This window comes from Avibacterium paragallinarum, from assembly GCF_011765605.1.
In the GTDB taxonomy this organism is placed as follows: Bacteria; Pseudomonadota; Gammaproteobacteria; order Enterobacterales; family Pasteurellaceae; genus Avibacterium; species Avibacterium paragallinarum.
This window is the reverse complement of the sequence record NZ_CP050316.1, coordinates 2,065,640-2,180,982: the sequence shown is the minus strand read 5'-3', so window position 1 is coordinate 2,180,982 and position 115,343 is coordinate 2,065,640. Positions and strand designations below refer to the sequence as shown.

Annotated in this window: 120 protein-coding genes, 2 tRNA genes and 1 pseudogene (1 of these 123 cut by a window edge); 85 read left to right on the top strand and 38 right to left on the bottom strand. The window is 41.2% G+C overall.

Annotated features, from left to right (window positions below):
• Nucleotides 1-20, top strand: partial view of a hypothetical protein gene (locus HBL79_RS10585; protein WP_000460651.1) — the 3' portion only. Its footprint begins 367 nt before the window's first position; only the last 20 of its 387 coding nucleotides appear in the window; the start codon falls outside the window, past its left edge; the stop codon is at nt 18-20.
• 70 nt (nt 21-90) lie between these two features.
• On the top strand, nt 91-714 hold the full coding sequence (locus HBL79_RS10580; protein ID WP_001280391.1) for an ArsR/SmtB family transcription factor: 624 nt from the start codon (nt 91-93) through the stop codon (nt 712-714).
• On the opposite strand, the gene tetR(B) is transcribed toward HBL79_RS10580, so the two are convergent.
• The gene (gene tetR(B), locus HBL79_RS10575; protein WP_000088605.1) at nt 692-1,315 is read right to left on the bottom strand and encodes a tetracycline resistance transcriptional repressor TetR(B); all 624 of its coding nucleotides are present in this window, start codon (nt 1,313-1,315) and stop codon (nt 692-694) included. The two genes, HBL79_RS10580 and tetR(B), sit on opposite strands and share 23 nt — an antisense overlap.
• 81 nt (nt 1,316-1,396) lie before the next feature.
• Between tetR(B) and tet(B) the strand changes: the two genes are divergently transcribed.
• Nucleotides 1,397-2,602: a tetracycline efflux MFS transporter Tet(B) gene (gene tet(B), locus HBL79_RS10570; RefSeq protein ID WP_001089072.1), complete on the top strand. Its 1,206-nt coding sequence runs from the start codon at nt 1,397-1,399 to the stop codon at nt 2,600-2,602.
• A 112-nt stretch (nt 2,603-2,714) separates the two neighbouring features.
• Here tet(B) and tetC read toward each other — a convergent pair whose 3' ends face one another.
• Nucleotides 2,715-3,308, bottom strand: a complete 594-nt coding sequence (tetC, locus tag HBL79_RS10565) for a tetracyline resistance-associated transcriptional repressor TetC (RefSeq protein ID WP_000428546.1) — start codon at nt 3,306-3,308, stop codon at nt 2,715-2,717.
• Nucleotides 3,309-3,395: 87 nt separating this feature from the next.
• Between tetC and HBL79_RS10560 the strand changes: the two genes are divergently transcribed.
• Nucleotides 3,396-3,812: a helix-turn-helix domain-containing protein gene (locus tag HBL79_RS10560; protein ID WP_000275180.1), complete on the top strand. Its 417-nt coding sequence runs from the start codon at nt 3,396-3,398 to the stop codon at nt 3,810-3,812.
• Between the two features lie 9 nt (nt 3,813-3,821).
• Here HBL79_RS10560 and HBL79_RS10555 read toward each other — a convergent pair whose 3' ends face one another.
• Nucleotides 3,822-5,030 (bottom strand): IS4-like element ISVsa5 family transposase, encoded by a 1,209-nt coding sequence (locus HBL79_RS10555; protein WP_001339197.1) that lies wholly within the window; start codon nt 5,028-5,030, stop codon nt 3,822-3,824.
• 258 nt (nt 5,031-5,288) lie between these two features.
• Here HBL79_RS10555 and HBL79_RS10550 point away from each other — a divergent pair, with 258 nt between their 5' ends.
• Nucleotides 5,289-5,702, top strand: coding sequence for a hypothetical protein (locus HBL79_RS10550; protein WP_035686655.1), 414 nt, complete (start codon nt 5,289-5,291; stop codon nt 5,700-5,702).
• Here HBL79_RS10550 and HBL79_RS10545 read toward each other — a convergent pair.
• Nucleotides 5,671-6,666 carry a hypothetical protein gene (locus HBL79_RS10545; protein WP_035686652.1) on the bottom strand — a complete coding sequence of 332 codons (996 nt, stop codon included), beginning with the start codon at nt 6,664-6,666 and terminating at the stop codon, nt 5,671-5,673. The two genes, HBL79_RS10550 and HBL79_RS10545, sit on opposite strands and share 32 nt — an antisense overlap.
• A gap of 133 nt (nt 6,667-6,799) precedes the next feature.
• On the opposite strand from HBL79_RS10545, the gene HBL79_RS10540 reads away from it, so the two are divergent.
• From HBL79_RS10540 to HBL79_RS10510, 8 genes are all read left to right on the top strand, one after another.
• The gene (locus HBL79_RS10540) at nt 6,800-8,830 is read left to right on the top strand and encodes a DNA topoisomerase III (RefSeq protein ID WP_035686649.1); all 2,031 of its coding nucleotides are present in this window, start codon (nt 6,800-6,802) and stop codon (nt 8,828-8,830) included.
• A gap of 752 nt (nt 8,831-9,582) precedes the next feature.
• On the top strand, nt 9,583-10,047 hold the full coding sequence (locus tag HBL79_RS10535) for an STY4534 family ICE replication protein (protein WP_035686646.1): 465 nt from the start codon (nt 9,583-9,585) through the stop codon (nt 10,045-10,047).
• 80 nt (nt 10,048-10,127) lie between these two features.
• The gene (locus HBL79_RS10530) at nt 10,128-10,526 is read left to right on the top strand and encodes a hypothetical protein (RefSeq protein ID WP_035686643.1); all 399 of its coding nucleotides are present in this window, start codon (nt 10,128-10,130) and stop codon (nt 10,524-10,526) included.
• 390 nt (nt 10,527-10,916) lie between these two features.
• Nucleotides 10,917-11,042: a hypothetical protein gene (locus HBL79_RS12555; RefSeq protein ID WP_256730360.1), complete on the top strand. Its 126-nt coding sequence runs from the start codon at nt 10,917-10,919 to the stop codon at nt 11,040-11,042.
• A 111-nt stretch (nt 11,043-11,153) separates the two neighbouring features.
• On the top strand, nt 11,154-11,801 hold the full coding sequence (locus HBL79_RS10525; RefSeq protein WP_035686639.1) for a DUF3560 domain-containing protein: 648 nt from the start codon (nt 11,154-11,156) through the stop codon (nt 11,799-11,801).
• Between the two features lie 121 nt (nt 11,802-11,922).
• Complete coding sequence (locus HBL79_RS10520) at nt 11,923-12,597, top strand: hypothetical protein (RefSeq protein ID WP_035686637.1); 675 nt, start codon at nt 11,923-11,925, stop codon at nt 12,595-12,597.
• Between the two features lie 83 nt (nt 12,598-12,680).
• Nucleotides 12,681-13,043, top strand: coding sequence for a hypothetical protein (locus HBL79_RS10515; protein ID WP_035686635.1), 363 nt, complete (start codon nt 12,681-12,683; stop codon nt 13,041-13,043).
• 160 nt (nt 13,044-13,203) lie between these two features.
• Nucleotides 13,204-13,650, top strand: coding sequence for a hypothetical protein (locus HBL79_RS10510; protein WP_035686633.1), 447 nt, complete (start codon nt 13,204-13,206; stop codon nt 13,648-13,650).
• Between the two features lie 18 nt (nt 13,651-13,668).
• On the opposite strand, the gene HBL79_RS10505 is transcribed toward HBL79_RS10510, so the two are convergent.
• On the bottom strand, nt 13,669-14,598 hold the full coding sequence (locus tag HBL79_RS10505; protein WP_035686630.1) for a hypothetical protein: 930 nt from the start codon (nt 14,596-14,598) through the stop codon (nt 13,669-13,671).
• Between the two features lie 158 nt (nt 14,599-14,756).
• Between HBL79_RS10505 and pilL2 the strand changes: the two genes are divergently transcribed.
• The 20 genes from pilL2 (at nt 14,757) to HBL79_RS10405 (ending at nt 31,413) form a co-directional block, all read left to right on the top strand.
• The gene (gene pilL2, locus HBL79_RS10500) at nt 14,757-15,404 is read left to right on the top strand and encodes a PFGI-1 class ICE element type IV pilus protein PilL2 (protein ID WP_035686628.1); all 648 of its coding nucleotides are present in this window, start codon (nt 14,757-14,759) and stop codon (nt 15,402-15,404) included.
• Entirely contained in the window at nt 15,397-16,152 is a 756-nt protein-coding gene (locus tag HBL79_RS10495) for a TIGR03759 family integrating conjugative element protein (protein WP_081637521.1), read from the top strand. Before pilL2 ends, HBL79_RS10495 begins: the two co-directional genes overlap by 8 nt.
• Nucleotides 16,131-16,841: a lysozyme family protein gene (locus HBL79_RS10490; protein ID WP_035686626.1), complete on the top strand. Its 711-nt coding sequence runs from the start codon at nt 16,131-16,133 to the stop codon at nt 16,839-16,841. The genes HBL79_RS10495 and HBL79_RS10490 overlap by 22 nt, the downstream gene beginning before the upstream one ends.
• Nucleotides 16,842-16,871: 30 nt before the next feature.
• Entirely contained in the window at nt 16,872-17,135 is a 264-nt protein-coding gene (locus HBL79_RS10485) for a hypothetical protein (protein ID WP_035686617.1), read from the top strand.
• Complete coding sequence (locus HBL79_RS10480) at nt 17,136-17,648, top strand: integrating conjugative element protein (RefSeq protein ID WP_035686610.1); 513 nt, start codon at nt 17,136-17,138, stop codon at nt 17,646-17,648.
• Nucleotides 17,648-19,876 (top strand): type IV conjugative transfer system coupling protein TraD, encoded by a 2,229-nt coding sequence (gene traD / locus HBL79_RS10475; protein ID WP_035686607.1) that lies wholly within the window; start codon nt 17,648-17,650, stop codon nt 19,874-19,876. The genes HBL79_RS10480 and traD overlap by 1 nt, the downstream gene beginning before the upstream one ends.
• Nucleotides 19,873-20,211 carry a hypothetical protein gene (locus tag HBL79_RS10470; RefSeq protein ID WP_035686603.1) on the top strand — a complete coding sequence of 113 codons (339 nt, stop codon included), beginning with the start codon at nt 19,873-19,875 and terminating at the stop codon, nt 20,209-20,211. Before traD ends, HBL79_RS10470 begins: the two co-directional genes overlap by 4 nt.
• Nucleotides 20,208-20,897: a TIGR03747 family integrating conjugative element membrane protein gene (locus HBL79_RS10465; RefSeq protein WP_035686600.1), complete on the top strand. Its 690-nt coding sequence runs from the start codon at nt 20,208-20,210 to the stop codon at nt 20,895-20,897. Before HBL79_RS10470 ends, HBL79_RS10465 begins: the two co-directional genes overlap by 4 nt.
• A 743-nt stretch (nt 20,898-21,640) precedes the next feature.
• A complete protein-coding gene (locus HBL79_RS10460; RefSeq protein ID WP_370539169.1) occupies nt 21,641-21,913 on the top strand; it encodes an integrative conjugative element protein, RAQPRD family in 273 nt (90 codons plus the stop codon).
• A gap of 10 nt (nt 21,914-21,923) precedes the next feature.
• A complete protein-coding gene (locus HBL79_RS10455; protein ID WP_035686589.1) occupies nt 21,924-22,172 on the top strand; it encodes a DUF3262 family protein in 249 nt (82 codons plus the stop codon).
• A 2-nt stretch (nt 22,173-22,174) separates the two neighbouring features.
• Nucleotides 22,175-22,585 (top strand): DUF2976 domain-containing protein, encoded by a 411-nt coding sequence (locus HBL79_RS10450; RefSeq protein WP_035686585.1) that lies wholly within the window; start codon nt 22,175-22,177, stop codon nt 22,583-22,585.
• Nucleotides 22,586-22,627: 42 nt separating this feature from the next.
• Nucleotides 22,628-22,996 carry a TIGR03750 family conjugal transfer protein gene (locus HBL79_RS10445; protein ID WP_035686583.1) on the top strand — a complete coding sequence of 123 codons (369 nt, stop codon included), beginning with the start codon at nt 22,628-22,630 and terminating at the stop codon, nt 22,994-22,996.
• Nucleotides 22,997-23,635: a PFL_4703 family integrating conjugative element protein gene (locus HBL79_RS10440; protein ID WP_035686580.1), complete on the top strand. Its 639-nt coding sequence runs from the start codon at nt 22,997-22,999 to the stop codon at nt 23,633-23,635. It abuts the gene before it with no gap.
• The gene (locus HBL79_RS10435; RefSeq protein ID WP_035686577.1) at nt 23,636-24,553 is read left to right on the top strand and encodes a TIGR03749 family integrating conjugative element protein; all 918 of its coding nucleotides are present in this window, start codon (nt 23,636-23,638) and stop codon (nt 24,551-24,553) included.
• A complete protein-coding gene (locus HBL79_RS10430; RefSeq protein WP_035686575.1) occupies nt 24,540-25,961 on the top strand; it encodes a TIGR03752 family integrating conjugative element protein in 1,422 nt (473 codons plus the stop codon). Before HBL79_RS10435 ends, HBL79_RS10430 begins: the two co-directional genes overlap by 14 nt.
• A gap of 22 nt (nt 25,962-25,983) precedes the next feature.
• Entirely contained in the window at nt 25,984-26,388 is a 405-nt protein-coding gene (locus HBL79_RS10425) for a TIGR03751 family conjugal transfer lipoprotein (RefSeq protein WP_035686572.1), read from the top strand.
• On the top strand, nt 26,388-29,222 hold the full coding sequence (locus HBL79_RS10420; protein ID WP_035686570.1) for a conjugative transfer ATPase: 2,835 nt from the start codon (nt 26,388-26,390) through the stop codon (nt 29,220-29,222). The genes HBL79_RS10425 and HBL79_RS10420 overlap by 1 nt, the downstream gene beginning before the upstream one ends.
• On the top strand, nt 29,209-29,601 hold the full coding sequence (locus HBL79_RS10415; protein WP_035686567.1) for a hypothetical protein: 393 nt from the start codon (nt 29,209-29,211) through the stop codon (nt 29,599-29,601). Before HBL79_RS10420 ends, HBL79_RS10415 begins: the two co-directional genes overlap by 14 nt.
• A complete protein-coding gene (locus HBL79_RS10410) occupies nt 29,598-29,897 on the top strand; it encodes a hypothetical protein (RefSeq protein WP_035686564.1) in 300 nt (99 codons plus the stop codon). The genes HBL79_RS10415 and HBL79_RS10410 overlap by 4 nt, the downstream gene beginning before the upstream one ends.
• Nucleotides 29,898-29,910: 13 nt before the next feature.
• A complete protein-coding gene (locus tag HBL79_RS10405; RefSeq protein WP_035686560.1) occupies nt 29,911-31,413 on the top strand; it encodes a conjugal transfer protein TraG N-terminal domain-containing protein in 1,503 nt (500 codons plus the stop codon).
• Nucleotides 31,414-31,464: 51 nt separating this feature from the next.
• Here HBL79_RS10405 and HBL79_RS10400 read toward each other — a convergent pair whose 3' ends face one another.
• Nucleotides 31,465-31,788, bottom strand: coding sequence for a DUF3742 family protein (locus HBL79_RS10400; RefSeq protein ID WP_035686559.1), 324 nt, complete (start codon nt 31,786-31,788; stop codon nt 31,465-31,467).
• A gap of 247 nt (nt 31,789-32,035) precedes the next feature.
• Between HBL79_RS10400 and HBL79_RS10395 the strand changes: the two genes are divergently transcribed.
• Both HBL79_RS10395 and HBL79_RS10390 read left to right on the top strand, forming a co-directional pair.
• Nucleotides 32,036-32,296, top strand: a complete 261-nt coding sequence (locus HBL79_RS10395) for an AbrB/MazE/SpoVT family DNA-binding domain-containing protein (RefSeq protein ID WP_035686676.1) — start codon at nt 32,036-32,038, stop codon at nt 32,294-32,296.
• Nucleotides 32,296-32,649 carry a type II toxin-antitoxin system PemK/MazF family toxin gene (locus HBL79_RS10390; protein WP_035686557.1) on the top strand — a complete coding sequence of 118 codons (354 nt, stop codon included), beginning with the start codon at nt 32,296-32,298 and terminating at the stop codon, nt 32,647-32,649. Before HBL79_RS10395 ends, HBL79_RS10390 begins: the two co-directional genes overlap by 1 nt.
• 14 nt (nt 32,650-32,663) lie before the next feature.
• Here the strand turns inward: HBL79_RS10390 and HBL79_RS12630 are convergent, their stop codons facing one another.
• The 5 genes from HBL79_RS12630 to HBL79_RS10370 all read right to left on the bottom strand — a co-directional run bounded on the left by HBL79_RS12630 (nt 32,664) and on the right by HBL79_RS10370 (nt 36,779).
• Nucleotides 32,664-32,777, bottom strand: a complete 114-nt coding sequence (locus HBL79_RS12630; protein ID WP_458574933.1) for an AbrB/MazE/SpoVT family DNA-binding domain-containing protein — start codon at nt 32,775-32,777, stop codon at nt 32,664-32,666.
• Nucleotides 32,778-32,904: 127 nt separating this feature from the next.
• The gene (locus tag HBL79_RS10385; protein WP_035686554.1) at nt 32,905-33,339 is read right to left on the bottom strand and encodes a hypothetical protein; all 435 of its coding nucleotides are present in this window, start codon (nt 33,337-33,339) and stop codon (nt 32,905-32,907) included.
• Nucleotides 33,340-33,404: 65 nt separating this feature from the next.
• Nucleotides 33,405-35,402 (bottom strand): integrating conjugative element protein, encoded by a 1,998-nt coding sequence (locus tag HBL79_RS10380; protein WP_081637520.1) that lies wholly within the window; start codon nt 35,400-35,402, stop codon nt 33,405-33,407.
• 11 nt (nt 35,403-35,413) lie between these two features.
• Complete coding sequence (locus HBL79_RS10375; RefSeq protein WP_035686672.1) at nt 35,414-36,334, bottom strand: TIGR03756 family integrating conjugative element protein; 921 nt, start codon at nt 36,332-36,334, stop codon at nt 35,414-35,416.
• Between the two features lie 7 nt (nt 36,335-36,341).
• On the bottom strand, nt 36,342-36,779 hold the full coding sequence (locus tag HBL79_RS10370; RefSeq protein ID WP_035686546.1) for a TIGR03757 family integrating conjugative element protein: 438 nt from the start codon (nt 36,777-36,779) through the stop codon (nt 36,342-36,344).
• Nucleotides 36,780-37,160: 381 nt separating this feature from the next.
• On the opposite strand from HBL79_RS10370, the gene HBL79_RS10365 reads away from it, so the two are divergent.
• The 7 genes from HBL79_RS10365 to HBL79_RS10335 all read left to right on the top strand — a co-directional run bounded on the left by HBL79_RS10365 (nt 37,161) and on the right by HBL79_RS10335 (nt 41,154).
• Nucleotides 37,161-37,511 (top strand): hypothetical protein, encoded by a 351-nt coding sequence (locus tag HBL79_RS10365; protein WP_035686545.1) that lies wholly within the window; start codon nt 37,161-37,163, stop codon nt 37,509-37,511.
• A gap of 94 nt (nt 37,512-37,605) precedes the next feature.
• Entirely contained in the window at nt 37,606-37,863 is a 258-nt protein-coding gene (locus HBL79_RS10360) for a hypothetical protein (protein ID WP_035686543.1), read from the top strand.
• Nucleotides 37,860-38,111, top strand: a complete 252-nt coding sequence (locus tag HBL79_RS10355; RefSeq protein WP_046097287.1) for a hypothetical protein — start codon at nt 37,860-37,862, stop codon at nt 38,109-38,111. Before HBL79_RS10360 ends, HBL79_RS10355 begins: the two co-directional genes overlap by 4 nt.
• Nucleotides 38,108-38,263, top strand: a complete 156-nt coding sequence (locus tag HBL79_RS10350; protein ID WP_156127753.1) for a hypothetical protein — start codon at nt 38,108-38,110, stop codon at nt 38,261-38,263. The genes HBL79_RS10355 and HBL79_RS10350 overlap by 4 nt, the downstream gene beginning before the upstream one ends.
• Before the next feature lie 108 nt (nt 38,264-38,371).
• Entirely contained in the window at nt 38,372-39,199 is an 828-nt protein-coding gene (locus HBL79_RS10345; RefSeq protein WP_046097286.1) for a hypothetical protein, read from the top strand.
• Nucleotides 39,200-39,278: 79 nt separating this feature from the next.
• Nucleotides 39,279-40,247: an ArdC family protein gene (locus tag HBL79_RS10340; RefSeq protein WP_035686541.1), complete on the top strand. Its 969-nt coding sequence runs from the start codon at nt 39,279-39,281 to the stop codon at nt 40,245-40,247.
• 154 nt (nt 40,248-40,401) lie between these two features.
• Nucleotides 40,402-41,154 carry a DUF1281 family ferredoxin-like fold protein gene (locus tag HBL79_RS10335; protein ID WP_051128082.1) on the top strand — a complete coding sequence of 251 codons (753 nt, stop codon included), beginning with the start codon at nt 40,402-40,404 and terminating at the stop codon, nt 41,152-41,154.
• Between the two features lie 53 nt (nt 41,155-41,207).
• Here HBL79_RS10335 and HBL79_RS10330 read toward each other — a convergent pair whose 3' ends face one another.
• The 4 genes from HBL79_RS10330 to HBL79_RS10315 form a co-directional block, all read right to left on the bottom strand.
• On the bottom strand, nt 41,208-41,717 hold the full coding sequence (locus HBL79_RS10330; protein WP_046097285.1) for a GNAT family N-acetyltransferase: 510 nt from the start codon (nt 41,715-41,717) through the stop codon (nt 41,208-41,210).
• Nucleotides 41,717-41,986 carry a type II toxin-antitoxin system TacA family antitoxin gene (locus tag HBL79_RS10325; protein ID WP_035686537.1) on the bottom strand — a complete coding sequence of 90 codons (270 nt, stop codon included), beginning with the start codon at nt 41,984-41,986 and terminating at the stop codon, nt 41,717-41,719. The genes HBL79_RS10330 and HBL79_RS10325 overlap by 1 nt, the downstream gene beginning before the upstream one ends.
• A gap of 121 nt (nt 41,987-42,107) precedes the next feature.
• Nucleotides 42,108-42,581, bottom strand: coding sequence for a hypothetical protein (locus HBL79_RS10320; RefSeq protein WP_035686534.1), 474 nt, complete (start codon nt 42,579-42,581; stop codon nt 42,108-42,110).
• Between the two features lie 29 nt (nt 42,582-42,610).
• The gene (locus HBL79_RS10315) at nt 42,611-43,234 is read right to left on the bottom strand and encodes a recombinase family protein (RefSeq protein ID WP_199735584.1); all 624 of its coding nucleotides are present in this window, start codon (nt 43,232-43,234) and stop codon (nt 42,611-42,613) included.
• A gap of 272 nt (nt 43,235-43,506) precedes the next feature.
• On the opposite strand from HBL79_RS10315, the gene HBL79_RS10310 reads away from it, so the two are divergent.
• On the top strand, nt 43,507-43,740 hold the full coding sequence (locus HBL79_RS10310; protein WP_035686530.1) for a hypothetical protein: 234 nt from the start codon (nt 43,507-43,509) through the stop codon (nt 43,738-43,740).
• Nucleotides 43,741-43,927: 187 nt separating this feature from the next.
• Here the strand turns inward: HBL79_RS10310 and HBL79_RS10305 are convergent, their stop codons facing one another.
• From HBL79_RS10305 to HBL79_RS10290, 4 genes are read right to left on the bottom strand one after another with little or no spacing between them, the layout of a single operon-like run.
• Nucleotides 43,928-44,974, bottom strand: coding sequence for a CBASS cGAMP-activated phospholipase (locus HBL79_RS10305; protein WP_035686528.1), 1,047 nt, complete (start codon nt 44,972-44,974; stop codon nt 43,928-43,930).
• Nucleotides 44,958-46,667 carry a ThiF family adenylyltransferase gene (locus HBL79_RS12525; protein ID WP_233570702.1) on the bottom strand — a complete coding sequence of 570 codons (1,710 nt, stop codon included), beginning with the start codon at nt 46,665-46,667 and terminating at the stop codon, nt 44,958-44,960. The genes HBL79_RS10305 and HBL79_RS12525 overlap by 17 nt, the downstream gene beginning before the upstream one ends.
• Nucleotides 46,651-47,157 carry a Mov34/MPN/PAD-1 family protein gene (locus HBL79_RS10295; protein ID WP_051128081.1) on the bottom strand — a complete coding sequence of 169 codons (507 nt, stop codon included), beginning with the start codon at nt 47,155-47,157 and terminating at the stop codon, nt 46,651-46,653. Before HBL79_RS10295 ends, HBL79_RS12525 begins: the two co-directional genes overlap by 17 nt.
• Nucleotides 47,157-48,368: a CBASS cGAMP synthase gene (locus HBL79_RS10290; RefSeq protein ID WP_035686521.1), complete on the bottom strand. Its 1,212-nt coding sequence runs from the start codon at nt 48,366-48,368 to the stop codon at nt 47,157-47,159. Before HBL79_RS10290 ends, HBL79_RS10295 begins: the two co-directional genes overlap by 1 nt.
• Before the next feature lie 346 nt (nt 48,369-48,714).
• Between HBL79_RS10290 and mobH the strand changes: the two genes are divergently transcribed.
• From mobH to yggU, 6 genes are all read left to right on the top strand, one after another.
• Nucleotides 48,715-50,643, top strand: a complete 1,929-nt coding sequence (gene mobH, locus HBL79_RS10285) for a MobH family relaxase (RefSeq protein ID WP_035686519.1) — start codon at nt 48,715-48,717, stop codon at nt 50,641-50,643.
• 99 nt (nt 50,644-50,742) lie between these two features.
• The gene (locus tag HBL79_RS10280) at nt 50,743-51,567 is read left to right on the top strand and encodes a tyrosine-type recombinase/integrase (RefSeq protein ID WP_046097284.1); all 825 of its coding nucleotides are present in this window, start codon (nt 50,743-50,745) and stop codon (nt 51,565-51,567) included.
• Between the two features lie 218 nt (nt 51,568-51,785).
• Nucleotides 51,786-51,861: transfer RNA gene (locus HBL79_RS10275), tRNA-Asn, on the top strand.
• A gap of 504 nt (nt 51,862-52,365) precedes the next feature.
• A complete protein-coding gene (gene corA / locus HBL79_RS10270) occupies nt 52,366-53,313 on the top strand; it encodes a magnesium/cobalt transporter CorA (RefSeq protein ID WP_017806286.1) in 948 nt (315 codons plus the stop codon).
• Between the two features lie 16 nt (nt 53,314-53,329).
• Nucleotides 53,330-53,893: a YggT family protein gene (locus HBL79_RS10265; RefSeq protein ID WP_017806287.1), complete on the top strand. Its 564-nt coding sequence runs from the start codon at nt 53,330-53,332 to the stop codon at nt 53,891-53,893.
• A complete protein-coding gene (gene yggU, locus HBL79_RS10260) occupies nt 53,893-54,180 on the top strand; it encodes a DUF167 family protein YggU (protein WP_017806288.1) in 288 nt (95 codons plus the stop codon). The genes HBL79_RS10265 and yggU overlap by 1 nt, the downstream gene beginning before the upstream one ends.
• 31 nt (nt 54,181-54,211) lie before the next feature.
• Here yggU and ftsX read toward each other — a convergent pair whose 3' ends face one another.
• The 11 genes from ftsX to yiaK form a co-directional block, all read right to left on the bottom strand.
• Nucleotides 54,212-55,126, bottom strand: coding sequence for a permease-like cell division protein FtsX (gene ftsX, locus HBL79_RS10255; RefSeq protein ID WP_035686512.1), 915 nt, complete (start codon nt 55,124-55,126; stop codon nt 54,212-54,214).
• A 10-nt stretch (nt 55,127-55,136) separates the two neighbouring features.
• Nucleotides 55,137-55,787, bottom strand: a complete 651-nt coding sequence (locus HBL79_RS10250) for a cell division ATP-binding protein FtsE (RefSeq protein WP_017806290.1) — start codon at nt 55,785-55,787, stop codon at nt 55,137-55,139.
• A gap of 248 nt (nt 55,788-56,035) precedes the next feature.
• Nucleotides 56,036-58,033: a transketolase gene (gene tkt / locus HBL79_RS10245; RefSeq protein ID WP_035686509.1), complete on the bottom strand. Its 1,998-nt coding sequence runs from the start codon at nt 58,031-58,033 to the stop codon at nt 56,036-56,038.
• Between the two features lie 236 nt (nt 58,034-58,269).
• The gene (gene araD, locus HBL79_RS10240; RefSeq protein WP_035686507.1) at nt 58,270-58,965 is read right to left on the bottom strand and encodes an L-ribulose-5-phosphate 4-epimerase; all 696 of its coding nucleotides are present in this window, start codon (nt 58,963-58,965) and stop codon (nt 58,270-58,272) included.
• Nucleotides 58,959-59,819, bottom strand: a complete 861-nt coding sequence (locus HBL79_RS10235) for an L-ribulose-5-phosphate 3-epimerase (protein WP_035686504.1) — start codon at nt 59,817-59,819, stop codon at nt 58,959-58,961. The genes araD and HBL79_RS10235 overlap by 7 nt, the downstream gene beginning before the upstream one ends.
• Nucleotides 59,820-59,862: 43 nt before the next feature.
• The gene (locus HBL79_RS10230; protein WP_035686501.1) at nt 59,863-61,332 is read right to left on the bottom strand and encodes an FGGY-family carbohydrate kinase; all 1,470 of its coding nucleotides are present in this window, start codon (nt 61,330-61,332) and stop codon (nt 59,863-59,865) included.
• 61 nt (nt 61,333-61,393) lie between these two features.
• On the bottom strand, nt 61,394-62,380 hold the full coding sequence (locus HBL79_RS10225) for a TRAP transporter substrate-binding protein (protein ID WP_035686499.1): 987 nt from the start codon (nt 62,378-62,380) through the stop codon (nt 61,394-61,396).
• A 19-nt stretch (nt 62,381-62,399) separates the two neighbouring features.
• Complete coding sequence (locus HBL79_RS10220; RefSeq protein ID WP_017806296.1) at nt 62,400-63,680, bottom strand: TRAP transporter large permease subunit; 1,281 nt, start codon at nt 63,678-63,680, stop codon at nt 62,400-62,402.
• Complete coding sequence (locus tag HBL79_RS10215; protein ID WP_035686497.1) at nt 63,677-64,159, bottom strand: TRAP transporter small permease; 483 nt, start codon at nt 64,157-64,159, stop codon at nt 63,677-63,679. Before HBL79_RS10215 ends, HBL79_RS10220 begins: the two co-directional genes overlap by 4 nt.
• 8 nt (nt 64,160-64,167) lie before the next feature.
• A complete protein-coding gene (locus HBL79_RS10210) occupies nt 64,168-64,632 on the bottom strand; it encodes a NanQ anomerase/TabA/YiaL family protein (protein ID WP_035686496.1) in 465 nt (154 codons plus the stop codon).
• A 37-nt stretch (nt 64,633-64,669) separates the two neighbouring features.
• Entirely contained in the window at nt 64,670-65,668 is a 999-nt protein-coding gene (gene yiaK / locus HBL79_RS10205) for a 3-dehydro-L-gulonate 2-dehydrogenase (RefSeq protein ID WP_035686494.1), read from the bottom strand.
• 231 nt (nt 65,669-65,899) lie between these two features.
• On the opposite strand from yiaK, the gene HBL79_RS10200 reads away from it, so the two are divergent.
• From HBL79_RS10200 to dtd, 4 genes are all read left to right on the top strand, one after another.
• Complete coding sequence (locus tag HBL79_RS10200; RefSeq protein ID WP_035686491.1) at nt 65,900-66,703, top strand: IclR family transcriptional regulator; 804 nt, start codon at nt 65,900-65,902, stop codon at nt 66,701-66,703.
• Nucleotides 66,704-66,778: 75 nt separating this feature from the next.
• Complete coding sequence (locus HBL79_RS10195) at nt 66,779-67,336, top strand: YchJ family protein (protein ID WP_233570701.1); 558 nt, start codon at nt 66,779-66,781, stop codon at nt 67,334-67,336.
• Complete coding sequence (locus HBL79_RS10190) at nt 67,312-68,175, top strand: virulence factor BrkB family protein (RefSeq protein ID WP_017806302.1); 864 nt, start codon at nt 67,312-67,314, stop codon at nt 68,173-68,175. The genes HBL79_RS10195 and HBL79_RS10190 overlap by 25 nt, the downstream gene beginning before the upstream one ends.
• Complete coding sequence (dtd, locus tag HBL79_RS10185) at nt 68,175-68,609, top strand: D-aminoacyl-tRNA deacylase (RefSeq protein ID WP_035686488.1); 435 nt, start codon at nt 68,175-68,177, stop codon at nt 68,607-68,609. The genes HBL79_RS10190 and dtd overlap by 1 nt, the downstream gene beginning before the upstream one ends.
• Nucleotides 68,610-68,801: 192 nt before the next feature.
• Here the strand turns inward: dtd and HBL79_RS10180 are convergent, their stop codons facing one another.
• Both HBL79_RS10180 and HBL79_RS10175 read right to left on the bottom strand, forming a co-directional pair.
• Nucleotides 68,802-69,440: a response regulator gene (locus HBL79_RS10180; RefSeq protein ID WP_167316922.1), complete on the bottom strand. Its 639-nt coding sequence runs from the start codon at nt 69,438-69,440 to the stop codon at nt 68,802-68,804.
• 19 nt (nt 69,441-69,459) lie between these two features.
• Nucleotides 69,460-71,952: a class I adenylate cyclase gene (locus HBL79_RS10175; RefSeq protein ID WP_035686484.1), complete on the bottom strand. Its 2,493-nt coding sequence runs from the start codon at nt 71,950-71,952 to the stop codon at nt 69,460-69,462.
• A 179-nt stretch (nt 71,953-72,131) separates the two neighbouring features.
• Between HBL79_RS10175 and hemC the strand changes: the two genes are divergently transcribed.
• The 7 genes from hemC to HBL79_RS10140 all read left to right on the top strand — a co-directional run bounded on the left by hemC (nt 72,132) and on the right by HBL79_RS10140 (nt 80,408).
• Nucleotides 72,132-73,061 (top strand): hydroxymethylbilane synthase, encoded by a 930-nt coding sequence (hemC, locus tag HBL79_RS10170; RefSeq protein WP_035686482.1) that lies wholly within the window; start codon nt 72,132-72,134, stop codon nt 73,059-73,061.
• A gap of 43 nt (nt 73,062-73,104) precedes the next feature.
• Nucleotides 73,105-73,857: a uroporphyrinogen-III synthase gene (locus HBL79_RS10165; protein ID WP_035686658.1), complete on the top strand. Its 753-nt coding sequence runs from the start codon at nt 73,105-73,107 to the stop codon at nt 73,855-73,857.
• 19 nt (nt 73,858-73,876) lie between these two features.
• Nucleotides 73,877-75,391, top strand: a complete 1,515-nt coding sequence (locus tag HBL79_RS10160; protein WP_035686480.1) for a uroporphyrinogen-III C-methyltransferase — start codon at nt 73,877-73,879, stop codon at nt 75,389-75,391.
• Between the two features lie 11 nt (nt 75,392-75,402).
• Complete coding sequence (locus HBL79_RS10155; protein ID WP_035686479.1) at nt 75,403-76,695, top strand: heme biosynthesis protein HemY; 1,293 nt, start codon at nt 75,403-75,405, stop codon at nt 76,693-76,695.
• Nucleotides 76,696-76,734: 39 nt separating this feature from the next.
• Nucleotides 76,735-77,172, top strand: coding sequence for a PNPOx family protein (locus HBL79_RS10150; protein WP_035686475.1), 438 nt, complete (start codon nt 76,735-76,737; stop codon nt 77,170-77,172).
• 261 nt (nt 77,173-77,433) lie between these two features.
• Complete coding sequence (locus HBL79_RS10145) at nt 77,434-78,798, top strand: diaminobutyrate--2-oxoglutarate transaminase (RefSeq protein ID WP_035686462.1); 1,365 nt, start codon at nt 77,434-77,436, stop codon at nt 78,796-78,798.
• Between the two features lie 77 nt (nt 78,799-78,875).
• Nucleotides 78,876-80,408 carry a pyridoxal phosphate-dependent decarboxylase family protein gene (locus HBL79_RS10140; protein ID WP_046097282.1) on the top strand — a complete coding sequence of 511 codons (1,533 nt, stop codon included), beginning with the start codon at nt 78,876-78,878 and terminating at the stop codon, nt 80,406-80,408.
• Nucleotides 80,409-80,515: 107 nt separating this feature from the next.
• On the opposite strand, the gene HBL79_RS10135 is transcribed toward HBL79_RS10140, so the two are convergent.
• On the bottom strand, nt 80,516-82,051 hold the full coding sequence (locus HBL79_RS10135; protein WP_035686457.1) for a YifB family Mg chelatase-like AAA ATPase: 1,536 nt from the start codon (nt 82,049-82,051) through the stop codon (nt 80,516-80,518).
• Nucleotides 82,052-82,379: 328 nt separating this feature from the next.
• Here HBL79_RS10135 and trmB point away from each other — a divergent pair, with 328 nt between their 5' ends.
• The 4 genes and pseudogenes from trmB (at nt 82,380) to selB (ending at nt 86,986) form a co-directional block, all read left to right on the top strand.
• A complete protein-coding gene (gene trmB, locus HBL79_RS10130; protein ID WP_035686455.1) occupies nt 82,380-83,132 on the top strand; it encodes a tRNA (guanosine(46)-N7)-methyltransferase TrmB in 753 nt (250 codons plus the stop codon).
• A 28-nt stretch (nt 83,133-83,160) separates the two neighbouring features.
• Nucleotides 83,161-83,499: a YggL family protein gene (locus HBL79_RS10125; RefSeq protein ID WP_035686453.1), complete on the top strand. Its 339-nt coding sequence runs from the start codon at nt 83,161-83,163 to the stop codon at nt 83,497-83,499.
• 244 nt (nt 83,500-83,743) lie between these two features.
• On the top strand, nt 83,744-85,129 hold the full coding sequence (gene selA / locus HBL79_RS10120; RefSeq protein ID WP_035686450.1) for an L-seryl-tRNA(Sec) selenium transferase: 1,386 nt from the start codon (nt 83,744-83,746) through the stop codon (nt 85,127-85,129).
• Nucleotides 85,126-86,986, top strand: a pseudogene (selB, locus tag HBL79_RS10115) (selenocysteine-specific translation elongation factor). The gene selA and the pseudogene selB overlap by 4 nt, the downstream one beginning before the upstream one ends.
• Before the next feature lie 257 nt (nt 86,987-87,243).
• Here selB and rluC read toward each other — a convergent pair.
• Nucleotides 87,244-88,212 carry a 23S rRNA pseudouridine(955/2504/2580) synthase RluC gene (gene rluC, locus HBL79_RS10110; protein WP_035686443.1) on the bottom strand — a complete coding sequence of 323 codons (969 nt, stop codon included), beginning with the start codon at nt 88,210-88,212 and terminating at the stop codon, nt 87,244-87,246.
• A gap of 450 nt (nt 88,213-88,662) precedes the next feature.
• On the opposite strand from rluC, the gene rne reads away from it, so the two are divergent.
• Together rne and HBL79_RS10100 are read left to right on the top strand one after the other, a co-directional pair.
• Nucleotides 88,663-91,473: a ribonuclease E gene (gene rne / locus HBL79_RS10105; protein ID WP_035686441.1), complete on the top strand. Its 2,811-nt coding sequence runs from the start codon at nt 88,663-88,665 to the stop codon at nt 91,471-91,473.
• Nucleotides 91,474-91,628: 155 nt separating this feature from the next.
• A tRNA-Ser gene (locus HBL79_RS10100) sits at nt 91,629-91,718 on the top strand.
• Nucleotides 91,719-92,039: 321 nt separating this feature from the next.
• On the opposite strand, the gene dapF is transcribed toward HBL79_RS10100, so the two are convergent.
• On the bottom strand, nt 92,040-92,864 hold the full coding sequence (dapF, locus tag HBL79_RS10095; RefSeq protein WP_035686439.1) for a diaminopimelate epimerase: 825 nt from the start codon (nt 92,862-92,864) through the stop codon (nt 92,040-92,042).
• A gap of 215 nt (nt 92,865-93,079) precedes the next feature.
• Here dapF and clpB point away from each other — a divergent pair, with 215 nt between their 5' ends.
• The 12 genes from clpB (at nt 93,080) to fis (ending at nt 105,239) form a co-directional block, all read left to right on the top strand.
• Nucleotides 93,080-95,653, top strand: coding sequence for an ATP-dependent chaperone ClpB (clpB, locus tag HBL79_RS10090; RefSeq protein WP_035686436.1), 2,574 nt, complete (start codon nt 93,080-93,082; stop codon nt 95,651-95,653).
• 149 nt (nt 95,654-95,802) lie between these two features.
• Nucleotides 95,803-96,660: a 1,4-dihydroxy-2-naphthoyl-CoA synthase gene (gene menB / locus HBL79_RS10085; protein ID WP_035686435.1), complete on the top strand. Its 858-nt coding sequence runs from the start codon at nt 95,803-95,805 to the stop codon at nt 96,658-96,660.
• 55 nt (nt 96,661-96,715) lie between these two features.
• Complete coding sequence (locus HBL79_RS10080; protein WP_035686432.1) at nt 96,716-97,189, top strand: hypothetical protein; 474 nt, start codon at nt 96,716-96,718, stop codon at nt 97,187-97,189.
• Nucleotides 97,189-98,181 carry an o-succinylbenzoate synthase gene (menC, locus tag HBL79_RS10075; protein WP_046097281.1) on the top strand — a complete coding sequence of 331 codons (993 nt, stop codon included), beginning with the start codon at nt 97,189-97,191 and terminating at the stop codon, nt 98,179-98,181. The genes HBL79_RS10080 and menC overlap by 1 nt, the downstream gene beginning before the upstream one ends.
• 89 nt (nt 98,182-98,270) lie before the next feature.
• Nucleotides 98,271-98,723 (top strand): type II 3-dehydroquinate dehydratase, encoded by a 453-nt coding sequence (aroQ, locus tag HBL79_RS10070; RefSeq protein WP_035686426.1) that lies wholly within the window; start codon nt 98,271-98,273, stop codon nt 98,721-98,723.
• Between the two features lie 141 nt (nt 98,724-98,864).
• Complete coding sequence (gene accB / locus HBL79_RS10065; protein ID WP_035686425.1) at nt 98,865-99,326, top strand: acetyl-CoA carboxylase biotin carboxyl carrier protein; 462 nt, start codon at nt 98,865-98,867, stop codon at nt 99,324-99,326.
• Between the two features lie 58 nt (nt 99,327-99,384).
• Nucleotides 99,385-100,731: an acetyl-CoA carboxylase biotin carboxylase subunit gene (gene accC / locus HBL79_RS10060; RefSeq protein ID WP_035686417.1), complete on the top strand. Its 1,347-nt coding sequence runs from the start codon at nt 99,385-99,387 to the stop codon at nt 100,729-100,731.
• A 264-nt stretch (nt 100,732-100,995) separates the two neighbouring features.
• A complete protein-coding gene (locus HBL79_RS10055) occupies nt 100,996-101,247 on the top strand; it encodes a YhdT family protein (protein ID WP_017806628.1) in 252 nt (83 codons plus the stop codon).
• The gene (gene panF / locus HBL79_RS10050) at nt 101,244-102,680 is read left to right on the top strand and encodes a sodium/pantothenate symporter (protein ID WP_035686414.1); all 1,437 of its coding nucleotides are present in this window, start codon (nt 101,244-101,246) and stop codon (nt 102,678-102,680) included. Before HBL79_RS10055 ends, panF begins: the two co-directional genes overlap by 4 nt.
• Nucleotides 102,681-102,847: 167 nt before the next feature.
• Nucleotides 102,848-103,735: a 50S ribosomal protein L11 methyltransferase gene (prmA, locus tag HBL79_RS10045; RefSeq protein ID WP_035686411.1), complete on the top strand. Its 888-nt coding sequence runs from the start codon at nt 102,848-102,850 to the stop codon at nt 103,733-103,735.
• Between the two features lie 225 nt (nt 103,736-103,960).
• A complete protein-coding gene (dusB, locus tag HBL79_RS10040; RefSeq protein ID WP_035686408.1) occupies nt 103,961-104,959 on the top strand; it encodes a tRNA dihydrouridine synthase DusB in 999 nt (332 codons plus the stop codon).
• The gene (gene fis, locus HBL79_RS10035) at nt 104,940-105,239 is read left to right on the top strand and encodes a DNA-binding transcriptional regulator Fis (protein WP_017806636.1); all 300 of its coding nucleotides are present in this window, start codon (nt 104,940-104,942) and stop codon (nt 105,237-105,239) included. The genes dusB and fis overlap by 20 nt, the downstream gene beginning before the upstream one ends.
• 301 nt (nt 105,240-105,540) lie before the next feature.
• On the opposite strand, the gene icd is transcribed toward fis, so the two are convergent.
• Nucleotides 105,541-106,794, bottom strand: a complete 1,254-nt coding sequence (gene icd / locus HBL79_RS10030) for an NADP-dependent isocitrate dehydrogenase (protein ID WP_035686405.1) — start codon at nt 106,792-106,794, stop codon at nt 105,541-105,543.
• A 151-nt stretch (nt 106,795-106,945) separates the two neighbouring features.
• Between icd and HBL79_RS10025 the strand changes: the two genes are divergently transcribed.
• Nucleotides 106,946-107,617 carry a pseudouridine synthase gene (locus tag HBL79_RS10025; RefSeq protein WP_035686402.1) on the top strand — a complete coding sequence of 224 codons (672 nt, stop codon included), beginning with the start codon at nt 106,946-106,948 and terminating at the stop codon, nt 107,615-107,617.
• Nucleotides 107,610-108,065, top strand: coding sequence for an NUDIX domain-containing protein (locus tag HBL79_RS10020; RefSeq protein ID WP_035686399.1), 456 nt, complete (start codon nt 107,610-107,612; stop codon nt 108,063-108,065). Before HBL79_RS10025 ends, HBL79_RS10020 begins: the two co-directional genes overlap by 8 nt.
• Nucleotides 108,066-108,125: 60 nt before the next feature.
• Here HBL79_RS10020 and HBL79_RS10015 read toward each other — a convergent pair whose 3' ends face one another.
• Both HBL79_RS10015 and tal read right to left on the bottom strand, forming a co-directional pair.
• Nucleotides 108,126-108,731: a YagU family protein gene (locus HBL79_RS10015; RefSeq protein ID WP_046097279.1), complete on the bottom strand. Its 606-nt coding sequence runs from the start codon at nt 108,729-108,731 to the stop codon at nt 108,126-108,128.
• Between the two features lie 163 nt (nt 108,732-108,894).
• Nucleotides 108,895-109,848 (bottom strand): transaldolase, encoded by a 954-nt coding sequence (gene tal, locus HBL79_RS10010; protein WP_046097278.1) that lies wholly within the window; start codon nt 109,846-109,848, stop codon nt 108,895-108,897.
• Nucleotides 109,849-110,015: 167 nt separating this feature from the next.
• Here tal and HBL79_RS10005 point away from each other — a divergent pair, with 167 nt between their 5' ends.
• From HBL79_RS10005 to HBL79_RS09985, 5 genes are all read left to right on the top strand, one after another.
• A complete protein-coding gene (locus HBL79_RS10005) occupies nt 110,016-110,573 on the top strand; it encodes a DNA-3-methyladenine glycosylase I (protein WP_046097277.1) in 558 nt (185 codons plus the stop codon).
• A gap of 69 nt (nt 110,574-110,642) precedes the next feature.
• On the top strand, nt 110,643-112,985 hold the full coding sequence (gene lptD, locus HBL79_RS10000) for an LPS assembly protein LptD (RefSeq protein WP_046097276.1): 2,343 nt from the start codon (nt 110,643-110,645) through the stop codon (nt 112,983-112,985).
• A gap of 240 nt (nt 112,986-113,225) precedes the next feature.
• Nucleotides 113,226-113,870, top strand: coding sequence for an RICIN domain-containing protein (locus HBL79_RS09995; RefSeq protein WP_021724664.1), 645 nt, complete (start codon nt 113,226-113,228; stop codon nt 113,868-113,870).
• 12 nt (nt 113,871-113,882) lie between these two features.
• Nucleotides 113,883-114,710: a cytolethal distending toxin subunit B family protein gene (locus HBL79_RS09990; RefSeq protein WP_021724663.1), complete on the top strand. Its 828-nt coding sequence runs from the start codon at nt 113,883-113,885 to the stop codon at nt 114,708-114,710.
• Between the two features lie 10 nt (nt 114,711-114,720).
• Nucleotides 114,721-115,290, top strand: coding sequence for an RICIN domain-containing protein (locus tag HBL79_RS09985; protein ID WP_035686391.1), 570 nt, complete (start codon nt 114,721-114,723; stop codon nt 115,288-115,290).
• The last annotated feature ends 53 nt before the right edge of the window (nt 115,291-115,343 follow it).

The window sequence follows — 115,343 nt, the reverse complement described above, 5'->3', positions numbered from 1 at the left end:
TCCCTTGGGCAATAAAGTGAACTTGCGATGGCTAATTTAATACGAAAAGAGGTTACCTTTGAGTCCTCAATAGCCGCGATAGGGGCGGCTATGTCTGACATTTCACGAGTTAAAATACTCAGTGCTTTGATGGATGGGCGAGCTTGGACGGCCACTGAGCTAAGTTCTGTGGCGAATATATCAGCTTCAACGGCGAGCAGTCATTTATCTAAATTATTAGATTGCCAGCTAATCACAGTAGTAGCTCAAGGCAAGCATCGTTATTTTCGGCTAGCAGGAAAAGATATTGCTGAATTGATGGAAAGTATGATGGGGATCTCCTTAAACCATGGCGTACATGCCAAAGTTTCCACGCCAGTGCATTTACGAAAAGCACGTACTTGCTATGATCATTTAGCTGGCGAAGTTGCCGTTAAGATCTATGATTCCCTTTGTCAACAGCAATGGATCACTGAAAATGGTTCAATGATCACATTAAGTGGTATTCAATATTTTCATGAAATGGGAATTGACGTTCCTTCCAAACATTCACGTAAAATCTGTTGTGCGTGTTTAGATTGGAGTGAACGCCGTTTCCATTTAGGTGGGTACGTTGGAGCCGCATTATTTTCGCTTTATGAATCTAAAGGGTGGTTAACTCGACATCTTGGTTACCGTGAAGTTACCATCACGGAAAAAGGTTATGCTGCTTTTAAGACCCACTTTCACATTTAAGTTGTTTTTCTAATCCGCATATGATCAATTCAAGGCCGAATAAGAAGGCTGGCTCTGCACCTTGGTGATCAAATAATTCGATAGCTTGTCGTAATAATGGCGGCATACTATCAGTAGTAGGTGTTTCCCTTTCTTCTTTAGCGACTTGATGCTCTTGATCTTCCAATACGCAACCTAAAGTAAAATGCCCCACAGCGCTGAGTGCATATAATGCATTCTCTAGTGAAAAACCTTGTTGGCATAAAAAGGCTAATTGATTTTCGAGAGTTTCATACTGTTTTTCTGTAGGCCGTGTACCTAAATGTACTTTTGCTCCATCGCGATGACTTAGTAAAGCACATCTAAAACTTTTAGCGTTATTACGTAAAAAATCTTGCCAGCTTTCCCCTTCTAAAGGGCAAAAGTGAGTATGGTGCCTATCTAACATCTCAATGGCTAAGGCGTCGAGCAAAGCCCGCTTATTTTTTACATGCCAATACAATGTAGGCTGCTCTACACCTAGCTTCTGGGCGAGTTTACGGGTTGTTAAACCTTCGATTCCGACCTCATTAAGCAGCTCTAATGCGCTGTTAATCACTTTACTTTTATCTAATCTAGACATCATTAATTCCTAATTTTTGTTGACACTCTATCATTGATAGTGTTATTTTACCACTCCCTATCAGTGATAGAGAAAAGTGAAATGAATAGTTCGACAAAGATCGCATTGGTAATTACGTTACTCGATGCCATGGGGATTGGCCTTATCATGCCAGTCTTGCCAACGTTATTACGTGAATTTATTGCTTCGGAAGATATCGCTAACCACTTTGGCGTATTGCTTGCACTTTATGCGTTAATGCAGGTTATCTTTGCTCCTTGGCTTGGAAAAATGTCTGACCGATTTGGTCGGCGCCCAGTGCTGTTGTTGTCATTAATAGGCGCATCGCTGGATTACTTATTGCTGGCTTTTTCAAGTGCGCTTTGGATGCTGTATTTAGGCCGTTTGCTTTCAGGGATCACAGGAGCTACTGGGGCTGTCGCGGCATCGGTCATTGCCGATACCACCTCAGCTTCTCAACGCGTGAAGTGGTTCGGTTGGTTAGGGGCAAGTTTTGGGCTTGGTTTAATAGCGGGGCCTATTATTGGTGGTTTTGCAGGAGAGATTTCACCGCATAGTCCCTTTTTTATCGCTGCGTTGCTAAATATTGTCACTTTCCTTGTGGTTATGTTTTGGTTCCGTGAAACCAAAAATACACGTGATAATACAGATACCGAAGTAGGGGTTGAGACGCAATCGAATTCGGTATACATCACTTTATTTAAAACGATGCCCATTTTGTTGATTATTTATTTTTCAGCGCAATTGATAGGCCAAATTCCCGCAACGGTGTGGGTGCTATTTACCGAAAATCGTTTTGGATGGAATAGCATGATGGTTGGCTTTTCATTAGCGGGTCTTGGTCTTTTACACTCAGTATTCCAAGCCTTTGTGGCAGGAAGAATAGCCACTAAATGGGGCGAAAAAACGGCAGTACTGCTCGGATTTATTGCAGATAGTAGTGCATTTGCCTTTTTAGCGTTTATATCTGAAGGTTGGTTAGTTTTCCCTGTTTTAATTTTATTGGCTGGTGGTGGGATCGCTTTACCTGCATTACAGGGAGTGATGTCTATCCAAACAAAGAGTCATCAGCAAGGTGCTTTACAGGGATTATTGGTGAGCCTTACCAATGCAACCGGTGTTATTGGCCCATTACTGTTTGCTGTTATTTATAATCATTCACTACCAATTTGGGATGGCTGGATTTGGATTATTGGTTTAGCGTTTTACTGTATTATTATCCTGCTATCGATGACCTTCATGTTAACCCCTCAAGCTCAGGGGAGTAAACAGGAGACAAGTGCTTAGTTATTTCGTCACCAAATGATGTTATTCCGCGAAATATAATGACCCTCTTGATAACCCAAGAGGGCATTTTTTACGATAAAGAAGATTTAGCTTCAAATAAAACCTATCTATTTTATTTATCTTTCAAGCTCAATAAAAAGCCGCGGTAAATAGCAATAAATTGGCCTTTTTTATCGGCAAGCTCTTTTAGGTTTTTCGCATGTATTGCGATATGCATAAACCAGCCATTGAGTAAGTTTTTAAGCACATCATCATCATAAGCTTTAAGTTGGTTCTCTTGGATCAATTTGCTGACAATGGCGTTTACCTTACCAGTAATGTATTCAAGGCTAATTTTTTCAAGTTCATTCCAACCAATGATAGGCATCACTTCTTGGATAGGGATAAGGTTTTTATTATTATCAATAATATAATCAAGATAATGTTCAAATATACTTTCTAAGGCAGACCAACCATTTGTTAAATCAGTTTTTGTTGTGATGTAGGCATCAATCATAATTAATTGCTGCTTATAACAGGCACTGAGTAATTGTTTTTTATTTTTAAAGTGATGATAAAAGGCACCTTTGGTCACCAACGCTTTTCCCGAGATCTCATCTATTGAAACAGCTTGATAGCCTTTTTCAACAAACAATATTCGTGCTGAGTTAACCAGTGATTGATAGGTACTCTTAAAATTTTCTTGTTGATGATTTTTATTTTCCATGATAGATTTAAAATAACATACCGTCAGTATGTTTATGGTATCATGATGATGTGGTCGTGACAATCTTAAGAACATTTAGGTTATTTTATGTATATTGAACAGCATTCTCGCTATCAAAATAAAGCTAATAACATCCAATTAAGATATGATGATAAGCAGTTTCATACAACGGTTATCAAAGATGTTCTATTATGGATTGAACATAATTTAGATCAGTCTTTACTGCTTGATGATGTGGCGAATAAAGCGGGTTATACCAAGTGGTATTTTCAGCGGCTGTTCAAAAAAGTAACAGGGGTCACACTGGCTAGCTATATTCGTGCTCGTCGTTTGACGAAAGCGGCTGTTGAGTTGAGGTTGACGAAAAAAACTATCCTTGAGATCGCATTAAAATATCAATTTGATTCCCAACAATCTTTTACACGTCGATTTAAGTACATTTTTAAGGTTACACCAAGTTATTATCGGCGTAATAAATTATGGGAATTGGAGGCAATGCACTGAGAGATCCCCTCATAATTTCCCCAAAGCGTAACCATGTGTGAATAAATTTTGAGCTAGTAGGGTTGCAGCCACGAGTAAGTCTTCCCTTGTTATTGTGTAGCCAGAATGCCGCAAAACTTCCATGCCTAAGCGAACTGTTGAGAGTACGTTTCGATTTCTGACTGTGTTAGCCTGGAAGTGCTTGTCCCAACCTTGTTTCTGAGCATGAACGCCCGCAAGCCAACATGTTAGTTGAAGCATCAGGGCGATTAGCAGCATGATATCAAAACGCTCTGAGCTGCTCGTTCGGCTATGGCGTAGGCCTAGTCCGTAGGCAGGACTTTTCAAGTCTCGGAAGGTTTCTTCAATCTGCATTCGCTTCGAATAGATATTAACAAGTTGTTTGGGTGTTCGAATTTCAACAGGTAAGTTAGTTGCTAGAACCCATGGCTCCTTTGCCGACGCTGAGTAGATTTTAGGTGACGGGTGGTGACAATGAGTCCGTGTCGAGCGCTGATTTTTTCGGCCTTTAGAGCGAGATTTATACAATAGAATTTGGCATGAGATTGGATTGCTTTTAGTCAGCCTCTTATAGCCTAAAGTCTTTGAGTGACTAGATGACATATCATGTAAGTTGCTGATAGGTTTCCAGTTTTCCGCTCCTAGGTCTGCATATTGTACTTTTCCTCTTACTCGACTTAACCAGTACCAACCCAGCTTCTCAACGGATTTATACCATGGCACTTTAAAGCCAGCATCACTGACAATGAGCGGTGTGGTGTTACTCGGTAGAATGCTCGCAAGGTCGGCTAGAAATTGGTCATGAGCTTTCTTTGAACATTGCTCTGAAAGCGGGAACGCTTTCTCATAAAGAGTAACAGAACGACCGTGTAGTGCGACTGAAGCTCGCAATACCATAAGCCGTTTTTGCTCACGGATATCAGACCAGTCAACAAGTACAATGGGCATCGTATTGCCCGAACAGATAAAGCTAGCATGCCAACGGTATACAGCGAGTCGCTCTTTGTGGAGGTGACGATTACCTAACAATCGGTCGATTCGTTTGATGTTATGTTTTGTTCTCGCTTTGGTTGGCAGGTTACGGCCAAGTTCGGTAAGAGTGAGAGTTTTACAGTCAAGTAATGCGTGGCAAGCCAACGTTAAGCTGTTGAGTCGTTTTAAGTGTAATTCGGGGCAGAATTGGTAAAGAGAGTCGTGTAAAATATCGAGTTCGCACATCTTGTTGTCTGATTATTGATTTTTCGCGAAACCATTTGATCATATGACAAGATGTGTATCCACCTTAACTTAATGATTTTTACCAAAATCATTAGGGGATTCATCAGGGTTAAATAGGTTTATTTGCTCTAAAACCTCAGTGTTGCCCAGTCTTGATGATTGGGCTTTTTTTATTACATTTTATTTTGAGAAAACCATTGTAAGCTATAACCCTATTTTATTTAATGAGGTACTTATCACATTTTAGAGGTTATCATAATGTATAAATCAAAATATTGGCTATTTGATATGGATATTTCCTCAGGGAAAATGATAAAAAATCCTCGTTATAGTAAAAAACTCTCACAGCTATCAGAGGTAATTATTTCTAACATTAGAGGATTAGATGAAAAAGAAAATAGTCTTTATTTGAATTATTGGACATATCGTCTTTATGATGATGTTATTGTTCATGTATTGGATTTTATGACGCTGTCTTATGACCTTGTTTATACATTAACATTGACTGAGAGCGATACTATTTATTTTCAACCACATTCTTTTACATCAAATCAAGGAGATATTACTTTAATAGATGCGGTTGATGCGAATGGATTGATCCATTATCTTAACCAGTCAATGAGAAAGAACAGTATTCAACTTATTTTTTCTTTTTTAGGTATGAATAAGTAAATAAACAAAACAGATTAAGGTCAGTTATATTAAATAGGTGGATTGAATACTTACTTCCATTTTTCTCAAATGTTTTAGGCTCAATATCCTCTTGGTTTGGAATAAAAAATATTCTAAATTGTTTTTCTGAGTAAGTATTCGTTTTTATATGATCTAATAAAGCTCGTTTGTAACGATAGTTATCCAGTACATTTTGAGAGATCTTTAGATAGATAGGTAATCTATTATACCCATTAGGTTTTTGATTTTCCCATATTGTTTCAATAAATTGACAATGTATCCCTTCATTTGTTTGTTTTAAAATAGCATTTCCCATATAGACGCAATGTTTTTTATACTCAATCCCTTTTCTTATGCCATAAAAATATTGATACAAATATTTGATTGAAGAGCCTTCAACTTTAAGGGGAAGTTTCTTAAACATAGTATTCGATAATTTATTTTTACTGTCTAAATAGGACTCGACCAATCTTACTAATTGGGTTGTTTTAGCATATCGGCTGTAAGGCTTTTGACTGATTTCTCTAAGATCTTCCTGTCGAGAATCGCAGTTACTGGCTCTAGATTGGGTATGTGAAGAACTTGTCGCTGAGGGCAGATCTCGTTGTGTAAAATTAAACTCATCAACATAATCATTTAATTTGGCTCGTTCTTTTCTTAGTTTAAACTCATCAGAGGTTTCTCCAGGAAGCTGATGGTTAAGATCATGAGACAAATAACAGTCACTACAATGTAATTCTTTTTGACCAGGTGATGTTCGATAGTGTGGAGGATTACGATGATCATCTGAAGGATGTATTTGATAGTTTACTCCTACAATTTTTATTCCCTTCGCTTTGCAGCTTTCTGTCGAGCATAAAAAGTCAAAACGCTTCCAATGAGATTGATTTAAAAATTCTGTTCTTGCTTCTGTAATAGGAACATCTCGTTTTAGTTGAATACAGTATGCGACTTGTATTGGCATAAATTCATTCCCTTAACAACATAATAAGTAATTGTTAGTGATTTATTCAATTGATGTAATAACGATTAATTTAAATCTTAATGTTCAGAAAATAAACTGTCAAGAAAGTGGATTTAATTTTAGTGAGGTAATGATGAAACTATTTCTATGCGAAAAACCCAGTCAAGGACGGGATATTGCAAAAGTGCTTGGTGCAACACAAAAAGGGGAAGGGTATTTATCAACCGCTGATGGCACAATCGTTGTGACTTGGGCAAGAGGGCATTTAGTTGAGCAATTCTCGCCAGAACAATACGATCCCGCATTTAAGGCGTGGCGATTAGATACCCTCCCGATTATTCCTTCCCAATGGCAAGTTTCCCCTAAACCCGATGCAAAAAAAGAATATAAAACCGTGATGACATTGCTGAAAAAAGCACGCACGGTAGTAATTTCAACCGATATTGATCGTGAAGGAGAAACGATTGCCCGTGAGTTATTAGACATCGCGGGGTATCGTGGACATATTCAGCGGTTATGGATCACCGCATTGGATGAGGTCAGTGTGCGTAAAGCCCTCAGCCAGCTTAAAACCAATGAAGAAACCTTGCCACTTTATTATGCTGGGCTTGCCCGTAGTCGGGCAGATTGGTTAATTGGAATGAATTTTAGTCGAATGTTTACCCTTTTGGCACAACAACAAGGCTATCAAGGTCCGCCGCTTTCGGTAGGACGAGTGCAAAGCCCTACATTGGCTCTCGTGGTGAATCGAGATAAGGAAATCGCGAATTTTGTGCCAAAATCTCATTATGCCCTGCTCGTTCAAGTAAGCTCTGACAATGCGACCTCTTTTGCTGCAACGCTTTTTGTACCAGAGCAATATTGTGATGAAGAGGGGCGTTGTTTAGAGATAAAGGTTGTTCAGGAGGCTGAACAACAGATTCGTCAAGCGGGTCAAGTGTGCGTGCAGAATGTCGAAACAAAGCGGGAAAAAGAAAGTCCGCCGTTACTTTTTGCATTAAGTGATTTGCAGGCTGAATGTAATCGCCTTTATGATTTAGGAACGCAACAAGTGCTTGATATTGCACAATCCCTTTATGAAAAACATAAAGCAACCACCTATCCGCGTACGGATTGCGGCTATCTCCCTGAAGCACAATTACTTGAAGTGCCTCAGGTCATCAGTAGCCTAATGCAGTCAGATCCTAAGTTACAGCCTTTGCGAACGCAGCTTAATTTGAGCCAAAAATCCCGTGCGTGGAATGATAAAAAAATTACCGCTCACCACGGGATTATTCCCACAACACAGCCCGTCGATATTACCAAAATGGATGAGAATGAGTTTAAGGTTTATGACTTAATTCGTCGTCGTTATCTCGCTCAATTTCTACCGCACTTTGAAGTGGATAAAACCCAAATTCGGTTATCTTGTGGAGAGCATCAATGCCTTGCCAAAGGTCAAGTAGTTGTGGTTGCGGGTTGGAAAGCCTTGTTTCGTTCGTCTAAAGAAGCACAGGGAGAGAAACAAGGTTTGCCAATACTGAATAGTGGACAAATATTGAGGGTGATGAAGACGGAAGTAAAATCACTTAAAACCACGCCACCTGCACACTATACAGAAGGCACCTTGCTCACGGCAATGGTGAATGTTGCCCGTTTTGTTACCGATGAACGGCTAAAGAAACAATTACGCGAAACGGAGGGGTTGGGAACAGAAGCCACTCGAGCCAGTATTATGAAAACCCTTTATGATCGTGGTTATATCAAGAAAAAAGGGAAATCCATTGTGGCGACAGAGGCTGGTGTGATGTTGATTGATAATTTACCAACGGTATTAAAAGATCCTGGTTTAACGGCATTGTGGGAACAAGCCTTAAACCAAATTGCCGAGAACCAAATGAGCTTGCAAGGATTTATGCAAAAGCAAGAACAGTTTATTCGGCATCTTATTCAAACCTGTGGGCATCAAGGTATCAAAATGGGCAATATAGCCATTAAAAAATGCCCGCAATGCGGTAAGGGACTTCGAAAAATGAAAGGGAAAAATGGGGATTTCTGGGGGTGTACGGGCTATCCACAATGCAAATATATTGAATCAAACACCAAGAAAAAATCTTCTGCCAAAAAAGCAGCGCCGATTAACCTTTCCCAACAATTTGCAAATTTGCGTCAATCCGTCAAATAAGGTAGTATGGCAGCCAACAGTAAGCCGTTTTAACATTGTCGGTTATCAATGTTATGCCGAAATACCCTTAGCACTCTGAAAGAGGGTTCAGTGATATTGGGAGTGTGTGTTTTATCTTTTTATCGACAATCGCGTGATTGCTAAGTCGTCATCGCATTTTATTAAGTGTTATGACGACTTAGCAATACGTTGTTTCTTTATCCTAGCCAGAGCCCACTGGTGAAAAATTGGGTGCCCTTTGTATCGATTGAGATGCCTCCGTTATACTGATTAAAGACCACAATGTAATCAGGTAGATGCGATAAGAAATCAAACATTGTAACGAAGATGGGAAGATTTCAATCATCCATTTATATTGGTCTGTCATTCACACAATTTTTTCAAATTGTTATCTTAAAAAGTAAATAAGCCATAAGTGAATTGTTCATTTATGGCTTATTTACTTTTGGAACAAAATTCTTTTCTATTAATATTTAATTCTTTCTATACGCGAGAGGCGATTTTGCGGTTTAATGTGGGCATTAAGTCGCTACGTTGTAGCCCTTAAAAGTTGCCAAACACTTGAAAGAGCAACGGACTAGCCCGATGTGGTAGTTGTGTTAATACCAGCCGAAATGTCATCAGCATTCTGAAAGATGACGCTGTGAAAACAGGAATGCTGCCTCATCTGTTAACCCTGGCGGGGAACATTTTTCCCGTGTTGGGTAAGGATGTTTCTCCGCTTTTTTTATTTTTACTTTAGGAGAAACATTATGTCTAACTCATCTACACACAAAAATTTCTTTGACCTTCATACTCAAGGTTTAGGCTACTTGAACAATATCCGTTTAGTGGAGCCGAAAAAAGGAACGCCTTTCTACTCTTGTGATATTGCTGCATTAGTAGGGGAATCATCTCAGCCTGAATACCGTTTTTTCAACTGTAATGTGGTTGGAAAAGATACGGCAAATCTGGTTAAACGTTGTCAAGATGCTGTAAATGCTAACAAAAAAGTCCTGATCGCCTTTGTGATGTCAGACCTTTGGTTTGATACGTTTACCTATCAAAAAGACGGTAAAAATCACAAGAAAGGTGATACAGGCGTGGCATTGAAAGGTCGCTTGATTAATATCAAAATGATTAAAATTGATGGTGAACTCAAATATTCTAGCTCTACTGAAGCAAAAACAGAACATGTTGAAGATGCCAATGTAGAATTAGCCACACCAAACGCTTAATCATTACACTCAACGGAAAGACTGGCACGCTTGTCAGTCTTTTTCTTTATCCTCATTTTTCTTTTTGGAAGGAGAATACAATGAAACAAGGTATTTATGTTAACGGAAAATCTGTATTTACTCAGATTGCCTACGGCGATGTGAAAAATATGGTTGTCTCATCACAAACTATTTCAATAGAAAATGGACAAGTGTCAATCCAAGCCCCACAGCTTACCATCGATGGTCAAGTGATTGTGCTTGAAAAAGCACCTGTCTTACACATCGAAGTTTTCGGTAATGTGAATCATATTGATGCTGGCAATGTCGCCGATATTGCGGTAACAGGTAATGTCGAACGCATTGAAACGGTCAATGGTGATGTGTCGATACACGGCGATGTGTCAGGTAATGTTAAAACCGTGAATGGTGATGTACAAGCACAACGGATACAGGGGGCAGTTAATACGGTTTCAGGTGATATTTATCGCGATGATTAACTGTTGATTGCCTGTTTTAACATTCACTCAACCCCACATAGGGAATGATGTCCCTTGTGGTGTCGTTCCCTTAATTTTATGAAAGGCGGTGAACGATATGTTTACTTTTAAGCGGAACCATCAATTTAACCATCGATGGAATCTCAAAACCCTTCGTCGTATCGGAGAAGATTTGCGTAAGGCGGGGGCGATTACTGGTGTCGGATTTGTTGGATTGGTTTTACCAAATGATAATATTGGATTGAGTGAGTCTTTGTTACTTGCACTATTTGGCATATTATCGTGGGGTATTGGCTTGTACCTAGAGTATGTAGTCGATACAATATCACCGAAATCACGACAGTCTTTCTATAAAAGAAATAGAAAGGCTAATCAACCATAGGAGGCGATATGAATGTATGGCTGATTGCAGCAATGGCAATAATTTTAGTGCCCGCTATCACCTTAGCCGCTTGGGTAACTTGGGATTATCGAGATATTTTGTTTGAAAACAAAAAAACACGAAAAACCCGTTAACTCTTCACATTAAATCAACCTATTTTTGAATAGGTCGGTTCCAACTTTACCCATAGGGGAATATTTTCCCTTGTGGGGCAGATATTCCCCATTTTATTAGGAGAATATCTTATGTCACTTAACACTTATGCAAAATTTGTCCCAAACGTATTTTTGGCGAAATGTGCTGAACCTCATCAACGAGGGGATATTGTCACGCTAACCAGTAAATATGGGAAAGAAACGGAAGTAGAAATCTATAACCTTGTGAAGCAACAAGATGACTTCTATTTTTATTCTTTTGTGCGTTGTGATGGAGTCAATCGTCAAACCCACGCCTTAAACAAAGCAGAACGCTATCAATATTGTGCAAATAACGCCCATAAGCGTAGTGAGCAATATTGTGAGGCAGCTAATGAAGGACGTGAGTTTTTAAGCCTCGGTGAACCCATTAAAGTGGGACATCATAGCGAAAGACGACATCATGCCTTAATTGAGCGTAATGCCAAACGTATGGATAAAGCGGTCGAAGAAATGCAAAAAGCCGAGCATTATGAGGATAAAATCCCCTATTGGCTAGAGCGTGCAGAAGTCATCGATTTATCTATGCCAGAAAGTCTTGCGTATTTTCAGTTTGAATTGGCAAAAGCCAAGGAAAATCATCAAGATTTGAAGGATAACCCAGAAAAACGCGAGCATAGCTATTCACTCACTTACGCCAAGAAAAAAGTCAATGAATTGGCGAAAAAAGTTGAGCTAGCTCAGCGGCTTTGGGGTTAATTGCATTTATCTTTAACGTTAAAAGTGCAGTGAAAATTGACCTCACTTTATTCACCCATAGGGGAAACATTCCCTTATGGGGCGTTTCCCTTTCATTTTTTATCAATTAAGGAGAAACACCATGACAACATTAACGGTAAACCAAGTTTTGGAAGCGGCTCAAATTTACGATGAAACCGTAAAAAATATTCAGCAACGATTCATCTATTTAACCTATAAACTCTGCGATCGTGTCAGTGAGTTGACGCATCTGTCCTCAGTGAAAGGGTTCTATCGTCAATTATCACAGTGCCAACGTGAAATTGAATGTGATGAATCAATGAGTATGGATTTTGCCTGTATTCAGGTGTTTGAGCCAGAACATGCTTGTTTTCAAAAAACAATGCAAAACCCAGCCTTTATTCAACAATGTCAACAATTGTTAAATGGCAGTCACGCACTTTTAGCTTTTGGGCGTCCATTCGAGCTCAAACCAACACACTGGGATTTTCAACTAATCTCAGAGCAGGCGTTAGAGGCAATGGAACAAATCAATGCACAAATGCGTAATTTCTCTTTTATTTCGCCAGGTAAAACGTACTGGGTAAAAAGTTTGCTCATTGAGCTTGAAAGCATTATGCACAAAGCTCAATGTGTCATTGAACTTGTAAAACAACGTGGTTTTGCTGAAGTGCCACAAAATCCGTGGGAATTATTGCAGCAATGGAAAAAGCAAGTTCATCGTTTGCTCAATGATGCCTTAATGCTCATTGAACAAGAAAAAGGACAAGTAGCTTTATCTGTACGAGCAAACTAATTATTACACCATCTTAACCCTAGAGGGAAATACTTCCCTTTAGGGTGTGTTTCTCTCTGATTGATTATTTAGGAGAAACACATATGTACTGCAATAATATTATGCCTGAACTCTATCTCCATTCTGTTAGCCAAAATTTAGCAGACTGGGAGGGTATTCTTTATCACTTTAATGCCACAATTGAAGATAGCGAGGTTTGGGAAGTGGCTCGAGGTTGTGAGGACATTCCTCATCTTGGCAATATTTACCAAAGCCTCGTTATTGGACGACTTGAAAGTCTCTTTTTTGAACAGATTAGTTTAGAGGAGGGCGATGAGCGAGTTAAGGTATTCACCTTTGTAAATGGTTTCGACAGCCATTTTTGTATTGATGGTGAAGCGATTAACACGCTTAATGCGTTTATGGCAAAAGTGGAAGAAATCAAATCTACATTGTACTTAAATTAATGAAAAATAGCGGCATAGGTCGCTATTTTTTTACCTTGTTTTAGTGATTCTTGTGTTCTCCCTTATTTTTAACCGTTGCCAAAAATGAATTTAGGATTTGTTTAGCAAAATTATCCCGTATAGTGAAAGATTGTTATTACCGTTATTGAGGAGTACTCACGTGGAAATTTTGTTTCGTCATCACAATCATTTATTTAGTTTATCTTTAAAAGAGATAATAGAAAGCCTCATTTGGTTGAAAGATAAAGGATTTGTCCCTCATATTCCTGAACAATGGATTAAACAAGTTGTTTGTGCTGTTGAGCCCTCTCGACATCAACCTTACATCTATTCACCTTGGTATGTACATATTTATCCCGTTCAGCATATCACCTTTCAATGCGATTATTGTGATGAAAATTTTGCTTTTCTGATACAGAAAAAATACTTTGATCTAACTTCAGCTTCACCAAAAAAGGCGATTTCCCATTTTACGTTTCCAATTACCCTGTTTTTGGATACCCTCAAAAAATTAGAAATTGGGGGGCAAATTCCTACGTTACCCATAAGTTTTTGGTTAAGATTAGCGGGGCGTTATGCAGATTTTGATTATTGGTATCAACATTAAACTGACCATCGCTTTTTATTACGTAATAAGTTTATTGGCAATAGCTAAGTAGTTATGCTGTCGTTTATCCTCATTCTTTTTTGAAAAAATCAATTTCTGGTAAAAGTCATAGTCGAATTGGATTTCTGTTGTCCACAATACATTGTTTAGAGGATTTTTCGGATCATCAAAGTCAAATTTATCTTTTTCTTCTGAAATTGAGTAGGTCATTTTTTCAATAATCTCCCCATTTTCTTTTGCGATAACTTTATGTGAATGAAAACAAAATGCGATGGTTGTAAATTTATTTGGCTTGTTTGTAATAATATAGCTAGATTCATTTTCAATGATTTCGATATCTTTACTTTGTCTTAAGGCACAAATTAATTCAGTTGCTTTCTCATATTTTTTTGAAATACGCTGTTGGTATAAAGATTGGCTGTTACTGAGATAAGCAAAAATCCAAGGCGTATTTCGTAAGTCTGCTCCCGTATAATATTGACCTTTACTAGACAGATAAGTGATTAACATTTTTTCTGCTAAGTTAGGTGTAATTTGGATACCTGTTGTTACCTTTAACAGATAAATTATCCGATCGAATTGTGTTTTTAGTTGGTTAAGAATTTGAATCGCTAAAGGAGAGGCGACATTTCTTCGCTGTGTACGAACATAATGCTGTCTGGCTCTGTATTTGCAACAGTGATAATCTTCCACATTATTCAATGCCAACCCCATGACGTTATAACCACAATGTTTTCCATATCGACGCTTGTCTTTGGGTTGTCTAATCATACCGATAAGTTCTATCGGGTTGTTACAACCAGGGCAAATTGCATAAGCGGTTAATATACCTTTGGGATTATGTTGATAATAGGGTGCTTTTCGTTGTGTCAGCCTCTCAAACTGTTCAGAATTATTTCCTATATGGTATTCTTTTTGGGTATTTATGCTTAGTTTATAAATTTTCATTATTCCTCCTCATCATATCCTTCTAATATAAAATATCATACTCATCGTTTTTAGGTATTTATTTCTATTGCCAAAATAAAAAATTATTCCACTTCCGTCTTATCTTCTCCATAGTAAAACCAATCGTCATTAATTCATCACACTATTGGAGAAGAACAATGAAAAAATCCGCTTTTTCACTTTTAATCGTGGGAGGGGTGAGTGCGACATTAATCGGCTGTGTTCAGCACCCCACTCAAAATCAAAATGGCTCTCCCTCTGTTGAAACGCATCCTTTGCCCGCTTCTCAAACGGTTATTGAAAAAAACGTTCAGCAGCCTTTGGTGAGATCAGAACAGGTGATCGTTCCTGATATTTATCAAACTGTTGATGAATCAACCACACAAATTATCCGTCAGGGGCGTTATACGCTCGTGAACACCTCACCAGAAGAGGGGCAGAAGTATTTGCTGGAGCAGATGGTGACGGTAAATATGTTACCAAAGAAAAAAAGCCCCAATGTAGTAACCGTTGGACAAGGTTTAACACGCACTTTATCTGGAACAGGGTTGCGTCTTTGTGCAGGCTCTCATTTTAATCAAACGGCATCGCTCTTTTCGTTACCGCTCCCTAAAGTTCATCGTCAATTTGGACCAATCAAACTTCGTGAAGCCCTCCAAATGTTGGCAGGTCCCGCCTACGCAATGACGTTAAATGCGTTTAATCGTACGGTGTGTTTTACACCGCGTGATAAGCCTATTGATGTGGAAACCAAACGTGTCGAAATCATTTCAACCACGACAGAAACTGAGGTGATCAATGAATAAATTGGCTCAGTGGGTTTCATTGTCTATCTTGGGGATAGGCATTTCGCTTCATGGAAATGCGGATCCCTTAACGCGTTCTTCGTCGTTACTTTCAGCAACGTCAAGCCACACGACAACCTTTGAAAAGCAGCTAGATACACATACCCTCACCCAATCCGAATTACAACAGAAAGCCCAAGAATGGGGATTGACCACTGAAGAATGGCAACGTTACCTTGAATTACAAAAAGGGGAGCGGGGAATATGGTCGCCGAATCTTGATCCCTTAACGACCTTGGGCATTGAAGCAAAAACCGAGGAAGAACGTACCCGATATGCTGAACTCTTAGCCCGTAAGATGTATGAACGTGTTGAACGGGAGCTTGCATTTCAGCGTGCCTATGATAAAGCCTTTGCCAAACTTTATCCTAATGAATTGCCGTTTGAGGTTGAACCGCATATTTCACAATCGGCTGGACGGGTGATTTATTTTACCCGTTTAGACAACTGTGCAAAATGTGAGGCGGATGTGAGCCGTATTCTTTCCCATGTGGGCAATAGCACCCCTGTCGATATTTATATCGTCGGCGGGAATGATAACGCGATTCGAGAATGGGCCAAGAAACATCACATTGATCCGATTAAGGTGAAAAAACGGTTAATTACCTTAAATCACGATACAGGTTATTGGTTGCAGTATGCGAAAGGCAAAATGCCCGCCGCATTTCAAATTCAACAGGACGGACAATGGCAATCACTCGTTTATTAGTGAGTATTTTTCTGTTGTGTACCTGTACGGTTTCAGCACAGGCGTTTAGTTTTGGTCAAGACATCGATCAAGATATCCATAATGCAGCACAGCATTATCAAGTGAGTGAGGCGATGTTAAGAGGTTTAGTAAAGATGGAAGATGGCTGGTATGGAAAACGTTCGCCAACAGGGGCATTAGGCGTTGGACAGTTTACGCAAAAAACGTGGAATTGGTTAGCACAGAGTACGCGAGGGAAAATGCTTGGAATGCGATTAATAACCCCCTCAAATCGTGGCACCAAATCCGATCCACGGCGTCATCACCGCACAAATACCTATGCCACTGCGTTATTAGCCCGTTGGCATTTGGAACAGTTTGCCTTACGCGGCATTAAACCGACTGATGAACATCTCTATCTTGCCCATAACATTGGTTTAGAGGGATTGCATCGAGCCTTGTTAGGGCGTGCGAATGCCGAAGATATTCGCAATATGCGTCGCAATGGTATGCGTAAAGGTATGTCGGTTGCGCAATTTCTTGCGTATCAAGGCCAGCGTTATCGACTGCATAAACACATTGCCAATAATCGAATCCATTTAAACGAACAAAACTATGCTTGGGTATCTCCTAAAAGTGCGGTGCAAAATCAAGCCATTTTTTGGGTTGAACCACAAGGTACACCGCTTGTTTGGGTTGAGCCAAAATAAATGATAAGGGAAATTTACGAGATTTGAAAAATGATGAATAAAAGAATGACTGCCATTATCAAATTTATTTTCAGCGTTGGGGTTTGTTTTCTCGTCGTTTATGGTTGTGTATGGCTGTATTTTTTCTCACCCGCTCATTTTGAGACAACGATAGTCCAATTAGCCAGATTGCAAGGTTATCCTTTAGCCTATCAAGCCTTATTTAATCAGATTTATTGGGTTACGCTACTCATTAGTTTGAATTTTGCGGCGATAGGTTATTTCATCTATGTGTGTTTTTTAAGGAGAAAATAAATGAACCGACTTCGTTCGCTCATGTTGAGTGCGATGTTTGTTTTCTGCACAAGTACCGTTTCGGCAGAATTGCCCGTTATTGCTGATTTAGGTGGTGAAAGTGCGGTGCGTTTTTATGAAGGAATTCAGCCTGAGGCGGATGAAAATACCTCTCATTTCCCGAATGCAATTCCCGATACCATTAGTGAGGCCGATATGCTCCCTGTGGTTTCCCATCGTTTAACCCCTGGCAAAGTTAATCCAATAGCCCTTGACTTGACAGGAATGTCGCCACTGTTTTTAGTGGGAGTAGATAACTTATCTCGTCAATGGCTTAAACAACATTATGACGTATTATTAGCCAATCAAGCAGTGGGATTAGTGGTGAATGTAGCAACCCTTGAGGAATTGACCGCACTACGCGAGCTTGCCCCAAATTTGCCATTATTACCAACCAGTGCGGACGATTTAAGCCGCCGTTTGAAGCTGAATCATTATCCTGCACTAATCACTGAAACAGGAGTATCACAATAATGGCATCGAAGTATTTATTAGAAGGGCTACTGCGTCCCCCTGTGGAATTTTATCCCGCTGCGGCTCACGCCGCTTGTGCCTATATTTGTGCGGTAGCACCTTGGTCTCTTGCCTTAAATCCGATGATTGGCTATGGACTTGCCGCAGGCTTTGGCGGGATCAGTTATTTTCGCTTTCGACAAGGGTGGCGTATTGTGCGTTACCATAGGAATTTAAAGCGATTACCTTATTATGCGTTAACTAGTCGTCAAATTCCTGTTAGTCAGAAATTTTTATTTCTTGGTCGAGGATTTGAATGGCAACCTGAACATACTCAGCGATTATATGATTGCTTTTCAGCAGAGGGAAAAAAATACCTTCGCCCATCTAAACTCTTTCTGCGTGCTAGAGAATATGAAAAACATCACGATAATGTGATCACCAAGTTCACCACCTCAGATTCTCCTTTTAATCCCGTCAGACCCTTACCGCCTGTTGAGGGAATTCCCGCTATTCACGGGATTGAAGTCAATGAAATTGATGTGATGCAGCCGTTAAATTCACGCGGTGGGCATACAGCAGTTTTTGGCACGACGGGGGTAGGGAAAACCCGTTTTGCTGAGGTCCTTGTTACGCAAGATATTCATCGAGGAAAAACGCAAGCCGAGCGTGAAGTGGTTGTCTTTTTTGATCCCAAAGGCGATCCCGATATGTTAAAACGGATGTATGCCGAAGCGAAACGGGCTGGGCGTGATAAGGAATTTTATATGTTCCATTTGGGCTATCCTGAACGTTCAGCACGCTATAACCCGATTGGACGCTTTGGGCGTGTTTCAGAGGTTGCAGGGCGGATTTCAGGGCAGTTAAGTGGCGCGGGTAATTCTGCCGCCTTTAAAGAATTTGCTTGGCGTTTTGTCAATATTGTTGCGAGAGCCTTGGTTGAAATGGGGGAACGCCCAAATTATTCGCAAATCTCTCGTTTTGTACAAAATATTGATTCTCTGTTTCTTAATTATGCGAAAACCTATTTTGATGCCCGTGATCCTGCACTTTGGCCACAGCTATTAAGCATTGCCGCAGGCGTTGATGTAAAAAATTTATCCTTTGGTATGAAAGACCGCCCACTGATTTGGGTGATCAATCAATATATTTTGGAAAATAAAATCTTCGATCCTGTGCTTGAAGGATTGGCGACGGCTGTACGTTATGATAAAACCTATTTTGATAAGATTGTGGCGTCATTATTACCGCTCTTGGAAAAATTGACCACGGGGAAAATCGAAGAGTTATTATCGCCAGACTATACGGATGTGAATGATGAACGACCAATTTTTGATTGGGAAGAGGTGATCCGTAAACGGGGCATTGTGTATGTTGGGCTTGATGCGCTTTCTGATGCCACGGTTGCAGCGGCGGTAGGTAATAGTATGTTTGCCGATCTCGTTTCAATGGCTGGACATATTTATAAGCACGGCGTAAATGAAGGATTACCTGAGACATTTGGCGGTTCAAATAAACCCGTAAAAATCAATTTACATTGCGATGAGTTTAATGAGCTAATGGGCGATGAATTTATCCCCCTTATCAATAAAGGACGTGGGGCAGGTATGCAAGTGACCGCCTATACCCAAACCATTGCCGATATTGAAGCCCGTTTGGGCAATCGTGCCAAAGCCGAGCAAACTATTGGTAATTTTAATACTTTGATTATGTTTCGGGTTAAATCGCCTGAAACCGCAAAATTGCTTACCGATCAACTGCATCGGGTGACGATTTTACAGAGTATGGTTACCTCTAGTGTGACCGACTCAAGCAATCCTGATGATGACAAAGCCTTTACCTCCAATACAGGAGAGCGGATTTCACAAAAAGAAGTGCCATTATTAGATGTGGCGAATGTCACCAACCTCCCTAAGGGGCAAGCATTTATTCTGATGAACGGGAGTACGTTATATAAAGTGCGAATGCCACTGCCTGCCATTGATAAAGACGATGTGATCCCCGCTTCGATGCAAGAACTTTTGGAGAAAATGCAAAAGCATTACCATGTGGCGACAAATTGGTGGGAGCCTGCGTTTAAGGAATATACTCCCTCAAAAGATATTGCGAGTTCATTTGAAGAGATGATTGCAGAAGAACGCATTGCCAAGGTAGAGGTGGATTGGGGTAACGATATAGATATGCCCGAAGAGGAAAGTGATGCCATTAGTCAAGTGGATACCGATGATGATATAGGAGAAGAAGAATGATGTTTGAAAATGAAACCAATGTGCTTGATTTACCGAATCAATATATTAATTTTGAGGAAGCCTTTGCGGTGTCAAGTGGGCTACCAAATGCTGAAGCGCTGCTTTTTTATCTCGAGCCCTATTTAAATAAATGGGTCGAAAGCCAAGATTCCGTGCATCAATTTGCCACAAAGTATGCCGATGAGGGCATCTCACTGTGGACAGCCAGTGATGTTCTTTTACGCGAAGAAGATATTGCAAAACAACGAACCTGCTTTTATTTGGTGTCAACGAAAAATGAGCAAGGTTACGTCCTTATTCACTGTCAGTTATCGCATAAGGAAGCACTTCAGTGAGTGAACAAACCTCAAGTTCAAGCAAGAAAAAGGGGCCTTGTCATACAGTTTCAGCCTTATTGGCTGCATTGTTTATCTCTCTATTATTAAGCATTCTCTTTGAATGGTTAGGGATTGCCTTTATTTGGCCTGAACAAGGTCATCGGCATAGCCAAGCGATGATGATTCAGGAATTAGGCTGGATTTCAGAAAGTGCAACACGCAGCCTCTTTGGTTATTCACCCAGTGAACTTGCCAATACGCTTACCTTGACGGTGCATGATTGGCTGTTTGTGAAAACAGGGTTTCAACCTTGGTTACAATCACCCAACAAACACAGTGATTGGGAATACCTGATTTACCATTATACGCGAGCCTATTTAGAGTCCATTATTTATGTGTCGATTACCTTTGTTGTGCGGTTGATTGTGATTATTTTTACCAGCCCGTTGTTTTTATTAGCTGCCTTTGCGGGCTTTACGGAGGGGTTAATGATGCGTGATTTGCGTAAATTTGGTTCAGGACGAGAATCAAGTTTTTTGTATCACCATGCAAGACGCTACATTAAGCCTGTGATGATAGGTTCTTGGGTACTTTATTTGTCTATTCCTGTTTCAGTTTACCCGAATATCATCTTAATTCCTGCCGCATTTTTATTTGGCTTATCTATTTGTATTACCGCAGCGAGCTTTAAAAAATATTTATAACCTCGCACTGTATAGAATGAAATTTGAAGGAAATAGCCAAGATTTCCTTCAAAATTTAAGCAAAACTTTTGATGTCTATTGATTGTGTGATGGAAATCATAAACGCCAATTTGATTACATGGAGTTTTTTTATGATGGCATTTTATCTGAGTATCATTTTAATTATGATGTGTGGTATGAATATGTTTGTAGGGATTACGCATCTCTTTCGAGAGACTCGTCAATACCTTTGGAGCGGTGTTTATTTTATGTTAGGAGGAGGTATGTTGGCGTTAGGATTGCATTTTCTGTCCCCGTTTTTGAAATATACGCACTGTTGAATTTCAGCGAAACGGTGTTTCCTTGATAGGTGAGTTCGTTAAATCAGAAAGTTCGGTTTCATATTGTAAGAGAATATCATTTAGTATTTTCTGTGAGCTTGCTCTCGTAACCCCTGTTTTGATTTTCTGTATCTCAGTTTCTAGCCAAGCTATACGAAAGTGACGGGATTTCTTAACGAGGTGAAATTCATCTGAAAAAACAATGTTGTTCACAAATGCACATACCCATTATTCTATTTTTATATGATGTAACAATAACCTATATGTCTTTAATTTTTTTCCTAAAAACTCTCTCAATTCTGAATAGAATTTCTCATTAAATTCCCATTGTGTTTTTGGCAACCTTAACCCGAATCAATTTAAGTTAAGGAGTTGTCGATGAATACGTTAGGAAAAAAAGTTTTACTCACCGTCTCTGTGTCTATGATGGCATTGACTGTACAGGCTTCCGAAAATGCCCAGTTAGCTCAGGCTATCAAGCAGCTTGAAGCCGCTCAGCATTCGCTTACGCGTGCGGAGGCTCTGGCTCAGACCTCGGAGAAAAACCGTGAATATTTTGATTATCAAGCTGCACGTCGAGATATTAATGCGATTAAAAGTGGCATTAATCAATATATCAATCCAACACGTGCCATTCCTCGCGATCCCAACGCCTCTCGTCGCTTGCAAGAAGATTACACCAAATTAAGACATTAAGGAGGACAGTATGGCAAGTGATTATACCCCGCTTAAGGCCTTTGAAATTGCCAGTGGCCTAAATGCCACAGAGCTTCGTGCCTTCTTTGCGATTATTTTCATCGCGTTGTTGCTGTTTGCTTATGTGTGGGCAATGAAAAAAGGTTATAGCGGGTTATTCAATGGGTTTAAGGGGGAAATCTTTGACTATTTAATATTGATTCTTAAAGGGGCAGCGATATTTATCGTTGTGGGAATATTTTTCTTTTCTTCGAGGTAATTATGACTCTTTTCCATTCTTTTTTTCAGCAAGTAAAACGCACTTGGCAATGGGGGGCACAGCGTTATTTGGCTTTTTCAGTTCTGTGTTTGGGAGCTGTACAAAATGCCTTAGCCGCGGGACCTGATGCGTCCAAAATTCCTGATTTTAAAATTCCTGGCGTGGATAGTAATACGACCGATCCGATGGAAATTATTTGGATTGTGGGCAAATCATTAGTCACCCTTGCAGCGGTATTATTTTCAGCTTGGTGTATCTATGCCGTTGTTAGAGCCTTAATTAGAACCTATACGCAAGCAACCGATGAAAACGATAAAAAAGGTTGGGGGCCCTTTATTACCGCTTTGATCATTGGTTTTATTCTGATTTTCTTCTCGCTCTGGTTGGTGAAAATGGCCGTTGGGCTTTTCTAATCTTATTTTGCTTACCCTTTGCTCACAGGATAGAGATATACCATGTCAAATCAAGAGGATATTCAATTTTTACCCACCCGACTTAATCGAGAAGCGACCGTGTACGGTGGAATGACAGTGCCTGAATTTGGTATTGCAGCAGCGATCGGATTTGGGGTTGGGTTGGTGATTGGCATTATGCTGTGGGCGATTGGGCTGTCTTGGATTCTTGCGCCTGCTCTTGCGATGTTAATGTGCATTATTTTTGTACTGATTGGCAAAGTGCTATTCGCCCGTTTAAAGCGGGGCAAGCCAGAAGCCTATTTAAACCGTCTGATTGAAGAGCGTATGGATTCGCTTTTAGGCGGCAATAAATTTATTCGGCGGGTCGGCTTTTGGGCCACTCGTCGTTCTTCAAAAGGACTGTTCTAAATGAGTAGATTGAAAAGTGAACTGAATCATAAAGATCGCCAATTAACCGTCGCCAAGATTGCGATCGTTTGCATCACCCTTATTTGTTTTGCCTTAATGTTTATTATTTACACCTTCCCAAGTACCTTGAAAATCTTACTTCCCCCTGATTTAAGGGCAGGCAGTCAGCGACCTTGGTGGGAAGTGCCTACATCAACCGTGTATGCCTTTGCCTATCAAACCTTTCAGCAGCTTAACCGCTGGACACTTGATGGGACACAAGATTACGAAAAAAACATTGAAGCACTTAAGCCCTTTTTAACGCCCTCTTGTGAAGCATTTTTGCAACAAGATTATGAGGATCGCCAACGTCATAGTGAATTGCGAGATCGTGTGCGTGGCGTGTATGAAATCCCAGGACGGGGATTTAGTGATGATCGTGTGATTGTCCATAGCCGAGATAGCTGGACGGTGAATTTGGATTTAAGTGTCGATGAGTATTACAAAGACGAACCTGTCAAACGTGTCTTAACTCGTTTCCCTATCAGTATTGTGCGAATGGATATTGATTCGCAGCGTAATCCTTGGGGGTTAGGTTTTAACTGTTATGCCTCCATACCCTTACGTTTAGAGGCAAGCGAGAGTGAGGAGAAAAAATAAATGAAGCGAAAAACCTTACGAAATTTGACCGCACTTTGTTGTGCTGTGATTGCGTGGAATGCTCAAGCCGAAATCTTAATGAAGTGGCAACGCCTCCCTTTGCCGATTGATTTGCAGGTGGAGAAAGAACGGGTCATTTTGGTCGATAAAAACGTCAAAGTGGGCTATCCAAAAGCCTTAGAGGGAAAAATCCGTTTACAATCCACAGGTGGGGCTGTGTATCTTAAAGCCTTAGAACCCTTTCCTACCGCACGGTTACAGCTCAAAGATATGCTGACCAACGAAATTATTTTGCTGGATATTACCGCAAAAGAAAAGGTGGCCAATCCTCAAGAAACCGTTCGCTTGCTTTATGAGGGAAAATTAGAAAATCAATCAGGCAGTCTAAATCAAGATGAAGAGGCAGAAGAGCAAGTTTCTGCCTCTCCTCAATTACCTGTACCTGCTGCCCTGACCCGTTATGCCGCCCAGATGCTTTATGCCCCAGTGCGTACGGTCGAATCCGTTCCAGGTATTCGCCAAATTGCACACGGCTTGCCGTCAAAAATCACCACGTTATTACCTGCATTACCCATCACTGCAACGCCATTAATGAGCTGGCAACTGGGTGATTATGTGGTTACCGCTATTCGCCTACAAAATAAAGGCGCCTCACGCCTTGACCTCGACCCGCGTGAGCTGCAAGGGCGTTTTTATGCGGCGACTTTTCAACATCATTGGTTGGGAGGTAGCGGTTCAACGGAAGATACAACAACCCTTTATTTGGTCACTGAAGGGCGACCAAATCAAGCTATCATTCCTGAATCGAAAAAATATGCGCCACCGAAAAAAGTCAAACGCACCAAAATTGTGGTGAAAAAAGTGATTGAGCAAACTCGCTCTGCAACAGTGAAGGAGGCACAAAATGAAAGCCAATAAGATGTTTATTGTCATTGGTGCAATTATTTTCCTTATGGTTGGTGGTGTATCCTATCTCTTATTTAGTGGTTCGTCATCGTCTTCAAGCACAAAACCCAGTGTGTTGGATACCGCACTTAAAGATCTGACCCCTGAAGAAATCCGTCAATTGGGTTTAGAGGGGGATACCAAAAATGACACGGTACGCACGTTAATTGGGGCGGCGAAAGAAAGTAACCGTCGTTATGAGAAAGTAATCTCGCAAAATGAAAAAATCCTCAAAGAAAATGAAACCTTGCGTAAACGTGAGCAAGATGTGCAGCAACAAGTAGATGAAGCAGTACAAAGCAAAACGCGAGAGCTACAAAATATGGTGGCGATACTTCGCGAAGAGATGTCGCAGTTAGTACAAGGTCGTACGTCCTCTAATGAGTCAACCACGTATCAAGGTAATACAACCAATGAGATTGGCGTTGAGGAGGATACTCCGCTTCCTATCGGAAATGGTCAAGGGGGAACGGGGACAGCGGAAAACGGACAGCGCGTTGAATGGGTTAATCCCGATGATCAAATCGAAGATGAACGTAACCCTGCTAAAATTGGCTTCCCAAACCTTAACGTATCCAATACCACATCGGGTAAAAAGGGATTACCTTTTATTTCAGGCAGTGATGAGAATGACCGTGGCACAACCTCTTCAAGTTCACCGAGTGGGAAACAAAAAAATAAAATTGCGGTTTACACGATCCCTGAAAATTCAACGTTGATGGGATCAACGTCAATGACCGCCTTATTAGGGCGTATTCCAATTGGTAATTCAGTGAATGACCCTTACCCGTTTAAAGCCATTATTGGACGAGATAATTTAATTGCTAATGGCATTGAACTACCAGACATCGAACAAGCCATTGTGTCAGGGACAGCGACAGGGGATTGGACCCTATCTTGCGTGCGTGGCGAGGTGAAAAGTTTGACCTTTGTGTTCAATGATGGGCGGATCGTCACCAGTGGTAAAGGAAATGAAAAAATTGGCTGGTTATCCGATCCACACGGTATCCCTTGCATTCCTGGGGAGCGAAAAACCAATGCCCCTGAATATTTAGGTACGCATTTCTTGTTGGCTGCCGCGGGCGCTGCCGCACAAGGTTACTCACAAGCTCAAACCACAACGGTGGTTGATGGCAACACGGTTGTCGGTGCGGTAACAGGGCAGCAAGGCAAATATGTGGTGGGCCAAGCACTAGGGCAAGGTATCCAAGAAACCGCAAATTGGTTTAAAGAGCGTTATGGACAGAATTTTGATGCCATTTATGTGCCACCTGGCCACCCTATTGCGATCCACATTGATAAAGCCATTGACATTGATTACGACCTCAAAGGACGTAAAGTGAAATATGCCCAATTTTCTCGTTCCTCTCAGCTTGATTAAGACTTCAATTAAGGAATTTGCTATGAAAAGAAGACAAATTTTTACCGCACTTATCACGTTTTGTGTATTGTCCGCTTGCTCAACTTCACAAAAAGCCTTATTGCCAACTGGTGAGGAAACAATGCAGGCGATTTGGAATAAAGGGGGCAGTGGCGCACAGTTACAGGTTTATCGCGATAGCAATAACCGTCAGCTTGATCCTGTCAATTATATCGGCTTTAAAGAACAACGGGATTATACTCGCACGGCAGAAAATGAAATTAAAAACCTTTTTCCCAAGCTCCCTAATCCTGATTTAATTATGTATGTGTATCCTCATTTATCGGCATCAGGTGAGTCAATGCCGATCCCAGGGTATTCCACAGTGATCCCCTTTTATAGTCGCGTACAGTATGCACAGCCAGGTGAACGGACAAGGGGGTTATAATGGGCGTGTTTTCAGAGGTATTGGCGTCCTTTTTTCCTGATAAAGCGGTGGCTTCTCGTCCACGTCCAGAAAAAAGCAATCGCGTAGAAAAAAACGTTGAGAAAGAAACGCATTCAGTTGAGCCTTCATCTGGGTTTTCTGTGCCTCAAACTGTGAAGCGGAGTGGTAAATTAACCCAAGCAGCACATCATCAGCGTTTATATAGCAAACAACCCTCTTTTGTGGATTATTTGCCGTGGGGCGAATTTTTAGAACAAGAAGGCGTGATGTTATTAGATGATGTACGCAGTGTTGGCGTAGTATTTGATGTTAAACCTATTGGTACGGAAGGGCGTGGTGAGGACTATTTAAGTCGTGTACGCAGCCTTGTTAAAGACGCACTGCAAGACAGTTTTGATGAATTAGATAATTACCCGTACGTTGTGCAGTTTTATTGTCAAGATGAACAAGATTTACGCCCTTATGTGGAAAGCCTGAAAGCCTATATTGCCCCTGATATTGTGCAAAGTGCGTTTACGCAAGAATGGTTAAAAAATACAGAAAAACATTTAAAAGACATTAGTAAGCCAGGGGGATTATTTGTTGATGATCGCATTACCAATACGATCTGGTCTGGGCGTATTCGCCGTACGCGAATGGTCATTTACCGTTATGTGGGAAAAAATGAAGAACAAAGTGCGGTAGAAAGTTTAAATAATGCCTGTGAGCGGGTGGTTGGGGTATTAACGACCGCGGGGCTTCACTTAACACGCCAAACAGGCGAGCAAATCCATCAATGGTTACTCCGTTGGTTTAACCCTAATCCTGCGACGGCGTTTGATCTCGATAATGGCAGCTGCTATGACAAACTGCATCAACCAACAAGCGATGATTTGCCGTTTGTTGGGCAAGATTTCTCTGAAAATCTCTTTTATAACCAACCTGAAAGCAAACAGGATTATTGGTATTTTGATGGGCTACCTCACGAAGTGGTGGTTGTTGACAACCTAAGAAATACCCCAGCCATTGGGCATTTCACAGGTGAGGTACGGCGTGGTAAGAATATTAATGCCTTATTTGACTTGTTGCCTGAATCGACCATTATGGTGACAACTATTGTGGTGTATCCTCAAGACAAATTAGAAGCCCATCTTGAACGAATCAGCAGCCGTGCGGTAGGCGAAAATTATGAGTCGATTTACCTGAAACAAGATGTCAAAACCGTGATGGAATACCTCAAAGATGGTCACAAGCTCTATCAAGCCAGTCTGGCGTTTTATCTTCACGGTAAAGATGAAAAAGAACTCAAACGACGTTCTCGTGAACTTCGAACCATTTTACTGAGTAACAATCTTGTTCCCGTTAAAGAAAATGCTGAAATTGCCCCGTTGAACAGTTATCTTCGTTGGTTACCAATGAATTTCAATCCGCAGTTGGATATGAAAACCCATTACTATACCAAGTATTATTTTGTGCAGCACCTCGCTAATATGCTGCCTGTCTTTGGGCGGGAAACAGGCACAGGACACCCTGGCATTACCTATTTTAATCGCGGTGGTTCACCCCTGGATTTTGATCCCATTAATCCGAAAGACAGAGCCAAAAATGCCCATAAATTGCTGTTAGGGCCAACAGGATCGGGAAAATCAGCCACATTGAATGCCCAAATGGCACAACTAATGGCAGTACATCGACCACGTCTCTTTGTAGTTGAGGCAGGAAACTCCTTTGGCTTATTTGCCGATTACGCCCAACGTTATGGTTTAACGGTCAACCGTATTTCCCTTGAGCCGAGCAGTGATATTGCTTTACCGCTTTTTTCCGAAGCCCATAAACTCCTCGAAATGAACGTCGATGTTGAGGCGGTTATTGATGAGGAAGAGGACGATGAAGAGGGCAGTGAGCAACGTGATTTATTAGCTGAAATGGAATTGACCACACGCTTAATGATCACGGGCGGCGAGATGAAAGAAGATGACAAAATGAGTCGTGCCGACCGAGCCCAAATCCGTCGTGCCATTATGATGGCCGCCGAAAAAACCTATGCTGAGGGGCGACAAACCCTCGCGGGCGATGTTCGCGATGCTTTAGAGGCGTTGAGTCAACACCCCGATACCCGAGAGGAGCGACGTGCAAGATTGGCTGAAATGGCAGAGGCGATGGATATGTTCTGTACGGGAATTAATGGGAAGTTTTTTAACCGTGAAGGGGAAATTTGGCCAGAGGCAGACATCACCCTTGTGGATTTAGCGATGTTTGCCCGTGAAGGCTATGAAGCCGAGCTTTCTATTGCGTATATTTCCTTAATTAACCATATCAATAGCCTTGGGGAAAAATACCAACACAGTTTTCGTCCTATCGTCAATATTACCGATGAATCCCATATTATCACCGTCAACCCGTTGCTCGCCAAATTCTTGGTAAAAGGGTCAAAAATGTGGCGAAAACTGGGCATTTGGTTGTGGCTGGCCACGCAAAATATGGAGGATTTTCCGAAAGAGGCATTGAAATTGCTCAGTATGATTGAATGGTGGGAGTTGCTGAATCTGACCAATGATGAGATCGAAGAAGTGAACCGTTTTCGTCGTCTTTCTGAAGCACAAAAATTGATGTTACTTTCTGCGAAAAAAGCCGATAAAAAATACACCGAGGGGGTGGTACTGGCAACCAATATGGAAGCTTTATTCCGTGTCGTGCCACCGAGTATTTATTTGGCTCTGGGTATGACAGAAAAACACGAGAAAGCACAACGCCGAGCCATTATGGCTGAGCATCAGTGCAGTGAACTTGATGCAGCCCTGATAATGGCAAAACAGATTGATAAAGCAAGAGGAATTACTGATGAGCCAACCTAAGACAAGTCGTGTCGGCCTCTTATTTCAAGCTGACCCAATTATTCGTCCTTTTAATCTTGCCCCAGTTTTGCAAGATTTAGAGCGGCTTTGTAAGCAGATTTTGGAAAGAGTGGGGGATGTGCAACAGTTTATTTTGTATCCGCATCGTGTGTTCAAACAACGTGCGTGGCATATTAAGGTGATTGGCGAGAAAGGGATCACTTACCTTTTACTCAATATTGGTGGGTATTATCAATTTGTTAGCGAGATGAATGCCACACGGCTTTCTTTAAGTGTCGCCGATGACATTGATGCCTTTTGGTTTGCTTATGCGTTGAGTGAAAAACTCGGGATTTCTCCGACCATTCCGACTGGACTATTTGGCGGGGAGGCACAATGAAAACCCGTTCAAAAACACGCAAAATTTTGACCGCACTTTTAATCGGCGTATTGCTCTTTTTAAGTGTGCTTTTACTTGGCGTTGTCTTGGTGACTTATATGCCAGGACTGAATCTAAATCAATGGTTGCAGGAAACTGCCAATGGGTGGATGGCGTGGCGACTTTGCTTGTATGCGGTGGTAATCGGATTAATGTATCGTATTTATCGTGTTCGTCCGTTCTCCGTTCAACTGTGGGGATTGGTGATAGCGGTATTTCTCACCGTTGAAGGGCTGAATTTACTCTATCGATTATAAAGGGGAGGAAAAGATGACGTTTAATGTAGACAGCTATCTTGAATATTTTCTCACGTTATTGGGTTGGATAATCAACAATGGTCTATTTGGATTGCTCGCTAGTACAGGCTTATTTATTGCCCCTTTAATTGGTGTACTCATCAAAACGTGGTTAGAGGTGAAAAAGCAAGGGGCAGATGAGGGAAACAAAGGCGAATTGCTGATTGATTGGCTAGGCATACAATTTTTTCCTGCAATGCTGGTGATTGTGATCACCCTTGCCCCAATGTTACCGATTTCGCTCAATAATATGGCTTACAATGTGGAGCAATCGAAGCATTGTGGCTATAAAGTGCCATTAGCCCCTGAAAGAACAGGTTATGCCAATATGGTGAGTGAATTTGCCGATAAACAAGCCAAAGTGCCCTTGTTGTGGGGCTTGATGCACGCGGTGAATAAAGGGATTTTACACGGTGCGGTTTCAACCATTCCTTGTAAGCCTGATTTGCGTCAAATCCGTTTTGAAGTGCAACACGAAAAAATTAACAACCCCGCACTGCTGACCGAAGTCCGTCAATTTGTGCAGCAATGTTATTTGCCTGCTCGCCGTAAAGTGTTGGATAGCCAAGTAGCAATGAATGCCGCACAAGCTAGAGAGGTAAGCTGGCTTGGCGGGAAAATTTTAGTGAATAATAGTGAACTTTATCCTCGTTATCGTGCGATGCAACCGATGCAACGTTGGGCTTATGACCCTAACCGCGATCAGGGATTACCCAATACGGGCGAGGGCGGTTTCCCGCATTGCGATGAATGGTGGGCAGATAGCCAAGTGGGACTAAAAGATATGCTGCTTGCGGATATGCGACAAAACCTATCGGTGAAATTAGGCGAGCTGTTTACTGATGCGAATATTCAAGATGAGGCGTTACTTCGCACCTTATTACGCCCTGAAAATATTAATATTTCAAGGGGGAAAGCCTATGAGGGTTACGGCGGCAGTTTAGATTCTACACTCACGCATAATGTTTCTGCCGTGGTATCCGCATTGGGGATTACTGCGGGCAGCCTTGCTGCTTACCCAGGTTTTGATGCAATGCGTAATGCGTTGCCTATGATCCAAGCCTTACTGATTATGGCAGTCATTATTTTAACGCCGATTGTCATTATATTTAGTGGGTATTCCTTAAAAGCCATTGTAACGTTGATGTTTGTGCAGTTTGCATTAGTGACCGTGTCATTTTGGTGGGAGTTAGCACGTTGGTTGGATTCGTTTTTGATTAGCATTTTGTATAATTCCCCTGGTCATCAATCAGAAATCAGTTGGGCGTTTCTCCAAAATAGCCGTGATGACGTGATTATGAGCTTTGTGTTAGGGGTAATGTTTTTGGTTTTGCCTGGTGTTTGGGTTACGGCAATGTCTTGGGCTGGGGTCAATTTAGGACGATTAGCAGATAGCTTTCATAAAGGTTCTGAACAAGTCCAAAAAAGTGGTTCTAATGGACCAAAACTATTACCTGGGGGCTCCAAATTAAAGTAAATTACTAATAAAAATAGCAAAGCTGTTAAGTTAGGGCTTTGCTATTTTTGTTTAGTCTATTCGGCTACCGTTTGAGTAATAGCCATATCCTGAATGACCGCTTCTATAACCGTTATCGTCATCATCATTATTCACCGATAATATTTTATGAATAATATCTTTTACCTCTTTAGGAAGATATTGAAATGCAACTAAGAGTGCAAAACAGAGGATCAATGCAAATAAGTGATAGGTTATATAAAATAAAACGAAAAACAGGCTGAAAATACCGAGTACAATCATAACTTTCACCCATTTCACCACCTGCCAATGCTTAAATTTGTTAATCACATTTTCTGTCTTATCAACGAATTTTGCAAAACCTGTCATTTTCATTTTTGCCTCCGTTTATGATCTCCATAGGGTTGTACAATTTATATGCTGACTATTCTTGTCCTCTTGTGTAGAAAAGTCAATAGGCAATTTACAATGAATTTGCGTAATCATTTGACATTACAAAAAATAAAGCTACACTAAAAGTGTATCATAAAATGATACGATTGTGGTTAAATGAAAGACTAGTGGATTAAGGAGAGGGTGAGTTTTCGTTTATCGAGAGATATACGTTTTGCCTAGTACAAATATGAGATTACAAGTAAAACAATGGGGCAACAGTAAAGCGATTCGTTTACCGAAAGACTTTACTGAATCAATGAATTTAAATATGGGCGATTTTTTAGAACTAGAAAAGGTGGATGACAATACAATCAAAATTGTCATTGTTCCTAATGTCCCGAAAAAAAGAAGACTCACCTTAGCTGAACGTATCGCAATGACCTCTACTGAACAGCTCCCCGTTATTGAAGAATGGGATTCTCTTACGCCAATAGGGAATGAAATTTAATGGCTAAATACAATTTTAAACGAGGGGACATTATTACTGTGTGCTTGAATCCTGTTGTAGGAAACGAGTTACAAGGGGAGAGCCGTCCTGCATTGGTACTAAGTAACCATACCTTTCATAATTTAGGATTTATGATGATTGCTCCCATTACACAAGGTAATGCTACACTGGCGAGAAATAACGGTTTTGCCGTGACACTAAGTGGGACAGGTTGTAAAACACAAGGTGTTATTGTAGCGTACCAAGCCAGAATTATTGATTTTAAAGGAAGAAATGCAAAGAAAGTGGAGTCGGTGCCTGACTATATTTTAGCTGAAACACAAGATATTATTGAGGCAATTCTGAAAGACTAAATTGTTAGCTACAATTAAAAAGGTTCTTTTTCTTGTATTTGCGGTTGCTCTCTATCGGGCATAAAATCTGCTGATGCGACCAGTCCATTATTAAACCAATTATCCCAAATGTCATTGGTGAGAGTCATATCAATCACGTTCGGAATATAAATTGTTTTCTTTCATAGCCAATGCTCTTGTCTAATTCATCTTGTGTTGCAATAAAAAGGAGCGTAATAAATTGGAACGCCCCTTTTTTAGATACCTTGTTACAGTCTAAAGACCACTACGACGTATTTTGGTTGAAGCAAAGTTTTGTTTAATCGCTTTTTTTACATTACATTCGATAGAGTCGTCATATTGCCCATTCTTGTAAATGTCAACGCTAGGGTTATCAATTGTGTTAGTTCCTCTACCTTGGAGAAAGCCAACACGGTAAGAAATCCCGTTATTTTTAAGTTCCATCACATTCGTAATAAATCCTGAACCTACTGAGATTTCAGAGTTTTCATTAGCGATGACTTGTTTGATTGGATTTTTAAAACTAAATTGACCATAAGTATATTCATAATCACTGCCAACTTTTTTCACCATAATGGGTTTACCATCTGTTGCCGTGCAAGAAAAAATAATACTGCTATTATTTGCGGCAAGGGCATTAGTAGAAAAAAGTGCGGTTAAAATAATGCTTAAAAAAAGAGATTTACGCATAAGAAGCTCCTGTTATTTGAGACATTAATAATGTATCAATGAATGATTAAAAATGCGACTATTTTTTAGTTTGTTTTATTCAGGACATAATCAGCCTCTTGATTCCGACGTCGAGCATTTATTCCGCCGTTATCAACTTGTCGTCTTCTGATTGCATTGGCTAATGCAGTCATATCACCTGTATTGGCTGAGACCTTTGCTGCTTTTACCACGGACTCCAATTTACTCAGAGAACCATAATTGTAAGCCATCGAGGTTAAAACAGCTTGTGCATTAGGTGGTAATTTATCCCAAGTCTCGGCAGAAACGTTTCTTCTCGCAATATTTGCAAATTCCTTCGTTCTTCGAGCTAAATCACGCTCAGCATCTTCTCTGGTTACGGTCATTCCAGGTTGTACTTTGATCACCGTACCATCTGCTTTGGTTATCGTATCTGAGCCGTAGCCTAAACGCTGTGCATTCATATCCCATTTTGCTTTACCAATAAATCCTTCAAACTTTCTCAATAGACTTGTCGCTTGATCAAGAGAGGAACCATTGATGGGGGCAATCGGTTTATAATTGCCAGAATAGTTTCCACTTGCGTTATAAGGCGGTCTATAAGGCACAACGTTGTTCACAATCGGAACATCTAGGGCAATGTTTCGGCGAGGTAAGGCAATATCGCCTGCTTCCATATGATCTTCCACATTTGGTGTGCCGTAAGCTAAGTCATTGACACGTTTATCCACGTTGTCATAGCCCTCTCCATGGTTGCCAACATTGGCTTCGCGGTTGAGTTTGTTTTGAATCACGACAGATGCTGTGTTACTGGTGATCATTTTTTGCATATCCATTTCAAGTTTGACTTGAGAGATTTCTAAATCAATTTTATTTAAGGTTTTTTCCAGCTCTTGTTGTGCATTTTGATCGGCTGCTACATAGGGTTCGCGCATTCCTGCGAGTATTGCTCGACGAGCTAATAGCATTTTTTCCATCACTTTGGCCGTGGCGATTTCAGCACTTAAACGTTGGCTAAGCACTTCCACATCAGGATCTTCGCGTAAGGCTTCAATGAGTCCCCGTGTAACAGGAATGGTATTAGAGCTCAGTTCAGCCAGCATTTCTTTACTTGGCGTGTCCATATTCAGTACTTGTTCCAGTTTCTCTACGGTTCGTACATTTTCTTCTTCAATCGCAGGAGCCAACCCAACCCCTGCTTTTGAGCTGGTTTTCGGGCCACAATCTTCAGTACAGGTTGAAATGGACTGTTCACCAATGGTTCGGGTTAAAAAGTCGGAGAGTTTTTGTGGCGAATCAAAGGTTTGGCAGGCTGCCCCTGTGCAAGATTGCCCTGTAAGTGGGCTTTCATCTAAGGCGTTGCGGTTGTGTAAGAGGTTGTAACCCGCTTTAGAAACATCTTCAATCAGTTTGATTTGTTTTTGATTTTCACCACCGCGTTTTTGACCGCCAATCCATTCTTTACCATTTTTTCCTTTGTTATCTTCCGATTTTTTCTGTGCCTTTTGTGCATCGGGTTCGGTGGCCACAATGCTTTTGTAATTTTCCAAATCTGCTGATTTTGCCCAACGCCCATTTAATGTATAGTCAGCAAGTTGCTTAGACATCGCTTCACAACTGGTTTTCAGGCGATTAAAATCAAGCCGTCCTTGATAAACACCATTGGTTAAAATGTCATAAAGCTGTGGATTGGCTCGCTGAATAACCATTGCTGGAAGGCTCGCTACCGCCCCTTTTGCCGATTCCATCACGTTGCTCATCAAATCTTTAAATCCCTCCGTGATACCGTTTAATTGGTTTTTTACGGTGGTTTTTATATCAAAATTACCGCACATTAAATTGGCTTTCCAGCCAATCCCAAATTCAATGGCTTTCAGGGATTTTGCTCGTGTCGGTGGTGTCATATAGCCTGAACCGCCGCCGATTTGATAGTAAATTTGATCGGATAAAACGGAGTCAGATTTATTAAATTGAATGTTGTCTAACAGAGAGCTCTCTGCATAAATGGGAGATGTACTGAGTGCGAAAAGTACCGCAACACTCACTTTATTGAGTCGTTTCATTTTGTTTCCTTTTATTCGTTATCGTTAGACCAATCAATACTGTATAAAAAGGTTTGCCCACGACGCTTACAGCATTTATAAGGGCGCCATAACGCCCAGGCATAATTGCCTTTTTCAGATAACATTGTCGGCGGGGTATCAGGGAATGCACTGCAAGATTGTTGCATCTCGGGAGAGAGCTGTTGCCATTTATGATTATTGGCATTGCCTTCTTTAACAGGTTTGGGATACCAAGTGCCTGCACCGCCTGTTCTCGCCGCAGGCTGATAGATATGGAGTTGTCCTGTGCGGGTAACAATGTCGGCAACACGCTGTGCAATGACGGCTGATGCCTTATAATCATCCACTTGGGTTACCGCACCACCTCGTGGATAAATATTTCCCCACATCTCCGCCCCTGAACGTACTTCACGCATTCCTGGTATCAGTGCTTCAGGGTAAAACATCTCAGGCAAATTTTGTTGCCACGCAAAGTAATCAAGGCTACTTAAAAAATACGGCATAAATGGGGTGGTTTGGGTTTGGCAATAATACCCCGTGCTTTTTAACAAATTACCAATCGCCCCTTGAGGGTGTCCAAGTGCGGTCGCATTTTTAAAATTAAGCTGGCTGTAATTTTTTTGTGGTGAGCGATACTCACCGCCTTTGACTCCTTGAGACATCACATTCATTTCTGACCACGGATTTTGCCCATCGTGGTTATAGGCTGAAACCACCATTTCAGGTAAAAAGTGGCGTACTTTTGTTGAGGTGCGAACTTTGCAGCCAAAGTAAGTGCAGAAGAGCCAAAAACAGGTGCCAACCACCTTGTATTCTAAGCAGCTAGTTGAGGCACTCGATGCCATAATGGTTGCCGTATTGATTTCGCCTTGCGCTGTTGTAGTAAAAGCAAGTACGGTACAAAGTGCAGTCAGTTTTTGCGGGATTTTTATTGCCACGTTATTTTCCCTCTTTTTGATTTATCCATTGTTTCCAAAGTTGAATGGCATACTGAACATCAGTTACACCATAAATAACACCTTGACCAAATTGCGGGCTGTCAAATAACACTGCAGGCACTTTGCGAATACCCATTTGCCAGCCGATAATCACGCCTTGATAAGCCTGTTGTAATTCACGGATTTTCGTTTGGCTATCAGGATGTTGAAAGAACGCTTTAGCTTGATTTTCTGCTTGCGTGGGATTGCTACTTAAGGTTTGGCTAAGCGCATCTTCCCATTGTTCGACACGGTCGAGATGGTAAAGATGCTGAGCCAGTTGGGCATTTTGAATGGGGTAGGCTTGCGTGCTGAAAACCGTGATATTGACTTCGCTAGGAAGTTCAGCCCAAGCTGCTATGCTGATGCCTAAACACAAAAGAAGCGTTCGCTTTATCATGACCTTTTACCAAATGAAAGAGAAATAGCCTAACCTTAGCGAACTTCCAAAATGAACTGAATAATTAATTCTCTTTGAAATAAAAACAATTATTGTGAAAAGAAACAGCAAAAAAGGATTTTTTTATGAGAATGAATTTTGTATGATAAGGGCATTAAGTCAGCTACTTTGGTAGCCCTTAAAACGTTGCAGAACACCTGAAATAGCAACGGACTAGCCCGCTGTGGTAGTTGTGTTCATTGCCGAAATAACCTCAGCATTCTGAAAGAGGTTTCAGTGATTACACTGTGAATGTGTCTTTTATCTCACCTGTTCAGGGAAAACTGTCCCTGCAGGGCATTTATCCTTGAACCTATGTTTAACTTCAATGGAGAATGCATTATGAGCAATTCACTTCCTTTCGATCCCTTTGGATCATCTCAACAACCTGAAAAAGCTAAAAAATCTTTTTCCTACGTTTTAGGGCGGGGTTTAGGCAAAGCCGTGGTTTTTGCACGCAACAAATTATCAGGCGTGAGCCAAGCGGTTCATCATAGTATTGAAGATGATGTTCAGCGACGTTTGGCTGAGCAAGAAGCCTTTCACGAAATGTTGCAACAGCAACAGGAGATTTCCTATTGTGAAGAAATCGAAAAACTTAAGCGGCGTCATTTAAAAGTCGTTCTCTCAATGAGCTTAATTGGCTTATTGATGGGAGCAGTGTCCGCAGCTATCTTATTTTGGTATTACTAAACTAACGTTTAGATAACCTTGCTACGTCCTTTGGGGAAACATATTGCTTCCCACAAGGAGGTTGTGTTTCCCCAAATTTTTAAGGAGAAACACAATGAGAGTGCAAATTTTACTCTCGGCAATTGGAGATTATATGCCGAAATATCAGCATCTTGACAGCAAACCTCAGCAAGCCTTGATTGATGAAATTATTCAGCAAGCTAAAGTGGTTTGGGCTGCTCGCCAACCGCAAGAAAGTGCGGTGCGATTTTTACAAAAAATGCCCGCACAACATGGTTCACATTTTCGTTTTTTGGAGGTCACTCAAAAAGATGAAAATACCTTGTTGGTCTCAGGAGGGCGAACAAGATGAAAGCCAAGCTAAAGGCATTATTCCATCATTTACAGACAGTAACGTTATTACGCTTAAGTGATGATTTACGCAAAGGGGCTTACCTGATGGGACTTGGACTTGTAGGAACGGTTTTATCTTCAGACAACGTTTCTGTTCTTGAAGGGATTTTTCTCTTTCTTTTTGGTGCAGTTACTTGGATAATAGGTCATCTTTGTGCTTATTATACAGATATTAAGTCAAAACATACGCAAGGAGAGAAAAAATGAACTGGCCACTCTTTGTTATACTCGGTTTGTCAACGCTCTTTATAGGCACGTTTGTTGGGCTTTTATATTGGGCGAATTGGGATTTAATTAAAGCAGAGTTTTCAGAAGATGAAGCACTTGCTGACAAAGATCCCGAAAACAAATCGAATTAACCTTTCAACACCTATCTTAATCGTATCACGATAAGATATTCCTATCCTTAGGGGAAAACCTTTCCCTTGAGGAAATGTGTTTCCCCTTTTTTATTTTGGAGAAACACAATGAATATTTTACACACTTATTTTGACAATAAATTGGTTGAAGCTGGCTTTCCAAGTGAATTAATGATTGAAAGTTCGCTTTCTTATAGCCAAGGCGATGGCGTTGCCTTTTATGGTCGGCTTTATTCTGATGATTGGATTAATTTGTATAAACACATTTATCCTGACCAAACAGAGAAAGCCTATCGCCGATTTGCATTTATTGCCGAATATATTGGGGCGAATGAGTATTTCAATGTGCTTGACATTACGCGTAATCATTTCGGTTATCGCTATTCCCATTGTAATACGATGAGCCTTGATACGCGTCCAGCGGAAGAAGCGTTTTGCTTTCGAGATATTCGCAACAAAGATAAAGAAATGTTCAGGGCAATCTGGGACAACTTTATTGCGGATTTAGGCGAATACATTAAAGACACCTCAACAATGCTGGAACGTCTTGGGTATCGTTTGCTGGAATCAATGTATATTGAACCCGAAGAAAAACGTCACACCATTAATACTAAGCAGTATCGCATTGAATTTACGGTTGAACCCGTGCCTTTTCATTATGGCTATTTTAGCTCAGAAGATTTTGGCTATGAGGATACCAATCAATTTTGCGAAGCCATTTTGAATGGCATGAAAATCGTTGATTTAAGTGCTACGGTCTATCACAAAGCACTCGGCATTCAAATGGGCGAAAGTTCATTAGGTTGGTGTACTTACTTGAGTGAGGATACCACTTACCGAGGCCATAGACGTGATTTAATCCTTGATGCCATTCGTGAAGCGAGAACCTTTGCACACAAGCTGACAGGCTTAACGCAATTACGTCAGCCCCAATAAATTAACTGCCTTTTCAACCCAATCGGGGAACATCTCCGATTGTGGGGCTGTTCCCCTTTTTCTATTTAGGAGAACAGACATGAACAATTCAACTCAGAAAAAAGATATTTATCAAGAAATTACCGATAGAATTATCACCGCACTTGAAGCAGGTACGGTTCCTTGGCTAAAACCTTGGGATAACCCTGAAGGCAATTTAGGCATACCTTGCAATGCCGTGTCAGGACGATACTATCAAGGAATAAATATCTTACTTTTATGGATTGCTGGCGCAGAAAATGGCTATCGACAATATAAATGGATCACCGCACGGGCCGCTAACAAATTAGGCGGCTATGTGCGTAAAGGTGAGAAAGCGACCATTGTTGCCAGTTATTGCCCGATTGAGCGTGAAAAATGTGATGACGAAGGTAACCCGATTTGTGATGAAGAGGGCAACCCTGAAATGGAGCAGTTTGCCATTTTAAAACGTTATCCTGTTTTCAACATCGAACAATGCGACGGTTTGCCGAAAGCAATGTTTGATAAAACGCAAGAACGTGCAGTAGATGCTGAGCTGACCCAATACCAGATTTACGCAGATATTCGCAAAATTATTGATGGAATGTCGCTGGCAGTGGATATTGTACCCAGTCCTGAAGCCTTTTATCAGCCAAAAGCCGATAAAATCGTAATCCCTGAAATGAAGCAATTCCATTCAGAGCAGGATTTTTACAGCGTACTTTTGCACGAAATGACGCACGCCACAGGGCACGCCTCGCGTTTAAATCGAGAAGGTATTGCCTCAGGTAAAGCCAAATTTGGCAACAAAATCTATGCCTTTGAAGAGCTAATTGCTGAAATGGGTGGGGCATTTTTATGTGCACATCTTGGGTTTAGCCAAGTTCCACAAAATGCCGCCTATATTCAAAGTTGGCTCAAGATTTTGAAAGAGGATAATCGTGCCATTCTCAAAGCCTCAGGATTTGCTCGCAAAGCCTGTGAATATATGCTTGAGACGCTTGATGTTCAAAAACAATATGAACATTACTATCCTGAAGCAGCGTAAACCATACGGAGTGGCATCATTTAATGATGCACCTCTTCCTTTCAACCTTTAAAAGTGCGGTTAAATTTCACCGCACTTTTCCCAATGGGGATACATTTATCCCTTTGGGGCAGTGTATCCCTTTTATCATTTAACTTAAATAAGGAGATACACGATGCCAAATTGGTGTGAAAATAGACTTTCAGTAACTGCAACAAATGCAATGATGATGAAAGCGATTGCTGAAAAAGTCTTGCGATTTGATCAAGAAGAAAATCAGCAGGTCGTTGATTTTAATTTGTTAATACCGATGCCCAAAGAAGTGAATATTGTTTGTGGTAGCTATGGTTGGCGAACACTTCAATTATTAGAGCTAGACAAAGGACTGTTATTAACTGATGACCTGATTGATGAATTTGTCAAAGATAGCAAAAAAGCATTACGCTTATCTTTGTTATCGAAAGAGCATAATTGGACTGTTGGCGATTTTGTTCATTGGCTTAAAGATAATTCGAATGAACCAGATTATTTTTACTTCGACTTAGTTTTAGGGCAGCAATATATTGATAATAAGCTGAAATATAATGCCCCAACTTGGTATGAGTGGGCTTATGAAAACTGGGGCGTTAAATGGAATGCGGATACACAATATTGCGATGACATTTGTGAGGGGCAGACATATTTTTGCGTCGATTTTGATACTGCATGGTGTCCACCTTCAGAATGGTTTACTGAGCTTACCCATCAGTTCCCTGAAGCTAGTTTTCGATTAACCTATTTTGAACCAGGAATGTTATTTGCGGGTGTCCAAAGTTCTGATGAAACAGAGACTTGTCATTGCGAATATCCTGATTCAGTAGAAAGACTTTTCAATATTGCAATGGAGTTTGGTTATTCGAAGGACGATTTTGAATTTGACCATGAATAATGGTAATAAAAGCACTCAGTATTGAGTGCTTTTTTACTGTAAGATGTTTAGGTTTAGGCTTCTCGATCTAAATGAAGATTGATGTTTGCTAGTGGAAAAAATAATTTGTGGGTATCTTTAGAGAAAGGGAGAAATCCAAATTGTTGATAAAAATCTACCGCACTTTGATCTTTGGCATCAACAATCAATGCATAAGCCGCAATATCCGAACGAATAATGCGTTTTAGTGCGTTACCGAGTAAGGCTTTTCCTAAACCATTGCCTTTTGCTTGCTTATCAACGGCTAAGCGACCAAGTAAAACCGCTGGAATACTAGGGTAACGGGGCAGTTTTTTCTTAAGGTTTTCAGGGAGATCAACAAGAGGAATACTTGCTGAAGCTAAAGTATAGTAGCCTAAAATACGTTTGTTTTCATCAATGACAGCAAAGCAAGAGGCGATACGCCTTTTGATGTCTTGTGAAACCTGTTTTTGTAAATACTGATTTAACGGCGGAACGCCACAATCAAATTGATCGCGTAGATAGGCTTTATCAAATGCAGTAATCTTGATATTGGGGAGCATTATTCCCCCAATAATGAGGTGCTTAAATCAAGTGCTTCTTGCATTTTTTTATTTGGCATAGGCGGTGAAATTAATGCTTCTGCAAAACACTGCTGATCAGCGATGGAAAGGTGGATAAGTTCATTTTTTTCCACTGTTTTTTTCGCAGCCGACAGTGCTGCACTAATTACAAAATCACTTAAACTACGTCCTTCAAGGATTGCAGCACGCTTTAATAGTTGTTGCACATCAGTATTAATTCTAGCTTCAAATCTCGCTGTGGCTGGCATAATATTCTCCTCTTTTTTTAGGTGTTGATTGTACGGTGTATGTACGGTAATTTCAAGTGCTAAAATGGAAGGAGGAAAGTATTTTTGTTGTAGTGAGTTACTCTTCGTAGCTTTAGTTATTTTAGAATAACGCCTTCGTTGAAATCTGGTTTCTAGTTAGGAGCAAGTGAATTGATGCATTTCTCATCTTTGTCAGTTTTTTTCTGCTATTAATAAATGCTTGCCAGTTTGTTAGTGACTCAAGGTAAATGTAGTCGATAGTAGTGATAATAATTGGATTTCTTAAGGTTTCTAATTGCTTTATGATGATATCCAATTCTTGAAAGTTTGAAACATCAATACCTAAAATGTCCTTGTCATTTAGATTAGGGGATTTATTATTTAAGTCAAGTAGTGAATTAATCAAAACTACGCTTTTGAGCTTTGCTATTTTGCTTAAGAGAGTTGATTTTCCTGTTGCAATTTTTCCAGAAATAATCACCAATATGGAGCTGGTGATGCTATCAAGGTGTTCTTCTAAATAGTTATTAAAACGAATATTAATAGGACTATTTTGAGTAGATGTCGCATTCAGTTTTAAAATGTTATGGTTCATGATATTCCTCATTACCGTTTTTAATGATATTAAACCTTATATTTTCGCCAAACTCTCAATACTGTACTTTCACTTGTATTAAGGATTGCCGCGGTCTCTTTAATGGATGTCCCATTTTTTCGCTGTTCAATAATGGCGTGGTGTAATGCGATATTGGGTTGCCGCCCTCGATATTTTCGTTGCTTTCGAGCAAGAGCAATTCCCTGATGTTGTCGTTCTTTTCGTTTTTGGAAATCATTGTGTGCCACGCTGACGGCAAGTTTTAAAAACATATTCTGCATTGCAGAAAAGAGGTCTGACATTAAAAATTTAGGGTCAAAAACCTCTGCACTTGTACCGAGGCTTTGTGACACGGTATCAAAGTCAAATACTTCAGGAACCTGAATTTTTGCCCCTTTTGATTGTATGGCATTAATTAATTCAAGGGCTTTTTTCGGTTCTAACCGTGTTAAGCGATCGATGCTTTCGGCAATCACGACATCGTTTTGTTGCAAATCACTAATTAACCGAGAAAGTTCTGGGCGTTTTTCCCATTCCGTTGTGCCTGAAATTTTTTCACGATATACGGCTGCCACATAAAAGCCTTTACGTTTTGTATCATTGATCAGTTTTTCTTGCCGTTGTAGATCTTGCTCTTCGGTGGAGACTCTCATATAGATTCGTGCGAACATAAAATACTCAACATACCTTCATTAAGGTCATTTTTTTATGACTCTGTTATTGAACCCCATTTTCAGTCTAAATGACGGGGGCATTTACTGGATTTTTGCCAGTGTCATTGAGGTATACCCTAATGACGTACTTATTTTGCAAAATATCAGGGGATTTTTAGATGGTTAATTGTTTTGAAATTTCAGAGAATTTAGGAGAGGAAAAGTCATTTAGGATAAATATACTGGAACAGGAGGAATGAGATTACATAACAATGAGAGCTTTGATTATCGTTATACCCCTTCTTTTTTCAAGTTGGGCCAATGCTCAAATTCAAGCGGGCCAAATTTGCCATACTGATCCTGAAGTGACAGCGTATAACTATGCAGGCTTATGGGAAAAATTTGAAGATGGTTGGATTTGTAATTATTGGCAGTTTCTTCCTGAAGATGAATGGGAAGAGGTGATTATAGAGGAAGAAGGAGTGGAAGCAGAAACCGATGAATAAAAATAAATCACTAATTTTATGAAGTGGGGTTAAGCAAATTTTACTACAAACGAATTAAGCATTCGAAGCTGTTTGCAGTGAAATAAAATGATATCAATGGCATTGAAAAATTTGGAGTTAAGCAAAGCAGATACTCCAAAATATAGGGCAATTGGCTTTTATCCTTGAAGGAATGTCAATTTTATTTTCATTTTTCGCAGAATTTAGGGTTAATCTCCGTCAGCTCCTTTTTATATTTGCCTTCATAAAATATAGGTTGAATAGCTATTTCATCAAAAAATGCCAGGACTTCGGGCTTGCTAAGTGCGATTTTTGATGATTCCTCCGCATTACCTTTAAGTATTTCTTTTGCAAAAGAATTAGCTTTATCCAATCCTACATAAGAGGATGAAGCTGCTGTTAAAACTTCATCAATTACTACCAAATTATTGCCAATTCTATGCTTTACAATTTGATTCAAAAATGACTGCTGAGAACTTAAAGTAATATCCATGATATTTTGAGGTGCTTCATAAAATTTACCTTCGCCCCAATCAGTTAATCCACCTTTTTTATTTGTGTTTGGATTAATGGTCTTTTTTGATGACAATGTTCCAATAGATAATATTTGCACATATTCCAGTGGAGATTCAAAAAATTTATCGGCTTCATGTAAACCAATTAGACTAGGATTATTGGCAAACAGACCTCCATCTATATATTCGTTATTGCCAATTCGATGTCTCTTAAAGTATGTTGGTGCAGCTGAAGTTGCCAATGCGATATCAACAATTTTTTGCCTGTAATCTCGTTTAAAATCTTTATGATGTGGCGTTTTAAATACAACTGGGGAACCAGTCGTATAATTTATTGATGGGATAGCCACAGGATGTTTTAAATCACCAATTACAGAGTCACCAAACCAATCCAACAAAATATCTTTCAAAACATCCGAATTATATTTGGCTTTAAATATTCCACCAAAATTCAATCGAGATTGTTTCGTAAAAATTTCTTCTCCCTTATCATCAAATATTTTGGAAATATTTTCAGCAGGAATTTCATAAGCTAATGCCAGTGCAATAATACCACCAATCGATGTGCCTGTTATTAAATTAAAATAATTGGCAATACAATCATTTGGATCTTTAGTTTTTAAATGGTTTTCCAACTCTTTTAATACTTCAGCTGTATATAAACCACGATAACCACCACCAGATAATGACAGTATTTTAAAATCAGATTGATCTTGCATATTTTTCTCCACAATAAGGGCAGTTTTTATCTGCCATAATTAACATGTCATTGATTTTTTCATCTTGGTATTCAGAGTTGTAACGGGTTTGGTAATTATTTTTGACCATACCAGTTTCTATCCATTCCAATATCATATTAATACCTAATGAGCTTGCCATCATTCCACCAGATACGGCATAGGGTGTAAATGCTGAACAAACACCAAAACGTTGTTCTTTGTTTAAATTTCTAATTGGTAAAGTACTTTCAAAGAGTTCATTAGCAGATGTTCCTAAGCATTGAATACAGCCACCTTGATGATTTTGCAATTTTGCATCACACCAAAAGCCTTGTACACATTCGCCATTGCCAAAAATCCACAAGTGCAATAAATTGGGACGATATTCTAATGGTATTTGTTGTACTAATTCATTGAGATATTCTTGTACTTCAATACTACCTGTTGCATCCACAATTAAGTCTACTGGATGATCTATAAAGTATTGAAAATTATAATCACTAATATTATTAGTCTTGATGTTCAATTTTGGCATTTGATTAAAAGTTTGCCTTTGTACATATTCTTTAAATGCTTGGGGTTTTCTTTTTCCAATATATTCTACACCTAATAAATGTCGCCCAACATTATCAATACTTAAAATATCATTATCAATAATAGTAAACTCATCATCAATTCCAGCACCGATTTTGATCAAGGAGTCTGCCATATATCCACCAATTGCTCCCAAGCCGACTTGAAAAACTTTTTTATTTAACAAGCCATTTTGTGATTTCTCTGGCAAATTTCTCAAAATACTAGATTTAAAATCAATTAAATTCACTGTATAAAAAACTACCTTTTTATTTAAAAACATCTTATCAAAAAAATTTTTTAATAAATTATTTTGGCAATCATTCCATTCAAGTGATACGCCCATTAACTTATTTTTCCATTCAATCAATATATTAATAGGTTTTTTCTTATTTTTTTTATTGATGCGATTTAGATACTCTCTTAATTTTTTGTAAGTATCATCATCCCATTTTTGAATAAAATTTAAAAATGACCGAGTAGTAATTTGATTATTTTTAAATAATCCCAAAAAATTTGGTTTGCTTTTGTTGTTAATTTGCAGATAGAAAATATTATTTTTACTTTTTGAGTTTAAGAAATTATAATTTTCCTTATTTTTAACAATGTGCCAAAAATGATTTTTATCATTAGTTAAATCACTCAATACAATAACCGTTCCTAAGAAATCTTCTGAATACTCTTGAATGTATTTATTTTTGTCTAACAATTTAACAAAAAAACTCATCAAACATTGCTCAATTGACAAAATAAATTTACTAAGATCATTTCTTGGTATAATTTGACTGTTTTCCATAAAATAACAAACGTAATACAACTTATTATTTAAATAAGTAATTTTTCTTTTTTGTAAATGAGGTATAGGCTGGGTAATATGTGGAAAATCTTTCTGCAAGAGTAATAGTTGATTTTCTGTTATGTAAATTTTAGGAAAATCCAACAATGCTGAATTAGAAAAAATCAAAAAATACTCAATTTTTGTATTTTTATTTTCTATAGAAATTTCTTTTTTATAACAAATACTTTTATTGCTTAATTGACCATTTTTAAAATCCGAAAACGAGATTGGTTCATATTGGTGATAAGACAATTTTTCAATAATTTTATTGCGGTGATTCATCGTTTTTTAATACCAACTTAAAAAATACATTATTAATACGAATATTTAGCCAATCGTTGCTATGGACTTCACTACTACAAATCCAAAATAAGTGAATATTTCTATCGTAGTAGCTATTTTTAGGCAATTCATTCCAACTATTCAAATCTGTTTTTGATGGTTTTGGATAAATTTCTGGATGTGTATGCCATTCTCCCAAATAATGCCATTGATGATTGGATTGTTTATTTAATTTTTTCAATAAGTTGAAATTGTAATCAGCTGATTTTTGTGTGCGAATACATAAAAAACGACTGAGTTTATCAAATGGTGTAGGCGTGGTAATTGCTTTGACCCAAAAAGCATTTTCCCAAGCCAACCCAATAAGCAGACCCAAAGATTCAGACTGTCTGCTTGTTTTTTGCCGATAAGCAGTTAATTGAGTGATAATGTGGTTATCTATACGCACAACAAAATCACCATCAACTGCTTGCCATTCGGTATAATCCATCAGCCTTGTCTTAATGGAACTTGTGGAGTAATTTTTGATTGTACCAATGGTTGTGTATCAAAAACGGATTGCCGAGAAGTTTCAATCAAATCTTTATCTTGCGGTATTCTATCACCCAACTCATTTGTGATGAAAGTTAGAGCTTTGGTTTTATCAGAATTATTTAAACTCGCCATAAAATTTTGATAAAGTTTATCAGCATATCGGCTGGCTTCAACTCTTTCTCGCTCTTTCATACGGTTAAAATCTTCACTTTCGTGTTCTTCAATGTTTTCGTAAACATCGCTATTCAAGGCATTTGGCAATTCTTCTAAAACCGATAATAGTGCCAAATCATCACGAGATGGATAATATTGATAATACTTGCAGGCAATAATCATCAATAAAATGGAGCTTGGCTGAAAAGATTTATCTGCAAATTGCCAATCACGCCAGGCCTTTAAATAACGGCAAATTGCTCGCAATTGCTGACCGTTATTTTCCAAAGACTTTAATTTATCGGTAAACCATTTACGAATCAGTTCGCAGTCGCTTTCTTGCCAAGTGCCATCTCGCCTTGCCATATGAATCATTTGAATATTTTGATCTATTAAAGATTCTTCAGCAAATGATTTAATATCAAAATCTTCAAATATCCACTCAGAATAATTTAAGCTATTATGAATAGCAGTCGCACTGTCTAGCGATAGTTGTAATTCATTACGCTCTTCTAAACTATCAAACATATCATCAGGAACAGCATAGAGAGGAATGTCCATATGGGCATTACTTCTGATTTTAATGCGAATACATGATGATGGTGCAGAGGTATCTAACTGCCATTTGTGTTGATGACATAAATCTTCCATCATCAATTCTACTTGCTCAAAGTAATTTTGGGCTTGTTCACTTGCACTAGCATCAGGATTAAAGCCTTCAAATGCACGAACAGGCAAATATACTCCATAATCAAAATCCATTTCTTGACCTTGTTTGGCCGGCAAATTGCAAGTGCCATACGCCCACGATCCTTGAATGCGAAATTTTGGGGCAATATTAGCAATTCCTTGTTGTTCCAAAAATTCCTTGATTTTGGTCTTTAAGTGGCTTTTAACATCTTTTTTAACCTGATTAAAAAAGTTTAAGTCCTGTTCTGTTGGAGTAATCTTTTTCTTAAAACCAATCTCTCTGTCTACAAAAACACGATGAAGGTTATTTACATAATTGTTCATATTTCACCTATGAATAAAATGACATACGTTATGCCATATATGGGATTATCAGTGATAAATTTCAAGTCAATCAGACTCTTGATTTATGTTTCTTTTTGTAAAAAAATACTATCTTCCTAGACGGTGTTTCCTTATCATCTCAAAGAATATTATCCTGTGCATTTGTTGTATTGGAAATATTATTAAGCCAGACAATATTACGAAAACCCCAAAAGGGAAAAGGCATAAGGGAAATCCCCTAAGGGATTTAAGGGTAACCTTTCCAAGGGGAAAGGTCTTACCCGAAAAGGCCAAAGGGCTAAATGGCTTTTTCTTGCGTTATTTATATTTTTTATGAGATATCTGAATGTTCAAATCGCTGACACAACTTTTCAAATCAAAGCCAAATACGTCTAACATTAAGGAAAAAAATGCAGTACAGAGGCAGGAAAAGCAAGATATAGACGGTTGGATTACACCTTATTCTGCACAAACTTTGCTTAATACGGAATTACGGCAGCGTTATCTTGGTTTACTCTGGCAACAAGTTTCAATGACAAGAGAAATGTTTGAGCATTTGTATCAAAAGCCCATTGAACGTTATGCCGAAATGGTTCAACTCTTACCCGCCTCAGAATTACATCATCACGCCCATTTAGGCGGGATGCTAGATCACGGTTTAGAAGTGATTTCGTTTGCGGCTAAGTTACGTCAAAACTATGTATTACCTTTAAATGCTGCACCAGAAGAACAAGCGAAACAAAAAGATGCTTGGACGGCAGCCGTGATTTATTTAGCCTTAGTCCACGATATTGGTAAATCTATCGTGGATATTGAAATACAGTTACAAGATGGGAGGCGTTGGCTTGCTTGGAATGGCATACCGACATTGCCTTACAAATTTAGATACATTAAGCAGAGAGATTATGAACTCCACCCTGTATTAGGGGGATTTATTGCAAACCAATTAATTGCAAAAGAAACTTTCGATTGGTTGGCAACCTACCCAGAGGTATTTTCTGCTTTGATGTACGCAATGGCAGGACATTATGATAAAGCCAGCGTATTAGCTGAAATTGTACAAAAAGCCGATCAAAATAGTGTTGCATTGGCTTTAGGTGGTGATATTACTAAATTGGTTCAGAAACCCGTTATTTCCTTTGCGAAACAACTTATTTTGGCTTTACGTTATTTAGTTTCACAAAAATTCAAAATTAGTGCCAAAGGTCCTGGAGATGGCTGGCTTACGGCAGAAGGATTGTGGCTAATGAGTAAAACCACCGCGGATCAAATTCGAGCTTATTTGATGGGACAGGGGATTAGTGTACCGAGTGATAATCGTAAGTTGTTCGACGAAATGCAGGCTCATCAAGTCATTGAGAGGACCTCGGAGGGGACGGCAATCTGGTATTGTCAGCTAAATGCAGACGCAGGTTGGAAACCCAAAGATAAGTTTAGTTTATTACGCATTAAACCTGAGGTAATTTGGGATAACATTGACGATCGCCCAGAATTATTTGCTGGAACAATTTGTGTTGTAGAAAAAGAAAATGAGTCAGAGGAAAAAATATCAAATACAGTAAATGAGGTACAGGATACTGTGCCAGTAAACAAAAAAGAAAATAGAGAACTTACTTCAAATTTACAAGAGGAAAATACCGCACTTCAATCGCTGAATCCCTCTCAAAATCCTGAGGCAATTGTAGAACATCGTGAGAATAACAGTGTTGATTTCTTACTAAATATGTTCAGCAATAGCAATGAGCAACAAGTGGCGAATATCCCCTCTGCTGATGCTGAAGCTGGAACAACGATATTAAAATCTGAGCCAGAGAATTTGAATACACATATCGATGTTGAAGTAAATACTATTCCCGAGCCTCCAACATCTCCAGCAAACGATGACTCGCATTTCAAATCCGAAGGGCAGAAATTTGTGGACTGGTTAAAAGAGAAACTTCTTAAAAATCAACTCACTTTTAATGATCGCACAGCAAAAGTCCATATCGTTAAGGATTGTTTGTTTATTGTCAGCCCAAGTTCCTTTGAACTCTATTTACAAGAGAAGGGAGAGCCTTATAATGAAGAAAGTGTAAATAATTTACAATATGAATTTCAATCACTAGGCTTGCATAGAAAGCGAATCATCAAAGATGATACCGTAAACTTTTGGCGTTGTAAGGTGATAGGTCCAAAAAAAGAATCCTTCTTAGTGGGCTATCTTGTTCCCAATACCCGATTATTTTTTGGTGATAAGATTTTAATCAATAATAGACATCTATTACTAGAGGAGTAAAGCTATGCAAAATACCAGCGCAACATTTGAGCTATTATTACAGCAATTTTTTTTCACAAGCATTTACGCTTAGATACGAAGAAAAGTTATGAAAAAGCAATACGGCAATTATGTCGGCGTTGTGATGTAATTTACCCCAATGAAATTACGCGCACTCATTTACTTAATTGGCGTAACACTGTCGTGGGGGAAGGAATTAAACCAATCACTTGGAATAGTTATTTACGGCATTTAAAGTGTCTTTATAAATTTGGAATTGAACAGAATTTGTTTAACTATAATGAAAACCCATGCGATAAATTATTTTTACGAGTAGGGAAGCCAAAAAGAAAAATTCTTACCGAACGACAATTAATAAAATTAGATTTTTTTCTTAGTAGTGAGGAAAATTTGCCAACAGTATTGAATCCCCAATGGTTTATTCAGGCATTAGTTAATACATTTCGTTTTACTGGGATTCGCCGAGCTCAATTACTTCGTTTGAAAATAGGTGATATTGATTTATATCAGAAAGTTATCCATATTTCTCCAGAGATTAACAAAAATCATGAATATCATTGCATTCCTATTTCAGAGAGATTATTTCCTTATATTGAAAGATTGGTTATTGAACTAAGAAAATATAAACAGTCTTCTGATTCTCAGTTATTCAATATTAATATATTTCGCAAAACTCGATATAAAGGTCAAACCACAACAGAATATCAAATAAGTCACCTTTTTAGAGTAATTTCAAATAAGTTAGGTTTTCAAGTTTCTCCTCATCGTTTCAGACATACTGTAGCAACCAATCTGATGAAAAATCCAGATAATCTTTATGTTGCGAAACAATTACTTGGACATAAAGATGTGAGAGTTACATTAACTTATATTGAAAGTGATGTTGAAATGCTTAGAGAAAAAGTGAACTCAGATTTATTATAAAATATCACTATCCAGCCTTTACAAACTCTAGATTTTGTGTAAGATCGGAGCAAGATTGGTATGTTACAGGGCTAATCAATCACGGTGTATCGGCTGGGTATTTATAGTGAAAGATCCTGTAGCATTACTTATAAGAGTTTTTGTGCTTGTAGAGGTTTTACGCAAAGGATTGAAAATCCCCGTGTCGGTGGTTCGATTCCGCCTCGAGGCACCACTACTCCTCCTTAGTTCAGTCGGTAGAACGGTGGACTGTTAATCCATATGTCGCTGGTTCAAGTCCAGCAGGAGGAGCCAAATTTTAGGCCGCTGATGAAAATCAGCGGTTTTTTTACGAAAATTTAATGATAAGATTGAGTTTGCCTAGATAGAAGAGCAGAAGTAAGTAGTAGAGCTTATATAAGGCATACATCTGGTTCTACTTAGTCAGTAATTTGCTCATCTTGCCACTTGAGGGAATAATTAGTTTTATATTCTTTCTCTATATAATACCGCATTTTATCTCGTCTTTTTCTTTCTGTTTTTATTATCTATCCCCTTGACGAATAAGCGATTGAAGCGTAACATTCCGCACGATTTAGCAACAAGAGGACACACACTTTGGACAGTCATAGTCGATACCAATATCTTTAATATAAATCTCGTCCTCAACTTATCGGCGGGATTTCGCAGGTAAGTTTCATTACCAATATTAGGTATCTTTAATTAAATAATCAAAATTTACACCGCACTTTTATATCGATTATTTAGTTTTCTTTTGTTCATCGGGTTTGTTCATAATCCCCCAAGGAGTATGACAAAATGATTAATGCTTTTGCATTAGAGAAAGCACGTTTAATTCGGCTTGATGACGGCGATGAAAATCTCAATGCCGCTATTTGGATTGATTTATTAGAACCTTCAAGTGAAGAACGTGAAATGTTGCAGCAGGGACTCGGGCAGAGTTTAGCATCATTTCTTGAACTGGAAGATATTGAAGCATCTGCACGTTTTTTCGAAGATGAAGATGGCTTGCATCTGCACTCTTTTTTTTATTGTGAAGATGAAAATGATTATGCTGATATTGCCAGTGTGGCGTTTACTTTGCGTGATGGGCGTTTATTCACCCTGCGTGATCGTGAATTGCCTGCATTCCGCCTTTATCGAATGCGTTCGCGTAGCCAACGATTGGTGGAATGTAACGCCTATGAAGTGCTATTAGATTTATTTGAAACTAAAATCGAGCAATTAGCAGATGTAATCGAAAATGTTTATGCGGATTTGGAAAAATTAAGTCACGTTATTTTAGAAGGTAAGCAAGGGGAAGCCTTTGACGAAGCCCTCGCCACGCTCACAGAGCAAGAAGATGCCAGCTCCAAAGTGCGTTTATGTTTGATGGATACTCAGCGTGCGTTGAGCTTTTTAGTGCGAAAAACCCGCTTGCCAACCAACCAGTTAGAGCAAGCACGGGATATTTTACGCGATATTGAATCCCTCCAACCGCACAATGAATCCCTATTCCAAAAGGTGAATTTCTTAATGCAAGCGGCGATGGGTTATATTAATATCGAACAGAATAAAATTATGAAGTTCTTCTCGGTGGTGTCGGTAATGTTCCTGCCAGCTACGCTGGTCGCCTCTACCTATGGAATGAACTTTGAGTTTATGCCAGAATTGCATTTAAAATATGGCTACCCAATGGCGATTGGCTTAATGATTGTCGCCGCTCTCACGCCTTATATTTATTTTAAACGCAAAGGCTGGTTATAGTTTTAAGGAGAACACAATGGGCTTAAATTCCCTTCAATTTTTGTTGTACACCCTGATTAATGTGTACAGTTTTGTCGTAATTTTGCGTGCGTGGTTTCAGTTTAGCCGCGTAGATTTTTACAACCCGCTTTCACAGAGTATTGTCAAATTTACTCAGCCGATCCTTGCTCCAATGCAAAAAATGTTGCCTACTTTCAAGGGCATTAACACCGCTGCCCTTGTCCTCTGTATCCTACTTGGCACGGCAAAATATCCATTAATCAGCTTGCTCGGCTCAGAACAAATCGCCGCCGCCCCACTGACTTATGTTTTTATCGGATTGCTACACAGTTTGAGAACCTTAGGCGAAACTATTATCTATGTGCTGTTTATCCAAGCCATTTTAAGCTGGTTTAATCGAGGACAAAACCCTTTACAATACACGCTTTATCAGCTTACTGAGCCACTGCTCAACCCAATTCGCCGCATTTTGCCGAACACAGGAATGATTGATTTTTCCCCAATGCTTTTAGCGTTTATCCTGTTTTACGGTAATCGAGTAATGTATGACATCGCCCCAATTTTATGGCAATTTGCCTAATGAAGGCTGTTGAACAAACCCCACAAGGGCTTCGGTTGAGGATTATACTGCAACCGAAAGCTAGCAAAGATCAGTTGGTTGGGCTGCACGATAGCGAGCTAAAAATCACCATCACCGCCCCGCCAATTGATGGAAAGGCTAACGCACACTTGCTCAAATTCCTAAGCAAAATTTTTAAAGTACCGAAAAGCCACATTGTTCTTGAAAAAGGCGAACTCAATCGGCATAAACAAATATTGATTATTTCTCCTAGAATTATTCCGAATGTCCTAATGGCATTATTGTGATGAAGGTATAAGTAATTTTATAAGTTTAGTCTTAGCTATATTTTTTTGCAGAAAACCACGCAGAAATATAACCGATGAAAGCACACATTATAAGTAGGCACAATAATTCGCTGAATTCTATACCCTGTAACTCAAAATTTACAGAAAAAATAGTTGTGATATATTGTATTGAATTTGCAAGATAGTTGGTAATTACGGCACTAAAGATGGAGGCGATAAATCCTCCAAGTACAGCATAAATTATACCTGTGTAAATGAAAGGTTGGATGATAAATTGCTCTGTAGCTCCGAGTAACTTCATTATATCAATACTATATCTCTGACTATATACATCTGAACGTATGCTGTTACCAATAACTAAACATACGGAAATGATCATTAAAATTGTACAAATTAAGGCAATATGTGCGACTAGCCAAGAAAGAGCGGTAAGTTTTTCTAATGTATTATTATCTAATTGAATGTCTTCTATTCCTTTTATTTTGATTAATTGTTTTTGTAGTTCATTGATTTTTTCTCTTTCATTATAGGTGTCTGCTAGTTTAATAATAATTATGGCTGGTAGTGGGTTGCCATCTAAAATATCTAAATGTTCTCCAAAACCTGACCAATGTTTGAATTCCTCTAAACTTTCTTGTCTAGAAATATATTTTAGGTCTTCTATACCTTCTTGTTTACGAATTTTATCAACAATTAAGTGAGAATCTGATTCAGAAAGATTTTTGTGTAAATAAATAGTCAGTTCAGTTTTGGGATAAAATTGTATTTTGGCTAAATAAATATTTTTCCATAGTAAGTAACTCACAGAAGGTAAAGTCAAGGATGAAGCAATGGCTAATACCGTAAATAATGTGGCGTATTTTTTTTTAATTAAATCTTTAAGCACCATTTTTAATAGATAGCAGGTTTGTCTTGTCCAAGAGCGAGTTATAGAACGAGAATGCATTGATGTTTCCTCAACGTAAATAGCCTTGTTCTAGAACTAAACAAGGTTTTGGTTTTTGATGGATAATGTTGGTATCGTGAGTTGCGATGAGTACTGTCATTCCTAAGTGATTAAATTCTTCAAAGAGATTAAAAATATTCCTAGAGATTATATTATCTAAATTTCCGGTTGGTTCATCGGCAAGTAATAATAGAGGTTTATGTACTATTGCACGTGCGATAGCTACGCCTTGTTGCTCTCCTCCGGATAAATGTACTGGTAAATAATTTGCTTTTTCGCGTAATCCTACACGGTCCAGAGCTGCTAAAGCACGCGATAACGCCTCTTTAGGCCTGAACCCAGAGATGATTAAGGGGAGTGTAACATTATCGACCACTGAGCGATCTGTTAATAATTGATAGTCTTGATGTACCATACCGATTTGTCTTCGTAAGAAAGGAAGTTCGTGTGTGGATAAACGCGTAATATTATAACCATTGAACCAAATTTGTCCGCCATTAGCTCGTTCAGCTCCCATTATTAATTTTAATAATGTGCTTTTCCCTGCACCAGAATGACCTAATAAATAAGTCATACTTCCTACGGGAAGATGAAAACTGATTCCTTGTAAAGCTTGTTTCCCACCTAAATAAGCTTTACTGATATTGTCAAAGCGTATCATTTATACCATCTCATTTTTTATATTAACATCATAATTATATCTAATATTATTATTCTCTAAGCAATAAAATTTATCTGATTATTATAATTAAAAAGAAGAAGGCGATTTTTGTCTTATTAAGGCGAATATATTGATTACAGGTTTTGATTGATTTGGCGAAAAACTTAGGCACCAGTTCATCAAGAAGATCGGAGTCCGCAAAATCCTTTCTGAACAAAGTGCCTATGATTGTTTAGGATAAGTAGTAATTATAAAATTTCTTTCGCTTTAGCCACCACGTTTTCTACGGTGAAGCCAAATAGTTTGAATAATTCACCTGCTGGGGCAGATTCACCAAAGGTGTTCATTCCCACAATGCGTCCGCCGAAGCCAACGTATTTGTACCAGAACTCGCTAATGCCCGCTTCAACTGCAACACGCTTGGTTACACTGCTTGGCAATACGCTTTCGCGGTAAGCTTCATCTTGTTTGTCAAACACGTTAGTGGAAGGCATTGATACCACACGGATTTTTTTGCCTTCTTGACGAAGTTGCTCCGCCGCTTTCACCACTAATTCTACTTCAGAACCTGTCGCAATAAAGATTAAATCAGGTGTGCCTTCGCTATCGGTTAAGATATAACCACCACGTGCCACATCAGCCAATTGCGCAGGGGTTCTGTCCATTTGAGTAAGATTTTGACGACTGAAAATCATCGCACTTGGGCCATCTTTACGCTCAACCGCCGCTTTCCACGCAACCGCCGATTCCACTTGGTCACACGGACGCCACGTTTCTAAATTTGGAATTAAACGTAATGACGCTGTTTGCTCCACAGGTTGATGTGTCGGGCCGTCTTCCCCTAAGCCGATAGAATCGTGGGTGTACACGAAAAGCACACGTTGTTTCATTAACGCCGCCATTCTCACGGCATTATGAGCATATTCCATAAACATTAAGAAGGTTGCGCCATAAGGAATGAAGCCGCCGTGTAAGGCAATTCCGTTCATAATGGCAGACATACCAAATTCACGCACGCCGTAGTTGATGTAGTTACCATCTTGATTTTCTGTGGCACGAATAGGGCGTGAGCCTGACCATAAGGTTAAGTTTGACCCAGCTAAATCTGCCGAACCACCTAAAAACTCTGGCAATAATGGTGCATAGGCTTCAATGGCATTTTGTGAGGCTTTACGGCTTGCAATGCTCGCTGGGTTGGCTTGTAATTTTTCAACAAATGCTTGGCTTTCTGCCGCCCAGTTTGCGGGTAATTCACCACTTAAACGGCGTGCAAGCTCTGCGCTTAATTCTGGATAAGCTTGGCTATATGCTGTCCATTTTTCATTCCACACCGCTTCTGCTTGTTTGCCTTTCTCTTTTGCGTCCCATTGGCTATAAATGTCCGCTGGAATTTCAAATGGTGCGTAGTTCCAACCAAGATTTTGGCGGGTTAATGCGATTTCTTCATCGCCTAATGGCGCACCGTGACTATCGTGCGAGCCTGCTTTATTTGGCGAGCCATAGCCGATAGTAGTTTTACAGATAATCAAGGTTGGACGCGCTTTTTCTGCTTGCGCTTGTTTAATAGCTTCCGCAATGGCTTCTGGATTATGCCCGTCAATTTGCCCGATCACTTGCCAGTTATAGGCTTCAAAACGCTCTTTTGTGTTATCGGTAAACCAGCCGTCCACTTCGCCATCAATAGAAATATTGTTGTCATCATAGAACGCGATTAATTTGCCTAAGCCCAATGTACCCGCAAGGGAACAAGCTTCGTGGGAAATCCCTTCCATTAAACAGCCATCACCTAAAAAAGCGTAAGTGTAGTGGTCGATAATCTCGTGACCTGGACGGTTAAATTGTGCCGCGAGAGTTTTCTCCGCAATCGCCATACCTACTGCGTTGGTGATCCCTTGACCCAATGGTCCCGTGGTAGTTTCAACACCTGGTGCATAGCCATATTCAGGGTGGCCTGGGGTTTTAGAATGTAATTGGCGGAATTGTTTTAAATCTTCGATGGATAAATCATAGCCTGTTAAATGTAAAAGGCTGTAAATCAACATTGAACCGTGACCATTTGATAACACGAATCTATCGCGGTTTGCCCATTTTGGATTGGTTGGATTATGCACTAAAAACTCACGCCACAACACTTCCGCAATGTCCGCCATTCCCATTGGTGCACCAGGGTGGCCTGATTTGGCTTTTTGCACCGCATCCATACTTAAAAAACGAATAGCATTCGCTAACTCTTTTCGATTCGACATTTTTGTTCTCCTAATTATCAAATGTAAAACTGAACTCTGGCTATTCTACCCGATTTATTATGAAAAAATAGCAATTAATTTAATTAGTTTTTTATAGGTTTTGCGTATCTTACGAAAGATATTCCACGTTTCCTTAAAAATCGCCGTTGTATAAAAATAATCGCCAAAAACGACCGCACTTTACCCCCAGCTCTTTTGGGGGCTATGCACTATTTTGAGTGTTTCTATTCGTTTATTTACTGCCCATAATACGCATTTTTGCCGTGTTTGCGAAGATAATGTTTATCTAAAAGTGCTTGTTGCATTGCACCTAATTGCGGATTTAATTGGTGAGAAAATAAGTTCATATAGGCGATTTCTTCCAACACCACGGCATTATGCACCGCATTATCGGCATCCGTTCCCCAAGCAAAAGGTCCGTGTGAATTCACTAACACTGCTGGCACATCTTTCGCTTCGATTTGACGGGTGCGGAAGGTTTCTACAATCACTTTGCCCGTTTCGCGTTCATAGTCGCCTGCGATTTCTTGTGGGGTCATTTGTCTGGTACAAGGAATGCTGCCGTAGAAATAATCGGCGTGGGTTGTGCCAGCGGCGATGAGGTCTAGCCCCGCTTGCGCCCACAAAGTGGCGTGGCGAGAATGGGTATGCACAATACCGCCGATTTCGGGGAATTGGCGATATAACTCAAGGTGGGTGGCTGTGTCGGAAGAGGGCTTTTTCGTTCCCCAAACTCGCTCGCCCGTGTTCACGTCCACAATCACAATGTCGTCTGCAGTCATCGTTTCATAATCCACGCCAGAGGGCTTGATAGCGACCAGCCCTAAAGTGCGGTCAATTTCGCTCACATTTCCCCAAGTGAAAGTAACCAAATGATGTTTTGGCAAGGCTAAGTTGGCTTGCAAGACTTTTTCGCGTAATTCGGCTAACATTGAAATCCTCCTTCTAACATTTTTTGTTCAATCCAACGGCGAGCGTTGATAATTTCAGCAATCGGTTCATCGGCTTTTTCTGTCCACATTTCAATCAAAAATGCACCGCGATAATTCAGCTCTGCTAAGGTTTTAAAACAGGCGACAAAATCCACACAGCCCTCGCCAAATGGCACATCACGGAACTGCCCTGCACAGGTTGGAGTAACTTTGAAAGTATCTTTGAGGTGAATAGCAGAAATTTTGTCAATGCCAAGTGTTAGCTCTTCTGCCACATTGTCATTCCACGCACTGAGATTACCGAGGTCAGGATAAACGGTGAACCAAGGGGAACGAAGCAAGTCGTCCCATTTTTTCCAACGGCTAATGGAACTCATAAATTGGGTGTCCATAATTTCCACGGCGAGGGTAACTTGATTGCTGGCGGCGAGTTCTACCGCCCATTCTAGCCCTTGTTGAAAGCGTTCGATTGTGCTGGCGTCTTGCTCTTCGTAATACACATCATAGCCCGCCAGTTGAATGGTGCGAATGCCTAAATCCACCGCCAACTGAATGGCTTTTTCCATTATTTCATAGGCTTTTTGGCGAGTGGCTTCATCGTGGCTGCCAAAAGGAAAACGGCGATGCCCCGAAAGGCACATTGAAGGAATGGTGATGCCTGTGTTGAGAACCGCTTGCACCAGCTCGAGGCGTTGAGCTTTCGTCCAATCAAGACGGCTTAGGCGTTCATCGGTTTCATCGATGGACATCTCCACAAAATCAAAGCCACAGGCTTTCGCAATAGACAGCCTGTCTTGCCAGCTAAGATTTTTCGGTAAGGCTTTTTCATAAATGCCGAGTTTGTGTTTTCTCATCTTGTTATCCTAAAAATCATTAAAAATTCATACCGCACTTTTGTTATATCAAGGATTTAAGTGATTGAATAAATTGTTGATAGCGTTTAAATTTTTCCTGATACACCGCAAAATTTTGTGGGTTTGGTATTACGCATTGTAAATTTAGGGATTGGGCTAGCTGGCTGGTGGTTTTGCCTTGTGAAGCAAGGTCAGCCTCCATTGCCATCATCGCCGCGCCAAAACAGCCTGTTTCTTCAATTTGTGGCACTTCCACCCGCATTCCCGTGAGATCAGCGAGCATTTGTATCCACACAGGCGATTTCGCAGGCCCGCCCGTAACGCGTAAAATTTCCGTGTGCGGGAAGCGTTGCAACATTCGGTCGAGGTGGGTTTTCATACTGAACAGCACGCCCTCGTAAATGGCTTGAAATAGGTGCATTTTGCTGTGATGAGCCTGAATACCGTAAAAGCCCGCTTTCATTCCTAATCCCGCATTCGAGCCATATAAAAACGGCACAAAAAGCACCGCACTTTCGCTTATCGGCAACGCTGCCACGCCGTCATTAATGGCTTGGTAGCTGAGATCACCAAATTCTTTCACGAACCATTCCAAATTCCCCGCCGAGGTGGGGCTGGCTTCGTGAATAATAAATTTGCCCGCTTGGGCATAACGCCCATAAACAAAGGGAATGTCGGGGTGGTCTTCAATGCGATCCGTAACCCCGCTCACCACCGACCAAGTGCCAAGTACCACGTTTAATTTGCGTTCATCATCTAAGCCTGCACAAAGGGCGGTGGAAACCACATCAAACAGCCCACCGACTACGGGCGTGCCTTGGGCAAGCCCCGTGAATTGTGCAGCCTCCGCTGTAACATAGCCTGCGATTTGATTCGGTTTGATAATAGGCGGGAGCTTCTCTGTAATGCCCGATAAGCCGAGTAACTCCGCGAGTTGAGGATCATATTGTGCGGTGTTGATGTTGTATAAATTGGATTCCGAAATATTGGTTTCTTCGCAGCCCAGCTCGCCTGTGAGGCAAAATCGCAAATAGTCGTGCGACATCAGTACCGCCCCAATTTGAGCGTAGCGTTCAGGCTCGTAGTCTTTAATCCAACGCAAAATAGAAACAGGATGTCCCGTCCACAGGGTTTGTTTTGTGAGGGGATAAAGCCGTTCAGGAATGCCCTGTTGTTGCCATTGCTTGACGATAGCTAAGGCGCGCTGATCAGAAGACAAAATCGCTCGCCCAAGGGGTTGATTTTGCTTATCCAACAAAAACGCCCCTTTGCCCTGTGCAGAAATCCCCACACCTTTAATTTGCGTTGCGGTAATGCCACTTTGCTCGATTGCCGTTTTAATCACCGCCGCACAGCATTGCCACAGCTGCGGCATATCTCGCTCCGCGTAGCCCGCTTGCTCGCTGATTAATGCCACCGCCTCCCGCACGCAAGCCCGCATCGTCCCTTTTGCATCGAATAATGCGGCTTTAATAAAAGTGCCACCACAATCGATGCCTAAATAGTAAGTCATTTATGCTCTCCCAAAGATAAAAAGCGGTCGAAAAATCTTGAAAAATTCGACCGCACTTTGATTATTGTGCTAAGGCATCAATTTCTTTCACTAAGGTGTCGCCGTGTTTTTCGATAAAGGATTTCCGCACATCCGCTTCAATAATAGCTTTGAATGGGGTGGTATCCACTTTTTCGATCACCTCAACGCCCGATTTACGTAAATTGGCGATGATGTCTTGTTCGTTTTTCTCGTTAAGATCTCGTTGATATTGCCCTGCTTCTTTGGCGGCTTCGACAATGGCCTGTTGCAGTTCTGGGGCTAAGCTGTCAAATTTCGCTTTGTTCATCACCACAATTAACGGGGTGTAGCCGTGGTTGGTTTGGCTTAAGTATTTTTGCACTTCATACAATTTTGCCGACCAGAAAATGCCAATCGGGTGTTCTTGTGCATCAACGGCACGGGTTTCCAACGCGGTATAAAGTTCTGAAAGTGGCATTGGCACGGGGTTTGCTCCAAGCAAGGTAAAGGCTTGAATATACATTGGATTTTGGTTGGTTCGCACTTTTAAGCCTTTGATGTCTTCAGGCTGGGTTACAGGGCGTTTTGAGTTGGAAAAGGCACGAAACCCTACGTCCCAAAATGCTAAACCTTTCAGCCCTTTGGCTTCCAGATCTTTTAATAGCCCCTGCCCGATCTCGCCGTCTAACACTTTGTAAACGTGTTGGCGATCTTTGAAAATAAAGGGAATGTCGATCACGTTTAATTTGGGTTCTAAGCCCGTGAAATTCGGTGAGCCTGACATTTCGAGATCGATTGTGCCGCCACGCACCGCACTGATCATCGTTTGAGCATTGCCTAAGGTGCTGTCTGGGAAGAGGCTTAATTTTAATTCGCCGTTGGTTTTTTCTTTGAGTAATTCATTGAATTTTTTCGCAGCGATGTGTTGGGTGTCGCTGCGTGGTGCTTCGTAGCCAAAACGTAAGGTTATCGCCGCGTTGGCTGCGGCACTGAACATTACCGCACTGGCGATAACAGTAGCTAAGGTTTTCATTGTCAATAATTTCATAGTAATCTCCTTGAATTTACTAAGGTTGTAACCACGAGAGTGGTGTGAGAATCAATGATGGTACAAAGATGAATGTGAACAATAGAATGATCATCATCAGCATATAAGGCAGAATGCCTTTGGCCGCTTCGTCAAAAGGCAGTTTAGACACGCCCGTAATCACGTTTAACACGTTGCCGACTGGCGGGGTGATTAAGCCAATGGAGGTGTTCAAAATAAAGAGTACGCCAAAATACACGGGATCAATCCCTGCTTCTTCCACCAATGGCATTAGGACAGGGGTGAGAATCAGCACGGTAGGGGTGAGATCCATCACCATTCCGATTACAAACACCACAAGCATAATCACCATTAATAACAGGGTTGGGGATTCAATCAATGGTTCGAGTAATTCCGTCATCATTTGCGGTAATTCGGCGATTGTAATAAGCCAGCCTGTTACGTTGGCAGCAGCGACCAAAAACATCACCACGCCCGTGGTTTTCGCGGCGGAAAGTAACACTTTGTAAAGTGCGGTGATTTTTAGCTCACGATAAATAAACAGCGAAACGAACAATGCGTAAAAGGTGGCGACCGCTCCCGCTTCTGTTGGGGTGAAAATGCCTAAACGGAAGCCACCGATAATGATGACTGGCAACAACAACGCCCATATGCTATTTTTGAAAGAAAGACATAATTCCTCTTTGCTCGCTTTAGAAAAGGTCATCAAATTCAACCGTTTAGCTTGCCACCACCAAAGTGCTGCCAAACAACAGCCCATTAATACACCGGGAAAAATGCCTGCGAGGAAAAGCTTGGTAATAGATACACCACTGGCAACCCCAAACACAATGAACGGAATAGAAGGCGGAATAATTGGGGCGATGATCCCCGCTGTGCCGATTAATCCCGCTGAACGCCCGATAGGGTAGCCTGTGGTTTTCATCATTGGTAATAACATTGCGGCAACGGCGGCGGTGTCGGCCACTGCGGAACCTGATAAGCTCGCCATTATCATTGCGGCTAAAATCGCCACAAAGCCCAGCCCACCGCGTTTATGCCCTACCAATTTCATCGGCAAATCAATAATGCGTTTTGATAACCCGCCTTCGTTCATAATCTCCCCAGCGAGAATAAAGAACGGAATTGCCATGAGTGAAAAACTGTCTGCCCCACCAACAATTTGTTGAGCGAGAATCTGAGCATCGAATAAATCCAAATGGATCATTAACGCCAGCCCACAAATCAAGAGGGAAAAGGCAACGGGAATGCCGAGAATAATCGCCCCAAGCAAGACGGAAAGGAAAAGCACGACGGTCATTGAATTTCTCCTCTCATCAGTAAAGTGAAGTTGGTGCAGAGGCGAACGAGCAACAACAGCCCGATGAAGCCGCCTGCGACTACGCAAGCGAGATAAGTGATCCCCTGCGGTAGCCCTGAAATCGGGGCGTAATTATTGAGGTTTAGCTCAAATTGCACCCACCCACCTGCGGTCATTAAATAGCAACAAAAGAGCATTAAGCTATCGGTGATAATGCTTAAAAGATGACGACCTAGAGGGGATAATTTGCTGGTTAAAAGGGTTACGCTGACGTGCTGATTTTCATTAAAGGCAAGGATTGCACCGAGAAAGGTCAGCCATACAAACAAATAACGCGACACTTCTTCGCTGATATTAATGCTACTATTAAAGCCGTAGCGTAATATCACATTGAGGAAAATTAAACACGACATCGTGGCTAAAATCGCCACTACCGCGATACTGAGTAGTTTTCCAATCATTTGGATTAGGGATTTCATCTTTCACCTCACAGCTCACTGAGTGCAATTTTCACTACCACTTTGCGAATTTGGCAGGGTTTGTCATCAATACAAGCAGGGCGATGAATATCTTCAGGAAAGAAAATGGCGAAATTGCCTTTTCGCATTACCAATTCACTTTCATTGTTCGCCGATTGATAAAACAAAATATCTCGCTCAGTGTTGTAATCTTGTGCGATGGGGTTTTTGCCCAAATCAGCAGCGACGCCAATCCGCTCTTGCCCTGAATGCAAATATTGCACATCAAGATAACGGCGATGTACTTCAGGCAAAATATCGGCTTTGGGCTTGGTGGATAAATCCAAAACCTGTGCAAAAATAGACCGCTCTTTGATTTCATACGTCCCCGCAGGTAGCCGATCAAAATCCGTTTGCTTTAAATAAGCCAATGCGATTTGGATCGCTTTGGGAAACTGTGTTTCATTCACGTTATGAATATGTCCAAAATACATCGCTCTCTCCTCTTTTACCCACTGTTCAGGCACAACATTACAGGGATTTCAATTTCGCCCACACGCTATCATCAACAGGAATACCGTTAGCTTTATTTTCAGCCAGAATGGTGGTGAACTCGTGTCCCGGCAAACGCACTGCCACCTCAGGATCGGCACGCTCCGCGGTTCGCACATAGTCCATAATGCGATTGAGTTTTTCTTCTTTGGTTTTGCCATCAATCAAGCGATCCACCTCAATGGCGATAAACACTTGCGAAACGCAATATTCATCATCTTTGTCTTCGGTTACGGCGGCAGTGGATAAGCCATTAGAAAGCAAAGTGGCGATCATATCCAACACAATGGATAGCCCCGAGCCTTTCCAGAAGCCCATTGGCAACAAACGGCGGTTTTGCTCTACGGTGGCAGGATCGCGGGTTAAATTGCCCTCATCGTCAAAGCCCGCATCAACAAAGGTTTGTCGCCCCGCTAAACGATGCACTTCCAACATTCCGTAGGAATACATTGAACAAGACATATCCACCATTGTGATCGGATTGGTCGGCACGGCGACAATAAGCGGATTTGTCCCGATACGGCACTCTTTCGCCCCCCAAGGTGGCATTACCGCAAGAGCATTCGTCCAACAAATGCCGATATAGCCTTTCTCCGCCGCTTGCCAGCCATAACTTCCGCCCCGCATCCAATGATTGGCATTTCGCAATGCAACAACCCCAATACCATATTGCGAGGCAATTTCCATCGCACGATCCATCATTTTTTTCGCCGTTAAGTTACCAATGGCTTGATGAGCGTCCCATTGCTCGATCGCTCCCAAAGACAAAGCTTTAGTTGGCACGGCTTCTGGCACAATATCACCATTTTCTAGCTGTTGAATAAAACGGGGAAAGCGGTTCACCCCGTGGGAATAAGCTCCTGCCTGCGTAGTATCAGCAAAAGCAGAGGCACATTCTTCTGCTATTTCTTCACGCACATTGCGAGCAAGTAGAACACGTTTAAATTCGGCTTTTAGATCTTCATAGGAAACTAACATAATGTCCTCTTATTTCATATTGTGAAATCATATTCCATAAATTACATTATTGAAGCTAATAAAGTCAATCTTACGGCGAAATAAAAAACTCTTTGTAATCAATAGATTAAAATCTTTTTTCTGAATTTGTGATCTACTTCGCAATTTGTCAAAATAATATTTCACAATGTGAAATGGAGATAACGGGAAAATTTCGCTATACTTACGAACAAAAAATGAGGGGAAAAAACGATGACTGATGATCGTACAAATGGAAATCAAAGCTTAATTCGTGGCTTAAAACTGCTCGAAATGTTAAGCCATTACCCGAACGGCTGCCCGTTAGCCAAACTCGCCGAGTTGGCACGGCTTAATAAAAGTACAGTACACCGTTTACTGCAAGGGCTACAAAGTGAAGGCTATGTACAGCCTGCTTCCACAGCAGGAAATTACCGCTTAACCACCAAATGTTTGAGTATTGGGCAAAAAATTTTGGTTTCCCTGAATATTATTAACGTCGCCGCCCCTTATTTAGAAGCACTGAACCTTAAAATTGGCGAAACGGTTAATTTTTCCAAGCGTGAACACGAACACGCGATAATGATTTATAAGCTAGAGCCCACCACAGGAATGCTCCGCACCCAAGCCTATATTGGGCAACGGTTGCCCCTTTATTGCTCCGCAATGGGAAAACTCTACCTCGCCTACGAAAAAAATAGCGATTATCTCACCCATTACTGGCAAAGCCAGCAAGCAAACATCAAACCGCTTACTGCCAATACGGTAACGGATCGGCACTTAATGGAAAAAGAGCTTAACGACATTCGCCAAGAACAATTTGCGATGGATCGCGAAGAAAATGAAATTGGCGTTGTCTGTCTCGCCTGCCCGATTTTTAACTATCAAGGCAATGTGGAATATGCCGTATCCGTTTCAATGTCTTCCTACAAACTAAAACAAATGGGTATTCCTTACCTTTTAGGTGAAATCCAACAAACCGCCTTGGCGATTTCAAAGGAGTTGGGGTATGGGGGAAATGCATTTTTTAGTCAATAGTTTTGCTATTTATCTTATTGAACAGCTAAGATGAATGATTGATGTCTGAAAATGAAATCTCACCGTTGATATGGTATGCTTGAGCCAAATTATCCAACGAACAAAAGGACACGATTGAAAACGGCATTTAATCCCACCGCATTTGCTCCCGTTGCACTTTGCCCTTGCCAGTCGGGACAGCGTTACCAAGATTGCTGTCAGCCCTTGCATTGCGGACAAAAAGTGGCAGACACAGCAGAGCAATTAATGCGTTCCCGTTATGTGGCGTTTGTGCTGCAACAGATTGATTATATTGTAAAAACCACCGTGCCAAGCCAGCAGAATCTGCTTGATATCGCCGCCTTGCAACAATGGGCAGCCCAAACCCAATGGCAAGGTTTGGAGATTGTGGCACATCAGCCCGCTCTGGATAAAAACCATAGTGCGGTGGAATTTAAAGCCAAATTTGCCACTGAGCAAGGGGAGCAAATTCACCACGAGAAATCCTTATTTGTGAAGATCGGGCAACATTGGTATTTTGCTGATCCCACCGTGGATTTGCCCGCGATGAAACAAGCCTGCATTTGCGGTTCGGGGAAAAAATTTAAACATTGTTGTGGAGTAATGTTATGTCAGTTCTATGGCGAAACCTAAGTTTATTTTTTAACGTATTTTGGTTGCGATTTAATCAAAATAAACTCAACCAAGCGGCGGGCTACCTCACTTATAGCACGATGCTTGCCCTCGTCCCGCTCATTATGGTGGTGTTTTCCATTTTCTCCGCCTTTCCCGTTTTCAATGAAGTAACGGGCGAGCTGAAACAATTCATCTTTGATAACTTTGCCCCGAATGCCAGTAATATGGTGGGGGAATATATTGACCAGTTTGTGGATAATTCCAAGCAAATGAGTGCTGTTGGGATCGTTAGCTTAATTGTGGTCGCCTTAATGCTCATCAACACCATTGACCGCACGCTCAACTCTATTTGGCAAGATAGCAGCATTCGCCCAACGCTTTTTTCCTTTGCCATTTACTGGCTGATTTTAACCTTAGGGCCGATTATCATTGCCACCAGCATCGGGATCAGCTCCTATGTAACTGCGTTGGCGAGGGATTTTCTACAGTCGGATATGGGCTTGCCCTTTGGCTTAAAATTGCTTTCCTTTATTCCCTTTATGCTCACTTGGTTTATTTTCACCCTGATTTACAGTGTCGTACCGAATAAAAAAGTGAGCATTAAACACTCCGCGGCAGGGGCGTTGGTGGCAGCGATTTTTTTCACCCTCGGCAAGCAAGCCTTTACTTGGTACATCACCAATTTCCCATCTTACCAGCTTATTTACGGGGCAATGGCAACTTTGCCGATTATGTTGTTGTGGATTCAACTGAGCTGGATTGCCATTTTGCTTGGTGCACAACTTGCCGCTGTACTCGGCGATATGCGGCTGCTGAAAACAGGAAAACTGGAATTACAACAAATTAAGGAGCAATAATGATTGCATTAATTCAACGGGTTCGCCAAGCTAAAGTGGAAGTCGATGGCGAAATCACAGGGCAAATCCAGCAAGGGCTACTGGTGTTGCTCGGAGTCGAAAAAGAAGACGAAGAAAGCCACGCCGATCGCCTGATGGAAAAAGTGCTGAATTACCGTGTGTTCAGCGATGAACAAGGCAAAATGAATTTAAACTTGCAACAAATTCAAGGCGAATTGCTCGTGGTTTCGCAATTCACCCTCGCCGCCGACACGCAAAAAGGGCTACGCCCGAGTTTCTCCAAAGGGGCAACGCCCGAAAAGGCAGAACGGCTCTATAATTATTTTGTGCAAAAGTGCGGTGGAAAAATCCCAACCTCCACTGGCAAATTCGCCGCCGATATGCAAGTCAGCCTCACCAATGACGGACCTGTCACTTTTTGGTTGCAGGTATAAAAGTGCGGTGGTTTTGAACGACGATTTTTTGAAAAACGATATCTCTGCTTTTCATTCATAAAATAAATGACAATATTTTACTATTGATTCGATAAACTTAATCTGACTGAAAATGGAAGTAACAATAAAAAAGAGTATGGAATATTACCACACTCTTTTTGTTTAACGTCTTGTTTTCTTAATTAGAAAGAGTTATTCTTCCCCCCCCCCAAGATACTCAAAGTAAAGCACTGTTGCGGCAACACGGGAATGTACGTTTAATTTTCTTAATAGATTTCGGATATGGACCTTCACTGTTTCTTCCGAAATGAAGAGGCGTGTAGCAATCTGTTTATTAGATAAACCAGTTGCAATAAGTTTAAGCACTTCCATTTCTCGTTCTGTTAATATTTCGATTGGGTTTTGTTCTGGACGTTGTTCTAAGAGTAAATCTTTTATTGAATCACTCAAAATTATTTCACCTTGTGCAATTAGCTTAATTTGCTGAAGGAGTACATCAGGTTCTGTATCTTTTAGTAGATAACCATCAGCACCAGCATCGACCAGAGCAAAAACATCACTTTTAGCATCTGAAACGGTTAAAATAATAATTCGTGCATCAATGCCTTCTTCACGCAATACTTTTAAGGTATCTAATCCAGAGAGACCTTTCATATTTAAATCAAGAATAATTAAATCGGGAGAGGTGGCTAATGCAATATTTATCCCTTCAGTACCATTACTGGCATCTCCGATAACTTTAAACGTATCGTCTAACTCTAATAATTGCTTTATGCCTCGACGTATTAATGGATGATCGTCAATAAGTAAAACTTTCATTGTATCTGACATTTTTCTCATTTTCCCCTGTTTATGATGACACCAAATGACTAAAAAACGGCACAATTTTTATTCCATTTGCACCAGGTAATATTTGATAAAACTGTGGATAGTTGAAATTTTGTGGCACAATTTTATACGGATTTTCGTTTCCATCCAACCCCGCTGATTGATAAATATAATTTATCTCTTGAATTTTTTGTTCTTTTTCCCCCTCACAATTGCGATAAATTTCGATATGATTTTTTTCATCTAAAATATAAACATTAAAGGTTTTATCTAAATTATTTTCAAAGAAAAACTGTAAAAAACCTTCACTAGCAAAGGTATCAATTTCATAAGGATATTGATGACGTGTTTGAGGAAGCACGGTATTATCAATAATATCTTGTGGTTCCACATCAAAATCGGCATTATCGATTAATGAAATATTTTGCACTTCCTGTAGGCTAATACCTCGTTCTTCAAAGAAGAATTGCCAGTTTTTTCCAGCAACACGTAATAGATTATTTTGCGGTATATCGCTAATACCTACTTGAATATTAATACATTTATTAATCAGAGCTGTAACAATATTGCGTAAGGTTTTTTGATAATATTTGCTGTAACAAAAGACATTCACGCTTTGTGGTGAAGTTGCTCCGCGATAAATTTTATTCGAGAGGACTTTTAATGCCAATAAAATGGCATTTGGACCTTCAAAATGCAAGGTGCGGATTTCATTCCATAAATTGCGATAGGTGAGATCAATGCTGCCCACTAAACTTTCTTCATCAGGTCCAAAGCTGAACAGATCGCTGGCAACAATGGTAGCTTTGGCTTCAGACAAATGGCGAGTTGGATCACGGGTAAGATTAATCGACACCACCAAATTTTTGATCTCGCAACTGTGGTTTAATTCCTCATTGCTTGCTACTGGCACGGTGGCAGGTAGGGATAAACGCAAATTGGTAACAAATTGGCGGAGCTTAGCTAAATCCACGTTCGGGCTGAAAATGTACAGCTCCGTTTTCGGTGTGAGCAATCGGTTGAAATACGCCCACGCCACTAATTTGTTGAGATTTTCACTGTATTCCACATAGCGTTGTTGCTCAAAACCACGAATGTCTGGGGTTTGATTCACCAAATACCAGCCGTCTTTAAAAGTGCGGTTATTTTTGACCTCAATAAATGTGATGGCATTTTCTGAGAGATCAGAAGAAATCATCGTATTGAGCAGAGTAATTTTGCCCGGTAACTCTTCAAAGGCAGTATAAAGTTTGCGGGTTAGAATGCTAATATCTTGCGGCATTATGCTGGAATTGACCTTATATTTGCGGGCAAATTGCATTAAATGCCGATAGCTAAACATTAAAAATTTGATCAGATTATTATGGCTTTCTTTTACTCGTTTTATTTTCCAATAAGGTCGCTGATTAAGTTCCTGTACTAAGGCATTTGACCAGCCCCAAGTTTGAGCGAGGTTTTGCAACTGGGCTAATCGCCACGTTTGTCTATTCACTTTAACGTTGTATTCATTGGCTTTAATGTAAAAACAACGACGAACAAATTCCAAGCGGCGGAGGTCGTTAGTGTGAATTAAATAATTAGTTACTCGTTCCAACATTGTGAGGTAAGGATCAAAATGATGTTTTTTATCCCCACTCAATAAACGAGCTTTAAATTCTTGGGCAATTAAATAAGTGTCGGGATAATCAACGGAATAGGTTTCCAAAAGCAAAATTTTCAACACTGATTTATAAGGTGAATCGATCCCTTTATAGAGTTGCCATAGACTCGCCCCGAAATATTCATTAGCAGACAACGCCCCCAAGCCACCAAAATCCACCCAATCATTGGGATCAATGATCTTTTCTTCAATTAAGCGATGTACTTCATTTTCATACTCTTTTTCCTTTTCCACGGCTAAATGAAGCCACAACAAGGGCTTGCCCGCTAAGCGAATGGCAGAACGATAAAATTCATCAAGCAGCAGCATATATTGAGCTGAGCCACAATTTTCAGCGGTGAGCGGATCGGCATAGCGGATACAGCGGAAGCGTTGCTGATCGATTAAATACAAGCTGATTTCAACCCCAAGTGAGATCGCCCATTCCTGCAATGCCAATAATTTTTGGCGTAGCATATCGCGATCTGTTGGGCTGATTTGCTGATGATGACACACCCAAATATCCAGATCTGATGCGGACGTTTGGCTAATGGAGGCGATACTGCCCATCACATACACGCCAAGAATAGGGAAAAAAGTGCGGTGCGAAAACGGCGAGTTTTCCGCTTCCGCTAAGGTTAAATTAAATTGACGAGCGAGAAAATCCTGTTGGTAATCCGATAACACAAAATCAGCAATCCCTGCTGGGGCGTTTTCAATATAGCCCGGCAATGCACTGTGATTTAAGTGCAACAACAATGAAATGGTTTGGAATACTTGATTAAATTGTGGCGAGCTGCCTGAAATTGCTCGCTCAATGCGACGTTTATCCAAATATTCAACTTGCTTTTTTGCACTATTGATGTCGTAATTCAATTTATATCCTAGGAAAAAGAGAATGATAATTGAAGAATTTCCTCACAATTGTGCAGGAAAAACTGAAGTATTACTCTATCACTTGCCCCGTCTGAAAGCAAAAAAATTAAATGAAAACTGACATTTTTCAGTAACAGTGATAGGATAAGCCAACTATTTCTAATCTGATTTTTGGCATAATGACAACAAAAACTTTGCTCAAAATTGCAACTCGCCGTAGCCCCTTAGCCTTATGGCAAGCAAATTACATTAAAGATCGTTTAACCCAGCTTTATCCGCACCTGCAAGTGGAACTGATTCCAATGGTAACCAAAGGCGATGTCATTTTAGATACGCCACTGGCAAAAATTGGTGGAAAAGGCTTATTTGTCAAAGAATTAGAAAATGCGTTATTAACAGGCGAAGCCGACATTGCGGTACATTCAATGAAAGATGTGCCGATGACCTTTCCCGCTGGTTTAGGATTAAGCGTGATTTGCAAACGCGAAGATCCGCGAGATGCTTTTGTGTCTAACACTTATCGCACTTTAGCAGAACTCCCAGCGGGAGCGGTGGTTGGCACATCAAGCCTACGCCGTCAATGCCAGCTCAAAGCCTTACGCCCTGATTTAAAAATTCAATCGTTACGCGGCAATGTGGGGACGCGTTTAAGCAAATTAGATAACGGCGATTATGACGCGATTATCCTCGCCGCGGCGGGCTTAATTCGGCTCGAAATGGCAGATCGCATCGCCTCTTTTATTGATACCGAAACCTCGCTCCCCGCAGCGGGGCAAGGGGCAGTGGGAATTGAGTGCCGTCTTGATGATGTGGAAGTGCAACAATTGCTAGCCCCCCTTGCTGACCCCGAAACCACCGCGTGCGTTTTGGCTGAGCGAGCAATGAATCACCACTTACAAGGCGGTTGCCAAGTGCCGATTGGCGGCTATGCGGTGGTTCGTGGCGATCAACTGTATCTTAAAGCCTTAGTGGGCAAGGTTGATGGTAGCCAAATTATTCGTGCCGAAGCACAAAGTGCGGTGCAAAATTCGCACCAATTAGGCGTGCAAGTGGCAGAACGCCTCTTACAACAAGGGGCAGATGACATTTTACGCACGCTCGGCGTGTAAAAGTGCGGTCGGTTTTTCACCTTATTTTTATGGGAAAAGGCAAATGGCAGTGTTAATTACCCGTCCTGATGAAAAAGGCACTCAGCTTCTCGCAATGCTTAATAAAGCGGGCATTGCCGCCTTGCATATGCCGCTGTTTTCCATTCAAGCAGGGGCGGAACTCAACCAGCTTCCCCGCCAGTTAAACCAGCTCAACGCGGGGGATTATGTATTCATTGTATCGCAAAATGCCATTCGTTATAGTGATCAAACCTTGCAACAAGCGGGCTTTCCATGGCGGGAGGATTTACATTATTTTACCGTTGGACGGCGAACCGCGTTGGCATTTGCCAGTCAAACAGAACGGAGCATTGCCTATCCCTTTGCACAAGAAACCAGCGAGGGGGTGCTAGCCTTGCCCGCAATGGCAGATTTACAAGGGAAAAACGTGCTGATTTTGCGTGGCAATGGCGGGCGAGCGTTTTTCGCTGAGCAAGCTATTCTACGAGGAGCGACCATTCACACCTTAGAATGTTATCGCCGTGAGCCGATCAGCTATGACAAGGCGGAACAAACCAGTATGCTGAAACGGGCGGGAATCAACCGAATTATTGTCACCAGTGCAGAAATTTTATCGTCATTGCTGGATTTTGTGCCAAAAAATGAACATAATTGGCTAACCTCTTGCAGTGTAATTACCGTGAGCAAACGTCTGAAACATCTTGCTCACGCAATGGGCTGGGAAAAGGTGATTGTTTCCCCTCGAGCAGACAATCCCACCTTGCTCGCCACCTTATTGCAACCTAATTCGTTTTGACAATCATAAGGAATACATTATGGCTAAATATCAGGCAAAAAAAGCGGGGCAGAATCCCGTTACGGAGAATACACAACATAGCACAGCGGATAACGCTCAGCCCGATACTGAGGCAGAAGCAACAGTAGATGCAAAAATAGAGGAAAACACTGAGACGCAAACTGAGATGCAAGAAAACGACGCAATAGACAATGCCCAAACCCAAGACAATACAAAGGAACAGCCAATGCAAGAAAAACAAACGAATACAATCAATGAACCACCTGTTCAAGCTGAAAGGGTGATCGTCAAAAAAGGGGGCAAAGGCATTGCGATTTTGGCTTTACTCGTCGCCTTAGGTTTAGGCGGGGCGGGCTATTATTTTGCTGAACAGCATTTAACACAAGTGCAAGGTAGACTCACCGCCTTAGAACAGCGTGCTGTGCCTGCTAATGTGCAAGGTTTGATGGATAGCGAGTTGGCGACATTGAAACAAGATCAGTCGAAAATCGCACAACTGACGGAAACCAGCCAAGCCACTAATGAAAAACTCATCGCGTTAGAAAAAATGGTTGCCATTAAAGAGCAACAAATCACCGCTCTGCAAAGCCAAGTCAGCACGTTGAGCAACGCCCAAAAAGCTGCTCAGCCGAATGATTGGTTACTGTCTGAAGTGGATTTCTTATTAAACAATGCGTTACGCAAATTAGTGCTGGATAATGATGTGGATACCGCGGTTTCGCTATTAAAAGTAGCAGATGAAACTCTGAGTAAAGTGTCTGATCCTCGCGTTATCAATGTGCGTACTGCCATTAATAGTGATTTAAAACAACTCTTATCCGTTAATAACATCGATCAAAATGCCATTATGCAGCGTCTTTCACAGCTTGCGAACAACGTGGATGAATTAACCGTGCTAAATGTAAATTTTGATGATCCAAATCCCGCTAACGAAAAATTAAGTGGTTCTTGGGACGATTGGAAAGAAAATGCAGAAAAAAGTGCGGTGTCTTTTTTGAATCATTTTATCCGCATTACGCCAAAAAATGCCGATAGCCGTGCCTTGCTTGCACCAAACCAAGATATTTACTTGCGTGAGAACATTCGTCTGCGTTTACAGCTCGCAATTATGGCTGTGCCTCGTCAGCAAAATGACCTCTATAAGCAGTCTTTAGAAATGGTTGCCTCTTGGGTGAGAAGTTATTTTGATACCAATACCGAAGTCGCACAAAATTTCTTAAATGAAATTGATGAATTGGCAGATCAATCTATCTATGTTGATGTGCCAAACCATCTTAACAGTTTGAATTTACTTGATAAATTGCTAAACAAACCATCACAAGAAGTACAAAAAATTGAGCTTTCTGTTGATAAAGAGGTCGCAAAAGAAAATACAGAAGAAATCAAAACTGAAAGCCCAGCCGAATCAGTGAACGCCGCAGCAGAAGCGAATAGTGCGGAACACAATAGCGACAGCTCAAGCAACGAAACACCAAACAACGAAAACAAAAGTGCGGTAGAAAAATCACCAGAATCTGAAGCCCCACAACAGTAGAGGAAATAGCAATGTTTAGAACCCTATTTTTAATGCTGGTGTTACTTGCCGGCTTAATCGCAGGCCCTTATTTATCGGGCAAACAAGGCTATGTGTTGATTGAAACTAATAGCTACAGCATTGAAATGTCCATTACCACCCTTGTGATTTTCTTTGTAATCGCAATGGCGGTGGTGTACGGTATTGAGTGGATCATTACCAAATTCTGCCGTTTAAGTAACAGCACCTACGGTTGGTTCTCCCGCCGTAAACGTCTCAAAGCCCAAAAACAAACCCTTGAAGGCTTAATGTTAATGGACGAAGGGCAATATTCTAAAGCCGAGAAATTGATTGGTAGAAATGCCAAACATTCTGATGAGCCGGTGTTGAACTTTATTAAAGCCGCCGAAGCTGCCCAACAGCGTGGCGATGAGTTTGGTGCAAATCGTTATTTGATTAAAGCGACCGAATTGGCAGGCACGGATAATCTGCTTGTCGAGATTGCACGCACGCGAATTTTGTTACAGCAAAATAAATTACCTGCCGCACGCAGTGCTATTGACAGCTTGCTTGAGATGACAAGCCGTAATAAGGAAGTGTTAAAACTAGCAGTAAATATTTACTTAAAATCTCACGCTTTCGAAGCCTTGGATAAAATTTTGGATCAAGTGGAAAAATCAGGGCTTTATTCCGACAAAGAATTTACCACCTTACAACATCGTGTTGAAGATGGCTTACTTGATGAAAAAATGAATGAAGAAGGCGTGGACGGCTTGCTAAAATGGTGGGACGATCAACCGCGTAAACGTCAAAATGATCTTTATGTGAAAGTGGGATTAATTCGCCGTTTAATTGACAGTGATGATCACGAAACCGCCTATAAATTGATCTTAGAAGCCTTGAAAAAGGTGGACGACAACAGCCCACTGGTACAACAACTTTGCACGCAAATTACTCGTGTTCAACCAGTAGATAACAGCAAATTGCTGAAAATTATGGAAAAACGGGCGAAACAAAGTAAAGATCAAGGCTGTTGTTGCACAAACCGTGCTTTAGGTTACTTGTATGTGCGTAATGGTGAATTTGCCAAAGCAAGTGAAGCCTTCAAGAAAGTCATTGAAAATAAAGCGCAGCTTGAGCCAAATGATATGACAATGGCGACTTATGTGTTTGAGCAAAACGGGGAAAATGAATTGGCTAAACAACTTCAGCAAGAAAGTTTGAAATCTGCTATGTCGGTGCAAAACTTAGCCCCTGAAGAAAAGGAAAAAACGCCAGAAAATTCCACCGCACTTGCACAAACCACAGAAGTCAAAAATCCTTAGGGTAAACCCAATGCCCTGTCTTTCGGGGCATTTTTCTTTATGATAAAACTTCCAGATAATATCCAACAATTTTTGCAACAACAAACAGTGATGAGCATTGCCGTACATAGTGTACAAGGCTTTTGGGCAGCCAACTGCTTTTACGTGTTTGATGACAGCAATATCAGCCTGATTTTCTTTTCTTCCCTTTCCACCCAACACGCACAAATTATGCAACAAAGCGATCTGGTGGTTGGCACGATCGCTACTCAAACGGATCAAGTGAGCGAGATTGAAGGCGTGCAATTTAAAGGGCGTGCCATTTTGCTTAATGAAGATACCCGAAAATCCGCCCTTAAACGCTATTATGACCGTTACCCCTTTGTACGTTTAATGAACACGGATTTATGGCAAATTGAGCTTGATGAAATCAAACACACGTCAAATAAATTCGTTTTTGCCCAGAAAACTTACTGGCAAAGAGCAAGTGCGGTGTAATTTTTGATTATTTTGTCTAAATAAGTAAAAATCGCTTTTCTTTCTAGCAAAAAAGGGTACTATATCCCGTCCTTTGTAAGGCTTCGGCTTTACGAACCCCTGTTTTCCAAATTGGAAAAAATAAAAAAGCTGAAACGCTTTTTTTAATAAGTAGCGAGTCAAAATGCCCCATGGCATCTTATTTTGAAGAATAAGAAAGCTTAGGCTTCCCGCAAGGCACCCGACTTATTTTTTTAACCTCCTATTGAAGGTATGAATTAAATGACAAACACTCCTGTAAATCCAATCAACAACGCAACTAACGATTATTATCTCAACCGTCAAAATGCGATGGAATCAAACGTTCGTAGTTATCCTCGCAAACTCCCTCTCGCCATTGCCAAAGCCAAAGGCTGCTGGGTAACGGATGTGGAAGGGAATGAATATTTAGATTGCTTAGCTGGTGCAGGAACATTAGCCCTCGGGCATAATCACCCTGCGGTGATTGAAGCCATTCAAGATGTCTTAAACAGTGGCTTACCTTTACATACTTTAGATTTAACCACCCCATTGAAAGATGCTTTTACCGAAGAACTGCTTTCTTTCTTCCCGAAAGATCAGTATCGCTTGCAATTCTGTGGCCCTTCAGGTGCGGACGGCACAGAAGCGGCGGTAAAACTTGCCAAAACCTATACAGGACGCGGTAATGTGATCGCCTTTTCTGGTGGCTATCACGGAATGACCCACGGTTCGCTTTCAATGACGGGGAATTTAAACGCCAAAAATGCCGTGCAAAACTTAATGGCTGGCGTACAATTTATGCCTTATCCGCACGAATATCGCTGCCCATTGGGCTTAGGCGGTGAAGCGGGCGTTGAGGCTTTAACCTATTATTTTGAAAACTTTATTGAAGATGTGGAAAGCGGTGTGGTGAAACCTGCGGCGGTGATCCTTGAAGCCATTCAAGGGGAAGGCGGGGTGGTAACTGCACCGGTGAAATGGTTACAAAAAATCCGTGAAGTGACCAAAAAACACGGCATTGTGTTAATTCTAGATGAAGTACAAGCGGGCTTCTGCCGTTCAGGTAAAATGTTCGCCTTTGAACACGCGGGCATTGAGCCTGACATCGTAGTAATGTCAAAAGCGGTGGGCGGAAGTTTACCATTAGCGGTGCTAGCCATTCGCAAAGAATTTGACGCGTGGCAGCCAGCAGGACACACAGGCACATTCCGCGGCAACCAAATGGCAATGGCGACAGGTTATGCTTCACTCAAAATTATGCGTGAGCAAAACCTCGCACAAAATGCGGTGGAACGTGGGGATTTCTTACAAACTGAATTGAAAAAACTCGCTCAGCAATATCCTTGTATCGGTAACGTGCGTGGACGTGGTTTAATGATCGGGATTGAGATTGTTGATGAGCGTAAAGCGCAAGATCGCATTGGTGCTTATCCAGCAGATGGCGAACTGGCTGCAGCAATCCAAAAAGCTTGCTTTAACAATAAGCTATTGTTAGAACGTGGCGGTCGTGGTGGTAACGTGGTGCGTTTGCTTTGCCCACTCATCATCACCCAAGCGGAATGTGAAGAATTAATCAAACGCTTTACGCAATCTGTTGCTGACGCGTTGAAAGCCGTGCGTGGCTAATTGTTCATTTAGCTAACTGGGGTGTGTAACGCTCCTTTTAGCTATTTTTCTCTCAATCATCTTTCAGGAAATTCTCAATGGTCGATTTCGCAAAACACAAACAATCTCTTCTTTGCAATGATCCCCAATCTATCGCTGATTATGAAAAAAATATGGCAACCGCAATAAGTGCGGTCGGAAATTGGCTCAAAAATAACAAAATGTACACGGGTGGCAGCATTAAACAGCTACGCGAAGAAATTGCTTTTCAGCCCTCTCAAGCGGGTTTTGGTTTAGAAAAATCCTTAGATCGCTTAACGGAATTATTCTTAAATAAAAGCCTAAAAGTGCATCACCCTCATTCTTTAGCACACTTACATTGCCCAACAATGGTCGCCAGCCAAGTGGCAGAAGTGTTTATTAACGCTACCAACCAATCAATGGATTCTTGGGATCAAAGCCCAGCGGGTTCATTAATGGAAGTGCAATTGATCGAATGGTTGCGTGAAAAAGTGGGCTACGGCAAAGGCGACGCGGGCGTGTTCACCTCTGGCGGCACACAATCGAACCTAATGGGTGTGCTACTGGCACGAGATGCTTGCGTAGCAAAACACTGGAAAAATGCCGAAGGCAAAGAATGGTCGGTGCAACAAGATGGCTTGCCAGCCGAAGCCTTGCAACGGGTCAAAGTGCTATGTTCAGAAAATGCACATTTTTCAGTGCAAAAAAATATGGCAATGATGGGAATGGGATTCCAATCTGTTGTGAGCGTGCCTTGTAATGAAAATGCACAAATGGACGTCAATGCCTTGGCGGAAATTTTGGCAAATCTCAAAGCGGAAGGAAAATTAGTGGCGTGCATTGTGGCAACCGCAGGTACAACGGACGCAGGGGCAATCGATCCACTCAAAGACATTCGTAAATTGGCTGATCAGTATGATGCGTGGCTACACGTTGATGCCGCGTGGGGCGGGGCATTACTGCTTTCCAATGAATATCGCCATTGGTTAGACGGCTTAGAACTGGCTGATTCCGTTACCCTTGATTTCCACAAGCATTTCTTCCAAAGCATTTCCTGCGGTGCGTTTTTACTGCGTGATCCAGAAAATTATCGCTTCATCGACTACAAAGCGGATTATCTCAACTCAGAATATGATGAAGAACACGGTGTGCCTAACCTCGTGGCAAAATCCCTACAAACAACACGCCGTTTTGACGCGTTAAAATTATGGTTCACGGTGGAAGCTCTCGGTGAAGAACTGTATGGCTCAATGATCGACCACGGCGTGAAGCTCACACGTGAAGTGGCAGATTACATCAACGCCACCGCAGGCTTGGAACTGTTGGTTGAACCGCAATTTGCCTCTGTGCTTTTCCGCGTTGTACCGCCAAATTACCCTGCGGAATTTATTGATAATCTCAACCAAAATATCGCAGACGAACTCTTCGCTCGCGGCGAAGCCAATATTGGCGTAACCCGCGTGAATGGCGTACAGGCATTAAAAATGACCACCCTTAGCCCAATCGCCACCCTTGAAAACGTACAAGCCTTGCTTGGTCAAGTGCTGGCAACCGCTGATAACATAAAAGATGCGATCGTGGCCGGCAATTATGTGCCAGCGATTGATTGATCATAATCGACAAAATTGATTTTGTTGCCATAAAAGGGGACTCTTAGAGCAATACTTTGATGCAAAGGCTGTATAGAATGAAATCTATTCAGCCTTTATAGGAAAACTTAACCTAGATTACGAGACAGCTTTTGTAGTAGTCGATCCATTGCTCGATAAGAGAGGGCTTCGGCTAAGTGGGGGCGTTGAATTTGTGCTTCATTATTTAGATCGGCGATGGTGCGTGCGACTTTTAAAATGCGGTGGTAAGCACGCACTGAAAGCCCTAATTGGGTTAAGGTGTTTTCTAAAAAAGCCCCATCTTGTGCGGAGATTGCACAATCCCGTGCGATTTCTTTACTGGTGAGATGGGCGTTAATTTTTCCTGCACGAGCGAATTGTTGTTCACGAACCTGTAAAATCTTTGCTCTCACCTGTTCGCTGGTTTCCCCTTTATTTTCAATTTGTTGTAGCGTGCCTTTGGGAAGCAATGGTACTTCAATGGATAAATCAAAGCGATCTAAAAATGGTCCCGAAAGGCGATTTAAATAACGCATTACCTGCTGGGGGGAGGTGCGATTATGTACGCCCGTGTAATGCCCTGTGGGGCTAGGGTTCATTGCGGCAATAAGCTGAAATCTAGCGGGAAAACAAATTTTTGCATTGGCACGCGAAATAATAATTTCCCCACTTTCTAACGGCTGACGTAATGCGTCAAGCACTTTGCGATCAAATTCGGGCAGTTCATCTAAAAATAGTACGCCATTATGTGCTAGGGAAATTTCGCCTGGTCTTGGGATTGTTCCCCCACCCACCAAAGCAGGTAAGGAGGCACTATGGTGTGGCGAACGGAAAGGGCGTTGTTTCCAGTTATGAAAATTCAGCTCATTTTGCACTAAACTAGTTATGGAAGCGGTTTCAATGGCTTCTTGTTCCGTCATCTCAGGCAACAGCGTGGTTAAACGGCTGGCGAGCATTGTTTTGCCCGTGCCAGGTGGGCCGAGTAGGAGCAAATTATGTTGCCCTGCTGCGGCAATGGTTAAGGCTCGTTTAGCGTGCTGTTGTCCGATAATATCTGTGAGATCTTGGGGATTTTTGCAAGAAAAATCTACCGCACTTGGTGTCGTGAAATCTGAGGCAAGGGGGAGTTTTAATGTATCATTAAGAAACTGTACCACTTCAAGCAAATTTTGAGCGATGTAACTCTCTTGATCAGCGACTAGGGCGGCTTCATTCGCGTTGGATTTCGCAATTATGGTACGACGCTTTACCTTTCTTGCAGCTAAAATCGCAGGAATAATGCCGTGTACGCCACGCAGATGTCCCGTTAAAGCCAACTCGCCTAATAACTCAAATTGTTTGAGTGCTTGAGGATTTACTTGATCGGAAGCGGCTAAAATGCCAATTGCAATGGGCAAATCAAACCGTCCACCGTCCTTAGGTAAATCCGCAGGGGCAAGATTCACGGTAATTCGCTTGGCAGGATATTTGAAATTGGCATTTAATAACGCACTTCGCACGCGATCTTGTGCTTCTTTCACCGTTTTTTCTGGTAATCCCACAAGGGTAAAACCTGGCTTTCCATTGCTTAAATGCACCTCAATGGTAACTAAGGGAGCTTGAACCCCCATTGACGCACGACTGTAAACGATAGCTAATGACATTGATACTATTTTTGATTTATGGAATAGCTCTGTAAGATAATGCAATAAGTAATAAAGAAAAGAGTTATTATATTTTTTTGCGATCTAGATCGAGAGATAATTTTGAATTATATATTTTTATCATAAGTAAGTATTAGAGCTAAGCATAGTAAGAGAATGGACTGATATAATTGAAGTGAAAAAAGATGAGTTAAAATAGTACAAAAAGTAAAACCATCTTCTAGTATCTATTGCGTGGAAGTATTTGAATACATAAAATAGCTACTCGATAAGTAAATGAGGTTTATTTTTTTAATAAATCTTACATTCCTTAATAGTAGAAATTCTAATGATAGAACAACAATCCAGCTTAGCAGATCAAAAACGTAAAACTGTTGAAACCGCAGAATTTACCCCAGATGGTCGCTATAAACGTAAAGTGCGTAGCTTTGTCCTTCGTACGGGACGATTAAGTGATTTCCAACGTAATATGATGAACGATCACTGGCATATTTATGGCTTGTCTCATCAAGACCAGCCTTTTGATTTTAAAGAGATTTATGGGAATGATAACCCTGTTGTCTTAGAAATTGGCTTTGGAATGGGTAAGTCCCTCGTGGAAATGGCGGAGCAAAATCCAGATAAAAATTATTTGGGTATTGAAGTGCATACACCCGGTGTAGGTGCGTGTATTGCCTATGCGGTAGAAAAAAAGGTGAAAAATTTGCGGGTTATTTGCCACGATGCTACAGAAATTTTGCGTGATTGTATTGCTGATGGAAGTCTTGCTGGTTTACAGCTCTTTTTTCCCGACCCTTGGCATAAAGCAAAACATCATAAGCGTCGTATTGTTCAGCCTCATTTCGTGCAGACTGTATGCGAAAAATTGGCGAACCAGGGTTTTATTCATATGGCGACAGATTGGGAAAATTACGCAGAACAAATGTTAGAGGTATTACAGAAGAATACTCAACTCTGTAATACTTCTGAGACCGATGATTATATTCCACGTCCAGAAAGTCGCCCGTTGACTAAATTCGAGCAACGAGGTTACCGTTTAGGACATAGTGTATGGGATTTATATTTTATTAAAACTGGATAATATTATCCTAAAATAAGAGGAAAAAACGATGGCGATTCAACGCAACAGAAGACAACGTAAAAAAATGCACCTTGCCGAATTCCAAGAATTGGGTTTTTTAGTGAATTGGCAATTTCCAGAAAATACCCCGATTGATAAAGTAGATGAAATGGTTGATCGCTTTATTTTTGAAGTAATTCGTGCAAATGGTTTGGCTTATGAAGGAAGTGGTTATTTGCATTGGGAGGGATTGGTTTGTTTAGAGAAAATTGGGAAATGTAATGAATCTCACCGTGAATTAGTTAAAAGCTGGCTAGAAAGTAATGGGTTACAGCATATTGAAATTAGCGAGTTATTTGATATTTGGTGGGAATACCCAACGAAATAATTTTTAAAAAATCCCACATTAGTGGGATTTTTTCTTTTTTCAATGTCGTGTGGGGCGTATTTCACCCTAATTCGTAACATATTTGACGCTTATTTTGTATTTGTCCGCGTGTCGTTCGAGATAAACACTTCCATCAGAGAATATTATTAGACTAGCTGAATAGATTATTGTGTGTATTATGGTTAAATTGTAAATTCAAAATAAAAAGCAGTATGATTAAGCAAAAAATTTGTAGGAAATCAAAATGAACACGCTATTTCAACAGCTTCCCTCCATTGATAAATTGCTCAAACGCCCTGAGGTTGCTTTGCTCATTGAGGAATTTGGGCATTATGCAGTGGTGAAAATCTGCCGTGCGTTGCTTGAAGATGCTCGCTCGCACATAAAACAGCAGCAAAAATTACCGCACTTTTTTTCTGATGAAAATGCCCTCTTCGCCCAAATTCAACGGGCGTTGCAAGCTCAACAGCAAGTGAAAATCCAGCCTGTGCATAACTTAACAGGAACGGTGTTGCACACCAATTTAGGGCGTGCTTTGTGGTCGGAAGCGGCACAACACGCCGCGTTGCTCGCGATGCAGGAAAATGTGGCATTGGAATATGATTTACACGCGGGGGAACGCAGCCATCGAGATAATTATATTAGCGAATTGCTCTGTGAACTCACGGGGGCGGAAGCGGCTTGTGTGGTGAACAACAATGCAGCGGCGGTGTTGCTGATGTTGGCTACCTTTGCGAAAGATAAGGAAGTAGTGATTTCCCGTGGCGAGCTGATTGAAATCGGCGGTTCGTTCCGCATCCCCGATATTATGCAACAAGCGGGCTGTCGTTTGGTGGAGGTGGGAACGACCAATCGCACCCATTTAGCCGATTATCAGCGTGCAATCAACGAAAATACTGCCCTTTTAATGAAAGTTCACAGCAGTAACTATCAAATTTGTGGTTTTACCCATAGCGTGAGTGAAGCCGAATTAGCGGAGCTTGGTAAGTCGATGAATATCCCCGTTGTCACGGATTTAGGCAGCGGGGCGTTAATTGATCTCAGCCAATACGGCTTACCCGCTGAGCCAACGGTGCAGGAAAAATGGCAGCAGGGTGTGGATTTAATCTCGTTTTCTGGGGATAAATTGCTCGGCGGTCCACAGGCGGGCATTCTTGTAGGGAAAAAATCGCTGATCGCCCAGCTTCAAGCTCACCCGCTAAAACGTGCTTTGCGTTGTGATAAAGTCATTCTCGCAGGGTTAGAAGCCACCTTGCGTTTATATCTTCAGCCTGAAAAACTGGCGGAAAAGCTCACCACCTTGCATTTACTCACACAGCCACAAGCCCAATTACGCGAACAGGCGGAGCGACTCAAAGTGCGGTTAGAAAATAAGCTCAATTTTGCCTACCAAGTGCGTATCGAAGAAAGCCAAGCCCAAATTGGCAGCGGTGCACAGCCACTGGCGAGATTGCCCTCTATCGCGATCACCTTAGAAGAAAAAACAGCGGAAAAACTGACCGCACTTATTCAGCGTTTGAAACAGCTTCCGCAGCCGATTATCGGACGAGTGGAGCAAAACAAATTATGGCTCGATTTGCGTAGCCTCGCGAATTTTGACCGCTTACTGAACACATTGGAGCAACTATGATCATTGTTACCTCAGGCCACGTTGATCACGGAAAAACCGCCTTATTACAATCACTTACAGGACAAAATGCGGATCGGTTACCCGAAGAAAAAAAAACGTGGAATGACCATTGATTTAGGCTACGCCTATCTTCCACTGAAAGACAAAAGCCTCGGCTTTATTGATGTGCCAGGACACGAAAAATTTCTTTCCAATATGCTCGCGGGGCTAGGAGGGGTGCATTATGCAATGCTAATCATCGCTGCTGATGAGGGCATTCAACCGCAAACTCAAGAGCATTTAGCCATTTTGCGTTTATTGCAGTTTGAGCAAATTATCGTGGTGATCAGCAAGGCGGATAATGCCGAAAACGCCCAAATTTCCCAATTAAAACAACAGATTACCCAACAATATCCGTTTTTAACGGACAGCCCATTTTTTATCACCTCTGCCCGCACGGGGCAAGGCATCGCAGAATTGCAGGATTATCTCGCCCATCTTCCCGAACGGGCGGAGCGTGATCGTCCGTTCCGCTATGCCATTGATCGCATTTTCAGCCTCAAAGGGGTGGGAACCGTGGTAACGGGAACGGCATTTAGCGGGCAAGTTGCCGTTGATGACGTGCTTTACTTATCCACAGGGCAAAAAGTGCGGATTAAAAATATCCACAGCCAAGATCAGCAAGCGAATGAAGGCTTTGCAGGGCAACGTTTAGCCCTCAATATCCAAACGGAAGTGGAACGAAACGCCATTCAGCGGGGAGATTGGCTTTTTGCTCAACCCCCTTTACCGCCAACGGATCGGCTGACCATTGACGTGGAAGCCGAAAACCTGTTGCAAGAAAGTCAGTCAGTGCATATTTACCACGCGGCAGCTCGCACAACGGGTAAGCTCACTCTTTTGCAGCATAAACAATGTTATCCACAGCAAAACGCCTTGGCAGAATTAGTGCTTGAACAGCCGTTATTTTTGACCGACGGCGACAAATTGATTTTACGCAGTGGCGACGCAAAAAACCTTGTGGGCGGAGCAAGGGTGATTGAGATCCGCTCGCCAAAACGCTATAAACGCACTGAAGTGCGGTTAGATTTTTTGCACAATTTGCAACAGGCGAACACCACAGCGGAGCGTTTGGCTTGCTATTTGCAACAACGCCCAATGCCCCTCGCTGAGCTGGCTTGGCTAAGTCAATGCTCCGCAACGCAACTTACCGCACTTTTAACGCAAATTCACGCTCATTCTTGGCAAAATTGGGCATTTAACGCGGAATATGCACAAACTCAGCAAGCAAATCTTTTGCAAACCCTCGCGGATTATCATCAACAACACGCCGATCAGCTTGGGCTAAGCAAAGCCCGTTTATATCGCATCGCCGCCATTAAACAGCCCGAAGCCTTGATTTATCACTTCATTGATACCCTACTTGCTCAAGACAAGATCCAGCAAACACGCGGCTGGCTGCATTTGCCTGAGCATAAAATCCGCTTCACGCCGCAAGAACAAGCCTTATGGCAAGATGTTCTATGCCATTTTGAGCAACAACAAGGGCAAGCCTTGTGGGTGCGTGATCTGGCTAACTTGCTCGAAATGGAAGAGAGCGAAATGCGAAATTTCCTCTATAAAGCGGGAAAATTGGGGTATCTCACCCCCATTGTACGGGATCGTTTTATCCTCAGCGAAACCCTCTACGGCTATGCACGTTGGATCAAAGCATTCATTGAACAAAATGGACAGATTTCCGTGAACCAACTGCGAGATCAATTACAATGGGGCAGAAAAATGACCGTGCAATTAATGGAATATCTCGACCGCTGCGGGTTCTTACGCCGCAAAGGCAATGTGCATTTATTGCGAGATGGCGAGCTGTTCGATTTATAAATAGCAAAGTGCGGTGTTAAAAACCTCTAAATTTCGTACCGCACTTTATTTCGTACTGCACTTTGTTACTTTCTGATTTTAAAATCAAATATCAAGATATAGTCGTTTAAGTTCAAAATAAGACAAGGCAACAAGCCGCAGACAGTACAAATAGTACGGCAAGGCGGAGTAACGCAGTATTATTTTGAAATCAAACGACTATAATTTAATTAAGCCTATACGAAATGTTTGGAATGGTTTAATTTTTCATTTATAAACTACATTCTCCGTAGTCGGTTTAAAATTTCTTTTAGCTCATTTTTAAGAGGGGCAATGAGAGTTAATTTTTCTTGCGTTTTGGGGTGTTCCAAACGAATGGCATAGGCGTGTAAAAATAAGCGATCTAGCCCTAATTCCGCCATTTGACTATCGAATTGTTTATCGCCATATTTGTTGTCTAGGGCGATGGGGTGACCTGCATATTGGGTATGTACACGAATTTGGTGAGTTCTCCCAGTAACAGGAGAGGCTTTGATGAGCGTGGCGTTTTGATAGCGTTCTTCAATGCTAAACAAGGTTTCTGAGGGTTTGCCTTGTTCGCTCACTCGCACAATGCGTTCGCCGCCTGCCAGTTCATTTTTGAGTAAAGGTGCTTTAATGGCTTTACAGTGGGATTGCCATTGACCACGCACTAAAGCGAGATAATCTTTGCGGACGGTTTTATTGCGGAGCTGTTCGTGCAAATGACGCAGGGCAGAGCGTTTTTTTGCTACTAATAAAATGCCTGAGGTGTCGCGGTCTAAACGATGCACCAATTCTAAAAAACGGGCTTCGGGGCGTAAGGCACGCAAGGCTTCGATCACGCCAAAATCAACCCCACTACCGCCGTGTACTGCGATACCAGAGGGTTTGTTTAACACGAGCAGTACTTCATCTTCAAAAAGAATTTGCTGTTCTAATTGTGCCACTTTGTTTAATTTTTTGGAGATTGGAGGCTGTGCTTTTTCGCTAATTCGCACGGGCGGCACACGCACAATATCGCCACTTTGTAGCTTGTATTCAGGCTTGATTCGCCCTTTATTTACCCGCACTTCACCTTTGCGTAAAATGCGATAGACTAAGCTTTTTGGCACGCCTTTAAGTTTTGTCAAAAGATAGTTATCAATGCGTTGCCCCGCTTCATCTTCACTAATTTGGAGCATTTTTACGCTGGGATTTAAGATTTTTTCTGCACTTTTTTCTGTCATTATGGTTCATTTTATGTAGGACTAATTTGAGCGGATTATAGCATAAATGCACGGAATTACCTTGCCAAAAAATGAGGTTCAAGGGATAATAGAGCGTATTTTTACCTGCTCTTCAGGGGAAAATCAAAGGTCATTAACAATAATGCAGCATATGGCATAAGACATTGTTTATTAATGAAAAGGGATAAAACGCAAACGTTTAAGTTTAAATGTGGGGTTTATCCGCCGTGTGAAAATTACCCACGCTTGCAAAATAATACGTTCAGTCATTTTGTTTGTATCGAATAATGTTGTGGTTTACTCCATTTGTGATTCGATAACGCAATCAATGCACCCAGCAACTGACAGTCGAGAGAATGACATTTTGCGACAGACACGAGGTCGATTGCGAAGCCAAAGTGCGGTGATTTTTTATGACAAATTTAAGATAAAAATATAAGAGAAAATCGAATGAAAAGAATGTTAATTAATGCAACCCAAAAAGAGGAGTTGCGGGTTGCTCTCGTTGATGGGCAACGATTATTTGACTTGGACATTGAAAGTCCAGGCCACGAACAAAAAAAGGCCAATATTTATAAAGGCCGTATCACCCGTGTTGAACCTAGCCTTGAAGCCGCATTTGTTGATTACGGTGCGGAACGCCACGGTTTCCTTCCATTAAAAGAAATCGCCCGTGAATATTTCCCCGCCGATTATGTGTATCAAGGTCGCCCAAATATTCGTGATATTTTGCACGAGGGGCAAGAAGTTATCGTTCAAGTAAACAAAGAAGAACGTGGTAACAAAGGGGCGGCTCTCACTACTTTCGTTTCCTTGGCGGGCAGTTATTTGGTGATTATGCCAAACAATCCAAGAGCGGGCGGTATTTCTCGCCGTATTGAAGGGGAAGAACGTTTAGAATTAAAAGAAGCCCTGAGTTCCCTTGATGTGCCTGAGGGCGTTGGGTTAATCGTGCGTACCGCTGGGGTCGGCAAATCGCCAGAAGAATTGCAATGGGATTTAAAAGTCCTGTTACACCATTGGGAAGCCATTAAACAAGCCTCTGAAAGCCGTCCTGCTCCTTTCTTAATTCATCAAGAAAGTGATGTGATCGTGCGTGCGATTCGTGATTACTTACGCCGCGACATTGGTGAAATTTTGATTGATAATCAAAAAGTTTACGAAAAAGCCAAAGCCCATATTAAATTAGTGCGTCCTGACTTCATCAATCGCGTTAAACTTTATCAAGGCGAAGTGCCACTATTCAGCCATTATCAAATTGAATCGCAAATTGAATCAGCCTTCCAACGTGAAGTGCGTTTACCATCTGGCGGTTCAATTGTGATTGACGTTACCGAAGCATTGACGGCGATTGATATTAACTCAGCACGCTCAACCCGTGGCGGTGATATTGAAGAAACCGCACTCAACACCAACCTTGAGGCGGCAGATGAAATTGCCCGTCAATTACGTTTGCGCGATTTAGGCGGTTTAATCGTGATTGACTTCATTGATATGACCCCAATTCGTCATCAACGAGAAGTGGAAAATCGTATGCGTGATGCGGTGCGTCAAGACCGAGCACGTATCCAAATTAGCCGTATTTCTCGCTTTGGTTTATTGGAAATGTCGCGTCAGCGTTTAAGCCCGTCATTGGGCGAATCTTCTCACCACGTTTGCCCGCGTTGTCAAGGCACAGGCAAAATTCGTGATAATGAATCCCTTTCTTTATCCATTTTACGGTTGCTAGAAGAAGAGGCGATCAAAGAAAACACCAAGCAAGTTCACACCATTGTGCCAGTGCAAATCGCGTCTTATCTATTAAATGAGAAACGCCGAGCCATTAGTAGCATTGAAAAACGCCACAATGTGGATATTGTGGTCGCCCCAAATGAAGCAATGGAAACACCGCACTTTAGCGTGTTCCGAGTGCGTGAGGGGGAAGATGTTCACGAGTTAAGTTATAACTTAGCCAAATTACATCAAGCTCAAGATGATCATTTTACGACAGAGGAATCTTTGGTAACACGTAATATTGAAACTGCTGCAGTAACGGTGGATAGCGTGTTAGAAAATGCGGCGGTTTCTTTAGCGATTGAAACGCCAGCACCAATGCCAACGGCGAAAAAGGAAGCTAAACCTTCACTGTTTTCCCGTATATTGGCAAAGATTAAAGCTCTATTTAGCGATGAACCAGAAGCGAAGAAAACGCCAAATCGTTCAAACAAGAATAATCGTCGTCGTAACCAAGAGCGTCGTTCTTCTCGCCGTCCTCGTAATGAAACGGTGAAGAATACGGAAGATAAACGGCAAGAAAAAGTGGCAGATCCAGAGGTGCGTTCTTCACGGAAACCACGAAAAGCACAGCCTGACGAAAGCTATCAAAAGGTAGAAACGAAAGAAACAGAAAGCATTGTGGAAGTGGTGCAGCCGCGTCGCCCACGCCGTGATTTGCGTAAAAAAGTGCGTGTTCCTGATATGCAAGAGCTATCAGCTCAAATGGTCGAAACAATGGCGGAAACCGAATCTGTATCCCATCAAAAAGTGGTTGAATCCCTTGAGATAAACAAGGAAGAGGAAGTTCTTGCTCCAACTTGCGAAGGAGAACATAGTGTAGAAAATGAAAAACGCCGTGATAATCGACGCCGTTTGCCTCGTCATTTACGTGTCAATCATTCTCGCTATCGTCGTCAATCACAAGGTGGTGAAAAGTCGCCGATGCCATTATTTGCCGCAGTAGCTTCTCCAGAATTAGCGAGTGGGAAAGTATGGATTAATAGCGGTACTCTGGCGAATAGTAGAATGAATACATTCTTATCTGTAGATGAATTGCTTGAACAGCAGGATAAGAATAAATCAGAAATCACATCAGTGATACCCGTGACTGGGCTGCTTGTGCAAAATAATATCGAGGAACTTAAACCATTGACTGGGTTTGTTAGTCAGCCAGCAAATGAATCCGTGGAGAAAAAGGTACAGGAATCTTTACAGCGTTTACAATCTGTTAATATGGAATCGCCAGAAAACGTATCTCAAAGTGTAATCAAAATTGAAGAAAAAACTGACCGCACTTATGAATTTAGTGGTCGGTTAGGTACAATATCGGCGGTTGTTCATACTAAAGCTGAAATGACTCCCGCAAAAATAGTTCCTAGTGAAAATTTAGCTTATCCTATCGTAGAGTGGAAAGAGTCTCGTTATTACTTCTATGGACGGGGGGCGGCTGGTCATCATAGTGCTATAAGCCACGTTTATTCTGAACCAAGAAGAGCAGTAGAATAATAAATAAATTAAAACTGAGTATTGGAATTCCTAATACTCAGTTTTTGTTTGAATGGTGAACAAGTTGCTGCAAAAAGAAGCAGTTGAATTGAAATCTAATTTTCATACTTGACTTGGTATAACAAAATTCGTATTATTCACCTCGCTTAAATCACGGAGGAATGGTCGAGTGGTTGAAGGCACCGGTCTTGAAAACCGGCGAGGGTTTACGCCCTCCGTGAGTTCGAATCTCACTTCCTCCGCCATTTTTTAGATGTCGTATGTTAAGGATTTATAAATCAATAACTACGGCTTTTTTATTTTTTCCCCTCTTTTTGTATTTCATCATTCTTCGATTTTATTTTTAGCTTATTAAAAATGAGATTTTTGCCCTATTTAATATAGGGCTTATTGTTTTTGTAAACATTTCTTTAGAAATTAATTATAGATTATTTGAAATATATGGTAGTCAGGAATTATCCTTTCTTAAATATAGTGGTACTTAAGTTTGGAAGTATATTTCAGTTGTGCAAACGTATATTAGATTAAGAAACAAATCTAAAGGCAAAATTTGTTTTTTAATGGAGCTAAAACTTTACGACTCCATCATAAATATGCGTGGCATCGCCAGTCATATAAAGTGGGTAGCCTTCACCTTGCCATTCGATAGTCAGACTACCACCTGGGAGATCCACTTGCACTTTGTTATTCAAAAGGCCTTGCATAATGCCCACCGCGGCGGCGGCACAAGCGCCACTGCCACAGGCTTGGGTTTCGCCAGCACCGCGTTCATAAACGCGTAATTTAATGTGGTTACGATTAATCACTTGCATAAAGCCTGCGTTTACGCGTTCTGGAAAACGTTCGTGGCTTTCTAATAGTGGGCCTAATTGTTCTACATTGGCGGTGGTGATGTCCTCCACTTGCACCACGCAATGTGGGTTGCCCATAGAAACCGCACCACATAGTACGGTTTGGATTTCGGTGCGTAAAATGTAGTTTTTCTCGAATTTGTTGGCGATAAATGGGATTTTTGCCGGTTCCCAAATCGGTTCGCCCATATTCACGCGGATCATTCCGTCATCTTGCACTGTTAGGATCATTTTGCCTTTGGCGGTGCTGACTGCGATGTCTTTTTTATTGGTTAGCCCTTTCATTGTCACAAAACGAGCGAAACAGCGCGCACCATTGCCACATTGTGCCACTTCACTGCCGTCAGCGTTGAAAATGCGATAGTGAAAATCCAAATCAGGATCATAAGGTGGCTCAACCACTAAAAGTTGATCAAAGCCAATTCCTGTGTGGCGATTCGCCAATTTTTTAATGGTTTCCGTTGGAAAGTAAACATTCTGCGTTACCGCATCCACCACCACAAAATCATTGCCTAATCCGTGCATTTTGGAAAATTGCATTTTTCCGTCCTTATTGAAAATCGTTAATTCGTCGCAATTATAAAGGTGAAGTGAGATTGAGTAAACTCTCCATTAGTACAACCTATCGTTCTAAAATGATTAATAGATTTTTTTTTCATTTTACTCTTGAAATTGCCAAATTAGTCCTCACTTACTTGAGTAAGCCAAGCCGTACAAGCTAGGCAACAGAATTTAATATTGAGGAAGAATAGATTATGAATATAGAAAAATTTACTACTAGATTTCAACAAGCCTTGAGTGAGGCACAATCTTTAGCTTTAGGCAAAGATAACCAGTTTATTGAACCAGTGCATTTAATGACCGCACTTTTAAATCAAGAAGGCGGATCTATTGCCCCGATTTTAACCGCCAGTGGCGTGAATGTTGCGATGTTACGCAATGAGCTTAATGCTGAACTTAACCGTTTACCGCAAGTTTCTGGTAACGGTGGTGATGTGCAGATTTCACGCAACTTGGTGAATTTATTAAATTTATGCGACAAGCTCGCACAGCAAAAACAAGATAAATATATTTCATCAGAACTCTTTTTATTAGCCGCGTTAGAAGAAAAAGGCAGCTTAAGCGAAATATTACGCAAGTGCGGTGCAAAAAAAGAGCATTTACAACAAGCAATCAACCAAATTCGAGGAGGTCAGTCAGTGAACGACCAAAATGCAGAAGAAAGCCGTCAGGCATTAGAAAAATATACCATTGATTTAACCGCTCGGGCGGAAAGCGGCAAGTTAGATCCTGTGATTGGGCGTGACGAAGAAATTCGCCGTACCATTCAAGTGTTACAACGCCGGAGTAAAAATAATCCAGTATTAATTGGTGAGCCAGGTGTTGGTAAAACCGCCATTGTAGAGGGCTTGGCACAACGTATTGTAAATGGTGAAGTGCCAGAGGGATTAAAAAATAAACGCGTGCTTTCCCTTGATATGGGGGCATTAATTGCGGGTGCAAAATATCGTGGTGAGTTTGAAGAACGTTTAAAAGCGGTTCTCAATGAAATTGCTAAGGAAGAAGGGCGTATTATTCTGTTCATTGATGAAATTCACACAATGGTTGGTGCAGGTAAAACTGACGGGGCAATGGACGCAGGTAACTTATTAAAACCGTCATTGGCGCGTGGTGAGCTACACTGCGTGGGGGCAACAACCCTTGATGAATACCGTCAATATATTGAAAAAGATGCCGCACTTGAACGCCGTTTCCAAAAAGTGTTTGTGGACGAACCAAGTGTTGAGGATACCATTGCTATCTTGCGTGGCTTAAAAGAGCGTTATGAAATTCACCATCACGTTCAAATTACCGACCCAGCAATCGTTGCGGCAGCAACTCTTTCGCATCGTTATATTTCCGATCGTCAGTTGCCAGATAAAGCCATTGATTTAATTGACGAAGCGGCATCGAGTATTCGTATGGAAATTGACTCAAAACCTGAGCCGTTAGATCGCCTTGATCGCCGTATTATCCAATTAAAATTGGAACAACAAGCGTTACAAAAAGAAGACGATGATGCCAGCCGTAAACGCCTTGAAATGCTAGAAAAAGAGTTGGCAGAAAAAGAGCGTGAATACGCGGAATTAGAAGAAGTATGGAAAAGCGAAAAAGCTGCCCTTTCTGGCACGCAACACATTAAAGCGGAATTGGAAAATGCCAAAACCCAAATGGAACAAGCACGCCGCGTGGGTGATTTAAACAAAATGTCCGAACTACAATACGGTCGCATTCCAGAGCTTGAAAAACAACTTGCTCAAGCTGAAAGTGCAGAGGGCAAAGAAATGCACTTATTACGCTATCGTGTAACTGATGAAGAAATTGCAGAAGTGCTTTCGCGTGCCACTGGTATCCCTGTTTCTCGTATGATGGAAGGGGAAAAAGAAAAATTATTGCGTATGGAAAAAGAATTACACAAACGTGTAGTTGGACAAAACGAAGCCGTGGTTGCCGTTGCGAACGCCATTCGCCGTAGCCGTGCAGGATTGTCTGATCCAAACCGTCCGATTGGTTCATTCTTATTCTTAGGGCCAACAGGGGTAGGTAAAACAGAATTGTGTAAAACTCTTGCCAACTTCTTGTTTGATGATGAAAACGCAATGGTACGCATTGATATGTCCGAGTTTATGGAAAAACACAGCGTATCTCGCTTAGTGGGCGCACCACCGGGATATGTGGGCTATGAAGAAGGTGGTTACTTAACCGAAGCCGTTCGCCGCCGTCCATATTCTGTGGTGTTATTGGATGAAGTAGAAAAAGCGCACCCAGATGTCTTCAACATCTTATTACAAGTGCTTGATGACGGACGCTTAACTGATGGTCAAGGTCGCACCGTGGATTTCCGTAATACCGTGGTGATTATGACCTCAAACTTAGGTTCAGACTTAATCCAAGGCAACCGTGATCTTGGCTATGAAGGAATGAAAGAAGTGGTAATGTCGGTGGTAAGCCAACACTTCCGCCCTGAGTTTATTAACCGTATTGATGAAACAGTGGTATTCCACCCATTGGATAAAGAAAACATTCGCACCATCGCGAAAATCCAATTAAAACGTTTAGAAAAACGTATGGAATCACACGGCTATCACTTAGCCTTCACAGATGCGGCGTTAGACTTCATCGGCGAAATTGGTTATGACCCAATTTACGGCGCAAGACCACTTAAACGTGCGATTCAACAAGAAGTGGAAAACCCACTCGCACAACAAATTCTCTCAGGGGAATTACTCCCAGGGAAAACCATTACCCTTGATTACGTTGATGGTAAAATCACAGCAAGTCAATCGTAATTCTTCCCAAAAAAGCACCGCACTTTGATTTATGCGGTAACCCAAGCCTCGCGAAAGCGGGGCTTTTTGTTTGTCAAAGGGCGATGCTTTTAGTCATTCCCAGATTAAGCTATAATGCCAGCCACATTTATTTAACGAAGGAATTAATTATGCAAAATCCAAAAGATGATGTGCTTTATGCCCTTGTTGAGTGGGTTGATCATAGCGAAGGCTATACGGATATTCTTTATCACAAATCCACCGATGGCATTGCCAAAATCACCATTAACCGTCCAGAAGTGCGTAACGCTTTCCGTCCGCAGACGGTGAAAGAAATGATCCACGCGTTTTCTGATGCACGTTTTGACGAAAATATCGGCGTGATCGTGCTAACAGGACAAGGGGAAAAAGCGTTCTGCTCAGGCGGCGATCAAAAAGTGCGTGGCGATTACGGCGGTTATAAAGACGACGCGGGCGTGCATCACCTCAACGTGTTGGATTTTCAGCGTGATATTCGTAGCTGCCCGAAACCTGTGGTGGCAATGGTGGCAGGCTACGCGATCGGCGGCGGCCACGTTTTACATATGCTTTGCGATCTCACCATTGCCGCGGACAATGCCATTTTCGGCCAAACCGGCCCGAAAGTGGGATCATTCGATGGCGGTTGGGGTGCAAGCTATATGGCGCGCATTGTAGGGCAGAAAAAAGCCCGTGAAATTTGGTTCTTATGCCGTCAATACAACGCCCAAGAAGCCTTAGAGATGGGCTTAGTGAACACCGTTGTACCTTATGCGGAGTTAGAAAAAGAAACCGTGCGTTGGTGTCGTGAAATGTTGCGTAACAGCCCAATTGCTCTGCGTTGCTTGAAAGCTGCCTTAAACGCCGATTGCGACGGACAAGCAGGCTTACAAGAACTAGCTGGCAATGCCACAATGCTGTTCTATATGACGGAAGAAGGGCAAGAGGGTCGTAACGCCTTCAACGAAAAACGTGCCCCAGATTTCGCGAAGTTCAAGCGTAACCCATAAGCAAAAGTGCGGTCAAAAAATCACAGTGTTTTTTGACCGCACTTTGGTTTTAATTATGACTATGCAAACGATTTCACTTAAAAAACTCGTGTTATTTTGGACGGGAGTGGTTGGTCTGAATGCGGCGTTGTGCTTTTTCTTCGGGCTATTGGTGGCGAGTGATGTGATGTCTGTACTCGGAATGGTAGTGGGGGTGTTGTGCTTTATCGCTTTTTACACCTTTGTTGATTATCAATTACTCCGCCGCAATCAATTACAATGGCACAAGGCATTGCGTCAAAGCAGTTGGCTGAAAGCCCTGTTGCAAGGTACGGTATTTTTCCATTTTTCTATCGAATTTTTTTGTGGCTTCCTTGCCTTAGCAGCATTGGAAGGTTTTTTCAAAGGGCTGATTCCCCCCTTTTGGCATAGTTTATTTGCGACACTCATCACGGGCTTGTTGCTTTCTTTTATCCTTTTGCTCATCAGCGTTCTGCTGATTGTCATTAAAAAATTTGCCTGTAAACCCCACACTCAAGGAGAAACATAATGCGTTCTTATCAACTTTATCGTTACCAAATTCCGATGGATTCCCAAGTGGTGCTGCGTAATCGCTTTTTGAAACTGCGTGAGGGGTTGCTAGTGCAAATTCGTTGTGGTGAACACGAGGGGTGGGGGGAAATTGCTCCACTGCCTGAATTTAGCCAAGAAACTCTTGAACAGGCAGAAGCCCAAGCTAAGCAGTGGCTAAAAGATTGGGACGTGGCACGCAGTCAAAATCAAAAATTATCTCTTGAGGGGCTTTATCCCTCGGTCGCTTTTGGGCTGAGTTGTGCCTTGGCAGAAATGAAAGGGGAATTACCCGCTGAGGGCAATTATCGCACCGCCCCGCTCTGCTATGGCGATCCTGATGAGTTGTATGCTGAACTCAATCAAATTGAGGGCGAGAAAATCGCAAAAATCAAGGTGGGCTTATACGAAGCCAATCGCGATGGCTTAATCGCCGATATGTTTTTAGAAGCCATTCCCGATTTGAAACTTCGTTTAGATGCGAACCGTGCGTGGACACCCGCGAAAGCCCAATTATTCGCCAAATATGTGAAACCTGAGCACCGCTCACGCATTCAATTTTTGGAAGAACCTTGCAAAACGCAAGAAGAAAGCCGCCAGTTCTCCCAAGAAACGGGCATTGCCATTGCATGGGACGAAAGTGTACGCGAGCCAAATTTTCAGGTGAAAAAAGAACCGCACTTAGCGGCGATCATCATCAAGCCTACTTTGGTCGGCAGCCTTGAGCGTTGCGTTGAACTCATCAAACAGGCACATCAACAAGGCTTGATGGCAGTGATCAGTTCTTCATTAGAAAGCAGTTTTGCTTTAACTCAGTTGGCACGCATTGCACAGCATTATACGCCAAACACCACACCGGGGCTGGACACGCTAGATCTAATGCAATATCAGCTTGTTCGCCCGTGGGCGGGTTCAACCTTACCATTATTGGAATTGAACAGCGAAAATATCGTCAAAGTGAATATGGATTAAAATGTGTATTGGTTCGACCAGCCACAAGGCAACGGCAATTTTTATAAAAATCATTATAATGCAAAAAGTTAAAGGGAAAAGGATTAATTATGTCAGCATCTGCACGAATTTTGTTACTTAATGGCCCGAATTTAAATATGCTCGGCAAACGTGAGCCAAAGCATTACGGCACGTTGTCTTTAAGTGCCATTGAGCAACGAATGCAACAGCTTGCAAATGAACATCAGATTGAACTCACTTGCTTCCAAGCGAACAGTGAAGAAAAATTGATCGAGAAAATTCATCAAAGTTTTCAACAAGTTGATTTCATTATTATTAACCCTGCGGCATACACCCACACCAGCGTAGCCTTGCGTGATGCCTTGCTAGCCGTGGCGATTCCCTTTGTGGAGGTGCATTTGTCCAACGTGCATAAGCGTGAGCCATTCCGCCATCATTCTTATTTTAGCGATGTGGCAGAGGGGGTAATTTGTGGATTAGGTGCGCAAGGTTATGAATTTGCTTTCCATTACGCACGGCAATATTTGACAAATCAGGCATAAATTACCGAAAATTGACAGAATTTTGTCGCCAAAAGGATCATTTTCAGGTAATCTTTGTCGCGAAAATCTCAGTTTAAAATGACCGCACTTTTATTCGTTCTTAAAGTGCGGTCAAAAATATTCACATTTTAGGAAAACATTATGGATATTCGTAAAATTAAAAAACTCATCGAATTAGTTGAAGAATCGGGCATTATGGAGCTTGAAATTTCTGAGGGGGAAGAATCCGTGCGTATTAATCGCGGTTCACCTGCGACCACCGCGGTACAATACACCTTACCAAGCGCGCCTCTTGCTCAACCTGCAAGCCCAGCCCCTGCACAGCCTGCTACACCTGCGGTGGAAGTGCCAGCGGTGGCGGAAGTTTCGGGTCATCAAGTGCGTTCGCCAATGGTGGGAACCTTCTACCGCAGCCCAAGCCCAGAGGCGAAACCATTTGTTGAAGTGGGCCAAACGGTGAAAGTGGGCGATGCCTTATGTATCGTGGAAGCAATGAAGATGATGAACCGTATTGAAGCCGACAAAGCGGGCGTGGTGAAAGCGATCTTAATTAATGACGGCGAGCCTGTTGAGTTTGACGAACCGTTAATCGTTATCGAATAATTCATTTCTATCTAGGTAGGGCGAACGCCCTATCTTACTATTCCAAGAGATCATTCCTATGTTAGAAAAAGTTGTAATTGCGAATCGTGGAGAAATTGCGTTACGCATTTTGCGTGCCTGTAAAGAGCTTGGCATCAAAACCGTGGCAGTGCATTCCACCGCCGATCGTGAATTAAAACACGTTTTATTGGCTGATGAAACCGTGTGTATTGGGCCAGCCCCTTCGACTAAAAGTTATTTAAATATCCCCGCACTGATTGCGGCGGCAGAAGTAACAGGGGCTGATGCTATTCACCCTGGTTATGGCTTCTTGTCTGAAAACGCTGATTTTGCCGAACAAGTGGAACGCTCAGGCTTTATCTTTATTGGGCCAACGGCTGATGTAATCCGCTTAATGGGCGACAAAGTTTCCGCGATTAATGCAATGAAAAAAGCGGGCGTGCCTTGCGTACCGGGTTCAGATGGCCCAGTAGGTAGCGATATGAAAAAAAATAAAGAGATCGCTCAACGCATTGGCTACCCTGTGATCATCAAAGCCTCTGGTGGCGGTGGCGGCCGAGGTATGCGTGTGGTGCGTGATGAACAGTCTTTAGAAGAATCCATCGCAATGACCAAAGCGGAAGCCAAAGCAGCGTTTAATAACGATATGGTGTATATGGAAAAATATCTCGAAAATCCACGCCATATTGAAATCCAAGTGCTAGCAGACACCCACGGCAACGCGGTTTACCTCGCAGAGCGTGATTGTTCAATGCAACGTCGCCACCAAAAAGTGGTGGAAGAAGCCCCAGCACCAGGCATTACCGAAGAAATGCGTCGTGATATTGGCTCTCGCTGTGCTAAAGCCTGTGTGGAAATTGGCTATCGTGGTGCGGGTACGTTTGAATTCCTCTACGAAAACGGCGAATTTTATTTCATTGAAATGAACACCCGTATCCAAGTAGAACACCCTGTTACGGAAATGATTACGGGCGTGGATTTGGTAAAAGAGCAATTATTAATTGCCTCAGGCTTACCGCTTTCTATCAAGCAAGAAGACATCAAAGTGCGTGGCCACGCTATTGAATGCCGTATCAACGCGGAAGATCCAAAAACCTTTCTGCCTTCGCCAGGAAAAATCGCACATTTACACGCACCGGGTGGATTGGGCGTACGCTGGGACTCACACATTTATACCGGCTACACCGTGCCGCCACATTATGATTCAATGATCGCAAAATTGATCACCTATGGAGACACCCGTGAAGTAGCAATCCGCCGTATGCAAAATGCCCTCGGCGAAACCATTATCAACGGCATAAAAACCAATATTCCATTACACGATCAAATTTTATCTGATGAAAACTTCCAAAAAGGTGGCACAAATATCCACTATTTGGAGAAGAAATTGGGTATGCACGATTAAGAATAAAGAGGGGAATAAAGCCCCTCTTTATTTTTTATATATTAGCCGGAATAAATAGATTGTTTTTACGAATTAATTAGTCTTACAAAGCAGAAAATGATAGAGAGCGGTCTATTTTTATGTTGGTTTTCTTTAATTAACGAGAGTTTTCATTGGAAAAAGTGGATTGCTCACTCATTATAAGTAGATAGACCACATAGGTTCTATAATTATCCTATGATATTAGTAACTTTATTTAACCTTTGATTTAGGGAGATTTCATTAATGCAGAAAAATTCTCGCTATCGCCAAGCTGCAAAAGAAGCCCGTTGGGCGTTTGGGTTAACGTTGCTTTATGTGCTAGGTTGGTGTTTATGTGCTTATTTACCCAAAGGAACAGCAGGACCGTTGGGCTTTCCGCTGTGGTTTGAGCTGGCTTGTATTTATTTGCCCGTGCTGTTTATCGTGGTGGCGTATTGGGTGGTGAAGATTATTTATCAAAATATGGATTTAGAAAATAAGGACGTTGAGCAATGAATTTGGGGATTATTTTTCCATTAGTGATCTATTTGGCGTTTGTCTTTGGAGCGGCAATTTATGCCTATGTGAGGCGTTCCAAAGGGGATTTTTTAACGGAATATTATGTGGGAAATCGCTCAATGACAGGCTTTGTGCTGGCGATGACCACCGCGTCCACCTATGCCAGTGCCAGCTCTTTTGTGGGCGGCCCTGGTGCGGCGTATAAATTTGGCTTAGGCTGGGTGTTGCTTGCAATGATTCAAGTGCCTGCAGTGTGGTTGGCATTGGGGGCATTGGGGAAAAAATTCGCTCTGCTTTCTCGTGAGAGTAATGCCTTAACCATCAATGATTTATTGCTTTATCGCTATAAAAATAAATACTTGGTTTGGATTTCTTGTATCGCCTTACTCATCGCCTTTTTTGCTGCAATGACCGTGCAATTTATCGGCGGAGCAAGATTGTTAGAAACCACCATTGGGATCAGCTATACCAATGCCTTATTGATTTTTGCCGTTACCGTGGGGCTATACACCTTTATCGGCGGTTTCCGTGCCGTTGTGCTAACTGACACCATTCAAGGCACGGTGATGATTCTCGGCACGATCATTTTGCTCGGTGCGACCATTTATGCCGCGGGCGGAGCAGAAAGTGCGGTGCAAAAACTCAACGAAATTGATCCGCACTTAACTAGCCCTTATGGACCAAATGATATGCTCGGCTTTCAATTTATGGCTTCATTCTGGATTTTGGTGTGCTTTGGCGTGGTGGGGCTGCCTCATACGGCAGTGCGTTGTATGGCGTTTAAAGATAGCAAAGCCTTGCATAATGGTATGCTGATCGGCACGGTGGTGCTGTCCCTCGTAATGCTGGGAATGCACCTTTCAGGGGCGTTAGGCAGAGCCATTTTACCCGCTTTAGATGTGCCAGATCAGGTGATCCCAACCTTGATGTTGCAAGTGCTACCGCCGATTGTGGCAGGGATTTTCTTAGCTGCACCAATGTCAGCCATTATGTCCACCATTGATGCCCAGCTTATTCAATCTTCTTCGATTTTTGTGAAAGATTTATATTTATCCGCCAAGCCAGAAATGGCACAAAATCAGAAAAAGATCAGTTGGTTTTCGTCAATTATTACCCTAATTTTGACCGCACTTTTAATTCTGGCGGCGTTGAACCCGCCTAAGATGATTATTTGGTTAAACCTTTTCGCCTTTGGCGGATTGGAAGCGGCGTTTTTGTGGGTTATCGTGCTGGGGCTGTATTGGGAAAAAGCTAACGCTGTTGGGGCGATAAGCTCAATGGTGGTCGGGCTAGCCAGCTATGTGGGCTTAACCGCTGCCAGTATTAAACTGTTTGATTTTCACGCCATTGTGCCATCTTTAACCTTTGGCTTGCTCGCGTTTTTGATCGGCAACAAATGGGGTGAAAAGGCAAAAACACAGATTCATTAACATTTATCGCCGTTTATGTTTAAAATAAGCGAGGCGTTGATCCTCAGTGCAGCAACGCCGTATTATTTTGAAATCAAACAGCGATCAGCATTAACGTTTAAAACAAGGCGGGCATTCACACCGCCTTATTTTTCAATTAAATCACACTCTTTTTAGAAGGAAATTTTATGGCTTGGGTGCAAATCCGCATAAACAGCACAAATCAGCAAGCGGAAAGTCTTAGCGATTATTTGGAAGAAATCGGCTCGGTGTCCGTTACCTTTATGGATAGCCAAGACACGCCAATTTTTGAACCACTTCCTGGGGAAACCCGTTTATGGGGCAATACCGATGTGATCGCCCTATTTGATGCCGAAACAGAGATGCAACAGATTGTGCATCAGCTCAAAAGTGCGGGATATTTGAGCGAAGATACCGCTTATAAAATCGAACAAATCGAAGATAAAGATTGGGAACGGGAATGGATGGACAATTTCCACCCAATGCAATTTGGTAAACGCCTTTGGATCTGCCCAAGTTGGCGTGAAGTGCCTGATGAAAATGCGGTGAATGTAATGCTTGATCCGGGGCTAGCTTTTGGTACAGGCACACACCCTACAACCGCATTATGCTTAGAATGGCTTGATGGTTTGGATCTGCAAGACAAAACAGTGATTGATTTCGGCTGCGGATCAGGCATTTTAGCCATTGCTGCGTTGAAATTAGGGGCGAAAAGTGCGGTTGGCATTGATATTGATCCGCAAGCTATTCTCGCCAGCCGAAATAATGCAGAACAAAATGGTGTAGCGGATCGTTTACAGCTCTTTTTAGCCAAAGATACCCCAACAGATCTGCAAGCAGATGTGGTGGTAGCCAATATCTTAGCGGGTCCATTAAAAGAGCTTTCCCCAACCATTAGTCAATTAGTCAAACCGCAAGGGCAACTCGGGTTATCAGGCATCTTAGAAACACAAGCCCAATCCGTTTGTGAGGCTTATGAGGCAGTGTTTTCCCTCGATCCTGTGGCAGTGCGAGAAGAATGGTGTTGTATCACGGGGCAAAAACGATGCGAATAGCAAAAACATAACAAAAAATGACCGCACTTTGTCAAGTATAAAATGCATATTGAACGGATTAATTTTGTGAATTTTGGATAAAAATCAAACATTCAAAGAAAAAATAAATTTGTATAAAAAATATGCTTTGCAAAATGATGAAAAGTGCGTATTATAGCACGCCTTGCCCGTTGGGGCTGGCGATAGATTGTGTGTTAAAGGTAGTAACTTGTTAGGGGTAGTGCAGTGCGAATTGGTGATTATCAATTAAAAAACCGTATTTTGCTTGCGCCAATGGCAGGGATTACCGACCAACCTTTTAGACGCCTTTGTGCGAACTATGGTGCGGGATTAACCTTTTCAGAAATGATGGCGAGTAATCCGTGCGTATGGCATACAGAAAAATCGAAACAACGTCTTGCTTATCATCAAGATGTAGGCATTAACGCTGTGCAAATTGCTGGATCTGATCCGCAGGAAATGGCACAAGCTGCGCAAGTGAATGTGGGCTATGGGGCAGAAATTATTGATATCAATATGGGCTGTCCTGCAAAGAAGGTAAATCGTAAATTGGCAGGTTCTGCCCTTTTGCAATATCCCGATTTAGTGCAACAAATTCTTGAAGCGGTGGTGCGTGCTGTGGACGTGCCTGTAACACTAAAAATTAGAACAGGCTGGGATCGACAAAATCGAAACTGCGTGGAAATCGCTAAAATTGCCGAACAAGCAGGTGTGCAAGCGCTCACCATTCACGGGCGAACTCGTGAATGTTTATTTGAGGGCGAAGCCGAGTACGACAACATTAAAGCGGTGAAACAACAGGTTTCTATTCCAGTGATTGCCAATGGCGATATTACATCGGCACAAAAAGCCCAAGCGGTGCTTGATTACACCGGTGCTGATGCAATAATGATTGGGCGTGGTGCATTAGGAAAGCCTTGGATTTTTCAATCAATGGCAACATTAAGCGAAACGAACCCAACCACTTTTGAACCAAGTTTAGCGGAAAAGTGCGGTGTGATTTTGCAGCATATTCGCGATCTTCATCAGTTTTACGGTGAAGAAAAAGGCTATCGCATTGCACGCAAACACGTTGCTTGGTATTTACAGGGAATTCAACCTAATTCCGATTTTAGGCAGACTTTTAATGTGATTAGCAATGCCACCGAGCAACTAAACGCATTGGAGGATTTTTTTAATTTGATTTTATTGGATAAAGACAACAATGTTAGAACAACAACGTAATCCAGCTGAAGCCCTAACCGTTTCAGTATTAAATTCACAATCTCAAGTAACAAACAAACCACTTCGTGATTCAGTGAAACAAGCATTAAGAAACTATCTTGCACAATTAGACGGACAAGATGTGAATGATCTTTATGAATTAGTTTTAGCGGAAGTTGAACACCCTATGCTCGATATGATTATGCAATACACACGCGGCAACCAAACCCGTGCAGCATTAATGCTTGGTATTAACCGTGGTACATTACGCAAAAAATTAAAAAAATACGGTATGGGTTGATTAAACAATTCTTCTAAGTAAAAATTCACCGCACTTTAAATTAGCTAATGATTGCTTAAATCAGTGATTAAAATACTCGTCATTAATATTGATTTGTTTTCATTGGAATAGAGAAGTGCGGTGTTGGTGTGACCACTCTTATTTTAATGCGGTTATTATGGAAAGATTAGAAGACTAAAAATAAGTTTTTATGTTTAGCTTCATAAAATCGCAGAATCTTGTAGCTATATAATTAGACCGATATAACTCTTGCACGGCTTATTTTAGTTGATGATTGAAATAAACCGTGCAATGTTTTATGTTATTGCATATTTTTTATAATATCATTAGCAAATTCTGATGTAGTGCGTAATTTTGCACCTTCTAACATTTCAGCAAAATCAAAGGTCACGGTTTTATTTTTAATGGTTTTTTCCATTGCGTTAATAACTAAATCTGCTGCCTCTATCCAGCCTAAATAGCGTAGCATCATTTCTCCACTTAATATGAGTGAGCCAGGATTCCCTTTATTTTGCCCCGCAATTTTTGGAGCTGTACCATGGGTAGCTTCGAAAATGGCTGCTTCTGCACCGATGTTCGCTCCTGGAGAAATGCCAATTCCTCCTACTTGTGCAGCAAGTGCATCTGAAATGTAGTCACCGTTCAGGTTAAGCGTGGCAATGACATTATAATCAGAGGGATGCAGTAAAACTTCTTGTAAAAAAGCATCGGCGATAGAATCTTTAATAATGATTTCACGTCCCGTTTTAGGGTTATTAAATTTCATCCACGGTCCTTCGTTAATTAAGGTTGCACCAAATTCTTTTGCTACTTCATAACCCCATTCTTTGAATGCTCCTTCAGTGAATTTCATAATATTACCTTTATGTACTAAAGTGAGAGAGCTTCTATCGTTGTCAATCACATATTGTAATGCTGCACGCACTAAACGCTGTGTACCTTGTTTGGATACGGGTTTAATTCCAATTCCACAATCTTGTGGAAAGCGAATTTTATTTACGCCCATTTCTTGTTGTAAAAATTGGATAACTTTATTTGCTTCTGGTGAACCTGCTTTCCATTCTACGCCAGCATAGATATCTTCTGAGTTTTCACGGAAAATGATCATATTCACTTTTTCTGGATGTTTTACTGGACTTGGTGTACCACTGTAATAACGAATTGGACGTAGACAATTGTAGAGATCAAGTTCTTGACGCATTGTTACATTGAGGGAACGAATACCACCCCCTACAGGTGTCATCAACGGTCCTTTAATTGCAACGTGATATTCTTTAATCAATTGAAGGGTTTCGGTTGGTAACCAAGTATTTTCACCATAGATTTTATTGGCTTTGTGTCCCGCATAAATTTCTAGCCAGGAAATTTTACGTTTACCTCGATAGGCTTTTTCTACCGCTGCATCGATGACTGCTTGCATTGCTGGAGTAACATCTACACCAATACCATCGCCTTCGATAAAAGGGATAATCGGATTATTTGGTACGATTATGTCACCTTGTATGCCTAAATGAATTTTCTCACCTTGAGGAATAATAATTGGGGATTGAGTCATTGGATTTCTCCTTTATGGTTGATGTTGTGCTATAGTAAGTGAAATGTTTAACAAAAGAAGATTAATTACGGTTAAAGATGTTTCTTTTTCTGTATAACAAATCAACATTTTCATAACATATATGAAGGCAAAATTTCTTTCAAGACGTAATATGCAAAAAGGGCAAAATTTACGCGAAGAAACGGTTCAGCATTCTTATCGTAAAAAGGTGAGGGGGCCTAGTATTCTTGAAACTAAAGTCGTGTTATTTAATAAACCTTTTAATGTATTGACTCAATTTACGGATGAAAGCGGACGGAAAACGCTGAAAGATTTTATTCCTATTCCCAGTATTTATCCGGCTGGTCGTTTGGATCTTGATAGTGAAGGGCTATTAATTCTTACTAACAATGGTGAAATTCAGCATCGTTTGGCTGATCCTAAATATAAAACTGAAAAGATTTATTGGGTACAGGTGGAGGGTGAACCAACGGAAAGAGAGCTTAATTTGCTACGTCAAGGAGTAAACTTGAAAGATGGTAGAACTTTACCAGCTAAAGTGCGGTTAATTCCTGCACCAAATTTCTTATGGGAAAGAGATCCCCCTATTCGGGAACGAAAAAGTATTCCTACTAGCTGGTTAGAGATTAGGATCAGTGAAGGAAAAAATCGCCAAGTTCGCCGAATGACGGCATATATAGGGTTTCCTACTTTGCGTTTAATTCGAGCTGGAATGGCGTGTTTTAGTGTAGAAAATTTGCCGTTGGGGCAGTATCATCAACTTAATTTCCAAGAACTGGAGCAGCTCTATGCATTTTTAAAATTAAGGAAATCTTATGTATAAACCTTATATCACAATGGCTTGCGTAGTACATTGTCAAGGCAAATTTTTATTTGTCAAAGAATTTGAATATGGAAAAATGACCTTAAATCAACCCGCTGGTCATTTAGAGCAAAACGAAAGCATTATTGAAGGGGCAATGCGTGAGTTACTTGAAGAAACCGGTATTCGAGCCAAGCCAAGTAAGCTGATTAAAATTTATCAATGGTATGCACCACGTAGTCAAAAAGATTATTTGCGTTTTGTTTTTTCGGTAGAGCTAACAGCACATTTTCCAATTTCACCCACTGATCCTGACATCGAAGGTGGTTTATGGCTTACTCCAGAAGAATTTCAGCATTATATTCAGCAAGAAGGACAAGCAGAGCGTAATCCTTTAGTTAGCCAAGCGTTGCAAGATTATTTAAATGGCGAAGAAGTGAGCTTAGATGTGTTGAAGGTATTTGAATGAATATTCACGATTTTACACCGCACCTAAAAAATAAAGCCCGAATTATTCGGGCTTTACTGATTAACGATAAGGTTGATCTAATGGAACCTCAGGATCTGGTTGATGCGTGATTCTGTTGCGTAAATCACGACGGATAATTTCAATTGTCCAGAACCAGAAGATATGACCAACTAATTCAGAAATATGTTCGTATAATGGCCAGTCTGCAACAGGTGGTGTTAAGCCTAATGCTGGGAAAGTGATGTAATGTACACAAATATCAGCAATTAAGCCCGCACCAATACCTTGCCAAAACTTGATTTTAGGGAAACGTTCCGCAACTACACAGTAGGCAATTGCAAACACTAAAGAGAATGTGATGTGAGTAACACCTATCCAATCAAAACCGTGATCGGCAAAGGTGAATACCGCAGCGGTAGGATCAATACCGATGTAATCACGTAAGAAAACGTGCGGCGGATTTAAAAATGCACGAGAACATACCTCTAATGCTTGTGATGGGTCTTGACAAGCCGCAATAAATAAATCAATGGGACTACGCGGAGGAAATGGATGCTCTGCTCCCCATTTTACAAATGCTGAGATTAATCCAGCAATAATGCCGACAAAGGCGGCTACGCCATAGCGACGACGTGCCGGATCAGTTTGAGTAAAAATACCTAACATATAATGCTCCAAAGTTAAAAAATAATTATGATTTATTAAATTTCTTTAAATAAATTCGCAAGCATTCTATGCCCAATAGAAAAATAGTCAAGAAATTAGTGATATGGTGTTTTTGATAGGCTAACACCTAAGCCGAAACTTAGGTGTTAGATAGGTGATTGAATTAAAACTTCGCCAATAACATCGCTTCTAGTTTTTCTTGGTCGATGGCGAATTTGCGGATACCTTCTGCCAGTTTTTCTACTGCCATTGGATCACTGTTGTGTTGCCAGTAGAATTCGCTTTCTGTTAGTGGTTGTGGCTTAGCTTTTACTTCGCCCTTGTATTCCAATTTACGTACAAGTGCGGTGTGATTTTCTTGCAATTCTTTTAACAAGGCTGGGGCGATGGTTAAACGGTCGCAGCCTGCAAGCTCGGTGATTTCACCCACGTTGCGGAAGCTCGCCCCCATTACCACGGTTTGATAGCCGTGTTGTTTGTAGTAGTTGTAAATGTTGGTTACTGAAATTACACCTGGATCTTCCGATGGTGCGTAGTCTTTTTTCTCGCCGTTAGCTTTGTACCAATCAAGGATACGTCCTACAAATGGGGAGATTAAATACACGCCCGCTTCGGCACAAGCACGTGCTTGTGCTTCGGAGAATAATAGCGTGAGGTTACAGTTAATGCCTTCTTTTTCAAGGATTTCTGCTGCACGGATACCCTGCCAAGTAGAGGCAATTTTAATTAGAATGCGATCGTTTGATACGCCCGCTTCATTATAAAGTGCGATTAATTGGCGTGCTTTTTCCACTGTGGCTTGCGTGTCGTAAGAAAGGCGTGCGTCCACTTCGGTGGAAATGCGTCCTGGTACAATTTTCAGAATTTCTAAACCGATGTTTACCGCAAGTTTATCTTCAGCATCAATGAGTTGCTGAGCTTTATCATTACTTTTTGTTTTCGCGTAAGCAATGGCTTCGTCAATTAATGGAGCATATTGGGGTAAGGCTGAGGCACTTAAAATTAATGATGGATTGGTGGTTGCATCTTGTGGCTGGTAGGTTTTGATGGCTTCAATATCACCTGTGTCCGCCACAACCACAGTCATTTCGCGTAGTGCATCTAATTGTGTTGTCATATTTACCTCTAATTGGATTGTTGGTTAAGTTGGAATACAATAGCACATCTTGCCGATGATGAGATAGCTATTTTAGCTTTGGTATCAATAGGTAAAATTTTAAATTAAATCCGTGAGATTAAAAGTAGAAAATCTGTGATCATCATCACAAATATGAGGAAGAAGTAATGAAAACGCGTTGCGGCTGGGCGGAGGGCTTAGCCATTTATGAGGATTATCACGACAATGAATGGGGCAGGCCCGAATATGACAGTGTGAAATTATTTGAAAAGCTGTGCTTAGAGGGGCAACAAGCAGGGCTTTCGTGGATCACGGTATTGAAAAAACGCGAGCATTATCGCCAAGCCTTTCATCATTTTGATCCTGTCAAAATTGCTCAAATGACCGAGCAAGATATTGACGTGTTAATGCAAAATGCGGGGTTGATCCGCCATCGGGCAAAGCTGGAAGCCATCGTAAAAAATGCCAAAGCCTATTTAGCAATGCAAAAGTGCGGTGAGAATTTTAGCGATTTTATTTGGGCGTTTGTGGATCACAAGCCGCAAATCAATGATATACCCGATTTATCTGCCGTGCCTGCCAAAACGGAAACTTCAAAACAACTGTCGAAAGCCTTGAAGAAAAAGGGCTTCGTGTTTGTGGGCGAAACCACCTGCTATGCCTTTATGCAATCAATGGGTTTGGTGGACGATCACTTAAACGCGTGCTTTTGTAAGCATAAATAAAATGCTTTTTGAGCGGTTTTTCTTTATAATCAGGTTAATTTTTACACCTGAAAATCACATGGGTTATTAATGAAAAAAAATTATTACACTTTACTTTCTTTCTCAATTTTGACCGCACTTTATGGCACGTCAAGTTGGGCAAGTTTGCAACAACGTTGTTTGGCAGGCATTCCCCATTTTACTGGGGAGGTGGTGCAAACCTCAAACAACGATTTACCCGTTTATATTGAAGCGGATCGAGCAGAACTTAATCAGCCCGTGAATGCCCGCTATGAGGGGGACGTGGAGATCAAACAGGGCAACCGCCATTTAACCACCCAAGTGGTGGAAGTGGTGCAAACGGGCGAGGGCGAGGTAATTCAACGCACCGCTTATGCCAAAGAGGGATTTGATTATAAAGATAACCTCATTAATGTATTGGGTCAGTCAGCAAAAATTAACCTCAATAATAAAGATGCCGATATTAACGCTGCCGATTACCAGTTTGTCGGGCGACAAGGGCGGGGGCGTGCGGAACAAGTGGAGCTACGAGAAGATTACCGCTTGCTTAAAAATGCCACGTTCACCTCGTGCTTGCCTGATGATAATAGCTGGATGATCGAAGCCAGCGAAATGCGTCAGCACATCAAAGAAGAATACGCAGAAATGTGGCACGCTCGCTTGAAAGTACACGGCGTGCCGATTTTCTATACCCCTTACTTGCAGCTCCCCATTGGCGACCGCCGCCGTTCAGGCTTATTAATGCCAACCGCGGGGCATTCCAGCCGTGATGGTTATTGGTATAACCAGCCGATTTATTGGAATATCGCACCGAATTTTGATATGACCATCACACCAAAATTTATGTCAAAACGTGGTTGGCAGTTTAACGGTGAAGCCCGTTACCTCACGCAAATTGGCGAGGGAGTTATCGCTGGCGAATATTTAGGCAACGATCGCTATGATGATTACCAAGGGGAAAACCGCTCCCGTCACTTATTCCACTGGCAGCACAGCTCAAGTTTTTTAGAAAATTGGCGGCTTAACGTGGACTATACCAAAGTGAGCGACAAACGTTATTTCACCGATTTTGACTCAAACTACGGAAGCAGCACGGACGGCTATGCGGATCAAAATTTCCGCATTGCCTATTATCAACCCAACTACAATTTATCAATTTCAGGTAAGCAATTCCAAGTGTTTGATGAACCGGAGATCGGGCCTTATCGCGTTCTACCACAAATTGATTTCAATTATTACCGCAATGACCTTGCTGACGGGCGTTTAGATTTCAAATTCTTCTCTCAAATTGCTCGCTTTGAAAATGACAGCACCTTAATGCCAAAAGCGTGGCGTTTCCACTTAGAGCCAAGTTTAAACTTCCCGCTTTCCAACCGCTACGGCAGCTTAAATATTGAAACCAAACTGTATGCCACTCACTACAACCAAACCAAAGGCAGCAGTGCGAATGCAGAGGTGCAGCGTTCGGTCAATCGCGTCCTGCCACAAGTGAAAGTGGATTTCCAAACCTTATTGGCGAATAAAGAAAGTTTTATTCAAGGCTACACCCAAACCCTTGAACCGCATATTCAATATCTTTATCGTCCATATAAAGATCAAAGCGACATCGGAGCAAAATTAAACAGCCAATATCTCGGCTTTGGTTACGACTCCGCTTTATTACAACAGGATTATTTTTCCCTCTTCCGCGATCGTCGATATAGTGGCTTAGACCGCATTGCCTCCGCTAACCAATTCACCTTTGGTGGTACAACCCGCTTTTATGATGAAAGCGGAAATGAACGCTTTAACCTCTCCGTTGGGCAAATTTATTATATGAGTAGCTCACGTATTGATAATAATAGCGATAACACTAGCCATCGCTCTAGCTCCTCGTGGTCGCTAGAAACTAACTGGCTAATTAGCCCACAATGGAATTGGAGAGTAAGCTATCAATATGATCCAAGTTTACACCAAACCTCACTGGCAAATTCCGTGTTAGAATTTAACCCGAGTGGTAATAATCTTGTGCAATTAAGCTATCGCTACGCCAGCAGAGAGTATATCGACCAAAACCTCACAGGTGCAAAAGCCTACAACCAAGACATTAAACAACTTGGTGTAACTGCCGCGTGGGAAATTGCCGACAACTGGGCTGTAGTGGGGCGTTATTACCAAGATCTCGCCCTCAAAAAGCCCGTGGAACAATATGTTGGCATAAGATACAACAGCTGCTGCTGGTCAGCAGGTATCGGCGTTCGACGTTATGTAACCAGCAAAGAAGGGCAAAAAGCCGACCAAGTGCTGTACGACAACGGCATTAGCGTTAATTTTGAATTACGCGGACTAGGCACAAACGACCACCGCAGCGGCATTGAAAAAATGCTCAAGAGTGGCAAACTCCCCTATATTCAATCTTTTAGCTTATATTAAATTCAACATACCAAAAGGTAATGCTTATTTTTAGTATGTTGGTAAAGGTCTAGCTAAAAGCTAGACCTTTTGAAAACCTGTTAGATCAAATAGGATATCTAAACATTAACACTTGCTTATCTTATGATGAGTGAGTAATAAAAAATAATATTTTCAGAACACGGATAAAAAAAAATAGTGCTTATGAGTATATTGTTTTATAATCTCCCACCTGTACCTAATTATAATTAGAGATTTATTATGCGACATTATATTATCTATGGATTTTTGCTCATAGCTTGTTTTTATAGTACTCAAGCTAATTCAGATTCCTTAAACCCAAATTTACTTACTGATACTCCTACTCCCCCAGGCAAGGTAGGAGAAATAGTGGGTGAGGATGCAAATGCCGTTGTTACTCCTCTGATTTCTCATAAATCGTCTTCTAAGGGAATACCTATGGTAAGCATTATGAATCACTCTTCAGGTGTAATTACAGTATGGGCTCTTGCACCAAATAACTGGTTATGGGGATATTCACCATTTGATTCAAAATCTTTTGGACAATTGCGTAATTGGTATGTTTTAAAAAATGCGAATGGTTCAGTGTCATTCCGTAATGTAAGAACTAAGACTTGTATGGCGGCATATAAAAATGGAATTATTCATTCTGCGTGCAATCGTAATAAATTGAGTCAGCAGTTTGATTTATTATCATTAACCAATGGTGCTGTAGCTCTAAAAAATGCAGGTAATCAAAAATGTTTGCGTATACCTGAAAGACGTTCGACAGTATATATGCCAATTACGTTCGTAAAATGCCCTACGGGAGATCAATTTACTGTTGATCAGCAATGGTTTATTGCCCCTCCAATTCTTGACTCCTATCCAATACCGAATAATTAGGGAAATATAATTATGCTAAAAAGAATAATGTTATGTTTAGGCTTTTTGTTATATGTTATACAAGCAAACGCAAACTTAGAAGACTTTAAAGTTGCTACATGGAATTTACAAGGTTCTTCTGCAGCGAATGAAAATAAATGGAATGTGAGTGTTCGTCAACTCATTACAGGCGAAGGAGCTGCTGATATTTTAGCTGTTCAAGAAGCTGGGGTTTTGCCAAGTAGTGCGATGATTACTGAAAGGATGGTTCAGCCTGTAGGCGTTGGCATTCCTATTCATGAATATACTTGGAATTTAGGCACATCGTCGCGTCCTGACAATGTATTTATTTACTATTCTCGTGTTGATGTGGGAGCCAATCGAGTTAATCTTGCAATTGTGAGTAGAATCCGTGCGGATGAAGTCATTGTTATTCCACCTCCCACAGTTATTTCTAGACCAATTATAGGTATTCGTATCGGCAATGATGCATTTTTTTCTATTCATGCTTTAGCAAGCCGAGGAGCAGATTCCACTGCAATCGTCCGTGCTGTTTTTGATTATTTTAATACTCGTCCAGAACAGCGTAATACCAATTGGATGATTGTCGGTGATTTCAATCGCGTGCCTTCTAATTTACAACGCTCTTTAGAAACTTCAGAACCTGGTGTGGCAAGACATATTGATATCATTGCTCCAACAACACCGACGCAACAAAGCGGAGGAACGCTAGACTACGGTATCGTTGGAAATTCTGGAAGTTTTATTGGTACGGCTATTATCGCTTCTATTTTATTTGGTCAGATTCGTAGTCAGCTATTATCTGACCATCGTCCAGTTGGTTTTTTTGTTCCACGTTAAGGATAATTTTATGACTAATTTCATCCAAACTGTTTTCAAAATTGGTTTATTTTCAATATTCACTTTCTTTAGTCAGTTTAGTTCAGCAGATATAGATGCTGAGTTAATTGATGATATGGTACAAGTAAATCCATTGATTTCACTGCGTAGTTTAGAAACGGGAGTTCCTCTTATTAATGGGCAATATAAAGATCAACGTAATTTTCAATGGATTATTAGTGAAGTGCCAGCGTCTGAAACAACCTTTAAAAAAGCTGGACTTACTCAGTTTAGAGTACCAGGTTTAGAACGCTGCCTTTATACTATCCAAAATAGGTTAATCTCTGAGAGTTGTGATCCGAAAGATGCGGGGTCTCTTTGGGTTATTATTCCAACAGTTTTAGGAGGCGTTGAAATAAAATCAATGAGAACAAATACCTGTTTAAGTGCGGGCAGAAAGTATAATGATTATAGATTGGCTCCCTGTCAGGAAAATGAAAAGGTTACCGTTTCCCCCAAATTACTCTGGTTTTTTTCTCCAGCTTCTATGCCAGCAAAATTATCACCCGCGTTTCCCATTGCTGTCATAGAGAAAGAGTAAAGGTCAGAATAGATATTAAATTACATACAATACCAAAATGATCATTTTGGTAT

Bases quoted from the DNA above. Each gene is read 5' to 3' on its own strand.
- HBL79_RS10580 (WP_001280391.1), top strand. From the start codon at position 91: ATGTCTGACATTTCACGAGTTAAAATACTCAGTGCTTTGATGGATGGG.
- tetC (WP_000428546.1), bottom strand. From the start codon at position 3,308: ATGGAAAATAAAAATCATCAACAAGAAAATTTTAAGAGTACCTATCAA.
- HBL79_RS10560 (WP_000275180.1), top strand. From the start codon at position 3,396: ATGTATATTGAACAGCATTCTCGCTATCAAAATAAAGCTAATAACATC.
- HBL79_RS10555 (WP_001339197.1), bottom strand. From the start codon at position 5,030: ATGTGCGAACTCGATATTTTACACGACTCTCTTTACCAATTCTGCCCC.
- HBL79_RS10550 (WP_035686655.1), top strand. From the start codon at position 5,289: ATGTATAAATCAAAATATTGGCTATTTGATATGGATATTTCCTCAGGG.
- HBL79_RS10545 (WP_035686652.1), bottom strand. From the start codon at position 6,666: ATGCCAATACAAGTCGCATACTGTATTCAACTAAAACGAGATGTTCCT.
- HBL79_RS10540 (WP_035686649.1), top strand. From the start codon at position 6,800: ATGAAACTATTTCTATGCGAAAAACCCAGTCAAGGACGGGATATTGCA.
- HBL79_RS10535 (WP_035686646.1), top strand. From the start codon at position 9,583: ATGTCTAACTCATCTACACACAAAAATTTCTTTGACCTTCATACTCAA.
- HBL79_RS10530 (WP_035686643.1), top strand. From the start codon at position 10,128: ATGAAACAAGGTATTTATGTTAACGGAAAATCTGTATTTACTCAGATT.
- HBL79_RS12555 (WP_256730360.1), top strand. From the start codon at position 10,917: ATGAATGTATGGCTGATTGCAGCAATGGCAATAATTTTAGTGCCCGCT.
- HBL79_RS10525 (WP_035686639.1), top strand. From the start codon at position 11,154: ATGTCACTTAACACTTATGCAAAATTTGTCCCAAACGTATTTTTGGCG.
- HBL79_RS10520 (WP_035686637.1), top strand. From the start codon at position 11,923: ATGACAACATTAACGGTAAACCAAGTTTTGGAAGCGGCTCAAATTTAC.
- HBL79_RS10515 (WP_035686635.1), top strand. From the start codon at position 12,681: ATGTACTGCAATAATATTATGCCTGAACTCTATCTCCATTCTGTTAGC.
- HBL79_RS10505 (WP_035686630.1), bottom strand. From the start codon at position 14,598: ATGAAAATTTATAAACTAAGCATAAATACCCAAAAAGAATACCATATA.
- pilL2 (WP_035686628.1), top strand. From the start codon at position 14,757: ATGAAAAAATCCGCTTTTTCACTTTTAATCGTGGGAGGGGTGAGTGCG.
- HBL79_RS10495 (WP_081637521.1), top strand. From the start codon at position 15,397: ATGAATAAATTGGCTCAGTGGGTTTCATTGTCTATCTTGGGGATAGGC.
- HBL79_RS10490 (WP_035686626.1), top strand. From the start codon at position 16,131: ATGGCAATCACTCGTTTATTAGTGAGTATTTTTCTGTTGTGTACCTGT.
- HBL79_RS10485 (WP_035686617.1), top strand. From the start codon at position 16,872: ATGATGAATAAAAGAATGACTGCCATTATCAAATTTATTTTCAGCGTT.
- HBL79_RS10480 (WP_035686610.1), top strand. From the start codon at position 17,136: ATGAACCGACTTCGTTCGCTCATGTTGAGTGCGATGTTTGTTTTCTGC.
- traD (WP_035686607.1), top strand. From the start codon at position 17,648: ATGGCATCGAAGTATTTATTAGAAGGGCTACTGCGTCCCCCTGTGGAA.
- HBL79_RS10470 (WP_035686603.1), top strand. From the start codon at position 19,873: ATGATGTTTGAAAATGAAACCAATGTGCTTGATTTACCGAATCAATAT.
- HBL79_RS10460 (WP_370539169.1), top strand. From the start codon at position 21,641: ATGATGGCATTGACTGTACAGGCTTCCGAAAATGCCCAGTTAGCTCAG.
- HBL79_RS10455 (WP_035686589.1), top strand. From the start codon at position 21,924: ATGGCAAGTGATTATACCCCGCTTAAGGCCTTTGAAATTGCCAGTGGC.
- HBL79_RS10450 (WP_035686585.1), top strand. From the start codon at position 22,175: ATGACTCTTTTCCATTCTTTTTTTCAGCAAGTAAAACGCACTTGGCAA.
- HBL79_RS10445 (WP_035686583.1), top strand. From the start codon at position 22,628: ATGTCAAATCAAGAGGATATTCAATTTTTACCCACCCGACTTAATCGA.
- HBL79_RS10440 (WP_035686580.1), top strand. From the start codon at position 22,997: ATGAGTAGATTGAAAAGTGAACTGAATCATAAAGATCGCCAATTAACC.
- HBL79_RS10435 (WP_035686577.1), top strand. From the start codon at position 23,636: ATGAAGCGAAAAACCTTACGAAATTTGACCGCACTTTGTTGTGCTGTG.
- HBL79_RS10430 (WP_035686575.1), top strand. From the start codon at position 24,540: ATGAAAGCCAATAAGATGTTTATTGTCATTGGTGCAATTATTTTCCTT.
- HBL79_RS10425 (WP_035686572.1), top strand. From the start codon at position 25,984: ATGAAAAGAAGACAAATTTTTACCGCACTTATCACGTTTTGTGTATTG.
- HBL79_RS10420 (WP_035686570.1), top strand. From the start codon at position 26,388: ATGGGCGTGTTTTCAGAGGTATTGGCGTCCTTTTTTCCTGATAAAGCG.
- HBL79_RS10415 (WP_035686567.1), top strand. From the start codon at position 29,209: ATGAGCCAACCTAAGACAAGTCGTGTCGGCCTCTTATTTCAAGCTGAC.
- HBL79_RS10410 (WP_035686564.1), top strand. From the start codon at position 29,598: ATGAAAACCCGTTCAAAAACACGCAAAATTTTGACCGCACTTTTAATC.
- HBL79_RS10405 (WP_035686560.1), top strand. From the start codon at position 29,911: ATGACGTTTAATGTAGACAGCTATCTTGAATATTTTCTCACGTTATTG.
- HBL79_RS10400 (WP_035686559.1), bottom strand. From the start codon at position 31,788: ATGAAAATGACAGGTTTTGCAAAATTCGTTGATAAGACAGAAAATGTG.
- HBL79_RS10395 (WP_035686676.1), top strand. From the start codon at position 32,036: ATGAGATTACAAGTAAAACAATGGGGCAACAGTAAAGCGATTCGTTTA.
- HBL79_RS10390 (WP_035686557.1), top strand. From the start codon at position 32,296: ATGGCTAAATACAATTTTAAACGAGGGGACATTATTACTGTGTGCTTG.
- HBL79_RS12630 (WP_458574933.1), bottom strand. From the start codon at position 32,777: ATGACTCTCACCAATGACATTTGGGATAATTGGTTTAATAATGGACTG.
- HBL79_RS10385 (WP_035686554.1), bottom strand. From the start codon at position 33,339: ATGCGTAAATCTCTTTTTTTAAGCATTATTTTAACCGCACTTTTTTCT.
- HBL79_RS10380 (WP_081637520.1), bottom strand. From the start codon at position 35,402: ATGAAACGACTCAATAAAGTGAGTGTTGCGGTACTTTTCGCACTCAGT.
- HBL79_RS10370 (WP_035686546.1), bottom strand. From the start codon at position 36,779: ATGATAAAGCGAACGCTTCTTTTGTGTTTAGGCATCAGCATAGCAGCT.
- HBL79_RS10365 (WP_035686545.1), top strand. From the start codon at position 37,161: ATGAGCAATTCACTTCCTTTCGATCCCTTTGGATCATCTCAACAACCT.
- HBL79_RS10360 (WP_035686543.1), top strand. From the start codon at position 37,606: ATGAGAGTGCAAATTTTACTCTCGGCAATTGGAGATTATATGCCGAAA.
- HBL79_RS10355 (WP_046097287.1), top strand. From the start codon at position 37,860: ATGAAAGCCAAGCTAAAGGCATTATTCCATCATTTACAGACAGTAACG.
- HBL79_RS10350 (WP_156127753.1), top strand. From the start codon at position 38,108: ATGAACTGGCCACTCTTTGTTATACTCGGTTTGTCAACGCTCTTTATA.
- HBL79_RS10345 (WP_046097286.1), top strand. From the start codon at position 38,372: ATGAATATTTTACACACTTATTTTGACAATAAATTGGTTGAAGCTGGC.
- HBL79_RS10340 (WP_035686541.1), top strand. From the start codon at position 39,279: ATGAACAATTCAACTCAGAAAAAAGATATTTATCAAGAAATTACCGAT.
- HBL79_RS10335 (WP_051128082.1), top strand. From the start codon at position 40,402: ATGCCAAATTGGTGTGAAAATAGACTTTCAGTAACTGCAACAAATGCA.
- HBL79_RS10330 (WP_046097285.1), bottom strand. From the start codon at position 41,717: ATGCTCCCCAATATCAAGATTACTGCATTTGATAAAGCCTATCTACGC.
- HBL79_RS10325 (WP_035686537.1), bottom strand. From the start codon at position 41,986: ATGCCAGCCACAGCGAGATTTGAAGCTAGAATTAATACTGATGTGCAA.
- HBL79_RS10320 (WP_035686534.1), bottom strand. From the start codon at position 42,581: ATGAACCATAACATTTTAAAACTGAATGCGACATCTACTCAAAATAGT.
- HBL79_RS10315 (WP_199735584.1), bottom strand. From the start codon at position 43,234: ATGAGAGTCTCCACCGAAGAGCAAGATCTACAACGGCAAGAAAAACTG.
- HBL79_RS10310 (WP_035686530.1), top strand. From the start codon at position 43,507: ATGAGAGCTTTGATTATCGTTATACCCCTTCTTTTTTCAAGTTGGGCC.
- HBL79_RS10305 (WP_035686528.1), bottom strand. From the start codon at position 44,974: ATGCAAGATCAATCTGATTTTAAAATACTGTCATTATCTGGTGGTGGT.
- HBL79_RS12525 (WP_233570702.1), bottom strand. From the start codon at position 46,667: ATGAATCACCGCAATAAAATTATTGAAAAATTGTCTTATCACCAATAT.
- HBL79_RS10295 (WP_051128081.1), bottom strand. From the start codon at position 47,157: ATGGATTATACCGAATGGCAAGCAGTTGATGGTGATTTTGTTGTGCGT.
- HBL79_RS10290 (WP_035686521.1), bottom strand. From the start codon at position 48,368: ATGAACAATTATGTAAATAACCTTCATCGTGTTTTTGTAGACAGAGAG.
- mobH (WP_035686519.1), top strand. From the start codon at position 48,715: ATGTTCAAATCGCTGACACAACTTTTCAAATCAAAGCCAAATACGTCT.
- corA (WP_017806286.1), top strand. From the start codon at position 52,366: ATGATTAATGCTTTTGCATTAGAGAAAGCACGTTTAATTCGGCTTGAT.
- HBL79_RS10265 (WP_017806287.1), top strand. From the start codon at position 53,330: ATGGGCTTAAATTCCCTTCAATTTTTGTTGTACACCCTGATTAATGTG.
- yggU (WP_017806288.1), top strand. From the start codon at position 53,893: ATGAAGGCTGTTGAACAAACCCCACAAGGGCTTCGGTTGAGGATTATA.
- ftsX (WP_035686512.1), bottom strand. From the start codon at position 55,126: ATGCATTCTCGTTCTATAACTCGCTCTTGGACAAGACAAACCTGCTAT.
- HBL79_RS10250 (WP_017806290.1), bottom strand. From the start codon at position 55,787: ATGATACGCTTTGACAATATCAGTAAAGCTTATTTAGGTGGGAAACAA.
- tkt (WP_035686509.1), bottom strand. From the start codon at position 58,033: ATGTCGAATCGAAAAGAGTTAGCGAATGCTATTCGTTTTTTAAGTATG.
- araD (WP_035686507.1), bottom strand. From the start codon at position 58,965: ATGTTAGCCGAATTACGCGAAAAAGTCTTGCAAGCCAACTTAGCCTTG.
- HBL79_RS10235 (WP_035686504.1), bottom strand. From the start codon at position 59,819: ATGAGAAAACACAAACTCGGCATTTATGAAAAAGCCTTACCGAAAAAT.
- HBL79_RS10230 (WP_035686501.1), bottom strand. From the start codon at position 61,332: ATGACTTACTATTTAGGCATCGATTGTGGTGGCACTTTTATTAAAGCC.
- HBL79_RS10225 (WP_035686499.1), bottom strand. From the start codon at position 62,380: ATGAAATTATTGACAATGAAAACCTTAGCTACTGTTATCGCCAGTGCG.
- HBL79_RS10220 (WP_017806296.1), bottom strand. From the start codon at position 63,680: ATGACCGTCGTGCTTTTCCTTTCCGTCTTGCTTGGGGCGATTATTCTC.
- HBL79_RS10215 (WP_035686497.1), bottom strand. From the start codon at position 64,159: ATGAAATCCCTAATCCAAATGATTGGAAAACTACTCAGTATCGCGGTA.
- HBL79_RS10210 (WP_035686496.1), bottom strand. From the start codon at position 64,632: ATGTATTTTGGACATATTCATAACGTGAATGAAACACAGTTTCCCAAA.
- yiaK (WP_035686494.1), bottom strand. From the start codon at position 65,668: ATGTTAGTTTCCTATGAAGATCTAAAAGCCGAATTTAAACGTGTTCTA.
- HBL79_RS10200 (WP_035686491.1), top strand. From the start codon at position 65,900: ATGACTGATGATCGTACAAATGGAAATCAAAGCTTAATTCGTGGCTTA.
- HBL79_RS10195 (WP_233570701.1), top strand. From the start codon at position 66,779: ATGCTTGAGCCAAATTATCCAACGAACAAAAGGACACGATTGAAAACG.
- HBL79_RS10190 (WP_017806302.1), top strand. From the start codon at position 67,312: ATGTCAGTTCTATGGCGAAACCTAAGTTTATTTTTTAACGTATTTTGG.
- dtd (WP_035686488.1), top strand. From the start codon at position 68,175: ATGATTGCATTAATTCAACGGGTTCGCCAAGCTAAAGTGGAAGTCGAT.
- HBL79_RS10180 (WP_167316922.1), bottom strand. From the start codon at position 69,440: ATGTCAGATACAATGAAAGTTTTACTTATTGACGATCATCCATTAATA.
- hemC (WP_035686482.1), top strand. From the start codon at position 72,132: ATGACAACAAAAACTTTGCTCAAAATTGCAACTCGCCGTAGCCCCTTA.
- HBL79_RS10165 (WP_035686658.1), top strand. From the start codon at position 73,105: ATGGCAGTGTTAATTACCCGTCCTGATGAAAAAGGCACTCAGCTTCTC.
- HBL79_RS10160 (WP_035686480.1), top strand. From the start codon at position 73,877: ATGGCTAAATATCAGGCAAAAAAAGCGGGGCAGAATCCCGTTACGGAG.
- HBL79_RS10155 (WP_035686479.1), top strand. From the start codon at position 75,403: ATGTTTAGAACCCTATTTTTAATGCTGGTGTTACTTGCCGGCTTAATC.
- HBL79_RS10150 (WP_035686475.1), top strand. From the start codon at position 76,735: ATGATAAAACTTCCAGATAATATCCAACAATTTTTGCAACAACAAACA.
- HBL79_RS10145 (WP_035686462.1), top strand. From the start codon at position 77,434: ATGACAAACACTCCTGTAAATCCAATCAACAACGCAACTAACGATTAT.
- HBL79_RS10140 (WP_046097282.1), top strand. From the start codon at position 78,876: ATGGTCGATTTCGCAAAACACAAACAATCTCTTCTTTGCAATGATCCC.
- HBL79_RS10135 (WP_035686457.1), bottom strand. From the start codon at position 82,051: ATGTCATTAGCTATCGTTTACAGTCGTGCGTCAATGGGGGTTCAAGCT.
- trmB (WP_035686455.1), top strand. From the start codon at position 82,380: ATGATAGAACAACAATCCAGCTTAGCAGATCAAAAACGTAAAACTGTT.
- HBL79_RS10125 (WP_035686453.1), top strand. From the start codon at position 83,161: ATGGCGATTCAACGCAACAGAAGACAACGTAAAAAAATGCACCTTGCC.
- selA (WP_035686450.1), top strand. From the start codon at position 83,744: ATGAACACGCTATTTCAACAGCTTCCCTCCATTGATAAATTGCTCAAA.
- rluC (WP_035686443.1), bottom strand. From the start codon at position 88,212: ATGACAGAAAAAAGTGCAGAAAAAATCTTAAATCCCAGCGTAAAAATG.
- rne (WP_035686441.1), top strand. From the start codon at position 88,663: ATGAAAAGAATGTTAATTAATGCAACCCAAAAAGAGGAGTTGCGGGTT.
- dapF (WP_035686439.1), bottom strand. From the start codon at position 92,864: ATGCAATTTTCCAAAATGCACGGATTAGGCAATGATTTTGTGGTGGTG.
- clpB (WP_035686436.1), top strand. From the start codon at position 93,080: ATGAATATAGAAAAATTTACTACTAGATTTCAACAAGCCTTGAGTGAG.
- menB (WP_035686435.1), top strand. From the start codon at position 95,803: ATGCAAAATCCAAAAGATGATGTGCTTTATGCCCTTGTTGAGTGGGTT.
- HBL79_RS10080 (WP_035686432.1), top strand. From the start codon at position 96,716: ATGACTATGCAAACGATTTCACTTAAAAAACTCGTGTTATTTTGGACG.
- menC (WP_046097281.1), top strand. From the start codon at position 97,189: ATGCGTTCTTATCAACTTTATCGTTACCAAATTCCGATGGATTCCCAA.
- aroQ (WP_035686426.1), top strand. From the start codon at position 98,271: ATGTCAGCATCTGCACGAATTTTGTTACTTAATGGCCCGAATTTAAAT.
- accB (WP_035686425.1), top strand. From the start codon at position 98,865: ATGGATATTCGTAAAATTAAAAAACTCATCGAATTAGTTGAAGAATCG.
- accC (WP_035686417.1), top strand. From the start codon at position 99,385: ATGTTAGAAAAAGTTGTAATTGCGAATCGTGGAGAAATTGCGTTACGC.
- HBL79_RS10055 (WP_017806628.1), top strand. From the start codon at position 100,996: ATGCAGAAAAATTCTCGCTATCGCCAAGCTGCAAAAGAAGCCCGTTGG.
- panF (WP_035686414.1), top strand. From the start codon at position 101,244: ATGAATTTGGGGATTATTTTTCCATTAGTGATCTATTTGGCGTTTGTC.
- prmA (WP_035686411.1), top strand. From the start codon at position 102,848: ATGGCTTGGGTGCAAATCCGCATAAACAGCACAAATCAGCAAGCGGAA.
- fis (WP_017806636.1), top strand. From the start codon at position 104,940: ATGTTAGAACAACAACGTAATCCAGCTGAAGCCCTAACCGTTTCAGTA.
- icd (WP_035686405.1), bottom strand. From the start codon at position 106,794: ATGACTCAATCCCCAATTATTATTCCTCAAGGTGAGAAAATTCATTTA.
- HBL79_RS10025 (WP_035686402.1), top strand. From the start codon at position 106,946: ATGCAAAAAGGGCAAAATTTACGCGAAGAAACGGTTCAGCATTCTTAT.
- HBL79_RS10020 (WP_035686399.1), top strand. From the start codon at position 107,610: ATGTATAAACCTTATATCACAATGGCTTGCGTAGTACATTGTCAAGGC.
- HBL79_RS10015 (WP_046097279.1), bottom strand. From the start codon at position 108,731: ATGTTAGGTATTTTTACTCAAACTGATCCGGCACGTCGTCGCTATGGC.
- tal (WP_046097278.1), bottom strand. From the start codon at position 109,848: ATGACAACACAATTAGATGCACTACGCGAAATGACTGTGGTTGTGGCG.
- HBL79_RS10005 (WP_046097277.1), top strand. From the start codon at position 110,016: ATGAAAACGCGTTGCGGCTGGGCGGAGGGCTTAGCCATTTATGAGGAT.
- lptD (WP_046097276.1), top strand. From the start codon at position 110,643: ATGAAAAAAAATTATTACACTTTACTTTCTTTCTCAATTTTGACCGCA.
- HBL79_RS09995 (WP_021724664.1), top strand. From the start codon at position 113,226: ATGCGACATTATATTATCTATGGATTTTTGCTCATAGCTTGTTTTTAT.
- HBL79_RS09990 (WP_021724663.1), top strand. From the start codon at position 113,883: ATGCTAAAAAGAATAATGTTATGTTTAGGCTTTTTGTTATATGTTATA.
- HBL79_RS09985 (WP_035686391.1), top strand. From the start codon at position 114,721: ATGACTAATTTCATCCAAACTGTTTTCAAAATTGGTTTATTTTCAATA.